Annotated in this window: 90 protein-coding genes and 1 pseudogene (2 of these 91 cut by a window edge); 58 read left to right on the top strand and 33 right to left on the bottom strand. The window is 40.1% G+C overall.

The annotated features are described in order from the left end of the window. Positions 1-557 carry the 3' portion of a sensor histidine kinase gene (locus H5162_RS00265; RefSeq protein WP_182732127.1) on the top strand. 349 nt of this gene lie to the left of the window's left edge, so 557 of the gene's 906 nt are visible here — the last part of the coding sequence; its start codon lies beyond the left edge, outside the window; the stop codon is at positions 555-557. A gap of 79 nt (positions 558-636) precedes the next feature. Here the strand turns inward: H5162_RS00265 and H5162_RS00270 are convergent, their stop codons facing one another. Further along, positions 637-2,028, bottom strand: coding sequence for an ATP-binding protein (locus tag H5162_RS00270; protein WP_182777289.1), 1,392 nt, complete (start codon positions 2,026-2,028; stop codon positions 637-639). Between the two features lie 580 nt (positions 2,029-2,608). Between H5162_RS00270 and H5162_RS00275 the strand changes: the two genes are divergently transcribed. The 10 genes from H5162_RS00275 (at position 2,609) to H5162_RS00320 (ending at position 20,017) form a co-directional block, all read left to right on the top strand. Further along, a complete protein-coding gene (locus H5162_RS00275) occupies positions 2,609-3,166 on the top strand; it encodes a response regulator (RefSeq protein ID WP_145239825.1) in 558 nt (185 codons plus the stop codon). A 24-nt stretch (positions 3,167-3,190) separates the two neighbouring features. Beyond that, a complete protein-coding gene (locus H5162_RS00280) occupies positions 3,191-5,194 on the top strand; it encodes an EAL domain-containing protein (protein ID WP_182732538.1) in 2,004 nt (667 codons plus the stop codon). Beyond that, positions 5,191-6,354, top strand: a complete 1,164-nt coding sequence (locus H5162_RS00285; protein WP_182777290.1) for an HDOD domain-containing protein — start codon at positions 5,191-5,193, stop codon at positions 6,352-6,354. Before H5162_RS00280 ends, H5162_RS00285 begins: the two co-directional genes overlap by 4 nt. Before the next feature lie 1,017 nt (positions 6,355-7,371). After that, positions 7,372-8,022, top strand: coding sequence for a UPF0149 family protein (locus H5162_RS00290; protein WP_182732540.1), 651 nt, complete (start codon positions 7,372-7,374; stop codon positions 8,020-8,022). 286 nt (positions 8,023-8,308) lie between these two features. Beyond that, positions 8,309-10,846 (top strand): TonB-dependent siderophore receptor, encoded by a 2,538-nt coding sequence (locus tag H5162_RS00295; protein WP_182735306.1) that lies wholly within the window; start codon positions 8,309-8,311, stop codon positions 10,844-10,846. A 108-nt stretch (positions 10,847-10,954) separates the two neighbouring features. Next, entirely contained in the window at positions 10,955-11,155 is a 201-nt protein-coding gene (gene arfA / locus H5162_RS00300; protein ID WP_149981958.1) for an alternative ribosome rescue factor ArfA, read from the top strand. Between the two features lie 458 nt (positions 11,156-11,613). Further along, the gene (locus H5162_RS00305) at positions 11,614-14,784 is read left to right on the top strand and encodes a glycosyl hydrolase family 18 protein (RefSeq protein WP_182777291.1); all 3,171 of its coding nucleotides are present in this window, start codon (positions 11,614-11,616) and stop codon (positions 14,782-14,784) included. Between the two features lie 58 nt (positions 14,785-14,842). Beyond that, positions 14,843-16,438, top strand: a complete 1,596-nt coding sequence (locus H5162_RS00310) for a lytic polysaccharide monooxygenase (RefSeq protein WP_182777292.1) — start codon at positions 14,843-14,845, stop codon at positions 16,436-16,438. A 67-nt stretch (positions 16,439-16,505) separates the two neighbouring features. Continuing rightward, positions 16,506-19,133 carry a glycosyl hydrolase family 18 protein gene (locus H5162_RS00315; protein WP_182735303.1) on the top strand — a complete coding sequence of 876 codons (2,628 nt, stop codon included), beginning with the start codon at positions 16,506-16,508 and terminating at the stop codon, positions 19,131-19,133. A 173-nt stretch (positions 19,134-19,306) separates the two neighbouring features. Further along, positions 19,307-20,017, top strand: a complete 711-nt coding sequence (locus H5162_RS00320) for an ABC transporter substrate-binding protein (protein WP_182777293.1) — start codon at positions 19,307-19,309, stop codon at positions 20,015-20,017. 23 nt (positions 20,018-20,040) lie between these two features. Here H5162_RS00320 and H5162_RS00325 read toward each other — a convergent pair whose 3' ends face one another. Next, positions 20,041-20,991 carry a helix-turn-helix domain-containing protein gene (locus H5162_RS00325; RefSeq protein WP_182760100.1) on the bottom strand — a complete coding sequence of 317 codons (951 nt, stop codon included), beginning with the start codon at positions 20,989-20,991 and terminating at the stop codon, positions 20,041-20,043. 245 nt (positions 20,992-21,236) lie between these two features. On the opposite strand from H5162_RS00325, the gene H5162_RS00330 reads away from it, so the two are divergent. The 3 genes from H5162_RS00330 to eat are packed head-to-tail and all read left to right on the top strand — an operon-like array spanning position 21,237 to position 24,958. Beyond that, positions 21,237-22,643, top strand: a complete 1,407-nt coding sequence (locus tag H5162_RS00330) for an ethanolamine ammonia-lyase subunit EutB (protein ID WP_182735302.1) — start codon at positions 21,237-21,239, stop codon at positions 22,641-22,643. Continuing rightward, a complete protein-coding gene (gene eutC, locus H5162_RS00335) occupies positions 22,640-23,509 on the top strand; it encodes an ethanolamine ammonia-lyase subunit EutC (protein WP_182718244.1) in 870 nt (289 codons plus the stop codon). Before H5162_RS00330 ends, eutC begins: the two co-directional genes overlap by 4 nt. Positions 23,510-23,560: 51 nt before the next feature. Next, positions 23,561-24,958, top strand: a complete 1,398-nt coding sequence (gene eat / locus H5162_RS00340) for an ethanolamine permease (protein WP_220493464.1) — start codon at positions 23,561-23,563, stop codon at positions 24,956-24,958. A 52-nt stretch (positions 24,959-25,010) separates the two neighbouring features. Here the strand turns inward: eat and H5162_RS00345 are convergent, their stop codons facing one another. Beyond that, positions 25,011-26,516 carry a DUF2235 domain-containing protein gene (locus H5162_RS00345; protein WP_182777294.1) on the bottom strand — a complete coding sequence of 502 codons (1,506 nt, stop codon included), beginning with the start codon at positions 26,514-26,516 and terminating at the stop codon, positions 25,011-25,013. A gap of 298 nt (positions 26,517-26,814) precedes the next feature. Between H5162_RS00345 and H5162_RS00350 the strand changes: the two genes are divergently transcribed. Together H5162_RS00350 and H5162_RS00355 are read left to right on the top strand one after the other, a co-directional pair. Beyond that, entirely contained in the window at positions 26,815-27,564 is a 750-nt protein-coding gene (locus H5162_RS00350; RefSeq protein ID WP_182777295.1) for an ABC transporter substrate-binding protein, read from the top strand. Between the two features lie 257 nt (positions 27,565-27,821). Beyond that, positions 27,822-28,796, top strand: coding sequence for a transposase (locus H5162_RS00355; protein ID WP_182732391.1), 975 nt, complete (start codon positions 27,822-27,824; stop codon positions 28,794-28,796). A 400-nt stretch (positions 28,797-29,196) separates the two neighbouring features. Here the strand turns inward: H5162_RS00355 and H5162_RS00360 are convergent, their stop codons facing one another. Beyond that, complete coding sequence (locus tag H5162_RS00360; RefSeq protein WP_145239791.1) at positions 29,197-30,501, bottom strand: NAD(P)/FAD-dependent oxidoreductase; 1,305 nt, start codon at positions 30,499-30,501, stop codon at positions 29,197-29,199. 267 nt (positions 30,502-30,768) lie between these two features. Between H5162_RS00360 and H5162_RS00365 the strand changes: the two genes are divergently transcribed. From H5162_RS00365 to H5162_RS00375, 3 genes are all read left to right on the top strand, one after another. Continuing rightward, on the top strand, positions 30,769-32,718 hold the full coding sequence (locus H5162_RS00365) for an ATP-dependent DNA helicase RecQ (RefSeq protein ID WP_182777296.1): 1,950 nt from the start codon (positions 30,769-30,771) through the stop codon (positions 32,716-32,718). A gap of 45 nt (positions 32,719-32,763) precedes the next feature. Further along, complete coding sequence (locus H5162_RS00370; RefSeq protein ID WP_182777297.1) at positions 32,764-33,090, top strand: YkgJ family cysteine cluster protein; 327 nt, start codon at positions 32,764-32,766, stop codon at positions 33,088-33,090. Between the two features lie 88 nt (positions 33,091-33,178). After that, positions 33,179-33,559, top strand: coding sequence for a VanZ family protein (locus H5162_RS00375; RefSeq protein ID WP_182777298.1), 381 nt, complete (start codon positions 33,179-33,181; stop codon positions 33,557-33,559). Between the two features lie 564 nt (positions 33,560-34,123). Here H5162_RS00375 and H5162_RS00380 read toward each other — a convergent pair. Genes H5162_RS00380 through H5162_RS00390 form a run of 3 tightly spaced genes read right to left on the bottom strand, consistent with a single transcriptional unit; the run spans position 34,124 to position 37,611 of the window. Continuing rightward, positions 34,124-35,488: a TrkH family potassium uptake protein gene (locus H5162_RS00380; RefSeq protein WP_182777299.1), complete on the bottom strand. Its 1,365-nt coding sequence runs from the start codon at positions 35,486-35,488 to the stop codon at positions 34,124-34,126. A 2-nt stretch (positions 35,489-35,490) separates the two neighbouring features. Next, a complete protein-coding gene (locus tag H5162_RS00385; RefSeq protein WP_145239779.1) occupies positions 35,491-36,144 on the bottom strand; it encodes a TrkA family potassium uptake protein in 654 nt (217 codons plus the stop codon). Between the two features lie 12 nt (positions 36,145-36,156). Further along, complete coding sequence (locus H5162_RS00390; RefSeq protein ID WP_182777300.1) at positions 36,157-37,611, bottom strand: TrkH family potassium uptake protein; 1,455 nt, start codon at positions 37,609-37,611, stop codon at positions 36,157-36,159. Positions 37,612-37,816: 205 nt separating this feature from the next. Here H5162_RS00390 and H5162_RS00395 point away from each other — a divergent pair, with 205 nt between their 5' ends. Next, positions 37,817-39,142 (top strand): DUF4118 domain-containing protein, encoded by a 1,326-nt coding sequence (locus tag H5162_RS00395; protein ID WP_182777302.1) that lies wholly within the window; start codon positions 37,817-37,819, stop codon positions 39,140-39,142. Further along, positions 39,135-39,803, top strand: coding sequence for a response regulator (locus tag H5162_RS00400; RefSeq protein WP_149981938.1), 669 nt, complete (start codon positions 39,135-39,137; stop codon positions 39,801-39,803). The genes H5162_RS00395 and H5162_RS00400 overlap by 8 nt, the downstream gene beginning before the upstream one ends. A gap of 16 nt (positions 39,804-39,819) precedes the next feature. Here the strand turns inward: H5162_RS00400 and H5162_RS00405 are convergent, their stop codons facing one another. The 3 genes from H5162_RS00405 to H5162_RS00415 all read right to left on the bottom strand — a co-directional run bounded on the left by H5162_RS00405 (position 39,820) and on the right by H5162_RS00415 (position 43,414). Continuing rightward, positions 39,820-41,442 (bottom strand): methyl-accepting chemotaxis protein, encoded by a 1,623-nt coding sequence (locus tag H5162_RS00405; RefSeq protein WP_145239767.1) that lies wholly within the window; start codon positions 41,440-41,442, stop codon positions 39,820-39,822. Between the two features lie 276 nt (positions 41,443-41,718). Then, complete coding sequence (locus H5162_RS00410) at positions 41,719-42,336, bottom strand: glutathione S-transferase family protein (RefSeq protein WP_145239764.1); 618 nt, start codon at positions 42,334-42,336, stop codon at positions 41,719-41,721. 46 nt (positions 42,337-42,382) lie between these two features. Then, a complete protein-coding gene (locus tag H5162_RS00415; protein ID WP_145239761.1) occupies positions 42,383-43,414 on the bottom strand; it encodes an NADP-dependent oxidoreductase in 1,032 nt (343 codons plus the stop codon). A 259-nt stretch (positions 43,415-43,673) separates the two neighbouring features. Here H5162_RS00415 and H5162_RS00420 point away from each other — a divergent pair, with 259 nt between their 5' ends. The 5 genes from H5162_RS00420 to H5162_RS00440 all read left to right on the top strand — a co-directional run bounded on the left by H5162_RS00420 (position 43,674) and on the right by H5162_RS00440 (position 50,044). Beyond that, a complete protein-coding gene (locus tag H5162_RS00420; protein WP_145239758.1) occupies positions 43,674-44,099 on the top strand; it encodes a hypothetical protein in 426 nt (141 codons plus the stop codon). A 13-nt stretch (positions 44,100-44,112) separates the two neighbouring features. Continuing rightward, positions 44,113-44,955, top strand: coding sequence for an SMP-30/gluconolactonase/LRE family protein (locus tag H5162_RS00425; protein ID WP_145239755.1), 843 nt, complete (start codon positions 44,113-44,115; stop codon positions 44,953-44,955). 239 nt (positions 44,956-45,194) lie between these two features. After that, positions 45,195-45,335, top strand: coding sequence for a hypothetical protein (locus tag H5162_RS00430; RefSeq protein ID WP_182732401.1), 141 nt, complete (start codon positions 45,195-45,197; stop codon positions 45,333-45,335). A gap of 492 nt (positions 45,336-45,827) precedes the next feature. Beyond that, on the top strand, positions 45,828-48,467 hold the full coding sequence (locus H5162_RS00435; protein ID WP_182777304.1) for a TonB-dependent receptor: 2,640 nt from the start codon (positions 45,828-45,830) through the stop codon (positions 48,465-48,467). 59 nt (positions 48,468-48,526) lie between these two features. After that, positions 48,527-50,044 (top strand): glycoside hydrolase family 10 protein, encoded by a 1,518-nt coding sequence (locus H5162_RS00440; RefSeq protein WP_259398155.1) that lies wholly within the window; start codon positions 48,527-48,529, stop codon positions 50,042-50,044. A gap of 213 nt (positions 50,045-50,257) precedes the next feature. On the opposite strand, the gene H5162_RS00445 is transcribed toward H5162_RS00440, so the two are convergent. Continuing rightward, the gene (locus tag H5162_RS00445; RefSeq protein WP_182757540.1) at positions 50,258-53,002 is read right to left on the bottom strand and encodes a TonB-dependent receptor domain-containing protein; all 2,745 of its coding nucleotides are present in this window, start codon (positions 53,000-53,002) and stop codon (positions 50,258-50,260) included. A 201-nt stretch (positions 53,003-53,203) separates the two neighbouring features. Here H5162_RS00445 and H5162_RS00450 point away from each other — a divergent pair, with 201 nt between their 5' ends. Next, positions 53,204-54,409: an anhydro-N-acetylmuramic acid kinase gene (locus H5162_RS00450; RefSeq protein WP_182735291.1), complete on the top strand. Its 1,206-nt coding sequence runs from the start codon at positions 53,204-53,206 to the stop codon at positions 54,407-54,409. On the opposite strand, the gene H5162_RS00455 is transcribed toward H5162_RS00450, so the two are convergent. The 5 genes from H5162_RS00455 to H5162_RS00475 form a co-directional block, all read right to left on the bottom strand. Further along, positions 54,406-54,900 carry a hypothetical protein gene (locus tag H5162_RS00455; RefSeq protein WP_182757538.1) on the bottom strand — a complete coding sequence of 165 codons (495 nt, stop codon included), beginning with the start codon at positions 54,898-54,900 and terminating at the stop codon, positions 54,406-54,408. The genes H5162_RS00450 and H5162_RS00455 overlap by 4 nt on opposite strands. Positions 54,901-55,378: 478 nt before the next feature. Further along, on the bottom strand, positions 55,379-56,386 hold the full coding sequence (locus tag H5162_RS00460) for an L-threonylcarbamoyladenylate synthase (protein ID WP_182735289.1): 1,008 nt from the start codon (positions 56,384-56,386) through the stop codon (positions 55,379-55,381). A 12-nt stretch (positions 56,387-56,398) separates the two neighbouring features. Continuing rightward, the gene (locus H5162_RS00465) at positions 56,399-57,196 is read right to left on the bottom strand and encodes a DUF6671 family protein (RefSeq protein WP_182732406.1); all 798 of its coding nucleotides are present in this window, start codon (positions 57,194-57,196) and stop codon (positions 56,399-56,401) included. A 5-nt stretch (positions 57,197-57,201) separates the two neighbouring features. After that, positions 57,202-59,625, bottom strand: a complete 2,424-nt coding sequence (locus H5162_RS00470) for a YbcC family protein (RefSeq protein WP_182777306.1) — start codon at positions 59,623-59,625, stop codon at positions 57,202-57,204. Further along, positions 59,622-61,193, bottom strand: a complete 1,572-nt coding sequence (locus tag H5162_RS00475; RefSeq protein ID WP_182760106.1) for an NADH-quinone oxidoreductase subunit L — start codon at positions 61,191-61,193, stop codon at positions 59,622-59,624. Before H5162_RS00475 ends, H5162_RS00470 begins: the two co-directional genes overlap by 4 nt. Positions 61,194-61,478: 285 nt before the next feature. Here H5162_RS00475 and H5162_RS00480 point away from each other — a divergent pair, with 285 nt between their 5' ends. The 3 genes from H5162_RS00480 to H5162_RS00490 all read left to right on the top strand — a co-directional run bounded on the left by H5162_RS00480 (position 61,479) and on the right by H5162_RS00490 (position 63,487). Beyond that, positions 61,479-62,357: a LysR family transcriptional regulator gene (locus H5162_RS00480; RefSeq protein ID WP_182732409.1), complete on the top strand. Its 879-nt coding sequence runs from the start codon at positions 61,479-61,481 to the stop codon at positions 62,355-62,357. 122 nt (positions 62,358-62,479) lie between these two features. Then, positions 62,480-62,938, top strand: coding sequence for a thioredoxin (locus tag H5162_RS00485; RefSeq protein ID WP_182732410.1), 459 nt, complete (start codon positions 62,480-62,482; stop codon positions 62,936-62,938). An 84-nt stretch (positions 62,939-63,022) separates the two neighbouring features. After that, entirely contained in the window at positions 63,023-63,487 is a 465-nt protein-coding gene (locus H5162_RS00490; protein WP_182777307.1) for a mechanosensitive ion channel family protein, read from the top strand. A gap of 35 nt (positions 63,488-63,522) precedes the next feature. Here H5162_RS00490 and H5162_RS00495 read toward each other — a convergent pair whose 3' ends face one another. Together H5162_RS00495 and H5162_RS00500 are read right to left on the bottom strand one after the other, a co-directional pair. After that, on the bottom strand, positions 63,523-63,855 hold the full coding sequence (locus H5162_RS00495; RefSeq protein WP_182777308.1) for a hypothetical protein: 333 nt from the start codon (positions 63,853-63,855) through the stop codon (positions 63,523-63,525). A 172-nt stretch (positions 63,856-64,027) separates the two neighbouring features. Further along, positions 64,028-64,759 carry a winged helix-turn-helix domain-containing protein gene (locus H5162_RS00500; protein ID WP_182777309.1) on the bottom strand — a complete coding sequence of 244 codons (732 nt, stop codon included), beginning with the start codon at positions 64,757-64,759 and terminating at the stop codon, positions 64,028-64,030. Positions 64,760-64,896: 137 nt separating this feature from the next. Between H5162_RS00500 and H5162_RS00505 the strand changes: the two genes are divergently transcribed. Together H5162_RS00505 and H5162_RS00510 are read left to right on the top strand one after the other, a co-directional pair. Further along, positions 64,897-65,490: a DUF4202 domain-containing protein gene (locus tag H5162_RS00505; RefSeq protein ID WP_182760110.1), complete on the top strand. Its 594-nt coding sequence runs from the start codon at positions 64,897-64,899 to the stop codon at positions 65,488-65,490. Between the two features lie 41 nt (positions 65,491-65,531). Continuing rightward, entirely contained in the window at positions 65,532-66,038 is a 507-nt protein-coding gene (locus H5162_RS00510; RefSeq protein ID WP_182777310.1) for a zf-TFIIB domain-containing protein, read from the top strand. A gap of 14 nt (positions 66,039-66,052) precedes the next feature. On the opposite strand, the gene H5162_RS00515 is transcribed toward H5162_RS00510, so the two are convergent. From H5162_RS00515 to ndk, 11 genes are all read right to left on the bottom strand, one after another. Continuing rightward, positions 66,053-66,289 (bottom strand): hypothetical protein, encoded by a 237-nt coding sequence (locus H5162_RS00515; protein WP_182760112.1) that lies wholly within the window; start codon positions 66,287-66,289, stop codon positions 66,053-66,055. A gap of 106 nt (positions 66,290-66,395) precedes the next feature. Next, the gene (locus H5162_RS00520; RefSeq protein WP_182777311.1) at positions 66,396-66,776 is read right to left on the bottom strand and encodes a VOC family protein; all 381 of its coding nucleotides are present in this window, start codon (positions 66,774-66,776) and stop codon (positions 66,396-66,398) included. A 157-nt stretch (positions 66,777-66,933) separates the two neighbouring features. Continuing rightward, positions 66,934-68,400 (bottom strand): ribosome biogenesis GTPase Der, encoded by a 1,467-nt coding sequence (der, locus tag H5162_RS00525; RefSeq protein WP_145239710.1) that lies wholly within the window; start codon positions 68,398-68,400, stop codon positions 66,934-66,936. 92 nt (positions 68,401-68,492) lie between these two features. Beyond that, the gene (gene bamB / locus H5162_RS00530; RefSeq protein WP_182757529.1) at positions 68,493-69,671 is read right to left on the bottom strand and encodes an outer membrane protein assembly factor BamB; all 1,179 of its coding nucleotides are present in this window, start codon (positions 69,669-69,671) and stop codon (positions 68,493-68,495) included. Positions 69,672-69,680: 9 nt separating this feature from the next. Continuing rightward, on the bottom strand, positions 69,681-70,301 hold the full coding sequence (locus tag H5162_RS00535) for a tetratricopeptide repeat protein (protein WP_145239705.1): 621 nt from the start codon (positions 70,299-70,301) through the stop codon (positions 69,681-69,683). Positions 70,302-70,317: 16 nt separating this feature from the next. Next, complete coding sequence (hisS, locus tag H5162_RS00540) at positions 70,318-71,598, bottom strand: histidine--tRNA ligase (protein ID WP_145239702.1); 1,281 nt, start codon at positions 71,596-71,598, stop codon at positions 70,318-70,320. 136 nt (positions 71,599-71,734) lie between these two features. Continuing rightward, positions 71,735-72,853, bottom strand: a complete 1,119-nt coding sequence (gene ispG, locus H5162_RS00545; RefSeq protein ID WP_145239699.1) for a flavodoxin-dependent (E)-4-hydroxy-3-methylbut-2-enyl-diphosphate synthase — start codon at positions 72,851-72,853, stop codon at positions 71,735-71,737. 5 nt (positions 72,854-72,858) lie between these two features. Beyond that, positions 72,859-73,731 (bottom strand): RodZ domain-containing protein, encoded by an 873-nt coding sequence (locus H5162_RS00550; protein ID WP_145239694.1) that lies wholly within the window; start codon positions 73,729-73,731, stop codon positions 72,859-72,861. Then, the gene (gene pilW, locus H5162_RS00555) at positions 73,728-75,689 is read right to left on the bottom strand and encodes a type IV pilus biogenesis/stability protein PilW (protein WP_182777312.1); all 1,962 of its coding nucleotides are present in this window, start codon (positions 75,687-75,689) and stop codon (positions 73,728-73,730) included. The genes H5162_RS00550 and pilW overlap by 4 nt, the downstream gene beginning before the upstream one ends. 112 nt (positions 75,690-75,801) lie before the next feature. Further along, entirely contained in the window at positions 75,802-76,935 is a 1,134-nt protein-coding gene (locus tag H5162_RS00560) for a bifunctional tRNA (adenosine(37)-C2)-methyltransferase TrmG/ribosomal RNA large subunit methyltransferase RlmN (protein ID WP_145239689.1), read from the bottom strand. A gap of 171 nt (positions 76,936-77,106) precedes the next feature. Beyond that, positions 77,107-77,538 carry a nucleoside-diphosphate kinase gene (gene ndk / locus H5162_RS00565; RefSeq protein WP_008111339.1) on the bottom strand — a complete coding sequence of 144 codons (432 nt, stop codon included), beginning with the start codon at positions 77,536-77,538 and terminating at the stop codon, positions 77,107-77,109. A gap of 245 nt (positions 77,539-77,783) precedes the next feature. Here ndk and H5162_RS00570 point away from each other — a divergent pair, with 245 nt between their 5' ends. The 11 genes from H5162_RS00570 (at position 77,784) to H5162_RS00620 (ending at position 89,882) form a co-directional block, all read left to right on the top strand. Continuing rightward, on the top strand, positions 77,784-78,371 hold the full coding sequence (locus tag H5162_RS00570) for a hypothetical protein (protein ID WP_182732103.1): 588 nt from the start codon (positions 77,784-77,786) through the stop codon (positions 78,369-78,371). Between the two features lie 556 nt (positions 78,372-78,927). Continuing rightward, positions 78,928-80,253 (top strand): PAS domain-containing methyl-accepting chemotaxis protein, encoded by a 1,326-nt coding sequence (locus H5162_RS00575; protein WP_182732104.1) that lies wholly within the window; start codon positions 78,928-78,930, stop codon positions 80,251-80,253. A gap of 151 nt (positions 80,254-80,404) precedes the next feature. Further along, positions 80,405-81,808, top strand: a complete 1,404-nt coding sequence (yegQ, locus tag H5162_RS00580) for a tRNA 5-hydroxyuridine modification protein YegQ (RefSeq protein WP_182777313.1) — start codon at positions 80,405-80,407, stop codon at positions 81,806-81,808. 290 nt (positions 81,809-82,098) lie between these two features. Continuing rightward, positions 82,099-82,647, top strand: coding sequence for a TIGR00725 family protein (locus H5162_RS00585; protein ID WP_182777315.1), 549 nt, complete (start codon positions 82,099-82,101; stop codon positions 82,645-82,647). After that, entirely contained in the window at positions 82,644-83,612 is a 969-nt protein-coding gene (locus tag H5162_RS00590) for a hypothetical protein (protein ID WP_182777317.1), read from the top strand. The genes H5162_RS00585 and H5162_RS00590 overlap by 4 nt, the downstream gene beginning before the upstream one ends. Before the next feature lie 16 nt (positions 83,613-83,628). Continuing rightward, on the top strand, positions 83,629-84,402 hold the full coding sequence (locus H5162_RS00595) for a polysaccharide deacetylase family protein (RefSeq protein WP_259398156.1): 774 nt from the start codon (positions 83,629-83,631) through the stop codon (positions 84,400-84,402). Beyond that, entirely contained in the window at positions 84,395-85,075 is a 681-nt protein-coding gene (locus H5162_RS00600) for an arylamine N-acetyltransferase (RefSeq protein WP_182777321.1), read from the top strand. The genes H5162_RS00595 and H5162_RS00600 overlap by 8 nt, the downstream gene beginning before the upstream one ends. Continuing rightward, a complete protein-coding gene (locus H5162_RS00605; protein WP_182777323.1) occupies positions 85,075-86,559 on the top strand; it encodes an asparagine synthase C-terminal domain-containing protein in 1,485 nt (494 codons plus the stop codon). Before H5162_RS00600 ends, H5162_RS00605 begins: the two co-directional genes overlap by 1 nt. Continuing rightward, a complete protein-coding gene (locus H5162_RS00610) occupies positions 86,556-87,806 on the top strand; it encodes a nucleotide sugar dehydrogenase (RefSeq protein ID WP_182777325.1) in 1,251 nt (416 codons plus the stop codon). The genes H5162_RS00605 and H5162_RS00610 overlap by 4 nt, the downstream gene beginning before the upstream one ends. Beyond that, entirely contained in the window at positions 87,803-88,645 is an 843-nt protein-coding gene (locus tag H5162_RS00615) for a M20/M25/M40 family metallo-hydrolase (protein WP_259398157.1), read from the top strand. The genes H5162_RS00610 and H5162_RS00615 overlap by 4 nt, the downstream gene beginning before the upstream one ends. Continuing rightward, complete coding sequence (locus H5162_RS00620) at positions 88,635-89,882, top strand: hypothetical protein (protein WP_259398158.1); 1,248 nt, start codon at positions 88,635-88,637, stop codon at positions 89,880-89,882. Before H5162_RS00615 ends, H5162_RS00620 begins: the two co-directional genes overlap by 11 nt. 37 nt (positions 89,883-89,919) lie before the next feature. Here the strand turns inward: H5162_RS00620 and H5162_RS00625 are convergent, their stop codons facing one another. Together H5162_RS00625 and H5162_RS00630 are read right to left on the bottom strand one after the other, a co-directional pair. Continuing rightward, the gene (locus tag H5162_RS00625) at positions 89,920-91,212 is read right to left on the bottom strand and encodes a type II toxin-antitoxin system HipA family toxin (RefSeq protein ID WP_182777329.1); all 1,293 of its coding nucleotides are present in this window, start codon (positions 91,210-91,212) and stop codon (positions 89,920-89,922) included. Continuing rightward, a complete protein-coding gene (locus tag H5162_RS00630) occupies positions 91,202-91,492 on the bottom strand; it encodes a helix-turn-helix transcriptional regulator (RefSeq protein WP_182777462.1) in 291 nt (96 codons plus the stop codon). The genes H5162_RS00625 and H5162_RS00630 overlap by 11 nt, the downstream gene beginning before the upstream one ends. Positions 91,493-91,711: 219 nt before the next feature. Here H5162_RS00630 and H5162_RS00635 point away from each other — a divergent pair, with 219 nt between their 5' ends. From H5162_RS00635 to H5162_RS00695, 13 genes and pseudogenes are all read left to right on the top strand, one after another. Beyond that, positions 91,712-91,957 carry a YfhL family 4Fe-4S dicluster ferredoxin gene (locus tag H5162_RS00635; protein ID WP_182777331.1) on the top strand — a complete coding sequence of 82 codons (246 nt, stop codon included), beginning with the start codon at positions 91,712-91,714 and terminating at the stop codon, positions 91,955-91,957. Positions 91,958-92,094: 137 nt separating this feature from the next. Next, positions 92,095-93,018 (top strand): restriction endonuclease, encoded by a 924-nt coding sequence (locus tag H5162_RS00640; protein ID WP_182777334.1) that lies wholly within the window; start codon positions 92,095-92,097, stop codon positions 93,016-93,018. 13 nt (positions 93,019-93,031) lie between these two features. Continuing rightward, positions 93,032-94,711, top strand: coding sequence for a type I restriction-modification system subunit M (locus H5162_RS00645; protein WP_182777336.1), 1,680 nt, complete (start codon positions 93,032-93,034; stop codon positions 94,709-94,711). After that, positions 94,701-95,786: a YhcG family protein gene (locus H5162_RS00650; RefSeq protein WP_182777338.1), complete on the top strand. Its 1,086-nt coding sequence runs from the start codon at positions 94,701-94,703 to the stop codon at positions 95,784-95,786. Before H5162_RS00645 ends, H5162_RS00650 begins: the two co-directional genes overlap by 11 nt. After that, complete coding sequence (locus H5162_RS00655) at positions 95,783-97,255, top strand: restriction endonuclease subunit S (RefSeq protein ID WP_182777340.1); 1,473 nt, start codon at positions 95,783-95,785, stop codon at positions 97,253-97,255. The genes H5162_RS00650 and H5162_RS00655 overlap by 4 nt, the downstream gene beginning before the upstream one ends. After that, on the top strand, positions 97,256-98,494 hold the full coding sequence (locus tag H5162_RS00660; protein WP_182777343.1) for an SIR2 family protein: 1,239 nt from the start codon (positions 97,256-97,258) through the stop codon (positions 98,492-98,494). 1 nt (position 98,495) lies between these two features. Continuing rightward, a complete protein-coding gene (locus H5162_RS00665) occupies positions 98,496-101,669 on the top strand; it encodes a type I restriction endonuclease subunit R (RefSeq protein ID WP_182777345.1) in 3,174 nt (1,057 codons plus the stop codon). Next, positions 101,666-105,190: an AAA domain-containing protein gene (locus H5162_RS00670; protein WP_182777347.1), complete on the top strand. Its 3,525-nt coding sequence runs from the start codon at positions 101,666-101,668 to the stop codon at positions 105,188-105,190. The genes H5162_RS00665 and H5162_RS00670 overlap by 4 nt, the downstream gene beginning before the upstream one ends. Before the next feature lie 64 nt (positions 105,191-105,254). Continuing rightward, the gene (locus H5162_RS00675) at positions 105,255-106,487 is read left to right on the top strand and encodes a hypothetical protein (protein ID WP_182777349.1); all 1,233 of its coding nucleotides are present in this window, start codon (positions 105,255-105,257) and stop codon (positions 106,485-106,487) included. A 124-nt stretch (positions 106,488-106,611) separates the two neighbouring features. Beyond that, positions 106,612-107,586: a YafY family protein gene (locus tag H5162_RS00680; protein ID WP_182777351.1), complete on the top strand. Its 975-nt coding sequence runs from the start codon at positions 106,612-106,614 to the stop codon at positions 107,584-107,586. A gap of 78 nt (positions 107,587-107,664) precedes the next feature. Next, entirely contained in the window at positions 107,665-108,762 is a 1,098-nt protein-coding gene (locus H5162_RS00685; protein WP_182777353.1) for a cell division protein FtsZ, read from the top strand. Positions 108,763-108,842: 80 nt separating this feature from the next. Beyond that, positions 108,843-109,136 carry a cyclic-phosphate processing receiver domain-containing protein gene (locus H5162_RS00690; protein ID WP_182777355.1) on the top strand — a complete coding sequence of 98 codons (294 nt, stop codon included), beginning with the start codon at positions 108,843-108,845 and terminating at the stop codon, positions 109,134-109,136. Positions 109,137-109,194: 58 nt separating this feature from the next. Further along, positions 109,195-109,909 (top strand): annotated as a pseudogene (locus H5162_RS00695) (SIR2 family NAD-dependent protein deacylase). A gap of 208 nt (positions 109,910-110,117) precedes the next feature. Here H5162_RS00695 and H5162_RS00700 read toward each other — a convergent pair. Continuing rightward, the gene (locus H5162_RS00700) at positions 110,118-111,005 is read right to left on the bottom strand and encodes a LysR family transcriptional regulator (RefSeq protein WP_182777357.1); all 888 of its coding nucleotides are present in this window, start codon (positions 111,003-111,005) and stop codon (positions 110,118-110,120) included. A gap of 103 nt (positions 111,006-111,108) precedes the next feature. On the opposite strand from H5162_RS00700, the gene H5162_RS00705 reads away from it, so the two are divergent. Both H5162_RS00705 and H5162_RS00710 read left to right on the top strand, forming a co-directional pair. Next, on the top strand, positions 111,109-112,224 hold the full coding sequence (locus H5162_RS00705; protein WP_182777359.1) for an FAD-dependent monooxygenase: 1,116 nt from the start codon (positions 111,109-111,111) through the stop codon (positions 112,222-112,224). A gap of 162 nt (positions 112,225-112,386) precedes the next feature. Further along, positions 112,387-115,308 (top strand): TonB-dependent receptor, encoded by a 2,922-nt coding sequence (locus H5162_RS00710; RefSeq protein ID WP_182777361.1) that lies wholly within the window; start codon positions 112,387-112,389, stop codon positions 115,306-115,308. Here H5162_RS00710 and H5162_RS00715 read toward each other — a convergent pair. Next, positions 115,305-115,343, bottom strand: the end of a protein-coding gene (locus H5162_RS00715; RefSeq protein WP_145242060.1) for a ribbon-helix-helix domain-containing protein. It continues 318 nt past the right edge of the window; only the last 39 of its 357 coding nucleotides appear in the window; the start codon falls outside the window, past its right edge — the gene reads right to left on this strand; the stop codon is at positions 115,305-115,307. The two genes, H5162_RS00710 and H5162_RS00715, sit on opposite strands and share 4 nt — an antisense overlap.

Below are 115,343 nucleotides of genomic sequence, written 5' to 3' on the forward strand. Positions count from 1 at the left end.
AAGATGATTTACCTGAATTAGTTTCAGATATTAATGAGGGGTTAATTAGAATTAGAGATATAACAAAAAACCTGTTATTTTTTGCCCGTAATGATAGCCAGCATCAGGTTGAGGTTAAATTGCAAGATGCTATAGAATTAAACTTAAAATTGCTAAAGCCATTACTTAAAGATATTAATGTAGAACTTGATTTTACGTATAACTCGTCCGTTTTATTTACACCGAACGAATTAAATCAGTTATTAGTCAATATTCTTCTTAATGCTATTCAATCGTTTATTCCCGATAGTGAACGAACAGCTCAGATCAATGTGTCAGTGAGTGAGTTAAACAATAAGACTGTTTTAAAAGTAACTGATACTGGCTGCGGAATGAGTGATGATATAAAAAACAAAGTTTATGACCCATTTTATACAACTAAGCCTGTCGGTACTGGAACCGGAATGGGTATGTCAATGGTTTTACAAGTTGTACAAAAGCATAATTGTAAAATATATATTGAGTCAGCTATTGATGTGGGGTCTACTATATTAATTGAATTCCCACCATTAGATTAACTATCTATTATCTGGCAAAGGTTGAGTCATTATTTATGTCGATTATTATACAGTTGAAAAATCCGCTAAAGAATAAAGTTTAGTCATCATTTTTTTCCTTTAATGCTATTATGGTTAATTCTTCATCATTTAAATCTGAGTTTTTAGGAAGTGTAATACTAAAAACAGTGCCTTCTCCTGGTTTGCTTTGTACCGAAATTTTTCCATTATGCTGTTCTATAATAGCTCTTGAAATAGCCAGACCTAATCCAGTCCCTTTACCTATTGGTTTAGTTGTGAAAAAAGGATCAAAAATACTATTTAGCTTATCAGCTGGGATCCCACAACCATTATCACTAATTGTTATATAAGCATTGTAAGAGTCTTGTGTTGTGGTTACAGCTATCATTCCTACAGAATTACTTAGCGACTGCGCAGCATTGATAAAAATATTTAGAAATACTTGATAAAGCTGGGTTGTACGACCTATGAGCTTTATTTCATCTGCGCAATAGTATCTTTCAATTGTTGCATTGTATTTTATTTGATTCCAAGCAACTCGTAGAGTGTTTTCTAACAAACTAGTGAGGTTGATATCATCTATTTTTGTTTGATTTGGATGAGCAAACAGTTTTAGGCTCTGAACTATTTCTTTGACTCTATTCGCACCTTCTTTCATTTCACTTAAAATATCACTGGTATCTTGTGTTAATTCATCAAATTGATAGTGTTCTAGCCGTTCGTTGATAGCGCGTGTACTTTGAAATTGCGGTTTTACTAAATCTTTAATCAAATTAGTGTGCTGCTGTATATTATGGGCTAAGTTCTGAATGTTACTGATAACGTAGCTTAATGGGTTGTTTATTTCATGAGCAACGCCTGCGGCCATTTGTCCTAATGAAGCCATTTTTTCTGAGTTGATTAACGTTTGCTCTATGTTTTGCTGCCTTTGCTGTAGACTTTTTTGTTCAAATTGTGAAATTGTATTACCAGTGAAGCTAATAAATTGCTGAAGTAAACTCACGTCTTTTTGATTAAAAGCACCTTGTTTCTCAGAAAAAACAAATAATTGATATTGTTTTTTATTTGTTGTTACTGGCGCAGTTAATAGTGAGTGTTGTTGTTGCCAAAAAAGGTCATCTATTTGCCACTTAGTGAGTTTACGTAACTCAAATATATTTTTTATGTTGGGCTGTATCGACAAAATAGCGATTAATTCAGGTAATACTTTCTCTGCATTTTCCTTTGATGCTTTTAGCATAGAGTAGGATTCAGTATTAGGATTATATTTGACTAATATTGCTGCTGAAAAAGATATTGTTCGTTGTAATATAGAGAAAAAATCTTTAAATAACTCATCAGTATTTGAGCTTGCTAATATTGCTTCTAGGCCATTTAATATTAGCGTATTAAAAGCCCCTGCTTGCTCTAGAGCTTTATTTTTCATTTCCAGTTGATGAATCCTTTCTAATAGCTGTTCATTATTTTTCATAGTATTTACCAAATATAATTAAGTTACTTTCTATTTTTATAAATATCGAAGTAGCTTACGTAGCGAAAATGAAATTCTGTTGTTAAAGGAATGTGTGCAAGTTGTAATTCTTGCATTATGTACTTATTTAATCGTCTATAAGCACCAAAAAAAATAAGAACAGCTCCTATTATTATGTCAGCGCTAGATACCACTAAACGAATAATCGCAGATACTTTTTGTGTTAATTGATGTTCGCACTCTTTATTTTTTTTATTCTAGATGCACTTAGTTTCAATCGAAAACATTTTGAACCTTTTTTAATATTCATAAATACTGTTGGTGTCCTTGTTGAGCTTAATATCTCGTCATGTTTCTGTCCAATACGTTGCCGATGAAATATTCAGCCAGCGGCATTTAGTTAGATGTTTAAGTTACCTTAATATTCAAGTTGCAAAGTGCGCCTGTTGTTGTCTTTGGGTGTACCAATTTTAATGTCAGGCTCTACTTGTATAGCATTAATAGCCCTTCTGTCTCATTTGTCGCAATAGTAATAAAGCTGTGCTACGATTTAAATAGATTGATACTAAGTTGTTGTGTGATGTTAAAAACGTTAAAGCCAAGTGAGATAGCCCGCTACTGCGATGTACACCAAAGAACCGTTAGTCGCTGGATTGCATCCGGTGAATTAGTTGGTCATAAATTACCTGGACGGGGCAATTATCGTGTTCAAGTTTCTGATTTTATAAACTTCCTTAAGAAGCAGAACATGCCAATATCGGATAGCTTATCTTTGCAGAAACAAGTACTAATTATTGATGACGAGGTCAATGTTCGTTCAAGTATCAAGCGAACCTTAAAAAAACAAAATTTTAGTATTATTGAAGCTGCCAGTGGCTTTGAAGCAGGGCTTTTATTGCAACAAAAGAACCCTGATCTGATAACGGTTGATTTACGTATGCCAGGTATAAGTGGGTTAGAAGTTATTCGTATGATTCGTGCGCAGGAAAGATTTTCAGATGTTAAAATTCTTGTTATATCAGGGGTACACGAAGAAGAGTTAAAGAATACGATTGTAGTTGGTGCGCATGGTTATCTTTGCAAGCCGTTTACTAGCGATGAATTAATAAATATTGTTAATAAATTAGTTAATAAGTAGCCGTTGATGCAGAGGTAGCAAATAATGATAAACACTATTCTTCTGGTTGATGATGAATTGAATGTTTTACGATCGCTTAAGCGACTGTTTGTTCGATCGGGTTTTGATGTTGCAACAGCATCAAGTGCAGCAGATGCTCTTGAATATTTGAGTACTAATCGTGTAGCAGTCATAGTTACCGACTTCAGAATGCCGGTTATGGATGGCGCTGAGTTTTTACTTGAAGTGAAACAAAAATGGCCTACTACCGTTAACTTGGTACTTAGTGGCTATGCAGACTTTAAATCAGTCGTTGAATTACTCAATCAAGGTGTAGCCTTCCGTTTTTTGGAAAAGCCGTGGAGTGATGATGATTTATTAACAAATATTCATCAAGCACTGGTTGAATTTTCAAAATATCATTTTCAAAAAACACGAGACCAGATACTTTTGGGTAGTGTTTCTCCCTTGATTGAAGTTACTGATAAAGGAGTAATCGGTCGCTATAATGGTTATGCAAAAAAAGTTATCCATAATATCGAACAACTTCAAGGCAGAAATGTCTCTGAGTTATCTGCGACGTTAAAAACAGATGTTATCGATGCTTTTTTTGCAGAGGAAAGTCCAACACTGTTTCTTAATTATTTCGATGTGTCTGCAACGGGTGAAGAAAAGGAAATAATAATAGAGCGATACCTATCGGATCAATTTGCTCATCTTCTCAAGCTTTCTTTTGGGGGAGCTTGTCCGAAAAATGAACTCAGGTTTAAAAAGTCAAGCCTGATGGCTGAACATGAATTTTGTGAGTTAGTCACTTCTTTTGAGCTAAATTCTCGACCTTGTACTGTCGTTTATTTAGGGGTCTTACAATTCTCATTATTGAATAATTTACTTAATCACCATGAAATTTACAGTCTGATACACGATATAGTTAATGCGATCGAAGGTGCGCTCACTGATGAAATAAAACTATGCCACTTTAATATGGACAGGTTTGTTTTATTGATCCCAAGAATTATGAATGACACGCAGCTATTAATCTATATGGAAAAAATAATAAAAAAATTCAATGAGTTACTTTGTTTAACTCGTGCTACAACAGATTTGAATTTATACGGTGTTTATGGTTTTGTGCCAGAAGATGGTATTTCCGGGAAAGAACTTATCAATCAAATGCGTCTCAATATGGGGCATCAGATAGTTAAACAACACCGCACTATAACTAGGTTTGACCCAGATTTAGTAGCTGATTATAAAAAAGAGTTTGAGCTGAGCAGAATGCTGCTTACTGCTATTTCTGAAGAACAATTAACACTACGTTTTCAGCCTAAAATTGATTTATCGTCTCAAAAAGTTGCCGGTGCTGAAGTCTTAGTCCGATGGTATGAGCCAAAAAAATATGGCTGGGTGTCACCTGCTCAGTTTATTCCAATAGCAGAATGTGATGGCCAGATCATTGAATTGGGGCGATGGGTGATTGAAAAAAGTTGCGAAGCACTTAGCCGTTGGATGAAAGAGGGGATTGAGTCTTGCCCTCTGGCAATTAATGTATCTGGTAGGCAGCTAAAAGAAGACAAAGGTTTTGTTGATTTTGTTCTTGAATGTGTAAAAAAACATCACTTACTCTCATCACAACTTCATTTTGAATTAACTGAAACATACCTAGTTGAGGATATTGCTGGGTGTCAACAGCAACTCTCAGAATTAAGATCTCATGGTTTTGAGATTTTAATTGATGATTTTGGTGTTGGCTATTCGTCACTAGCTTACTTATCTAAACTGGCAGTTGATGCACTTAAGTTAGACAAAGTACTAATTACAGATCTCGATTCATCAATTGGTATGCAGAGCCTAGTGCGTAATATTATTCGTATGGCCCATGAGCTAAAACTTAAAGTGATCGCTGAAGGTGTAGAAACACCCTTTCAGTGTTCTAAATTAAAGACATTAGGTTGTGATTATGTGCAAGGTTTCTACTTTTCAGTACCACTTGAAGAAGATGATTTCTGCGCATTTATACAATCAACTAACAAGATAATTACTATATGACATCAGTGACCGTGGTATTGTTAGATGATGATGCGCTGTTACTGAAAGCTTTACAGCGGACAATTATTCGCACATTTCCTAACACAATAGTACTTGTTGCCAATGAATTAGATGAGTTTTGGCAATTATTACAAGACAACCCCGATGTGGATTTAGTAATTAGTGATTACTTGATGCCTCATATGAATGGTTTGGATGTGCTTGAATTATGTGTTGCTAGGTATCCGTATCCGGTAAGAGCATTACTAACTGGGGATATGACAAACACAACAATAATGCGTCAACCTAATTTAGTGCATGCGTATTTAAGTAAGCCTTTTAGCGGTGCAGACATTAGTAATTTATTAAATAATGTTGCCGAGCTAAAGAGTTTACCATTTGAAAAACATGTTCGTCGTCAGTTAGGGGCGATGATGAGTTTTCCTGTTTGTCCTATATTTCTCCAAAAGTTACAAATAGTATTGAGTAGCGATGATTATAACTTACATCAAATAACCACCATAGTCTCTCAAGAGCCTGTTATTACAGCTAAATTACTTCAAATTGCTAATTCAGCTTATCTTGGTTTTCAGCGACAAACATCTTCTATAGATGAAGCCGTATCTAGGATTGGCTCCACTATGTTATTAGCGATTGTTACTTCTTTAGCAATGTCGCAAGCAGTAGGTAATGTATTACCTACTCGTGTGCACGAAAGACAGCTTGAAATAGCGTCTAATTACGCAGGCTGTGTAAAAACATTTGCTGAGCATGCTGGGTTTAATCGAAAAAACCAAGAATTACTTTTTTCTGTCGCAATACTTAGCTTTGTCGGTAAGGTTATTTTGCTTTGCGGGGATCAAAGTCTAGCGCAAAGCTATGATGAAGGTATTAACACGGATGATTTAGCTCATTATCAAAGTGTCTCTGCTTATGTAATGAAATTGTGGGGTTATGATAGTCGAATATGTACTTTATTGATGAGCTGTAATGACTTAAATGGCATAAAAGAAGCCAAGCTTAACGAAATAAATCAGCTACTTTACATAGTCAGGAAAATTTTATTTAGTGCATGCTCAGTAGATAAGTTACAAGTTTTATTAACTGATAAAAATGTTGATATTAATTTGACGCAAGCATTAGCTAGTTTTGATTGGAAAACATACCTGATTTCTTACTAGGGAGTGTTGACCTTTCATGATTCAAATTTGCTCTATATAGGGGCGCTTCAATCGCGGCATTAGCATGATAACTTAGTAGACTAAATAAAAACTAAGTAAAGCTAGCGCATTCTGTTATCGGCTTTTCTCTAAATCCATGTAAGTAATGAAAAACCAATTTGTTCTAGGCAGAAATTTTGAGCTGCGCTTTTTTTAATTTTTTATCAATTATTTAGTGATACAACCACATTGCACAGGCACTGTATCAGCAAAAAATATACTGCTGTAAACTTAACCTCGAAATATTTATACCAATCGTGTTAAGTTACTGACCATTTATAGCGACAGATAAATACAGTGATAACAAGGCGTAAATTTTGACATGTAGTTGTTCTACTTGAAAAAAATTATAACGCAGTTAGCGCTTTATTTAGCTCGCTAGAATGGTTAAATATTTAAGTCGATTGGTATTACACGCTACAGATATTTTAACCTTTCGATTTTATTACTTAGCATCATTTATTGTGGTTATTAATAAGGCTTAATAAGTGATGGGATTTTTATAGTGATCTCAGGTTATTTGAAAAGGAAGTGCTCGATAATTTTTTGTAAAAAGCCAGTTAATAATTTAGCTGTGGGGTATAAGGTAAATAAAATGCTTGTATTTTGCTGCAACTCGACGCTTATTGTGTTTGAAATTGTTTCGCCATAATTTATGTTAAGAAAATGGTTGCTATGATCGCGACGAACTATGACTAGATTACATCTCTCCTATATTAGCAAACCAGTCTGCAATTAACAGCTACGGGCATACTATTAGTCTACACTATGGTTAATGATTATCAGGGAAAAATTGAAATTGAGACTATCGTAAGTTTAGGTACATGTGTGCGATGTATTTTTCCAGTGTTGAGTGAGCGACCTTAACTCAGGGCAAAAACCATTTAACCAGAGTTAGGTTAAGTAATAATTTGCTTTTAAATTAGCCAATTGTTGGTTAGTGTAGGTATGAATTTTATAATAACTTGAGGGTGAATAATGCTTAATGAAAAAAGTGAATTGGTTCTTAGGGATTATCTAAGTCAGCACCCTGAACTAAAAGTGGTGAGTACTGACAGCGTGATTGGTTTTATCAGTGGGTTATTGGCGTGCTCGGAATTTTATGGCGAGTCAGAAATTGCCAATTATATTGCTGATAAAAATGACCCTATTTATACCCGATTAATGACAAGCTCAGCGGAGCATGACGCAATGATCACGCTGCTGGATAATGTGACCGAGGCTCAGGTCGCGCAGCAGCATATACTGGCAAGTATTTACCCTCATGGTAAAGATGCTAAAGAGCCGAGTGAGCAACTACAACAATGGTGTGTCGGCTATTTAGCTGCTTATATGGTGAATCAAGAAGTATGGCAGCATGACTTTAACTTTTTACTCAGTGCCGATAAACAGGTCGTTGAGAATCAGGCAGATGGACAGTTATTTATTGATAACTTTGAAGCGACGCTTAATTTACTAGCCACTTTTGCGATGTGGCCAGATTCGCTCAAAGAGCATCCAGAACCAGCGGTACTTAGTGAAGGCTTTGCACTACTGTATACTGGATTAGATGAAAGTCTTACTGGCATTGCATCCATGGCATTGATGCTAGAAGATGAAAAACTGGCTTTGTGGGAAGAAGAAGGCTAGAAAACATAGTTTTAACAACCAGCATGATTTGAATAATCATGCTTTTTTTTGTTTAAAATTCAATCAAAAACATGGAAAAGAAGAAAATTTAGCTAATTTTTGCATATATCGACCATTGTCGCAGTTAAATATGTTTCTTTTTATATGTGTATGTTGCTAGGATGTTCGTCAAGGCGTCATTATGTAAATGACGCTGCATTACACTAATTATAACTTTTATGAATTTACTTGTTTATTACTGCAATCGAGTAAACAGGTGAAGAGTCAACAGGGTCGAACAACACACATGACAATACTTCGTTTAAATACATTGGCTATCGCCGTAGGACTTGCATTTACCAGCTCAGCTGTCATGGCTGAAGACGCACAAGTTCAAGCAGAAAAAAACATAGAACAAATTTCCGTTTTAGGTTCACGGGTTTCTAACCGCACAGCAACTGAATCTTCGTCACCCATTGATTTAATTGACGCTGATGATTTAAACAAAGGTGGCTTTACCGAGCTTGGTCAAAGCTTACAAGCTACAGCGCCATCGTTTAATTTTTCGCGTACACAAGTTTCTGACGGTTCCGATTTATTTCGCCCAGCAACATTACGCGGCTTACAGCCAGACCAAACCCTGGTTTTAGTAAATGGTAAGCGCCGTCATAATCAATCTATTTTTGGCCTTAATGGTACAGTTGGTGCAGGTGCTGCGGGTACCGATATGAATGCTATTCCACTTACGGCACTTAAAGGCGTTGAAGTATTACGCGATGGTGCTGCAGCGCAGTATGGCTCTGATGCTATTGCTGGGGTTATTAACTTATCACTGAATGATTCAACTGGTATAACAACTGGTTATGTACAATATAGTGAAACAGCTGAAGGTGATGGCGATACCATTTCAGCGGGTTTAAATCGCGGTTTTGATTTGGGCACAGAAGGCGGTTTTATTAATTTATCTCTTGAGTATCGTGATGCCGATGGTACTAACCGCGCAGAGCGCGATACAGGTGGATCGCTTGATGTAGAGCCAGGTACATTATCTGACAACGTTCGTTGGGGCCAAGGTAATTCGGAAAGTGAATTTACCTCGTTATTTTATAATATGGCATTGCCAATGGGCGACGGTGAGCTTTACTCGTTTGGTGGTTACTCTGAGCGCACTGCACTGGGTAACGGTTTTTACCGTAACTTTAACGAAGCATCTAAAAATGTTACTCAAGTATACAGTGATGGTTTTTTACCGCGCATTTATAACGAAGCACAGGATATTTCTATTGCGCTAGGTTTTAAAGGTGATATTAATCCAGATTGGAATTACGATGTATCGGCAGTTTATGGTGAAAACCAATATGACTTTACATCACGCAATACATTAAACGCTTCTTACGCGGCGGAGTATTTATTTAATAACCCAACGGCAAGTGATGCTGATATAGCAGCAAATGCAGGCCCAAGTGGTGGTTACTCAGGTGGTTTTAGGTTCGATCAAACAACAATTAACCTTGACGTAAATGGTATTGTGGACATTGGTCGCGGCGAACCACTCTATGTAACAATTGGTGCAGAGTACCGTAAAGAAAATTACCAGATAGTACCTGGTGATGAAGCATCGTACGCATGTGGTTTAGCAAACATGGATACATCGTATCCATCAGTGAACGACCCTGAGCAATTTGCACAATGTGGCTTTCAAGCTTATAACGGTTTGCGTCCAGAAGCTGCAAATCAGAGCGACCGTAACAGCTACGCATTTTACGTAGATGTTGAAACTATGCTTACTGATGCATGGAACGTCAGTGGTGCACTTCGCTATGAAGATTTCTCTGATGCTGGAGATGACTTAATTGGTAAGTTAGCAACGCGTTATGAATTTAACGATGACTTTGCAGTACGTGGTGCGGTATCTACTGGCTTTAGGGCCCCTTCGCTGCAGCAAAGTGGCTATACAGCATTTACTACTAACTTAGGATCCGACGGCACGTTAACGCAATCATTTACTGCAAATACGGGCACTGCTTTCCCAAGTGCACTAGGTGTAGATAGCTTAAAGCTTGAGACATCGACAAACTACAGTGCTGGTTTTGTTTACGATGTCACAAGCGAACTTTCGTTAACGGTTGATTTTTACCGCGTAGAAATTGAAGACCGTATTACACTTGGCAGTTTATTAACGGCTGACGATGTATCGTTTAGCTCTGAGGCTGTTGCTGCTTTACAAGCAACCGGCGCTGTACAAGCTAACTACTTCTCGAACTCAGTTGATTCAACCACTCAAGGCGTTGATATAATTGCATCATATCGTACCGATGTAGAAGGCGGTAACTTTGGTGTTACTTTTGCGGGTAACTTAAACGATACTAAAATTGATGGTGTAAACGCAGCGGACGGCATTCCAGAATCGGTTGCATTTGATGATTTACAACGCAGCTTTTTTACCGACGGACAGCCTAGTGAACGAGCAACACTTACCTTTGACTACGAACGTGATGCATACACTTCAACAATTCGTTTTAATTACTTTGGCGAAACTGATGTAAAATATTTTGGTAACGACCATATATCATTACCGGGTGAGCTTTCGCCAACAGGTTCATTCAAACCAACTAGTACGGTTGAATCAGCAGTGTTAGTTGATTTAAATGTTAGCTACCAAATTAATGATATGTTTGTGCTTTCGGTTGGTGCCGATAACGTATTTGACGAAACGCCAGATGAACTAGGTGATGACGAAGTACTAAACTTTATCACCAATGGCGCATTTAAATACCCTGTACGTGCATTGCCTTATGGCTTTGATGGCAGAAGTTATTACGCAAAAGTAAGTTTTAGTTTCTAAATTTATAGTTGTTATTAAGCCCGCAAATAAGCGGGCTTTTTGATTTAAAATGCTTGTGTTTTTTTATATCAAGCATACAATCGCAAAACTTTTAAAGAGGAAAAATAAATGAGTAAACGTCGTTCTAAAGTGACTAAATCTACAACATCAGTAGATACAGGTCGGGGTGTTATTCGCGATAATGCATTAGCCGCATTAGTGACATCGAAAATTTTTAAACCACAAATTGTAGCTGCTAAAAAAGGTAAAGGTGCTTACAAGCGCAACAAAAAGCATGCAGGACAAGAGTCCTATTTAATCGCCGCTTAATGACGTTGTGATCAAATAGGGCTTTTGTTCTAAACGCTATTTTTTATAAAAAATAGCAAGCTCAGAAATTTTTATAAGACCTCGCTTAGATAATTTTTTTCTAATCGAGGTTTTTTGGTTATATAGTCTACCACCTTATTGTTTATACCTATTCACACTCACGTTTACGTTTTCGTAAAACTTGCTAGAGCCCGCGAAGATACTCACAAATAAAATGTAACCATAAATTAACCTTGCGTTCATATTTTGTATGCGAAATTACCCATTCTTTAAACTGTATGGTTTTTATTTGATGTTAAATGATGATAAAAAATATCATTTATAGTCCTTTTTGGTTAATAAAGTGGCTGTTTTCTATACATCACATATCCAAATTAAGTTGACGTATGAGTTAACTGTGGTAGTTTTTAAACTGAGTTGTAAATTTAATGTTATATTTAACCCTGGGCGGAGGAGCTATGAGCTCACAAATGACAATAAAAAATGCTTTCAAACTAAGTGCGGTGTCACTCAGTTTTGTAGGCTTAAGTGTGCACGCAGCAGTCGACTGTAGTGCATTAACGCAATGGCAAACGGGTCAAACTCACAGCGGTGGCAGCCAAGTACACACACAAAATAGTGCATATGAGGCAAAGTGGTGGACACAATCAAACCCTTTAGAGAATTCAGGCCCGTGGCAAGAATGGAAACTTTTGGGTTTGTGTGACAGCGCTGTCACTGAGAATCAGGCACCCAATATTACAGTATTAACTCCTGCAAATAATTCTCAATTTGCCGATAAAGACAGCGTTGTCATAACTGCGCAAGCAACCGATGAAGATGGTTCTGTGACAAAAGTTGAGTTTTTTGTTGATGGTGCATTAATCGCAACTGATAGTAGCGCACCGTTTAGTACTAATTGGCCCGCGGTTGTCGGCACTCATCAATTGAGTGCAGTAGCAACCGATGACGACGGCGCGCAATCTTCGCAAGTGATCAATACGATCAGCGTTACTGAAATCGTGGATCCGGTTAATCAAGCACCGGTGGCAACAATTAGTTTCAGTAGTTTACCAACAGAATTAACGGTTGGCTCACAAGTGGTGTTTGCTCTTGCAGGTACTGACAGTGATGGTCAAGTAACGGCACTTAACTTTGCGGTTAATGGTGCTGATGTGCACCAAGCAAGTACGGCATCAAGCAGTTATGCTTGGCAAGCAACAGCGCTTGGTCAGGCAACCTTTACGTTAACGGTAACTGATAACGAAGGCGCAACAGCCCAAGTAACAAAGGTGCTTACTGTTGTTGAAGAAAATACCGGACCAGTGACTGGAACTGATTGTCATCCGCAGGGGTTATATCAAACACCAGGTGTAAATACGCCGTATTGTACTGTGTATGATGCAGATGGTCGTGAGATAATGGGTGTTGATCATCCGCGTCGTGTAATTGGTTATTTTACCAGTTGGCGCAATGGCGCAAATGGCCAACCGAGCTATTTAGTAAATGATATTCCATGGGATAAAATAACTCATATCAACTATGCGTTTGCCCATGTTGATGCCAATAATAAAGTATCGATTGGCGATCCAAATGCAGCCGGTAATCCAGCTACAAATATGGAATGGCCAGGAGTGGTAGGTGCCGAAATGGACCCAAGCTTCTCGTATAAAGGTCACTTCAATCTTTTAAACAAATTCAAAAAACAACACCCACACGTTAAAACATTAGTATCTGTAGGTGGTTGGGCTGAAACGGGTGGTTTCTTTGATGAAACGGGCCGCGTTGAAAGTGGTGGTTTTTATACCATGACGACCAATGCAGATGGTTCAGTTAATCAAGCGGGCATTGATGCCTTTGCAAAAAGCTCAGTCGAGTTCATTGAGAAATATGGTTTTGATGGTGTTGATATTGATTATGAATACCCATCATCAATGAAAGATTCAGGTCACCCTGATGATTTCCCAATTTCAAATGCACGTCGTGCAGGTTTAAATGCATCTTACCAAGTACTAATGAAAAAGCTGCGCGAAGAGTTAGACCGTGCTGGTGAAAAAGCGGGTAAACATTATTTACTAACAATTGCATCGCCTTCTTCAGGTTATTTACTTCGTGGTATGGAAACATTCCAAACGGTTAAATACCTCGATTACGTTAACATCATGTCTTACGACTTACATGGAGCATGGAACTCGCATGTTGGCCACAACGCTGCCTTATTTGATACCGGTCTTGACTCCGAGCTTGCGCAGTGGAATGTATATGGCACTAAAGAGTTTGAAGGGATTGGTTATTTAAATACTGATTGGGCGGTACGTTATTTCCGCGGCGCAGTATCGGCAGGGCGTATCAATATTGGTATTCCTTATTATACCCGTGGTTTTAAAGATGTCAGCGGGGGTACTAATGGGCTGTGGGGGCAATCTGCACTACCTAATCAAGCAGATTGCGCAACAGGTACCGGCGTTGGCGAAAAGAACAAGTGTGGCGATGGCGCATTAGGCATTGATAATCTTTGGCATGATAAGAACGATGCAGGACAAGAAATGCCAGCAGGTTCTAACCCGTTGTGGCATGTTAAAAATCTTGAGAACGGCATTGTTGGTTCGTACTTAGGTGTGTATGGCTTAACACCAGAGACTGATGTTGATGATCAATTAACGGGTACTTATACACGTCACTATGACAGCGTTGCTGTTGCACCTTGGTTATGGAACTCAGAGAAAAAAGTATTCCTATCTATTGAAGATGAGCAGTCTATGGCAGCTAAAGTTGATTACGTAATTAACAATGGCCTTGGCGGTATCATGTTTTGGGAACTTGCTGGTGATTATGATTTTGACTCAGCAAAAGGTGAGTACTTCATGGGTTCTACCTTAACAACTTTGGCTTATGACAAGTTTAACCAAAGTGGTGTGGCGTACGACACTCATCCAGGTAATCCAAACTTTGTTGTACCAACTGAAGCGGTAGATGTAACGTTTGCAGCAAAAGACTTCCCAATTGGTGATGATAACTACCCAATTAGCCCAACATTTGCGTTTACTAATAACTCCAATATTGATCTAAGCGGTGCGAAAATTTCGTTTGATGTATCTGTATCAACATCGGCTATTTTTAAATCTAACTGGAACGCACAAGAAAAATTGGGCATGGCAGTTGAAGTAAATGGCTCAAATGCAGCAGGTAACAACATTGGTGGGTATGAAAATGAATTCCACCGTTTTTCAATCACTCTGAACAATGAATGGGGCGGTCAACCGAAAGACTTCAGTGGTGGCAAAACAGTCAATGCGCAAGTTATGTATTACATGCCAATTACCGGTCCTAGTAACTTTACTATAGAAAAAGATGGCAAAGTTTACGCGTTCAAATTTGAATACCCACAATTGCCTGATGGAACTACCGGTGGCGGCGACACCACGGATCCTGGTAATGGTGGTGGCGATACATCTGGTATGTGTGAAGGTGTGGCTGTGAGCTCAATCCCTGTATATCCAAACTTCCCTCAAAAAGACTGGGCAGGCAATCCAAGCCATGCCGCAGGCGGTGACTTAATGGTTCATAACAGTGCCGTTTATAAAGCGAAGTGGTGGACAAGTTCTGAACCTGGAGCAACAGCTGACTGGACTAAAAGTTGTAGTCTGTAAGTAAATAATAGGGGCAAGTTTGCTTGTCCCAAAATTTCAGCTTTTCAAGGACAAAACAATGATAGCTATTAAATTTAAAACTTTATCACTCTCGGCAGTGGCAAGCAGCGTATTACTAACAATTATGCCAGCGCAAGTGAATGCTCATGGTTATATGGATAGCCCAAAAGCGCGGCAAGCTTTTTGCCAAGCCGATGGTGGGTATTGGTGGCCCGAAGATGGCACTAATATTCCAAACCTTGCTTGTCGTGCCGCATTTTTAGAGTCGGGTACAGTGCAATTTGTACAAGATATTGAGTTTTCAGTTAATACACCGAACTACTTAAATCAAGCCGCGGTAGAGGCTAAGGTACCAAATGGGTCGTTATGTGCCGGTGGTGACAACGCAAAGCGTGGTATGGATTTACCTTCGCCGCATTGGCAACGCAGTGATGTGGTACCTAATGCCAATGGTGAAATTCAAATTCGTTATTTAGCAGCAACGCCGCATAATCCCAGTTTTTGGCAGTTTTATTTAACTAAACCAAGCTTTAATGCAGCAACAGATGTATTGACGTGGGCTGACTTAGAGCTAGTTCAACAACATGAAAATATTGACGTTATCAAAGATACCGATGGAAAGCGTTATTACGAAATGAATGTTGCTATTCCACAAGGGCGCAGCGGCGATGCTATTTTATATAGCCGTTGGCAACGTATTGATGTGGTGGGGGAAGGTTTCTATAACTGTAGCGATATCAATATTGTGACAGACGCAGGGCCGACGGATCCGAGTGTTTGGTCAAGTGTTGGTTACTTTGTTCGTCAAGGACAAAGTGCCATTGCGGGTGACACTGTTTGGGCACGTTTATTTGATGAAAATGGCCAAGAGGTTATCAATCAGCAATTAAAAGTGACCGCTGCGAATCAAGCGAGTTGGCAGCAAGCACTGGCACAACAACTGAACTTAGATTATGCCCATTTAGTACAAATTGGCGTGCAAAATCAAGCCGGTGACGTGGTTTATAACAGTACTGATGTACTGACTAATCAAGTGTATAGCAGTAATGAAAATTACACTTATACCTTAAGTGTGCAAAGCGCTCCCACTAATACTGCGCCAATTGTACATACTTTGGATGATTTAGTTGTCGATGAAAACACCAGCACAGCCGTACACCTTCATGCTTTTGATGATGAACAAACGCAATTGAACTACAGCTGGTCAGTGCCAGCACCACTGAGCTTTACCGGTGGTGACGCAAACGTGGTGATTAGTGCGCCAGAGGTATCAACAAGCACAGATTATACCGTGTCGGTTTCGGTTTCGGATGGTCAATTAAGTACTCAAACTAGCTTTAAAGTCACTGTAAATGACAGCGTTATCACTGATCCTGATGTTGCTGCTTGGAGCAGTAGTGCAGTTTATCAAGCCGGTGACAAAGCCAGTTTTCAAGGTGTTGTTTATACCGCGAAATGGTGGAGTCAGGGTCAGCAACCTGATAGTTCTAATGCATGGCAAAGCGATTCACAACCGGGTATGAATAACGATTGGAATGTAAGTAAAGCCTATCAAAGTGGTGCTGAAGTAACCTATCAAGGACAGCGCTATAGCGCTAAGTGGTGGACTCAAGGTGATACACCTGGACAAGCCAATGTATGGACCAAACTTTAATCAGAAGCCTAAGTTTTGTAGTTCAAACTTATTAAATAATTAAATAAATAATGGATAAGAGAGAAATATGAATATTAAACAGTTAACAGCAGCCATTGGCGTTGCTCTATTTGCAAGTACAGCCGTTGCAGCACCGTCTACACCAAGTATTAATTGGGAACCGCAACAGTATTCTTTTGTTGAAGTGGATCTAGAAGGTAATGGATCATATAAACAACTTGTTACTCGTGTTGATGAAGTTGCTATCAACATTCAATGGAGTGCATGGAGCGGTGACGGTGGTGACAGCTACAAAGTTTACTTTGATGATATGTTGGTAAATGAAGGTACACTTGCTGCAGGTTCTAAGACCGGGACTATTTCTTTCCCTTATGACAAAGCTGGTCGCCATACATTATATGTAGAGCTATGCGAAGGCGGTACTACTTGTGCACGCAGTGCTGGTAAGCCAATCGTGATTGCAGATACCGACGGCGGGCACTTAGCGCCACTGCCGATGGATGTTGATCCTAATAACCGTGATATTGGTACCAAAGCAGGGTTAGTGACCGGTGCTTATTTTGTTGAGTGGGGTATTTACGGACGAGATTATGATGTTACAAATATCCCGGCACAAAACTTAAGTCACATTTTATATGGCTTTATTCCAATTTGTGGTGAAAATGCATCATTAACTGGCAGCCCTAAACAAGCACTTGAAACAGCCTGTGCTGGCTCTGCTGATTATGAAGTGGTTATCCACGATCCATGGGCCGCTGTGCAAAAAGCATTGCCAGGTGTGGATGCAAAAGATCCAATCCGTGGTACTTATTCACAGTTAATGGCACTTAAGCAGCGTTATCCGGATCTTAAAATCTTACCATCAGTAGGTGGCTGGACGCTTTCTGATCCATTTGGTGGTTTTACTAATAAAGCTAACCGCGACACCTTTGTAGCATCAATGGAAGAGTTTTTAAGAACCTGGAAGTTTTACGATGGTGTTGATATTGACTGGGAATTTCCTGGTGGTGACGGCCCTAACCCAGATATTGGCGATCCGATAAATGATGGTCCTGCATACGTTGCGTTAATGCAAGAGCTGCGCGCTATGCTTGATAAGCTTGAAGCTGAAACAGGCCGTACTTATGAGCTTACGTCAGCAATTGGCGCTGGTTACGATAAAATTGAAGACGTTGACTACCAAGCCGCTAGCCAATACATGGATTATATTTTCGCTATGACTTATGACTTTTATGGAGCATGGAGTGGCGTAACTGGCCATCAAACTGCGCTTTATTGTGGTGAGCATATGAGCGTAGGGCAATGTAATGGTACGGGCGTAGATGAAAACGGTGAGCCACGTAAAGGCCCTGCTTATACAACAGATAACGCAGTACAGTTATTATTAGCACAAAATGTAAACTCGAAAAAAATTGTTGTTGGTACTGCTATGTATGGCCGTGGTTGGGAAGGTGTTTATCCAACAGGCACCACTATTGATGGTAACCCTATGACAGCAACAGGCTCCGGTCCATTAAAAGGCTCAACAGCACAAGGCGTGTGGGAAGATGGCGTTATTGATTATAAAGGCATCAAAACTCATATGATTGGTGCTGCAGGCACTGGTGTTAATGGCTTTGAAGTAGGCTACGATGACCAAGCGCAAGCTGCGTATGTGTGGAATCGCGCCACAGGTAAACTAATTACTTACGATAGCCGTGAGTCAGTGATAGCTAAAGGTGCTTATGTTAATCAATATAACTTAGGTGGGTTATTTGCATGGGAAATTGATGCCGATAATGGCGATATTCTCAATGCTATGCACGATGGCTTAGGTGGAGTTGTTACACCACCAAGTAATAAAAAACCAGTGTTATCAGTATCAAGCACTGTAACCGTGAACGCTGGCGAAAGTGTTTCTGTCAGTGCTTCAGCAACAGATGCCGATAATGATCCACTAACTTTTAGTTGGACTGCATCATCTGAATTAACGGTATCTGGTAGTGCTACAAATACATTAGCAATTACTGCACCTGACGTAACCCAAGACAGCCAGTTTACGGCAACCGTCAGTGTAACTGATGGCAAAGCAACGGTAAGCCAAAGTGTTGTGGTTAATGTCATCGCGCCAACAACTGGTGACAACACTGCACCGACAGTTGATGCGATTGCTGATATCACTGTTGAAGAAGGCGCTTCTGCAGCAGTAACGGTTGTTGCCTCTGATGCGCAAAACGACGCACTGACTTATACATGGAATGTCCCTGCAGGTCTTACATTAGTTGGCAGTGGTGCCAGTGTTAATCTTACGGCGGGCGCAGTCGATGCTGATACTAATTTGACAGTATCTGTGGCAGTAAGTGACGGCCAAGTTGCTACCACTCAAAGCTTTACTGTAACGGTAACTAACACCGATACAACGCCTCCTACAGGTGATACGTGGGATGTCAGTAAGGTATATGTTGGCGGCGATATTGTTGTTTATAACGGTATTACATACAAAGCTAAATGGTGGACTCAAGGTAATCGTCCTGATTTAGGTGGCGTTTGGGAAGCAACAACTCCACCAGTAGATGATACTGGTTCAGTAGTTTGGCAATCTGCGGCTGTTTATAATAGCGGTGATGAAGTAATGCACCAAGGCAATAAATACCAAGCTAAGTGGTGGACTCAAGGAAATGAGCCAGGCGTAGCAGGCGTATGGAAATTACTTTAATTAGCCTATTACCCAAGCCTACTTTGAGGTAATAAGGTTAATATGTAATTTACTTAAAGCAGCTTTCGGGCTGCTTTTTTTGGTTTTTCGAGTCAGATGCACCATACTGTAAAAAGCGTCTGTAATTTAACTAGGCTGTAGTTATCAAATACATTTATTTATTTCTGATATTATTGAGTCCAATTAGTAACAGCTGCGAAAAAACTCTGCAAGTAGGGGTGATATTACCTTGGCCACCATTTGTCTTTGATGGTGAGCAGGCTCTTACAGGAATAGATGTAGAGATCAGCCGTTTGGTGTTAAAGCATGCTGGATTCTGTAGTAAGTTTGTGCCTTTGCCGTCATCAAAGCGCGGTTTGGTCGAGCTTGAAAATGGCCGCGTGGATATATTAACTGCTGCGAGTTTCAATCAACAACGTGCCCAATATAGTCACTTTTCAACCCCATATAGACGTGAGAAAATGCGGCTGTTCTGGTATGAAGATACTAAGTATCTAACACACGATTTAGCCAGCCTGTTGGCGCAACAAAAAACCATAGCCGTAAATAATGGTGGTTATTATGGTAAAGAATTTGAGCAGCTAAGCAAAGTCACAAACAATAAAGATTTACTTGTACGAGTACCTTTGCTCAAGCATCGGCTATATATGTTAAAAGCTAAACGCGTCGATTTTATGATTGATGATGAAATATCTGGGTTATACCTCATAAGCCAAGAAAAAATCCCCGGTATTACAATGCATCCTTATGTTATTCATGATAATCCAATCCATTTTATGCTCAGTAAAAAAACGGTCACGATGGACAATGTGCGCTCCATTAATGCAGCGATCATTGATATGCAATCGAATATCAAGCAAATAATTGCCAGCTATACCTATTAATTAACTAGCTATAATTGATACCACTAAAGCTGCGCACGTTTTACTGTGTCTGAAGGGTTTTCGCCAAATAGTTGTTTATAGTCTTTAGCAAACTGGCCCGGATGCCAAAAGCCCCAATTGGCGGCAATCATTGAAATGGGTTTATTTTGTTGCGGATCACTGAGTTCACGGCGTATTTGGTTAAGCCGGGTCATGCGTAAAAAACGCAGCGGATTGATGCCTAAAATACTTTCAAAGCTGTATTGTAAAGTCCGTCGACAAACGTAGGTAAACTCACATAATTGGGTGATAGTCACTATGTTGTCTGGGTGATCGTGAATAAATTCTTTCGCTTTATCAACAACTTTTTTACGGTGTTTATAACTTGGGGTTACTTTTTGCTGGGGGAGTTGTGATTGCAGTAAATGCAGCACTAAACTTAATAAAATATCGTGTTGTAAAGCCGCACTTGCTCCACCGCCATTAGCATAAATGATTTGTTCAATGCATTCACGAGCACGTTGCAGTGTTTGTGGTGATGTTGTAATACGCGGTGATCCATGTTCACAAATGCCCTGAAGCGACAACCCTTGTCGCTGAGCAATTTGATGAAGCGTATCTTGATTGATCACCATGCCATAAATATTAAATTGCTCAGGGGTGATCAGCTCAAAGTTGCAATCACTTGGGCGGCACATTAATTGATTATCAGCGATGGTGAGACCGTTAATTTTACTGTTTTGTGCGTTTACCGGAATACCAAGCCATAACGCATTTGGCCATACTTTACACTGTTGTCGTAATGCGCACTGGGTATATTCTTTAAACACTTGCAAACCATCATAAGCCACTTCATCAATACAGCCATAAAAGCGGCCATCACTGACTTGATCATATTTTTGTTGCCAGTTTGTTAGGTTTCCCGCCTGCTGGTCCACATCGGTCGTAGCTAAAGTGCACTTACTTGGTGCATTTGTCGGTAAATTATGTTGCATAGTTGCGTATTACACCCCAGGCTAATTATTACAAGCAAACAGTAGTTGTCCGATTTTTAATTTTAACTATTTGATTTTTATTGTTTAAATAACATTTGCCAAAACTTGATAGTTGCTTGGTACGCTATAAGCTACCTTAAAAGAATCGTTGCACTGTTTATTGTTTTTTTATTGCTTTTTATTGTAGTGGAAGCAATAGCTGTGCCTATCCTTTTTAACACACATTTTGTCTGCAAGGTAAGTTTATGAGTCAATCGTATCGATACACGTTAGGAAGTAAAACCTACCAATTTAACAATCTCGCACAGTTAATGGCTAAAGCGACCCCGCAGCGCTCTGGTGATAGCTTGGCAGGTGTTATTGCCAGTTCTGCCGAAGAGCGAGCCGTGGCACAAATGACGCTGGCAGAAGTCCCTTTAAAAACATTCTTGAACGATGCCTTGATCCCTTATGAAGACGATGAAATTACTCGGCTAATCATAGATGAACATGACACTAACGCATTTGCAGCAATCGCACATTTAACGGTAGGTGATTTTCGTAATTGGCTGCTGAGTGATCACGCAACAAGCAATGTTTTAGCGACAATCAGAGCGGGTATTACCCCCGAAATGGCTGCTGCGGTTAGTAAAATAATGCGTAATCAAGATCTGATCTTAGTTGCCAAAAAGTGCCATGTCACGACTGCATTTAGAAATACCATTGGCTTACCTGGCCACTTATCAACACGCTTACAGCCTAATCATCCAACAGATAATGTAAATGGCATTGCCGCGAGTATTTTAGATGGGCTGCTGTATGGCAGTGGCGATGCCGTAATTGGTATCAACCCCGCTACTGATAATGTTGCACAAGCGATTAAATTAATGCGGTTAATGGATGATGTGATTGAAAAATACCAGATCCCGACTCAAAGCTGTGTTCTTACGCATGTAACTAACACTATTGAATGTATTGAGGCCGGTGCGCCGGTTGACTTAGTGTTTCAGTCTATAGGGGGGACTGAGGCGACTAACTCAAGTTTTGGTTTTAATTTAAATACACTTGCTGAGGCGCAAGATGCAGCACAAAGTTTAAAACGCGGAACAGTAGGCAATAATGTGATGTATTTTGAAACGGGGCAGGGCAGCTCGCTATCAGCAAATGCCCACCATGGGCTTGATCAACAAACGTGTGAAACCCGTGCTTATGCCGTAGCGCGAAAATTCAAACCGTTACTGGTCAATACCGTAGTGGGTTTTATTGGCCCGGAATATCTATTTGATGGCAAAGAAATTACTCGAGCAGGGCTTGAAGACCATTTTTGTGCCAAATTACTGGGTGTGCCTATGGGCTGTGATGTGTGCTACACCAACCATGCTGAGGCAGATCAAAATGATATGGACAACTTACTGACCTTACTCGGTGTAGCAGGGTGTTCGTTTGTAATGGGGATCCCCGGATCTGACGATATTATGCTTAACTATCAAACCACCTCATTTCATGATGCTCTGTATGCAAGGCGGGTATTAGGTTTGCGTCCAGCACCTGAATTCGAACTTTGGCTGGCAAAAATGAACATTATGACAGATACCCAGCAGCATATTTTGTCTGACACGTTACCGTCACAATTTGCGCGTTCTTTGAAAGCTTTAAGTGGTGGACAGCCATGAAAAACTCATCTCCCAAAACGGCACAGCAAATACAGCAACAACATCAAGATAATGGCAAAGTGGTGCATAACCCATGGCGGCAACTACGCAGCTTTACCGATGCACGCATTGGTTTAGGGCGCGCTGGGATCAGTCTTCCGACGGCTGAAATGTTGGCGTTTCAACTCTCCCATGCGCAAGCACGAGATGCGGTTAATTTTCCATTGGATTTAGCTGCGTTAAGTGAACAGCTAGAGGATTTTTGCGCGTCACCACTGCATTTACATAGCCAAGCCGTGGATCGCAATCATTATTTACAACGCCCTGATCTAGGTCGAAAACTGGATCAAGCATCGCGCGATCAGCTAAGCAACTATATGAGGAAAGCGGCTATAGCCACTGAGTTACACCATGATATCGCAATCGTTATCGTTGATGGTTTATCGTCTTTAGCTGTACAAAAAAATGCCCATCCTTTTCTTGTTCAGTTACTGACGATACTGCGTGAACAACCAGAGCCATGGCGTTTGGCACCGATCAGCTTAGTTGAGCAAGGTAGAGTGGCGATAGGCGACGACATAGGTGAGCTCCTTAATGCCAAGGTGGTGTTGGTATTAATTGGTGAACGGCCAGGGCTAAGTTCTCCAGATAGTTTAGGGCTGTATTTAACTTGGCAGCCAAAAACAGGGCTGAATGATGCTTGTCGTAATTGTATCTCTAATATTCGTCCTGCGGGGCTGTCATATCAGGATGCAGCACAACGGACTTTATATCTTTTACAAGAAGCGAAACGTTTAAACCTGTCAGGGGTGGGGTTAAAAGATCGCAGTCAAGACGATGTGATAGAGCATCAAACGCAAACAACAAACTTTTTACTATCAGAATAATCAACAACGAAAACATAATGTAATTACAACAATAAATAGCAGGAGAAGATAATGTTAGATAATAAAGAGTACCTTGCAAAAAGACAGTTAAAACGAGGCTCCGCGGGATGGATTTTATTGGCGGGATTAGGAGTGTCGTATGTTATTTCTGGGGATTTTGCAGGTTGGAACTTTGGTATTGCAGAAGCTGGTTGGGGAGGCTTTGCTGTCGCCACAGTATTAATGGCGGTAATGTATTTAACTTTGGTTTTGTCATTAGCAGAAATGTCGGCGGCTATTCCGGCATCGGGTGGTGGCTATAGTTTTGCGCGTCAGGCAATGGGCCCTGCTGGTGGTTATTTGACCGGCTTGGCCGTGTTAATCGAGTATGCATTAGCACCCGCTGCGATTGTTATTTTTATTGGCTCGGCGGTCGAAGCGCTACTGGGTTTTAATGGTCCTTGGGTGTATGCGTTGTTCTATATTGTGTTTATCAGTATTCATTTAGCGGGAGTGGGTGAAGCGTTAAAAGTGATGATGGTGATAAGTGGCTTAGCGGTTTTTGCCATTATAGCCACTGCGATCGCATTATTTACACATTTTGATGTGTCGCGATTGTTTGATATTGCCATCACCGATGCTGCAGGAGCCTCCGAGTTTTTGCCCTTTGGTTGGTATGGCGTGTGGGCTGCATTGCCGTTTGCAATGTGGTTATTTTTAGCCGTTGAAGGCGTACCATTAGCGGCAGAAGAAGCCAAAGATCCAGCTAAAGACGTGCCAAAAGGAATTATAGGTGCAATGTTGTTTTTATTGTTTACTGCTCTGTTAGTCGTAGTATTGATTCCTGGTGCCGGTGGTGCCAGCGCAATGGGGTCTAGTGCCGTGCCGTTAGTTGATGCGCTAAACGTAACAGGGAATGCAAGCTTAGCAACACTCGTTAATATATTAGGTTTAGCGGGTTTAGTGGCGTCGTTTTTCTCGATTATCTATGGGTATAGTCGGTTAGTGTTTGCGCTCTCTAGAGCGGGCTACTTTCCAAAAAGTTTGTCGGTTACAACTTCACGAAAAGTGCCGGCACGTGCCTTAATTGTGCCGGGTATTTTTGGCTTCTTAGCATCATTAAGTGGTGAAGGTGATTTAATGCTGGCGATGGCCGTGGTAGGCGCTACGGTTTCGTATGCATTGATGGCATTGAGCCATATTTTACTGCGTATTAAACAGCCTGAACTCGCACGACCTTATAAAACGCCAGGTGGCATGATAACCTCAGCAATTGCGCTGGTCTTATCTTTGGTGGCTTTAACTGGGGTGTACGCGTTTGATCCTCGTGCATTCTTGTTTACTGTGGTGCTATTTGTGATCGGAGCGATTTATTACTTTGCATACAGTAGTAAGCACTTAGTCGCACACAGTGCCGATGAAGAGTTTGCTATGTTGGCTGAAGCTGAAGCCGCTTTAAGTGCAAAATAGCGATAGTTTAATGTTATTAATAGGCCGTTTGCACGGCCTATTAATAATGCAATTAACCAAGGCGGGTCACGTTTATTTTTATACGCCCAGCATTAGCGCCATAAAAACGCACCAAATCATTTGCAAAAGGCGTAAATTCTCCTGAATGAGTCATTTTAAATTCACCCCCATCGGCAATCTCAAAAGCATCATTATCGCTATGGGCAATAACACCAATTAAGGCAAACCAGTTTGCATGTGGTAAACGACGAAAGGGTTCGAGCAATGCCATGGGGATCTCTTTTACACCCAACTGTAGGTTATCTCGGTGCCAACCTTGTGGCCCACATTTTACGCCATCGTCATACCAAAATTGTTCTGGGTAAGGGCTAAAGCGATAAGTAGCTCCTTGTTCAAGCATTAGTCCTGTTGCATTGTATTGCTCAGCGGCATAAACCAACACATCTTGGCTTTGGCCAATTTGTAACACTGACATGTTTTGATTTTTTAAAGCTATATGGGCAGACAAACCATTAAAACTAAGCGTAGTTTGATCTGCATACAGCAGTTGATAACTAAGGTTTTTTAAAGACTCGGGACGATAACTGGTTAATTGATTGATACGTGTAGCAACACTGTGGTGGATAATGGGTAACAGCTTACTTTGTTCGTCATCAACCAGCACGGTACATTCACGATCAATCAGTTTAAATAAAGGATTAAACCAAAAATAATTCTGTTGATGGCTTAACGCGAGAGGATCTGGGGTGATGGTCATATCATCTTGGGCGATAAAACTGTTTTGATCAGCAGGAAATAACGATGAATAATCGATTGCTTGACTAGTTAAAAAAGATAAAGCCACAGGCAGTTCAAGTAACCACTCCATTGCAAAGCGTAAGCAAATATCCGCCAGCCCATCTCGATAATAGCCACCACCGATATCGGAATGCGCGCCTGCAAACCATATTTCATTTACATTATTTTGATGATTTATAAGGGTAGGCTCAAAAGCTCGACGCTTTTCATCCAGTGCCACACAATGCAGAGCCTGATTTATGTTGGTCGCTAAAGTATGGTTTTCAAAAATAACATGCTCAGCGCCTCGGGTGGCCTTGGTGACTTTGGATAAACCAATGGATGCCACAGTATCAAATACGCATAAATAAACGTTATTATCTATGAGCGGCTCTAAGCACTTTGCAAAACGTCGTGCTAACGCAGCGCCGCGACTAAAGCCAGTGAGTAACAGTATATCGCCAGTTTTGTAGTAGCGCTTAAAATCATTTATAGCATGATTTAAAATACTGGCAACATCGTCATCGCGTGGTGCGAAAGATTGATTGAGGAATCGCTTTAAACGACTTCCTTGAGTTCCAATACCTTGGTAATAGAAGCTAAGTTGATTAGTAAAAGGAGTAACGGGTTCGTTATTTAACTGGCCACCCATTAATAAATGAAGTTTGAGAATATTCGAAATGCTTGCATCTTCCTTAAAATGCGCAGAGCTGAACTGCTCAGCATCACGTGGCTCACTACCTGTGCCATCAAAGTTGAAAATCAGCGTTTTCGCGGTCATAGCATCATTCCTTTATGTGGTTTTTTATAACTTACAGGTAAATTATTTAAATTTGAAGACAATCCACTCAAATATGCAATAAGGATTTTTGTTATTTATTTTAGGCAATACTTTTTTATAGATTGAAAATAATATAGTCAAATGTAGTCTAAGCTTAAACAGTTGAAGCTCTGGTTTAGTAACAAAGTTCAAGTTGCCATTAAGCCTTAGGTTAAATAGTTAAGTTACGCAGATTTGCCTAGAGCAAATGTATTATTGTGTATCTTTAGGTAGGCATGATAAAAGGTATCGTGTTGCTATGACTAAATTTTTTATTATTTTGCTGTTATGCATACAAAGTACTGCTGCGCTTTCTAATTCAATAACACAGCCTTTAGTAGGATCTCATAATGAATGGCCTCCCTACATATTTGCTGATGGAACGGGTATGACTACTGAGCTTGTACGTGCTGCATTTTTTAGCCAGAATATTGCATTCGATATTAAAATAGCGCCATTTAGTCGTGCAATGCGAATGTTAGAAAATAATGAAATTGATTTGATCCCTGCATTATGGTGGACAGAAAATCGTGCTAAAACAATTTTATTTAGCCAGCCCTACTTTACTAATAAACTTAGCATAATTAGTAATACTAAGTCGCAGCTTGATTATCAAGGCCCTCACAGCCTAGAAAGCTTAACAATCAGTACAATTAGAGGTTACGGATATCATGAGTATTTACAGTCTATTGATAGGCTTACAATCGTTCCTTTACTTAATGTCCATAGTTGTCTTGAGCATGTAAAAAAGCATCGCGCAGATATTGCTCTGGTTGATAAATACGCAGCATGGTTCGAAATGAAAAAAAATGGTTACTCAACAGAGCTAACAATTTGGCAACCAGCTTTAATTAAGCACCCTCTTCATATTGGAATCAGTAAAGAGCACCCCAATGCTGAATATATAATAACCTCCTTTAACAAAGGGCTAGAGCAAATAAAGCGCTCAGGTGAATATGATGAAATATTAGCCCGTTACGAACATCTAGCCTCAGCACAGCCAGAGTAACTAATAAAAAAAATAAAGACACCCACCTAATAAATGGCGATTGTAGTAATTCAAACTTAAATGACACCCATAATAATGACTATATTTGCAGTATTACCATGAGGAACTAGTATTTTATAATAATAAATAAAGACACCCACCTAATAAATGGCGATTGTAGTAATTCAAACTTAAATGACACCCATAATAATGACTATATTTGCAGTATTACCATGAGGAACTAGTATTTTATAAGGAACGTGATATCTGAGGTATTTATGGCTACTGCAAGAAATCGACAAATCAGTTTAACGGACACTCGTTACTATCATTGTATATCACGATGTGTAAGACGTGCCTATTTGTGTGGTGTGGATGAATATACGGGTCAATGTTATGAACACCGCAGAAAATGGGTTGAAGATAAGCTAATGAGTTTGGCATCTCTCTTTTTTATAGATGTGTGCGCTTATGCAGTAATGAGTAATCATACTCATATTGTAGTGTACGTAGATAGTAAAAAAGCGGAAAGAGTAAATGATAGAGCAGTTGCAATTCGCTGGCATAAAGCCTTTAAAGGTTCTGAATTAACACGACGTTTTGCTAAAGGTGAAAAGCTAGCGTCTTTTGAGATGAAAATAGTTACAGATAATATTGCGCAATATCGTTCAAGGTTAATGGATATTAGCTGGTTCATGCGCTCTTTAAATGAATATATAGCGCGAAAAGCAAATAAAGAAGATGACTGTAAGGGGCGATTTTGGGAGGGACGGTTCAAATCCCAAGCCTTACTTGATGAAGCCGCATTATTAGCATGTATGGCGTATGTTGATTTAAACCCAGTTCGTGCAGGTATTGCTGACAAACCAGAAAATTCAGATTTTACGAGTGTCAAAAAGCGTATTATTTCGATCGCAGCAGGTAAACAGCCCAAATCATTACAACGTTTTTCAGGAATGGCAACACAGCATATGGTGAAAGGTTTACCTTTTGAGCTAACTTCCTACCTTTCTCTTGTTGATGCGACTGGGCGCTGTATTCGTCCTGATAAAATAGGTTATATAGCCGCCGATCTAACCCCTTTGCTTGAAAGGTTGCAAATAACCCCCGAAAACTGGTTGAAAGTTACCAGCAAATTTACCACCGTTTTTCACGGTGCTGTTGGAAGACCTGAGTCGTTAAATATGTTTTGTGAACATCAACACTTTAAGCGACGAACGAATCTAACGAATTGCGAAAAATTACTAGCGTGATAACGTAGCCAATAATACATAACTTGTTAATTCAGGTTTTTTTGACGCCTAAAAATGCAAACGCCTGATATTTATCTGCCATTTGTATAAAAGTCCTTTTTGAAAATAACTACGGTTTTTAATTGTTTCGTTTATTGCCCTAACCTGGATGTTTGTAATTTCATTTTTATTTAGAATGGGTGTCATTGCAATTTTTATCATTGCAATTTTTTGATGGGTGTCTTTTTTATTTACCTTCAATCCATTGTTTTAAAATGTAAGTTTGCATTTTTTTAGATATATATGGATGGGTGTCAATTTTAATTTCATTGTTTTTAGATATATATAGATGGGTGTCATTTTTTATTTTATTTCTAGGTGTGTAAGTGAAGCGGCGGCTCCACTTACTCTTGTTAGTTGCTTAATGTAATTTCATCTTTGGTCTAACGACCCGGAGCACTTTTTCGCTGATCCATAATGCAAAGGTTTTGGCGCTGCCGTGGATAGCGCGTTGATGCATGCGATAGAGCGAAATATACATAAAGCGGGCTATCTTGCCTTCAATAAAAAAGCTATTACTAGTGAGGTTGCCCATTAAGCTCCCCACGGTACTGTAGCGTGACAAATTGACGAGCGAACCATGATCGCTGTATTCAAAGCCAGTTAACGGCTGTTGGCGCAGTGTCGCAATTAGGTTTTTTTCAACACATTGTGCCATTTGATGGGCTGATTGCGCACGAGGCGGTACTAATTTGCCATCTTTTTGTGTAAACGCGCAACAGTCACCTAATACAAAAATGGTGTCATCGCTATTACTTTGCAAATAGTCGTTCACCATGATTTGGTTATTACGAGTTAGTTCAAAAATCCCGAGATCTTTTATAAAATCGGGGGCTTTTACACCCGCTGCCCATACCATAATGTCGGCATCGATCTGTTCATCATCTTTAGTGATGAATCCTTGATTTGTTGCCTGCTTTACTTGGGTGTTTTCTCGAACGTTAACACCAAGCTTTAGTAGCTCTCTTTTCGCTGAGTTTGCTATACGCTCTGGTAGGGCGGGTAAAATACGCGGGCCTGCTTCGATTAAGTGAATGTGTAAGCGCTTTGCCGACATATTTGTCAAACCATAAAGTTTTAATAAGTCAGAAACATGATACAGCTCAGCTGAGAGTTCAACGCCTGTTGCGCCACCGCCAACAATGGCAATATTTAATGCATGCTGTGGGTTGTCGTCTTGATGTAGCCGAGTAAAGTTATCGAGTAGCGCGTGCTGAAAGCGTTCCGCTTGTTGGTTTGAATCAAGATAAAAACAATGTTCTTTAATACCGGGTGTATTGAAGTCGTTACTGACGCTGCCGATGGCAATCACCAAGTAGTCATAATGAACGGTGCGTTGTGGTAAAATTTGATGGCCAAGTTCGTCATTAAAGGCACTGAGTGTGATGGTTTTATTAGCGTTATCAAGGTTGCAAAAAGTGCCAAGTTGAAAGTTATAATGATGTTTTGCTGCGTGTGCTGAGTAAACTACCCCATCTAAATCGGCATCTATAGAACCCGTTGCTACTTCGTGCAGTAAAGGTTTCCAAATATGGGTGCGATTTTTATCAATTAATAGAATGTCGGCGTGTTTTTTCTTCCCTAGTTTATGCCCTAATTGCGTTGCGAGCTCAAGGCCGCCGGCACCGCCACCGATGATCACGATTTTAGGATGTGTGGTTATCATTTCATTGCCCTCAAAAGAATTATACCTAAATGCTCTTATGATGATGAAACGTATAGAACACTTAGGTATTGAGCTGAACAAAAATGTTCAAAATACCTTTTCAAGCAACGCATTTATAATGCGCCTTTTCCCACGATTTGTCAGTAAAATTTAATAGGAACAAATAGATAAGCCAAGAAAATAAAGCAAAAAAAAGTTACCATGGCAAACATTGCATTTTCAAACTATGATTTCCTTTATTAGGGAATATGAATAAAGGGAAATATTATGAGCGGATCGATACTTTCTTCACTTGAGCAACACTTTGGGTTTAGTCAATTTCGCCAAGGTCAGCAGCAAACCATAGAGCAACTGCTAAATAACCAATCATCATTGGCAATTTTCCCCACTGGATCTGGTAAGTCATTGTGTTATCAGTTAACTGCATTGCATTTACCTAATCTAACGCTGGTTGTTTCGCCATTACTTGCGCTGATGAAAGACCAAATTGGTTTTTTAAATAACAAGGGAATTTATGCCGCAAGCCTTGATTCAAGCCAAACCGCTGAGCAAAGCCACACAGTAATGAGCGATGTGCGTGCCGGTAAAGTGAAAATTTTAATGGTGTCGGTAGAACGTTTTAAAAACGAGCGATTTCGCGAATTTATTAATCAAGTGGCTATTTCAATGCTGGTGGTTGACGAAGCTCACTGTATTTCCGAATGGGGCCATAATTTTAGGCCTGATTATTTAAAACTGCCGCGCTATCGTGATGAGCTCAATATTCCCTTGGTATTATTATTAACGGCCACCGCCACTAAAAAAGTAAAGCGTGATATGAGTGAACGTTTTGCAATTACCCCTGAGTGCATTGTACAAACTGGGTTTTATCGGGCTAATTTAGACTTATCGATACTCAGCGTGAAAAGCGCTGATAAAGCAAGTACATTGGCTAATATTGTGCGCGAGCAAACGGGCCCTGGGATTGTTTATGTGACCTTACAACATAGTGCAGAACAAGTCGCTGAAGCGCTTAGCCGCCAAGGCTTACACGCTGTGGCTTATCATGCTGGGCTTGAAGATACTCTGCGTTATGGTATCCAAGATGATTTTATGGCGGGTAAAATTAATGTAGTAGTGGCCACGATTGCTTTTGGTATGGGGGTTGATAAATCAGATATCCGTTTTGTTATTCATTATGATTTACCAAAGTCGATTGAAAACTACAGCCAAGAAATTGGTCGTGCAGGGAGAGACGGACAACCATCGCAGTGTTTTACATTGGCCAATTTAGATGGCTTAAACACGGTTGAAAACTTTGTTTATGGCGATACCCCAGAGCTTAGCGGTATTGAGCATGTGATCAACGATATTCGCCAACACCAAAGCGATCACTCAAAAGAAAGTCAGCAATGGGAAATGCAAGAATACAGCCTTTCAAGTGATAGTAATATTCGCCAATTAGCGCTTAAAACCTTGTTAGTACAATTGGAAATGCAAGGTGCAATAACACCACTTTATGCTTATTACGCCGACTTTAAATATAAGTTTTTGGTTGATAAAGCCGCTTTACTTGGTCACTTTGATGCTGATAGACAAGCATTTTTACAGTTAATATTTAGCCATACCCAATTTAAAAAAATCTGGGGCACACTAAATTTTGACACGCTTACCCAAGCCGCTCAGGTGGATCGCAAACGCGTTGTTGCAGCGCTTGATTATTTAGCAGAGAAGAATTTAATAGCACTTGAAACAAAGCGAATCACCCAAGTCTATCAAGTACATAATGAGGTAATCAATAACCCTGAGCTGGCTAAGCAATTACACAGCTATTTTGTTGATAAAGAGCAAGCTGAAATTAAGCGTATTGCGGCACTTATTCGCTTTTTCGAGCTTAAAACATGTTTGAGCTATAACCTTGCTCGTTATTTTGACGACCATCAAGCGCCACAGCAATGCGGCCATTGCTCAGTATGTAGAGGCCAAGCTGTAACACTTGAATATTCACTCGCTCATAGCTTTGCTAACGATGCTGTAATTTATCAAAAGGTTGATGAGTTACTTAGTCACCTCGCCAGTAAAGGTATACATAATATAGGTATTGAAACCCAATGCCGCTTTTTAGCGGGAATGAGCGTACCGTTATTTGCGCGTAACAAAGTGCGTCAACTCAGTGGTTTTGGTTTGTGTGAGCAGCAGCGTTACAGTGAAATAAAAACGAAATTACTGGCGCGTTAAATTCACTCAGGTATGCTAGGGGCTTATTCTTAAAAGTAAGCCTTTATGCCCCAGATTGTTCACCCCGATGAAACCGTCATTGCAGTAAAAAATATTACATCAGCCCCTGAGCCTGTTACTTGTGCTAATTGCCAAGCATGTTGTTGTCAGTTAGAAGTGCGTATAGTGACCGACACTGGCGTGCCGTTTCATTATATTGAATATGATAAATGGGGCAGCGAAGTGATGAAACGCGCCGATGATGGTTGGTGCCAAGCACTCGACCGCAATACCTTAATGTGTTCAATCTACGAAAACCGCCCGTTAGTATGCCGCGAATTTGAAATGGCATCGGGCGAGTGCATCACCGAGCGTGACCTTGCAGGGATCTGATGGTTGCTTTAGCAGTAGAACACTAAGTGATTGAATTGTAAGCACTACTCGGCTATGGTTGGTAACTCAACAATAACATTAAACAATCATGCATAAATTAATCACTATTGTGTCAGTTACTTTTCTTAGCTTTATTATATGGGTCATATATCAAGCTAATACGGGGCAACATAGTATTTTCTTTGAGCTTGTTAGAAGTATCCCTTATGGCGATAAAGTAGGGCACTTTTGTTTATTTGGTTTGCTTACTCTAGGTGCTAATTTTGCGTTTAAGCTAAAATCATATTCAGTATTGTCATGCAATTTGTATATTGGTTCGAGCGTCGTGTTTCTATTCGTTTTATTGGAAGAGCTAAGCCAATACTTCATACCTAGCAGAACCTTAGACATCGCTGATCTACTTGCTGATGCTTTAGGTATCCTCACTTTTAGTTTTATAACCAAGCTGATAAATAAAGGTTCGCGATGACGAGTTTTGTTAGCTTACATTAGTTGATTACTGCAAATGAACAGCTTTTCCCCCTGCATATAAAGCGCTGGTTTGAAGGTTGTTTTGTCGTTAGTTTATAAATGTATTGATAGTTAAATTTTATTCAATTCAATTCTGAACCATTAACCAACCTCATATTCGTTATGCAAGCTCTTAAACCATCATGGTTAATTTTTGGCTGTATTCCATAAATTAACAATGGGTGTCTTTGTTATTTTCCAATCAATTTTTAGTTTACACATTACGAAATTAAGATGGGTGTCTGTGTTATTATCTTTATGCAAGCTCTTAAACCATTATGGTTAATTTTTGGCTGTATTCCATAAATTAACAATGGGTGTCTTTGTTATTTTCTTGTTATTTTCCAATCAATTTTTAGTCTACCTATTACGAAATTAAGATGGGTGTCTGCGTTATTATCTGTGTTTTTAACCTATGAAAATCGTCTGTTAGTATGTGGCGAATTTTAAATGGCATCAAGCTAGTACGTCACTGAGCGAGTATTAGCTGGGATTTAGTTTGAGATTCTCCCAGCTCTGCTATTTAGCCAATCGATAATTGTGCGCTTGGATATCTTAGTTTCCTACTGCGAGGACTCGCTAAAAAGTAGGCAATGGTTAAGGGGCCAATCCTTCCCATAAACATTAAAAACATAATGATAAATTCGCCCAGCGGAGAAAGAGAAGCAGTTAAACCCCGAGACAATCCTACAGTGCCAAGTGCGGACACAGCCTCAAAGGCGACATCTAAAAAAGGCGCATCTTCAACAATCAGTAACGTAAAAATAGCCAGCCATGTTATACCCGCTGAAACAAGGGTTAAAGCTAGTGCTTTATAAACAGATTCTTTGTCGATTTCTCGGCGTAACACAGTAACGCCTTTATCGCGGCGTAAGTAGCTGTAAGTTGCTAAAATCAACACCATAAAAGTCACTACTTTTATACCACTTGCGGTACTGAGTGAGCCGCCACCAATAAACATTAACATCATTGTTAATGCGGTACTGGCATTTCTCAGCTCTTCTATAGCAATGGTATTAAATCCAGCTGTACGCGGTGTTACGGCTTGAAACCAAGCAGCTAGCCATTTACCGACTTCTGACAAGGGTTGCAGTGTTTTTGGATTGTCATATTCAATAACGTAAATCAGCACCAGCGCTACAATATTGATGATAACCGTGCTGATCAGCATTAACTTACTATAGGTGCTAAGGGCTGCCCAACGTTTTGATTTATACACATCCATAAGTACCGTAAAACCTAGGCCACCGATAATAAACAAACCAGTAATGGTAAGATTGATCACGGGATCGTCAACATACTGCATTAGGCTGTTGGGGCTAAGCGCAAATCCCGCATTATTAAATGCACTAATGGTATAAAACAACGCATGGAAAAAACTGGTTTGTAAGCCCAGCTCAGGGAGCCAGTACAGCGTTAAAATAACAACACCGAGTGACTCTACAATGATGGCAAAAAGCAGCACTGATTTTGCCGTACTCAAAAGTGTTGATGTATCTGTTTGATTAAAAGCGGCTTTAGTCACTGTTTTTTGAATAAAGCCAACTTTGTTACCCAGTGCCAGCAAGGTTACCACTGCAAATGTCATCAAACCCAAGCCACCAAGTTGAATTAATAGCGCGATCACCCCTTGGCCAAAAGGGGTAAATGTGGAGCCTGTGTCTACCACAACTAATCCGGTGACGGTTACCGCCGATGTTGCAGTAAAGGCACTTTGTATCCACGAAATAGGTTCATTGGTGGCAAAAGGCAGCTTTAATGCTAAAGCCCCTAGTGCGATTAATATCAAAAAGCTGCAGCACAAAATAAGCGGCGGTGCAGCATTGATTTTTTTATTGCCGCTAGGGCTGCGTTCGATAGCAGTTTTTAGTGGATGCCATAAAACCATGGTTATAACAGCCTTGGCGCAAGATAGTTTAATTGTACACGGTTACCAGATAACAGCAGCGTGTCGTATTCGAGCAATTCAAAGTCATCCGTTAATTTTACAAATGTTTGTTTGCCTCGTTTAACCAGTAGCGGGTCAATTGACGCTTTGATTTCTTTTAGTAAATGGCCTAATTGTGTTTGATGTAAATGCGCTTTGATACTCACTTCTACCACGTATAAACCATTACCTAAGGAAATATAATCATTCACTATTGGGTAGTTTAGCGCTTGTGCAACGCGCACTCCCATTTCTTCTTCTGGGTGAATAATACGCGAGACACCCAACTTTGATATGATCGTATGATGCGCTTTGGTGCTGGCTTTAACCCATATTTGTTTAACCGCTAAATTTTTTAGTGCTAAGGTACATAATATGCTGGACTGCATATCTTCACCAATTGCGACTAAGACCGCTTCACTATTTGCTAAATCGAGCTCCTTTAACGCCGCTTCATCTGTTGAATCGCATACCACTGTCTCTGATAAGTGCTCAACATACTTTTCGGCGAGTTTTGGGTTGCTATCAACGCCAGTCACTGTGTGCCCTAAATGAATCAACTCAAGACTTGCTGCAATGCCAAAGCGACCTAAACCAATAACTGTAAAATGTGCCATATTATTCCTTCGTTATTTTTTCCAAAAGCTATGAGTAAAAAGTGCAAAAACAGTAAAATATTCTAACCGACCCACGATCATAGCGACCGAGAGTATCCAAATACCGGTGTCTGAAACTGGTTGAAAGTTAGCGCCAACTTCACCAAATCCAGGGCCAAGTACATTGACGCATGCAGCTACTGCAGTAAATGCGCTCCAAAAATCCAGATCCGTTGCCATAAGCAACATTGTAAACAGTAAGCTTGAACCAACAGCAAAGGTCATAAATGCCATAATTGCATGGCGTACATCTTCTTTAACGGGCGAGCCTTGATATTTAAGTGTAAATATCGCTCTTGGGTGAAGCAGCTGTTTAATATTGTTATTAATCATTTTGCCAACAATAATGTTACGAATTATTTTATTTCCGCCAGCCGTTGAACCTGCACAACCACCAAGATAGCCGGCAATAACCAGTAAAAACCCAGCCTCAGCTGGCCAGTCAGTAAAGCCTGCTGCGCCATAACCGGTGCTGGTAATAAAAGAAATAATATGAAATGTAGAGAAATTAAATGCTTCAAGTACATTTGAGTAGCTGTCTTTAAGCAGTAGCATGGTGGTTAAAAGAACCGATAAAAGCACCACTATATAAATAAAATAACGCGTCTCTTCATCATGATAATAACTAGTAATGGCTCTTTTGTGCGCCACTTTGAAGTGCAAGGCAAAGTTAATCGCTCCTGCAAGCATAAATATATTAGCTATCCACAGCAGTAAATGGCTGTGGTAATACCACATACTGGCATCATGGGTTGAAAAGCCCCCAGTTGAAACCGTGGTAAAGGCATGTGCAATCGCATCGTAAAAACTCATTCCGCCAGCATAATAGGCTAAAGTACAAAGTACGGTGATTGCTAAATAAACGCCCCATAAATAATGAGCGGTACTGGCAACGCGAGGAGTCAATTTTTCGTCTTTAATGGGGCCTGGTGTTTCTGCTTTTAATAATTTCATACCACCAATATTCAACATAGGTAAAATAGCCACTACAAAAATTACAATGCCTAAACCGCCCATCCATTGTAAGAATTGACGATACAATAAAAAGCTAGCAGGCATGTTATCGAGCCCGGATAACACGGTTGCACCAGTGGTAGTTAAGGCGCTGATTGACTCAAATACCGCGTCGCTAAAGTTAACGCCAGTGATGACTAGAATAGGAATGGCGCCTAACACACCGGCTATAATCCACGTTACTGTGGCGTAAATAAGTGCGTCTCTGAATGTTGCGGCGGTTAGATCAGTTTTACGTAAATTGATAAGTAGCACTAAAGCCACAGAGATCATCGTTGCGCCAGGAATAAGAAACGCGCTAATAACTCGGTCTTTAAAAATAAATAATGAAAGCGCTGCAAAGACCAGTTGTACCACTCCCATCCAAATAATAGGAAAGGCGAGTAGTCTTAAGGTGATTTTCCAATTTATCATCAATACGCCTTATCAAATACCTATAGCAGGTAACACGCAATCACTAAAGTTGAGTTGAATATACGGGATCAAATAGTAAAGTCAGCGCTGCACTGCAAAGCTTTATAAAGATTTTATAAATGAGATAAAAAACTTTATAAAAACTTTATAGAGGCAATATTGAAAAGGCAGTAACCTATGTAGTTAATTGTCAGAGGAATCGTTAATGAATCAAGTGCAGGGCAAACCAAGCAAATATAAAGCATTTTTTTTGGCGGTGATAATGCCGATCATTGTGGTTATGGCGATTTATCCGTTACGAGATTGGTTTTCGACCACCGACATCGTGATGCTACAGCTGTTATGGGTCGCCTGGGTTGCAGTTCGCAGTAACCGACGCGTTGCAGCCATTACCACCTTGGTCAGTGTAGCGTGTACCGATTGGTTTTTTGTTACCCCGTATTTTACTTTTCATATTGAAAATATTGAGTATCTAGTTACTTTTATCGTGATGCTCATTGTGGGATTGATGATCAGCCAGTTAGCGGGCGAATTAAACACTAAGGTGCGAGATGTACAATTACACGCGAGTAATAGTCGAACACTGTATGAGCTGGCTAAAGGATTAAATAGTTTAGACACACTGGATGAGCAAAAGCAGTACTTTCAGCAGCTTATTAGCGAGCATTTGGCCATTACTTGCCAATTTCAACAAATGCGTCAGCAAGTGGCAGGCGAATTTATGCTATTAAGTGATAAAGAGCTAAGTATGGGGGGGTTTGCTTTTGCAACGTTACTGTCTGAAGGGCAAAAGAGCTTCGTAAATACCGCAATTTCATTGTTGTATCAGGTACATGAGAAAACATTACTGAGGCAGCAGTCGGCGGCAATTTCAGTTCAAGCTGAACTCGAGCGTGCTAAAAATGCATTATTACGCAGTTTATCTCATGACTTGCGCACGCCACTGGCAACTATTATGGGCGCCTCAAGCATGTTGGCCGATGATGAGATCACACTCAGTGAAGCGATAATAAAAGAGCAGGCCGGTAATATTTATGAGCAAAGTAAAATTCTTAATCAGCATTTTGACAAGGTGATGGAGCTTAGCCGAGTAAATAAAATGGGCGAAAACCTGTGCTGGCAAACAATTAACTTGCAAGCTTTGCTAAGCGAAGCAAAAGCACGTAGGCAGCAGCAATTAGCGCATTTTGTGGTAACAACAAATATTGATGCCAATTCGAGCTGCCAAGGCGATGTGACACTGTTAGAAATAGCACTGGCAAATATGCTCGAAAATGCATGGCGTTATGGTGATGGTGAGGTGGTTGTTGAATTTACCCAAAGCCGTTACGAGTCAGCGGTGAGTTATCAATTACTATTGAGCAATAAATTAATTAGCAAGCCACAAGCAAGTGCTGATGAAGGTGTAGGGCTTGGCAGTGTAATTTGTGATGTGGTTGCTAAGTTTCATCAAGGCACATTTTCACTGACGATAGATAACGATACAGAAATGGCCTTGGCAAAATTAATCTGGATAAAAAATAATGACTAAAATCTTAATACTTGAAGATTCTCCGCCGTTGCAAAGCTTTTTAAAAACCTTACTGCAAGCCAGTGGCTATGAGCTGAGTATTTGTGATAAAGGGCTGGATGGTTTTGCACTTTTAAGTGAGCAAAGTTATGACCTTGTATTATTAGATTTAGGGCTTTTGGATATGGATGGTCAAGACTGGCTAGTGGAGTTTAGGCAATGGAGCCAGTTACCGGTATTAGTACTCTCAGCCCGTGATGGTGAAGTGGAAAAAGTCACGGCGCTTGATAATGGGGCCAATGACTTCCTGACTAAACCTTTTAGCGCCAATGAACTATTAGCGCGTATTCGGGTGTTACTGCGTACTAATAATCAAGTCAGTTTTGCGTTGCAATGTGGCGACATTTGTATCGACCCAAATAAGCATATTGTACGTGTTGGTGACAATGAGGTTAAGCTGACTAAAAAGGAATATGCAATCTTACTGTTATTATTTCAAAATAAAGATAAGGTATTGACTCATAATGCAATATTAAGCCATATATGGGGAGAGCAATATATAAACCGCCCTGAATATGTGCGTGTGCATGTAGCGCAGCTAAGGCAAAAATTAGAGGCAAATCCCGCAAGCCCAAAGTATTTACTTACTGAGCCTGCGGTAGGATATAGATTAGTAGATTAAAGTATTAAAGCGCTCTTTAGTTCACTTTGAAATAGCTAATGTACTGCTTCAGTGTTTTTGATAACTCAGCCAATGCGACTGCTTCTTGTGCATTGTTTTTTAAGGATAAACTGGTTTCCTTGGACATGTTAGCGATTTCCTCTACACCAGAACTAATTTCTGACACTGTGGCAACTTGCACTGATGTTGAGTCGACAATTTCAAGTACTTTTTCCAAGGAATCATTGGCTTGTTGTTGTATCTCTTGCAGTAGTTGATTGGCTTCATCCATCAATAATAAACCACTTTCTACTTGTGGTACTGTGGTTTCCATCGCAGTGACAGATGCTTGGGTATTATCTTGGATCTGTAAAATCATTTTCTCAATATCACCGGTCGCATCACCTGTACGTTGGGCGAGTTGCCTAACTTCATCAGCTACAACGGCAAAACCACGTCCAGATTCGCCTGCACGAGCGGCTTCAATAGCTGCATTTAGCGCTAGCAAGTTAGTTTGATCTGAAATACTACGTATCACACTTAATATATCACCAATGTTTTTAACATGATTTTGTAGTATGTTTACTTGTTTGACTGTTGCTTTCACTGTGGTTGATATGCCGCCAATTTCGGTTGCTACTTTTTGCACCGATTGACTACCTTGTTGTGATAATTGTGCGGTAATTTTTGAATTATCTTCAGTTTGTTTTACTGCGCTGGCAACTGAGTGAATGCTATGGCTCATATTGGCTAAATTGGTGACGGCAGAGTTAGTTAGCGTAACTTGATTATCTGCAGCATAAAGTGCTTGTTGTGAGCCTGAGGCGACACTTGCTGAATGAGATGAAAGCTCTTGTGAAGAATCAATAATGCTATTGACGATAGCTTTCAATTCTTTTTGCATTACTTGAACTGATGCCATCATACTATTAGGGCAGCAGGAATTTATTTCAGTGGTTAAATCACCTTTAGCGATACGTGCAATTACTTCTGCCGCTTCTTGTGGTTCACCGCCTACTGCATTTTTAATTTTTGAACTAATAATATAGGCAATTACGGCGCCAATAATAACAGCCAGTGCAGTTAATGAAATCATCCATAGCTCAAATGAGCTGGTTATCTCACGTGTTTTATCCGTTAAATTATGATTTGTTTGCTCTTGCAGATTGATGAATTGATTAATGCTGTCCAACCATTCTACAAATGAGGGACGCGCATCGGTTAATAATAGCATAGTTGCGTGCTTTATATTATTAGCACGTTTAGCGGCGATAATATTTTCCACTAAGGGGAGGGTATGCTCTTCTATTTTATCAATTTTTTTCATTAGGGAGCGCTCGTGATCAGTCATTTGATCAACCAAGCTCGCCATTTTTTCATGCGATATTTGGTAATTGTTATTGAGCTCATTTATTAAGCTAATCGTATCGCTTAAATCACTAGCATTTGTTAATATCACCACATCCCGTATTGCTATTGCCCTATCATGTACTGCGCCCCTAAAATCAATAGCATAACGCTGCTTAACAGAATTTATATCGTTAATTTCAGTTATATTATTGTCAATTTGATTTACTTGAGATGTGCCAATAATGGTTAATGTGAGCATCATTAATAAGATCACTCCAAAACCAGTGGCGAGGCGCATATTTATGGTCATATGTTTTCCAGTATTATTTGGTGCGATTTTATATTGGCTGATTATAACTCAACGTAATTCGTTAAGTGGAATGACTTATAAAACGAATTTACTTTTTTAATAATCAGTTATGTATAAATAATGTTAATGCTTAGCAATTAATGTGCAGTAGTCAAATTAATGAGCAACTGCACTTTTTGAATTATAATGCTTTAAAAAATCTATCTCGATAGACCGAATCGGAATGGGTGCATCGCTTGGCTGTAAAACCACCTTAAACAGCAAAACAAAACTAATTTAGTCGTACTTTGCTTCTAACTCATTAGCGGAATGAAATTTCTCGTGAGTTTGTAATTGCTCATCGTATTTAACGAGATTTTTAAAATGTGCTAGTTGGCCTGCATTTTTAACAATTTCAACAATAAATGACATCATAAAATCAGCACCGGTTAGAGAGTCACCTACTAAGTAACGCTTCCCTTCTAAGCGGTCATTAAAGTAACTAATAACTTTTGCGGTTTCTGCATCGGCATAGCCTTCTAAAAATTGCGTTTTAGCGCCATCTTTTTGCACAAACATTTTTAATAATAGCGGTAAAATTGCTGAGCTTTCAGCGAAGTGCAGCCATTGCTGGTAGTCAATATAGTCTTTACTGTCACTGCTTGGCGCAAACTTACCGTTACCGTATTTACTGATCAAATAGTCTGTGATCGCACCTGATTCAGCAATTATTTGGCCATTGTCCTCAATCACTGGTGATTTGCCCAGTGGATGAATCGCTTTAAGCTCATCAGGAGCTAAAAAGGTTTCACGGTTGCGTTGATAAGCCACAATTTCGTAGTCAACGTCTAGCTCTTCGAGTAACCAAATAATACGTTTAGAGCGTGATTTATTTAAATGATGTAACTTGATCATAGTGTTCCTTGTAAGCGCAGTAATAACTGCGCTTGAAAAATAAAGTTTATAGTGGCTGGTTAACTTGTATTACAGTTTTGCCAAAGTTTTTGCCATCCAGCATATCGTTAAAAGCAGACACTGTATTATCAAGCCCGGTTATTAAATGTTCACGGTATTGAATTTTCCCTTCGCTGAGCCATTTTTGCATATCTGTGGCGAACTCATCATAACGATGACCATAATCATCAAAAATAATAAAGCCTTGCATACGAATGCGCTTAGAGAGAATTTGCCCCATCAGAGCCCCCATGCGATCGGGTCCTTGTGGTAACTCAGTCGCATTATATTGCGACACTAAGCCACATAATGGTACGCGCGCAGCGGTATTTAATAATGGTAATACGGCGTCAAAGACTTTTCCGCCCACATTTTCATAATAAACATCAATCCCCGTATCACATGCCTCAGCTAACTGCTTGGCAAAGTCATCGCTATGGTGATCAATACAGGCATCAAAACCAAGCTTTTCGACTGCGTATTGGCATTTTTCACTGCCGCCTGCCACACCGACTACTTTACAACCTTTGAGTTTAGCAATTTGCCCAACAGTTGCACCTACTGGGCCTGTTGCAGCAGCTACGACCACTGTTTCACCTTCTTTCGGTGCGCCAATATCCAGCAGCCCCATATAAGCAGTAAAGCCAGGCATACCCATAATACCTAATGCATACGATGGATTATTTGGCTCTTTGCCTAATGGCATTAATCCTTCGCCATTTGAAATCGCATATTCCTGCCAGCCTGTATAGGCTAGTACCCAATCGCCTTTTGCAAACTTGTCGTTATTTGATTGCTCAATTTGACATACGGTTGCGCCAACCATGACATCGCCAATTTCTACCGGATCAGCATATGATTTCGCATCACTCATGCGGCCACGCATGTAAGGGTCAAGTGATAAATAAATGGTACGTAGTAATACTTCGCCTTGTTGTAATTCAGGCATTTGTACGCTTTTAATAGCAAAATTATCAAGTGTTGGCGCACCATGAGGACGAGATTTAAGCGTAAGCTGTTTATTGGTAATAGATTGCATAATTTTTTTCCGTATCCAGTTAAAAAGAGCTGCGTATAAGTACTGTAAATCTAAATGCTTAGTTGTCTGCAGCGAGTTAAATGCTTAACGTATGAACTTAGGGCTAAGGTGAGCAAATTCAATGCTGCGTATGGATTAGTTTATCGCTGTGCAGAGAATCATTTTTGCAGCAGTGCAATAGTGGTGATTTGTTCTGCCATTTAAGAACAAGTTGTGTTAAAAATAACCTTTAGATAGATGTTGTTAGCGAGGGAATGAAATGAAAATACAACTGTTGGTTTTACTGCCACTGCTAGTCAGTGCTTTTGTTAGCGGTTTGGTAAAGGCAAATGATGAAGTATTGTCGGTCGATCAAGTTGCGTTACAGGGAATGCAGTTTAGTTTTGAAAATGATGCGAAAATTACTCCAAAAAAAAGTGATTTTACAGTGGTTAATTCCGTTTTTATGAGTAGTGAGCAAGGCCGACGAGTCGCAGTGGTGACAATTCGTAATGACGCGTCAGGTTCACGCATTTTACAAGCGGAACATATTATGGCGTTATTTGCTGATGGGCGGCGAGTTGCCCCGATTTCCTTGGCTGAAAACATTAAACTAGAGGATGGCGAGCAACGCTCATTAACGCTGTCGTTTGGCGAAGACAATTTCCCTATTTTGAGCATCTTCACCAGTAATAATTTAAATTAGGAATAATAATAAAATGAAAGCGATGATCTGTGGATTGAGCTGTGCAGCACTTTTTAGTGCCACCAGTATTGCGCAGCACAGTAAGGAGTTTGTGCCTGATAATGTGTTTACTCAAGGCGTTGAAGGACCTGTTTTTTATAAGCAGCATTTATACGCAGTTAATTTTGCTGAGCAGGGCACCATTGGTAAGGTTGATAACAATGGTAAAGCCAGCTTATTTTTAAAGCTGCCAAATGACAGCGTTGGTAATGGTTTGCAATTTGATAGCCAAGGTAATCTCTATATTGCGGATTATGTAAATCATAATATTTTAAAAGTGCCTGCTAATAGTAAAAGCGTTGAGGTTTTTGCTCATAATAAAACCATGAATCAACCAAACGATATTGCGATTACCAAACGCGGTGTATTATTTGCCAGCGACCCTAATTGGGCTGATGCTACCGGCAAATTATGGCGTATAAATACAGATGGGAGTACTCAATTATTAGAAGATAATATGGGCACCACCAATGGTGTGGCGGTTAATAACAGCAATAGTAAACTCTACGTAAACGAAAGCGTGCAGCGGGTTATTTGGCAGTATGATCTTGATAGTGAGCTAAACATCAGCAATAAGCAGCCGCTGATCACATTTGACGACCATGGTATGGACGGCATGCGTGTTGATAACCAAGGTAACCTGTATGTTGCCCGTTATGGCGCAGGTGTTATTTTAAAAATTAGCCCCGCAGGTAAGATATTGCAAACCTATACTTTAACAGGGCAGCATCCAACCAATGTGGCATTTAATGACCAGCAAACCAAGCTGTTTGTAACTATGCAAAAACGCGGTGCGATTGAAGTGATTGAGTTTTAAGTAAATTGGAAAATTTGAACCATTTAATATCAAGTCTTTTGCATCAACAGAGAGTTTTATGCTTGGCTTGAAGAAAATCATTTTGATTGCGCAGAGCTATGGATTGATGGCATTAAAAAATCCTTAGATGGTGATTCGTACTTACCATGTTTTACTCTTCGCAGATCTAACAGTGTTTGGTCAAAAACTAAGACTATGTGGCACAGTTAATTGAATCGGGCTTAATGTAATAAGCCCAAATGATCCCAGTGTGTTTGGCAAAAGCTTATGAGCGCTGGGATACAGCGTATTCGATATCAAACGAAATGCAGTTCCCTGATGATTTTTTATTAGCGTTAGATGCAAAACCCCAAGCTAAAATGTTTTGTGGCGTTGAGTAAAGCAACTAAATATATTATTTATCATGCGCTGCAATTAGCCAAAAAACCAGCAAAAACCTCAGTAGCTACAATAACAGATCAGTACTACTTGCTTACAAGGCCCCCTAAGTTATCGACAAAGTAGTCCAATTTGCCAATTCTGCGCCAACCTAATTTAAATTACGGTATCTTACTACTGCGTAATTTAAATTAACCTCGAAGTTCACTATATCGTTAATCTTTTGTTTTAATTGCACTTATTTATAAGGCTCTCATTTTTCATAAATTTAAGTGCTTTATTTAGATAGCGACTAAAGGACATTTTGTATATTTTTGGAATTATAAATTGTAAATATTTATTTATTTTGGAATAAATTATATTGACCTTGTGTGTTTTTTTGACTAAGTTAACAGCAGGTAACAAAACTATAAAATATGTCTTGATTTAGCTATTTTAAATTAGCTGAAGCCGTACAAGTACTTTGCAATATAAAAAGGTTAAATGCTTATACTATGAATAATAAATTCCACACAATTACAGCTCAATTCAAAAAATCATTACTCGCCACTTTGGTTATTTCAGCTTCTAGTACGGCTTTTGCTAATGATGCAGAGCAATTAGACAAAGAAAACTTAACAAAAGAAGATATCGAACGTATAGAGGTAAAAGGCTACGCAGCTTCTGTCGAGAAGAGTCTCAATATGAAACGGTTTGCTAACAGTGTTGTTGATGCCGTATCTGCAGAAGATATCGGTAAATTCCCTGACCAAACGGTAGCCGATGCCCTGCAACGTATTCCGGGTGTGCAAGTTGAAAAAGACTTAGGCGGAGAAAGTGACCGAGTAAGTATTCGTGGTACAGCACCCCATCTAAACATTACCTTATTAAATGGTCAGAGTGTTGCTTCAGCGACGGCATCGGCGTCTATCACTCGTCCATCACGTGGTTTTAACTATTCACTTTTGCCTGCAGAGTTAGTCGATACTTTAGAAGTGTTTAAGTCAGCTGAGGCTGATGTTGATGAAGGTTCAATTGGCGGCACTGTGGTGGTTAGAACACGCAAGCCACTAGACAGTGAATCTAACTATGCGGCACTGTCAGTGAAAGCATTTCATTTTGAAAATGCGGATGAAACTAAGCCTTATATTTCAGGTTTATACTCTTGGAAAAATGAAGATGAAGACTTTGGTTTTAATGTGGGCTTTGTGCGCAAAGAACTCACAACCCAAAGAGACAGTAAAGAAGTAAGATTTGGTTACCGTAGTGTTGATGCCAACGGTGATGGCAATAATGAGTATTACCCTGGGGCGGTAGGTTATAATCGCTATGCCAGTGACTCGGATTTAAATACCATTACGGCTACCTTACAATACGCACCTTCAGCAAATTTAGATATTTTATTTAATAACTTGTATTCAAAATCTGAGCATGAGTCTTACGGTACTTATTCGAGTGGTTTTATATTACAAAACATCGGCAATATTGAGCAGGCCGATATTGTCGATGGGACTGTGATTGCTGGGACTTTACCTGCCCATAATAATTTAGGCTATTACGGAAATGCCGGATACCAAGGTGAATTTAAAACTCAAGCTCACGATATTAAAGTTACCTATGCAAAAGATAACTACACTCTGACAACACAGTTTGGCTATAGTAAAGCTGAAGGCGCAGTAAGTGACGTATATTCAGAGTACTACGCAGACACTGACGCTTCGTACAGCATCGAAAATGGCATGCCAGAAGTTGAATTATCAGATTCTCTTACGCCTGCCGATTATCGCTTAGACTACAATCATAAAAATGATATCGCGAATGATTCCGATGAGAAATATGTGCAATTTGATTTTGAGTATCGACTCGATCATGATTACTTTACGGCGATAAAAACTGGGGTCAAATACCGAGAACACAGTAAAGCCGCAAACTTAATTAAAGCAAATTATCCTAAAAAGGGGGCTGATGGCAGTACGAATAATTTAGGCCAGTTTGCAACTACCACAGTTAATGATTTTATGGGTGGTGAGAATGCCATTTTATGGCAATTTGATAATGCCGCTTATAGTAATTGGATTGCTTCTACCGAACCATCAACAGCGCCTTATGAACATCTAGATTATACATATGACTTGCAAGAAACCATTACTGCCGGTTACGTAAAAGCATTGTTTTCATTCAGTGATATTCGCGGTAACTTAGGTGTTCGAGCTGTCAAAACCGATGTTGACTCGCAGTCACTACAATATACGGGCCGTAGTTTTGATCCGCAAAATATCGAAGAAGTTGGTTTTTCTACTAGTTATGACGACTTTCTACCGAGTTTAAATATCGCTTATGATTACAGTGATGAGATCATCCTGCGTTTTGCTGCAGCAAAAGTTATGTCTCGTCCTGATTATGATTTTTTATCCGCTCGTAAAAGTGGTTATTGCACTGCAGCAACAGGCTGTAAGGGTAATGAAGGTAATCCTGATTTAAAACCATATCGTGCTTCGCAATATGACTTATCAGCTGAATGGTATTTTAATGAGTCATCTATCTTATCATTAGCTTACTTTTATAAAGATATCGATTCATACATTACAAATAGCACTGTTGATAAAGAGTGGATGTGGACTGATCCAGATACCGGTGCTGAAGAACTGCGTACTTTCTTGATCACTCAACCATTAAATGGTTTAGGCGGCGAAAACTCAGGCTTTGAAGTTAATTATACGCAAAAGCTAGGTTATGGTTTTGGTATTCAAACTAACTATACTTACTCAGATGCTGAGTTAGAGCAAACCGCAGAGCAGGTCGCTGCAGGAGAAGAAGCCGTTCTGCCTAATAATTCAGAAGATACCTTCAATGCCACAGTGTATTACGAGAATATGGGCTTTAGTGCAAGGGTTTCATATACTTATCGTTCGGAATACTTTTATACAACTTATTTAGGACTCAACCAGTACATTGATGACTTTGGTCAATATGATTTGAACCTTAGCTACAATGTGACTGATAATCTGAATGTGCTATTTCAAGCCATTAATTTAACCGATGAAGACCAGCGTTCAATGTCAAGTAACAGCACTGGTATGTCAGATAGCAATCGTCCACTTGCTATTCATAATTATGGCCGTAGATTCTTACTCGGCGCCCAGTATAAATTTTAATTCCCCCATAGCCGATAGTCCTCACTATCGGCTATATTTTTTCACTTGTTAGGAAATATATGATGGTCCGAGTAATTTTCTCTCTGCTCATATCTGTTACTTTAATCGCTTGCCAGTCCGCTCCTTTAACCCCTATTATCAAACAGCAGGCAAATCCACTGCTTGCAACTATTCATACAGAAGAGGTTGTCCGTGAATTTCGTGCAGCATGGGTTGCGACTGTTGCAAATATAAACTGGCCGCAGCAACCAGGCCTGCCTGTCGAAGAGCAGAAACGCCAAGCAATAAAAATATTAGATACGCTGCAAACGAATAATTTTAATACAGTTATCTTTCAAGTACGGCCACAAGCTGATGCACTTTATCAAAGCTCTACTGAGCCATGGTCTTACTATTTAACCGGTGAGCAGGGGAAAGCCACAGAACCATTTTATGATCCTTTGCAGTTTTGGATTGAACAAGCGCATCAGCGAGGTTTAAAGCTACATGCGTGGTTCAATCCTTATCGAGTTCATCACCCATCAGGTGGAATTGTCAGCGAACAATCAATTAGTATGCAAATGGCTGAAGATGTCGTGCAGCTTAAAAATGGTATGCATTGGTTCATTCCAACTAATCAGTCAGTGATCGATTATAGTATTGCGACGTTACTAGAGTTGGTAGAAAACTATGATATTGACGGCCTTCACTATGATGATTATTTTTACCCTTATCCTTCCTATAATGAAGGTGAAGATTTTCCTGATCAAAGCCAATATTTAGATTATCAAAAACAAGGAGGTAAATTAAGTAAAGGTAATTGGCGTCGAGCTGCCGTGAATCAATTTACAAAAACGCTCTATGAGCAAGTAAAACAGCTGAAGCCACATGTACAAGTAGGTATTAGTCCATTTGGGATATATCGTCCAAAGCAACCGGCCACGATCCGTGGTTTAGATCAGTATGAAAAGCTTTATGCCGATGCCAAACTATGGCTAAATGAAGGTTGGCTTGATTATTTTACTCCGCAATTATATTGGCCTATCAACCAATACTCGCAAAGCTATCCATTGTTAATTGCGTGGTGGCAATCGCAAAATACTCAAAATCGTCATTTATGGCCAGGTATCAACACACTGATAGCAAATACGGATGCAGGAATCGACGAAATCGTTAACCAAATTATGATCAATCGGGCGATGCTTAATAACTCGCCAGGCGTTGTATTTTGGAATGTAAAATCATTAGAAAACGCTGACTTTTCTCAGGTGATAGAAAAGGGCGTGTTTCAACATCAAGCATTACTGCCGCTATCAAATTGGTTACCAGTTCAGGAGGTGAGTAAACCTGCAGTGAGCTATAACCAATATGCACAGGTGACAAAACTGAGTTGGCATCATGCGCAACCTGAGCATGTATTTAAAACGCTTGTTTATCTTAAATATGGCGATGATTGGCAATATAAAATTTACCCATCAATAATGCGCTCAATCACAGTTGAGAATAACAACAATGGACTTGCGCTTTCACATATCCGAGTTGTTGCTGTAAGCCGTGATGAAATGCTTAGCGAGCCGATAGAGATACAGTTTGAGTAATGCCTTGTTTAGCAAGCAAAGTGTAATGCAACAATCACTATTAGCAAATCTCACGCGAGCACTGAGCAACTATACAGCATCTTTACTTAACCGTTAAAATTACGGTTTCTATCGCAGCATAGCTTTGATTAACATTGAACCAAGAAAAAGCGCACCGAGCAGGGTGCGCTTTAAGGGTTTAATCCTGTGCTGCTATAGGCAATAGGGGATTAACTAAAAACTCGGTGAGTAACGAACTGCAACCCCTAGTGTACGGCCAATAACGCTGTAATCACTCACAGTATTAAAGTGATTAGCGCCAATGTCAGGTGTTGGTGGTGCTTTGTCAAACAGGTTATCGATGCCAAAGTTAACCGCGATAGTCTCGGTTGCTTGCCACGATGCAGCAAAGTCCATGTAGTCTTGTGCTGAAATTGTTTCTGTTCTATCTACAGCGTAGTCTACTTCACCGATTCTGCGCCAGCCTAATTGGAAGTTCATGGTATCTAGCTGCCAATCAAAGGTGGCGCGGTGTTTATAATCGGCTTGTAAGATACTCGCAAAATCGCCTGAACAAGCACTACCATAAGTACCTTTACAATCAACTTCTGCTACGGTGCTATTATTTTGGCGAGTTTGTTTTGTTACAAAGTTACCTTGGTATGAGAGCCTAAAGCGACCGCCTAAATCCATTGGTGCATCAAATACATAGTTGGCTGCTAAATCGATACCAGCTTGTTCAATCGCTGCAAGGTTAAAGTCATTTACGATCGCGGTGCTAATAAAGCCTGTGTTTGGATCGCGTAATACTGCGCCACACAATGGGTTATTAGGATTTGGATCGTCAATATAACAGCTCTGTAATGCTGCACCTGGCTGGATTTGGCTTACTGCATCAGTTACGCGAATGCTGTAATAATCTATAGATACATCGAAGCCATCGATATAACTGGGTGTGTAAACCACGCCTAAAGTATCTGATTCAGCTTGTTCTGGTTTTATATCTGGGTTACCACCGTAAGTATAAGCGGCAGAGCTGCTATCAAATTCAGTACCAACTGCAGGTGCGCCAAATGCGGCACATTGTGCTGCGTCACCCGTACCTAGCAAACATGGATCACCATTAAAACGACCTGCTAAACGTGGCACGAATTGGTCGCTATCTTGATCAAACAATGCCAGTGAAAGAGAGGTGATTGGGCTGGCAAATTCACCTAAGTTAGGTGCTCTAAATGCCGTAAGTTTATTCGCACGGATACGGATATCATCGTTAATTGCCCAGTTTATGCCCAGTTTATAGGTGTCTTCTGCTTCAGTGTTTGAGTAATCAGAAATACGATACGCGCCCTCAAAACTAAGCTCTTTTGCAAATGGCATATCAACTAAGATCGGCACTAATAGTTCTGCATAGAACTCACTACTGTCAAAACTGGCATCCATATCAAAGGCGCTAACAGCGGCAAAACTAGTGCCATTTCTAAATGCATCTCCCGGTGTTTGCTTGCCCGTTTCTTTGCGGTATTCATAACCAATTGCAAAATCGACATAACCGGCAGGTAGTTCAAATATGGCACTTGAATCACCTGATAAGGTGGCAGCAAACACGCTCTGCGTTCGCTCGCGAGTGGTATAAAGTAGTGGGTCGCTAAATTCGCCTAGATCTAAATTAGGATCAAAAATATCCATGGTATTGGCTATACTGGCAAAGCGACTATTGCCACTTTTATCGGTTTTGTAAGCATTTTTATAGATCGTTGCTACTTCATCGGTTTGACCATACTGACCATAAATATCGTAACGTAAATAATCGTTAATATCGCCTTTTAAACCCAGTTGAAATTGCAATGAATCTCGCACGGCTTCAGTATGCTGTACGCCAAGGCCTAAATTACGTTCAACATTGACTAGCGCATTACCATCAGCATCAAAGGTGAGTTGTTGGCGAAGTTCATCAGGAATGTATTGGTTATCTTGTGTGAGAGTTACTTGCTCATTAACAAAAATAGGTGTTTGGCCGCTGGCTCCGGCGCCATTAACGGTTACTTTAGAATACATCGCACGGCCATAAATGATTGCGCTGTCGCTGGCATCCACATCAAATAATAAACCAGCAGAAAATCTGTCCATAGGCTGAGTTAAATAGCGGTCGCCGGTAAAGTCATTGGTTTGACGATCGCTCACGACTTGGCCTGCATCATTAATCGCTAAACTATTACCACTGGCAACATCGGTGTATAACCCGCCGCTATTAATCATAGTCGCGCCATTCTCTAAGGCATAATCACGTTCACCAGCAAGTAACTCTTTACGTTCAGAATAACCAAGGTAGCCAGTAATATGGCCACTACCATCAGCTATATCGCCACCAAAAATGGCTTCAAAATTAAGTTTTTCATTGCCACCATCAGCTGTTTCATAACTACTTGAAAACTCAGCGCCGGTAAAGTCATCATCAAGCACAAAGTTAACCACGCCAGCTACTGCATCGGCGCCATAAACAGCAGCTGCACCGCCTGTTAAAACATCAACACGTTTGATCAAACCGGCAGGAATTGTATTGACATCAACTGAGTTACGAAAACTAAATGGCACAGCGCGCGTACCGTCAATTAATACCAAAGTTCGGTTTTGACCAAGGCCACGTAAATCAATAGTCGATGAGCCAAATGAGTCACCTACCGTTGCACCTGTACTATTAGCTCCCGCTGCAGCTTGTGGTAACTTTGCGGTAATATCTTCTACATTCACCGCGCGATCTAGGTGTATTTGTGCTTCGTCAACACTCACTACTGGGCTACTTGAAACTAATTCCGTTCGCTGAATTCGAGAGCCAGTAACAGTAATTACTTCAGGTTTTTTTTGCTGCACTTCTTGCTGTTCAGCGGCCAATAAAACAGGGCTAGTAGTAGCAATAATTGCCAGTGCAATTGGAGATAGCAGGTGGAGTGGGCGCATTGAGTTAGGTTTGCAGTGTTTCATGGTCAGTTCCCGTGGTTATGTATTTTTTGCTATTATGAATTTTATCGTTGTCGGTACACTCAGTGTGTTGGTAAGTTTTAAAGCATTTTTAACTTGTTTGCAATAATTATTCTTTCAATATTTAAAGTTAAGGTATAAAGTATTCTTGAGTTTGAAATGCATATACATTAATTAGTATTTTGATTTTTAAGGGTAAAAAGAATGCATCAGCATATATTACAACTGTATAACAGCGCTAAAAAACAACACAGATTAATAATTGGTCTGATGAGTGGAACGTCATTAGATGGGTTAGATGTTGCATTGTGCAAAGTCTCAGGTCATGGCATGAACACCCAAATTGATGTGTTAGCCTTTGACACTGTTGATTATGATGATGACTATAAACAAAAAATAAAAACAGTATTTGCCAAACGCGAATGTGATTTGGAGTTAGTTACTTTACTTCATCCTTGGGTGGGGCAATTACATGGCAAAATGGTATTGCAGTGTTTAGCTAAATGGGAAGTTGCTGCAGCTGATATTGATGTGATTGCAAGTCACGGGCAAACTATTTATCACTGCCCTAAAAGTCAGCATAACCAGAGCGATTTTAATCATGGTACTTTGCAAATAGGTGATAGCGACCATTTAGCGGTTACGACTGGTATTACCACGATTGGCGATTTTAGACAAAAGCACATTGCAGCGGGCGGAGAAGGCGCACCACTTGCAGTATATGGCGACTATTTATTTTTTAGCAGCTTAACTGAAAATCGTATATTACTGAATATGGGCGGCATTGCTAACCTGACTTTTTTACCACAATCTGCTGATGCGAGCGCTGTATTTAGCTCTGATATTGGACCAGGTAATACAATCATGGACGCTTATATACAACGTTATTTTGCGCCGCTTCATTATGACAAAGATAGTTTAATTGCCAACCGAGGCCAGATAAATCAGCCGCTGTTGGATGAGTTATGCCAAGATGAATTTTTTAATTTGGACTTTCCTAAGACGACAGGCCCTGAAGTTTTCAATTTGGCTTATTTACACCAAGCACAAACGACAACCAACACCCTAGAGCTAAGCCACGAAGATGTAATGGCAACACTAAATCGATTTTCGGCGATGATGATTGCACAGGCTATTAATCAATGCAGTGAAAAATTAGCCGATGTTACAGTTTATGCCAGTGGTGGGGGAATACATAATCCACTGTTGATGAAGCATATTTTATCTTTGTGTCCACAGTTACATGAGATTAAAAATACCCATGCTCTAGGTATCGACCCAGATGCGAAAGAAGCAGTTTTGTTTGCGATTTTAGCGAACGAATGTTTAGCAGGTGGCCAGCAACGTTTTGGTAATCAAGCGCAGGGCATACCCACCATTACTATGGGTAAAGTCAGCTTTGCGGATTAAAATAATGATAAAAATGAACTACTAAAACTTGTCATATATTGGCGCAGTGAATGACTTTTAGAAACTAGGGCCGGCTCGTATTGTGGTATATAACCTGCGCCATATTCCTTGATTGCGACATCAAATTCAGCACTGTCTTTGAGGGTGGCATGTAAACCATGCAACATTAATTGCAGCACATATTCGTCACTTTCATCACTGAGAGTTATTTTTTCAAGTGTCAGCGTTACCGTACCGGCTTCTATATCGCTCAGACGCAGTGTGTATTGCATAAAGTAACGTGCATCACGCGCTGCTATATGTGTTGCACTTAACGAAATAGTGTCGCCTTCATGCGCATCTTCTGGTAATACACAAAGCAGTCTAATTTCATGCTCTGCGTTTGCATTTAGATGCAGCGTATCGTACTCCATAGTATGTGCCATGGCAGCTGATAGCGGATCTTCAAAAGATTGCAGTGCAAAGTTCAAGCGCACTAAAGGAGTGGTCATTGAGGTCTGTCGTCTTTTCTAGGTTAATTAAATCGAATGGAAATTATCCTATAGTTTAATTGCAGATTTATGACTAATTGAACGTATTTTCATCATTTTCAACTTAGCCGTGCTAAAACAATGTACTTTCTCATTTCGTTTCAAATTGTTTCCCCATTCATAAGGGATAGAGAGTCATATGTGCTTAGATGGGAGGATGTTAAGTTTTTGGCTTGGTATTTTACTCTTAACTAATTTTTTGGCGGCTCAACTTGCTATCAAACATTTACTGATCAAATAGTCTTGCTACTGTGGCGAAATCTTAGGTGTGATTAAAAATAATATATTGTGATTCTACATGTTCAGTGTTATCGATATTTATCATAATTTAAGCAAGGTTTTGGGTCTCATAAATAGGATAAAACAATGGATAGTGACTGTGATTTGCAAGCCTAGGGTTAAATCAAATGACTTGCAAAGTTTTAAGTTAAATATTTACTTAGCCGATATACGTCGATGCTGCACGTGAGAGTCTGTCGTTTACTGCTGACCATGCTTGCTCTTGTGGTGGTTGCTCTACCAGAATAGTTAAACATGAGTGTTTATCGATTTGATGCAGCGAATCATAGAGATTTTTTGCGTAATCATGAGGTTCTTCTGCTAAACATGTGATGTTGTTAATAGGCACATGTTTAAATAGCAGCGCATCGATGGCAGTTTTTGAATACACTAAATAATGTGTTTTATCGTTGTCATGCTCATTAATCTCAGTGATTAATTGTTCAAGCGATATCAATGTTGTAGGAGTATTCGGTTGATAGTGGGCGCTGACATTGCCTGGCACTATTTCGTTATGTTTTAAAGGTACTGCCACGGTTAGTCCTGTTACCTGCTCAATTTCTACTGCGCTAATAGGACCTGGCCTCAAAATACGCAGAGTTTGATCAGTAACTTCCAGTATGGTTGATTCAATGCCATAGGAACATTTCCCGCCATCTAACACCGCCGCAATACGACCATTTAGGTCGTTGATAACTTGCTCTGGTGCTATTGGACTCAATTGTTTGTAGCTATTTGCTGACGGCGCGGCTAAACCGGTATCAAGTTCGGTTAATATTTTTAAAAATAAAGCATTTGCTGGTACTCGTAAACCAATAGTATGCAAACCACCTGTAACAGGATTATTTAATCCTGTTTTTGCTTTAAGGATCATCGTTAAGGGGCCTGGCCAAAATGCATCTGCAAGTGGTTTTACACAGGCCGGTAATTGCTCTGCCCATCGGGTTAAATGACTTTGATCAGGAATATGTACAATCAGGGGATGGCTTTCAGGTCGTTTTTTAGCAGCAAAAATTTTTAATACGGCACTAGGAATTGTTGCATCTGCGGCAAGCCCATATACTGTTTCGGTTGGCAGTGCGACACATTGCCCCGACTTAAGCAAGCTGATCGCATCTACGATACCTTGCTCGCCTGATAACATTTTAGTTGAATTAAATGGTGTCATTTAGTGTTAGTCTCATGGGTTACAAATTTGACAATAAGTTGGATCAGCCAACGCGTTGTTGCTTGGAACAACACAGCTATGTTGGCAATGATCACAAGCGATTAGATGATGCTTAACTTGCTTGGTTGGTAATGAACATTGGCTACAAATTAGCCCGGCTATTGCCTTTTTAATCACAAAATTAGCTGCCTTACACTGGGGGCAAAATGACGTTAAGCGTCTTGCTAAATCTTTCGCTGCGTTTGCGATCATAGTTTGCCGTTCAGGGCTATGCATGGCTCTTAAATCGGGGATAATTTTCCCCGAAGATGGTAAATGATAAGTAAACCTTGCTAGCAATTCATCTAGGCTTAGGCCTTTTTCAAGCGTATGCGGCAATGTTAATATCCAATGTTGCTGTTCAAACTTGGCTAGCTTTTCGGCTATTGTTTGTGCGGTTGTATGATGTTCAATGGGTAAGCTAATGGGTGAAAATGGCCCAGCAGCATGGCCATAAATAGCTGTGTTTGTATCACGCTGATACAGGCAAAGTAATTCAGTATTGAAGTTAACTAAGCCAAAATAAGGACCACCACCAAAACTTCCTTCGCTGCCTAAGCCAAATGCAGCATTACTGTATTCACACGCTTGTTTTGCTTTAGTTAATGCTGCTTGTTCAGGTGAGCATGTACGAGCAATTTCACCACTAAAGGTGCCCAATGAATCGGTATCAAATGCGTCAGACTCTCTAATCTGATAGCCTAAAGGCTCAAGATAAGGAGCAATCCAGCGTGATTTTTGATGCTTAGTCGCAAGAACGATGTGTGGCATTGTTGTTAACCTTCATTGGCATGAATACAGTTATGCCACCTTCCTTTAAAAAAGCGCTCGATTTCATTGTTATCACCCCACCGAAATAAGCTTAGCCAGTCGTTATCTACCAGGTTTTTGATCATGCTATGTTTTTCATATATCGATGCAATTGTCTGTTGTGGAGCGGCAATATAGACGCTTAATCTTAGTGGTTCATGCATCCATTTTTCACCATTATGTAATGATTGCATAGCAAGGCCAATGCGCAAATCACCGCCATTACCTTCAAAGATGCCTATATTTCCTCCCACTGCATTATGCAGTACTTTGTTACCACTACCATATTTAAAGTTATCTGTGACCGAGATATTGTATTGGGTATTAATCCAGTTGGTGACGATCATCGGTGCAGTCATAATGAGCTCTAATAAACTAAAATCAGTATCATGTTGCCACTGGTAATCATGTAAAAAGCTGCGGCCTTGTAGATCCACCTCGCGAGTCCAGCTTCGCGGAGCAACAATAAATGCGGCATTATTAGCTAACCCCCACTCAGGACGAACTTGTGACCAGTCATTTGCTCGCTGCTGATAGGCTTTGTTTATTTCTTGGTGTGACTTCAATGCTAGGCTTGGTTCGATATGCTGTATTCTTTCGCGCTGAGCTTGTTGAGTCGCCGCTGATAACCATTGCTTAGTTGTGTCGTTCAGTGGTTCATCAAAAATTGTAATGTGGTCGGTTGTGGTGTTGTGTAGCGCGGCAACAAATTGGCAGTTTGTGGGGACAGTGGATCCGCGTTTTTTTAATGCTTGGCGAACCTGCTGATCATTTAGTAATGACGCTAACACACGCACATTAACTTCGCCTGTTTGTCCTCCGCAGGCTCCGCAATCAAGGCCAGCTGCATGTAAATTATTGGTAGTATGGCTACCGTGACCGACCAACAATATAGTCTCAGCATAGTGTTCTATCGCCATGGCATTTAATACCGTATATGCAAGTTCTGCTTTATCTTGAACATTAAGTTGCTGATCATTTTTGTTTAATTGCCATTGCTCGTTATGGCTTGACTGTATGCCATCACGGCTTGCTAAAAAAGTATTTTTTAGCAGTTTAAACGCGTATAACCAACCCGCGGATTCAACCATTGAAAACGCAGCTGGTGCGGCTTTAGACCAGCTCTGCCAAGCCGCTGTAAGCTTTCGCTTTGATAACGTTTTATTGTTTGTATGTTGTTCACTGACCTGAATTATCGGTTTTAATAACCCAGGAAGTTGTGGCCGCTTAAGGGCACTAGAATGGGCTTGGTATTCAATAGGCAGGCCAAAAAAGCCTGCAAAGCCGAATGTTTCAATGGTTTGGCTTTGTGATTCTAATGCTCGGCGCATCACTTCTGAGCGAACATCAATACAAAATATAGCCTGTAATTGTGTCTTAGTAACGGTTTTTTTATCAGCATTAATGAGCTTTTGTTGCAGTGTTTGTTGATAATTTAGTTCTGCTGCTTTAGCCCACACCCATATTGGACGCTGAGCAATTTTATGGTTATTTAAACGCTCGGATATTTGTGCTTTTTCTTGCTGCCATTGACTGCTTAACAACGCATAACTTGGCTTATCATGGTCCTTAAGGTAACGCCAAATAACTAAATCCCACGCCATACGTATCGCTAATAATTGGTACATTTCATCGTGGGGCTGTTGATATAAGTCCCCTTGCCAACGTAAATACGCCAGCCACGAAGCCCAGCCATTAATATCGAGTAACAGGGCATGGGCATAATACTCTAAGCAGTCCTCGTCAATTCCTAACGTATTGATTGTTTCTACAATTAATTGGTCAGCTGAGTCAGGTAACTGAGCAAAATAGCTGTTGAGGTGTTTTTCATCCATGATGATACTAACCCCTTTGTCTGCTTTGATCACTGTTAACCAATGATGGTAGAGATCACTGACTTGAGAAATATCGTTACGATGTAGCATAGGGCCAAGCTGTTGATAATGTGCCGCACAAAATTGACTGATTTGATGAATAATTTCATCGTGCCAAGCCATCTTATGTGGATCTCGTTGAGTATCAAGCAAGTCAGAAATGTTATGCCAGTGCATCAGTGGTAAATCAATTTTCAGTGACTCTTTTAGCTGTTCAAGTGTTAAAACAACTCCTAATATATGGGTTGCATCACGTAAGTTTTCATCGGTGATTGCTTGTTGTTGATATTTTGCTTGATAATAAGCTTTAGGCATTTGTAGTTTGGCATTGGTCAATACGCTTATGCGAGCACTGACTTGCTCGATGGGCATATCGCGCATGTGCCAAAAGGGATTCACAGCAATCATTTGATCAAGTGGCCAACTGGGTGCAATGTAGCCACATACTTTTGCTAATATCGCTTTTTCTGTATTGTTAAGTGCTTGCTCAGTGTTACAGGAGGTAGCGGTATTCATAATTGTGACTCCTTTGCAATAAACGTCTGGTTGTGGTGCTTCGTATTTGTTTGCTTATCAACGGGAAGGCGAATAGGCCAAAGTTTTAAGGTTAACCGAGTGAACCATTCATCAAGATACAGCCCTGCAAATAACATGGTTGAGAGTGCTTTTACTTTAGGGTGTTGGCTTTGATTGCGAAGAAAGTAACTTAATGCCATTAATGTTGTAATCAGTACGATAGCCCAGATATCAGCGATGCTAAATGCCGCTTCACGCCATGCTGTGGTATCGACAGCTAAGCCAAATAGTGTTTTTAATCCGACGTAGCTTAAGGTCGCAATAAGAGCGATAAAAGTGATGGGTATTAGCATACTCCTCCCTGCAATACCGTGCTTTGTAGCAATCAGTATTGTGAGTGCTAATGTTAGTAGTAACCAAACACTGATAGCGCCACTGTAACCACTGATAAACCATGCCGAAGAAACAATAACTGTTGAAATAATCATGCCTCTGAGCCAATCAGCTAATGAGGGAGTATGTTTTGGTGCATGACGGCGATTAATATCTTCATTAATTGCGTTACCTGCATTTAAAAATGCGTATGCTTTATACATAGAATGTGTCACTAGATGCATGAGCGCCAGTTCGAAAAGTCCTAATGCACATTCTAAGAGCATTAAACCCATTTGTGCGCTGGTTGACCATGCGAGTCGAACTTTAACACTGACCCGAGTCGTCATGACTAAGGCGCTAATTACAGTGGTTAACCCTGCTACGACCAGCACTAACCACTGGGCAATTGTTGCTTGCATAAACAGTGGCGCAAATAAAATTAATAAAAAACCACCTAGGTTAATCACCCCTGCATGTAAAAGCGCACTGACAGGAGTTGGCGCTTCAACAACTTGGATAAGCCAACCATGTAACGGAAGCTGTGCGCACTTGATCAGCGCAGCCAGTGCAATAAGACTGCCTGCGAGTTGTTCACTCAATGTTAGCTCGGCGGTATTATTTATGTAGGCCGCAGTGATCTCAGTGATCAACCAGGTATCGTGTACGTTATATAGCAGTGCAAAAGCGATGAACAAACATGTTTCAGCTAAACGGGCGACAATGAATTTTTTATGTGCGGCCAGTGCTGCACGTGGCCTGTTAGGATAAAACATTAATAACTTGTGTAGCGCGAGACTAATTGATAGCCAGCCCAGCCAAAATAGAATTAAATGATTACTTAATACAACCAGAGTAACAGCCGATAAAGTCGTCAATAACCATCGCCAAAAGTAATTAATACGTGGCTCACCAGCCATATAGTTTTGACAAAACCTTACCAAGCAAATGCCGATAAACACGATTAGCGCCAGCATAATGATTCGAGTGGTTGTGAAAGAAAGGGCTGATATTAACGACAGGGAGAAAGTAGTCTGAGCAGTTAACGCACCTATAAGTAACAGAGCATTTGCGATTAGTACATAAAAGATGGCCTTGCCATTATTGGCCGTGGTTTTGTTACCGATAATGTAAGCCGTTAGCAGCATGCTAAGGGGGATAGCCAACATTAACAGTGAAATAATTAACTCACTCATTTACTGCTCCTTTTAATTGATGCAATTAGGGGCTGTTTATTTTTCGAGGTTACTTTTGCAGCCGTATGTTTAACTTTTAGGCAAGGCAGAACCTATCTCGTGTGGTTATTCCCCATAAATAGGTGATAACGCAGCGTAAATGCCAAACACCCGCTGCCCGAAGGATTCTGCCCAGATAGAACAAATTTCAATCCTGAAAGGTCAACAGGACCTAGTATGACAAAGTTGAAAGGCGAAAAAAAATAGATATAATCTATCTAAACGTTCTATTTAAGTTAACTATTCATGAGCCGACTTAATTATCATCATCTTTATTATTTTTGGCGAGTCGCGTTGCTAGGTAATCTAACGCAAGCTGCTAAAGAGCTGCATATTTCGCAATCGGCTCTATCAACCCAAATAAAGCAACTTGAGCACACGATTAACGTTAATTTGTTTGAGCGAAAAGGCCGAAGCTTAGAGCTTACAGATATGGGTAAACGTGTATTAGCCTATGCCAACGACATTTTTAGCACTGGTGAAGAGTTATCTTCGTTTTTGAGCAAAGGTGCAATTGCTGAAAAACAACACCTTTCTATTGGAGTCTTAAATACGCTATCGCGAAATTTTATTGAAGAATTTATCAATCCATTGTTAAGCTCTTCCTCGGTCACTTTTTCTTTAACCGCACGGCGTATGGATGGTTTGCTAAATGGTTTGGCGGAGCATGAATTAGATTTAGTACTGACAAATAAACCCGTAGGAACAGAGCATCATAATGAGTTATGGCAAAGCCAGTTAGTTTCGCGTCAACCGTTGGCTATCGTAGGGCCTGCTGATGGTAAAATCAGTAGTGAGTTTCCAATTGGCTATGAAAACGCACAATGGGTATTACCCAGTAAAACGTCGGCAATAAGGGACTCATTTAATGCATTGTGTGCTCGCTGGCAATACAAACCAGAAATTAAAGCAGAAGCCGATGATATGGCGATGCTGCGATTACTGGCACGTGATAGTGGGGCATTATCGGTATTACCATCGGTGGTCGTAAAAGATGAAATAGAGCAAGGGGTATTAATTGAGTACCAGCGCTTACCTGATGCTTACGAGCATTTTTATGCCATTACAGCACAGCGTAAATTTGTTCCCGATAGTTTAAAGCAATTACTCGCAGTAAAGTGCTAATATTACTCAAGCATCGTTATGCTGCGTGATTAGGTTTTCAATAACGGTATCTTAGTTGCTAATTTATCCACATCTCTGAAAATTTAGTCAATTTTTAAGTGCTCAATCAATAAGAGAAAAGTATGTTGAAACAGGTTGTAATGATAGGGTTTTTGTTGCTATGCAGTGTTAGTTTTGCCGCACAAGAGCCTTTAGTCGGGCAGATCAGTGCTGCTAATTTATTAAAAAATTACAACGGCTTCGAGCAGCAGTACGATAGTTTTAAACCGTCTCAACACGAATTAAATACAATCAAGAAACTAGCTGGTAAAGATATACTAGTGCTGTTTGGTACTTGGTGCCATGACAGCGAACGTGAAGTACCAAGATTGTTAAAGCTGATTAAGCAATCTCAGTTAACATTAAAAAGTTTAAAATTAGTGGCGGTAGGATTCGATAAGCAAGATGATAAAGGCATTGCAAAAGCACATCAGTTAAAGTACACCGCGACAATTATAGTAAAAGAGGGTGATATAGAACTTGCCCGCATGATTGAAAAGCCCAAGCATTCATTAGCAGTTGATCTCACTCAGTTTAACTAATTTAGACACAGCTTTGCTCAATGAATTAATCTTTTAGTAAATCTATTAACTAAAGAGCTGGTTTATTTAATATGGCGCTTATCTATGAATGAAAAAATTATTGCTGCTATTTTGGTATTTGTTGGCTGTATTGTTTTAAGTTTAGTTTTTCACTTGGCACTGAAGAAGGTTGAACGTCGTTTTGATGGCCATGCCGCGGAATCGTTTCGTTTAATTTCAAACTCACAAAAAGCGATTTTGATTTTTATTGGCACTATATTAGCGCTCTCTAAGCTTGATTTTGATGTAACTGGTTTAGTCGCTGGCTTGGGTTTAACAGGGTTTGCGTTAGGGTTTGCGCTTAAAGATGCAATTTCAAATCTCGTTGCAGGGATAATGGTTGTGCTTTATCGGCCTATTAAGTTGGGTGATAACATCGAGGTCGCCAGCTGTAAAGGTGTCGTGGTCGATTTAAACCTCAGATATATTACTTTACAGACCGATGGCTGTCGTCATTTAGTACCTAATTCGTTAATCCTGAGTAATAAAGTCACAATAAATAACCCGTAGCGGTTTCATTATTATTACTCCGCTACGGGCGCCCTTTAACCTTTTTGCTTTTGGGTTGAACGAGCTACTTGCGCAATTAAATAAACAAATAAAGTGCCCGGAAACCCAAGTACAAACGTGGCAACTTTATAGCCATTTGCCACATTTTGTTTTGGGTAAAAGTAGGCAAAGAGCACATTCATTATTATCCAAAAGATCAGTGCTATAGATGGGACAGGCACATTAGTTGCGGTTGATAAATCACAGTGTCCTACTTGTAAACTAAATGCCAATTGTTCACCCAGTATCATACACTGCTCATTTAGGCTCAGTAATACACTACAAATAACTAAAATTAAAACGACGCTGATCAGAATTAATTGTTTCATGGTTTTTCCTTTTTAAGTTTGTAAGTTTGAATAGGGCGCTTTGCACCTGACCAATTCAAAGTACGTTTAAGTGAGAAAAAGCACGATAACTAAGTCATTCATTAATCATGACTTAGTTATAATCATGGTTATAACTATGATTATAACTAAATGTGTAAAATATAATTTGTTATTATTCAGTGCCTTGTTGTTTAACATCGGCAATAAGCTGATAACCGCGTTTCATAATTGATTTTATATATTTAGGGTTTTTTGTATCAGTATCATCAAACGCTAGACGCAGTTTGCTGATCACCCGGCGCACTGCCGTATCAGTTACTATCTGATTTTGCCAAATATTGCTGTGTAATTCCTCTAAGCTAACAATGCGCGGTTGTTGCTCAATTAAATAGCTTAAAACTTGTAAGCACTTGGGCTCTAAAATGGTGCTGTGTTGGCCATTACACAAACTGTGTTCTGTTTGATTAAATTGAAATTGACCGATGAATAATTGTGGTAATGCTGCCGATGTTTGCGCTGATGCAGTTGTTGGTGGTAACGCTGTGGTTGTGTCTGCAGTGGGTATCGCCGGTTTATTGCGTTCGCGTAACGTTTCTACTCCTTTATTAATACCCAGTCCTAGGTAGGTCACCCCTAGCACAAGTGGGCTTAATGGAAGCGCTAAAATGAAAAGCACACACTTCACGACAAGGTGACATCGCGGCGCTAATATTAGCTGAGCGAAAGCCGTGTTTATTAATAGCCATATTAGCAGGTAAAGAGTAACGGGCACATCCTTTGCGTTATCTTCACTGCACGAGCCAATACGAACCCCTTCAACGAAATATGCAAGGTCAAAACAGGTGGCATCAGCGTTAAAACTAAAACCAAAAAAGAGTAGCAAAGTTATAAGGGCGTATAGCATAAAAGTCCTTTTATTATTATGAGAGCATTTTTGGCTAATTGTATCAAGTTAGGTTTGCTTTTGTCTTTCTTTCAACTAGCTAATTACTATTGAGCTGATTAAAATAGCTTATAAATTTAATTGTAGTGGCTACCCAAATGTTTGAGCATGTAATAGCGTTAATTGATGAAGCAAACAGCCAAGATCCAAATCAAGAACATTTCGCAGATACGGTTTGGCCTAAAGAGCGTTTATATTCAGAGCGTATGACGCAGATGTTAAACCGTTTTAAACCTGATGCAGATGAGCTAATGCATATTGCTGTGAGAGCACAGCACATAAAGCGTTGGTGTTCGCCGCGTAGTGATTTCCCTATGGATAAGCAAGGCTATCATCAGTGGCGCAGTGCGTTGTATGTTTTTCACGCGTCAATGGTTGTTGAGTTAATGCAACAAGCTGGTTATTCTGACGAAGATCAGCAGCGTGTCTATGATGCTGTTGCTAAAAAACAAATCAAGCGTAACCTTGATAGCCAATTGGTGGAAGATATCGCAAGTCTGGTGTTTATTGAGCATTATATGTTGGCATTTGCGCAAACAAAACCAGATTATGATGAGCAAAAATGGATCGGTATTTTACAACGTACGTGGCAAAAAATGTCAACTGAGGCACATGACTTTGTGTTGGCGGGTAATATTACTTTACCAGCGCCGTTAGTACCGCTAATTGAAAAGGCGCTTGCACCGAGTTAATATCTCACTGCGATGAGTAATAAAATGCAAAGGAGCTGGATATGCGCTGCCCAAGGACAAATATAGAACTCACTAAACTAATGGTCGGGGGGATCGAGGTTTTCTCATCCGCCAATGGTGGGGTATTTTTTGATAATCGCCAGATTTTTAATTTTAGTGATCCATCTTTAAAAAGAGCGCTGGTGCTTGCTGAGCACTTGGCTGCTTTACCTGACACAGACGTTGATTTAACGGCACGAATTAATTGCCCTAAGTGCCCGAGTATCGTGATGATGCGGCGCTTTTTTACACCTCTTCATTTGGTCGAAATTGATGAGTGCCCAAGTTGTGCGGGTATTTGGCTAGATCCAAAAGAACTTAATAAAATTCACGACAATCACTTAACAGCGAAAGAAAAACAATTACTAGTGAACCAGCAAGCCAATAATCATGGTTTTATACATTTTGAAATACCGACTAATCGATTTAGCCAGCGAGGTATTAAGAAAAACCACAACAAAAATACCGAGAGTTTAGTTGAAATCGCTTTAGCTTCGTTTTTGGACTAACTCTGCAGAGCAACTTAGTCTTGATTAAGTTGCTGTTTTACGTTTTGTACTTTCGCTAAAGTTTGCTTATCAACAACCACAGGCAATACCAATTCTATATTTTCTAATGTGGCGATGACTTGTGTTTTCAACTGTGTCTGCTGTTCAATTTGCATAACTTTTAGTGTTTCAGTGGTTTGCAGTTTGATTTGTTCAGTCACTAGCGCTTCAGTTGGGCTTAGTAGCATCAATGTTAGTAGTAATGTATTCATATTAATCTCCTTATTTAAATTACCGCTAAGATAAGGAAATTAGATGACAGTTGCGTGTGGCTTATATTGCTACAAAGTTAAACTTTAATGCTGTTTTGATGAAGGGCTAGGCTTGTACTAAGCAGATCAAAGTACCTTCAATGGCTCGTACGTAGGCATAATATTGAGTTTCTCTATAGCTAGGGGGGCAAAGGGGCTCTGCGCCAGCAAGCACTGCTTTATCATAACTTTCACTGAGATTAGTACAGCTAAAGCGCAGCTCAAAACCTAGCGCTGGTTGCTTTGGGTGAGCGCGTATATAACCTTGTTTAAAATGGGCTTGAGCAGATGGGTGATTCGCAAAAGCAATTTTTATATCGCCTGTGGCAAGCTCACCATATTCGGCATCATCGCTGAGGGCATCGGTGCCAAAACCAAACGCTTGATAATAAAAGTCTAAGGTTTCTTCAACATTATCAACATAGATAACCTGATTAATTAATTCCATTGATGACTCTATTTAAGTTTACATCTTTTAAATAAAGCACAGTTTCCTGAGATTTGCGACATCAGGTAAAACTAAACACTTAAATTTGTTTATAAAAAAACCTTGTAAGGGTGTGCCCAACAAGGTTCAATTTTTCAGCTTTCAGCTTTCAGCTATATCATTTATTGCGGTTTTCTTTACTAAATGCGCGGATCTTACGTTTTTGCGAAAGAGTCACTTTATTAGTACGTCCTGCAAATGGGTTATCACCTTCTCTAAATTCGATTTTGATAGGCGTGCCCATAATTTTTAATGCTTTACGATAGTAGTTCATTAGGTAGCGTTTATAGCTATCTGGTAAATCATGTACTTGGTTACCGTGAATTACGATACGTGGTGGGTTATAACCACCCGCGTGCGCGTATTTAAGCTTAACACGGCGACCACGAACCAGTGGCGGCTGGTGATCAGCTTGTGCCATATCCATGATACGGCGCAGCATAGCAGTGCTAATACGCTTAGTTGCTGATTCATAAGCTTCGTCAATTGACTCAAACAAATGACCAACACCTGTACCATGTAAAGCTGAGATAAAGTGTAAGCGTGCAAAGTCAATAAAGCCTAAGCGACGGTCAAGCTCCGATTTAATACGATCTTTCACGTAATCATCAAGGCCATCCCATTTATTCACAGCAATAACCAGTGAGCGGCCAGAATTTAAGGCAAAACCAAGTAAGCTTAAATCTTGATCCGAAATGCCAGCGCGGGCATCTACAACCAATAGCACCACGTTACAATCTTCGATTGCTTGGAGGGTTTTGATCACTGAGAATTTCTCAACCACATCACTGACTTTTTTGCGTTTACGTACACCAGCGGTGTCGATCAACACGTATTCTTTTTCGTTACGAGTCATTGGAATATAAATAGAATCGCGGGTTGTGCCCGGCATATCATAAACAATAACGCGTTCTTCACCTAATATACGGTTAGTCAGTGTTGACTTACCTACGTTAGGACGACCGATAATAGCAAGTTTTACTGGCTTATCTGCAAATGCTTCATGCGCTGTAGAATCTTCATCATCTTCAGAGTATAAATCGATTAACTCGTCGTCATCGCCTTTACCATCATCATTTTGCGCACTCAGCTCTGCAAGCAAAGGCTGTAAGGTGTGTTCAAGTAACAAGGTAATACCTCGGCCATGAGCGGCTGCAATATGATGTACTTCGCCCAGTGACAATTGGTAAAACTCAGCACAATTTGAGTCAGCATCAATACCATCAGTTTTATTGGCAACAACAAAGCTTTTCTTTTCTTGTTTACGTAAATGGTTGGCAATAGCTTGATCAGCTACTGTCATACCTACGCGTGCATCAACTAAGAATAATACGATGTCGGCTTCTTCAATCGCCAGTAGCGATTGATCAGCCATTTCGATTTCGATGCCTTCTTCAGAGCCATCAATACCGCCCGTGTCTACCACGATAAATTCATAGCCATCGTAATTAGCTTGGCCATATTTTCGATCTCGCGTTAAGCCTGGAAAATCGGCAACGAGTGCATCACGCGTACGTGTTAAACGGTTAAATAATGTGGATTTGCCCACATTGGGTCGCCCAACTAGAGCGATCACGGGAAGCATAAACTACCTCTTAAAAAAACAACAAAAGGCTTCGCATAGCGAAGCCTTAAAAAAATAAATTAACTATTAATAACTTATAGTTATTTAGCAAATTAGTCCGGTATTTTTACCGCACTAACTTCACCATCTCGGGTGTATAAAATCAGTTTGTCGTCAGCAACAATTGGCTCAATAAAAAAGCCTGAACTGTCGAAGTCTTCACGCGATACAAGTTCGCCTGATTCTTTATTCAGCCAATGTAGATTACCTTCTTGGTCACCCATGGCTAAGTAATTTCCTGCTACCGCAGGCCCTGTTAAGTACCAACCACGAAGGGCTGGCTGACTCCAGCGTTCAATGCCAGAGGTTTTATCTAATCCATAAACAACACCATTACTATCTACTACGTAAATAGTTTGGGTATCCATGGCAATTTCACGGTAACTGCTGTATTCGCGTTTCCAGACAACATTACCAGAGCGAATATCTACAGCTGCTAAGTTACCATTATAGGCAATAGCATACGCATAAGGACCACTGATCAGAGGTTGTGTATCAACATCGACTAAACGTTCGAATTCTGATGCGCCTTTTGCTGTAGCAATTTCAGCACTCCACGCAGAGTAACCACTATCAGAGATAAGTACACTTAACTTGCCTGTTTCAAGGCCAACTAATACACCGCCGTTAGCAACGGTCGGAGAGCTTTGTCCGCGTAGGGTTAATGCGGGTACTTCTTGCTCATGGCTCCAACGCTCTTCACCGGTATCAGGGTGAAGGGCTAATAATTTACCTGAGCCTAGGTTAACATATATAAGGCCATCACCGGCAGCTGGTTTTGATAACACTTCACCGGGAACTTTTTTGCGCCAAACAACATCACCCGTTTCACGGTCAAGGGCAACTAAATAACCATGCTCAGAGCCGATAAAAATTTTACCATAAGCTTGTAAAATACCACCGGATAATTTTGCACTAATGTCGCTTTGCCATGGCCAAAAGGTCAAATTTTCGCGAACATCCGTCTCCCAAAGAGTATTACCGTTTTCAAGCGATAGCGCTTCGACTTTACCAGCGCGGCTTGCTACAAAAACACGGTCTTTATATACCGCCGGTGTTAGCCGAGAAAAGTAATGTTCAACACCGTCACCAATGCTTTCTTGCCAAATTACTTTGGTTTCAAACTGATTAACGATTTCAGGCAATACCAGTTCGTCTTCGTCATCGCTTGATGAACAACCGACTAAGGTTGCCATACATAGCGCTATGGTTGCCGCTGTTAATTTTTTCATGGTAACCCCTTACGCCGTTGGGCTAGTTACTGCTAAGTCATCAAGTTTGATTTGCAATAATGGGTTATTCTCCAGACCGCCCGCATCTGCAGCAGTCTGATAAGCGGTGCGAGCTTGATTTGCATCGCCTTGAGCTGTGTATATATCACCTTTAAGCTCAGCGACTGTTGCAGTGAATGAATCTGCAAGTTTAGCGTTAAGCGTTGTTAAAGCTTGGTCGTATTGCTGCTGTGCTATTTGCACGCGAGCTAAACGGGTGGTCGCCGTTGCTTTTAAATCTGCATTGGTAACATTATTCATTATCCAGCTGAGCTTTTCACTGGCTACATCAAGTTGACCTTTTTCTACGGCTTCTTTAGCAGCAACAAAGGCTGCAAGTGCGCTGTAGTTAGTATCTTTGTGCTCTGCGATAAATGTATCTGCCGAACCTAATACTTCGCCACCTTCAACCAGCTGAGTATATGCATCAGAGGCACTTTCAGCAGTTGTAATTTGATTTTGGTTATATGCTTTCCAGCCATAAAGGCCACCTAAACCAAGCACTACACCTAGCGCCAGTGATACACCATTTTCACGAAAAAAACGTTTGATCGCTTCAGCTTGTTGTTCTTCTGTTGAATAAATATCCATTACTACCTCGTCTTTTTTAGCTGTTTATTAGCTCAGCTAAAAGCGTTTTAATTTGTTCTAATTCTAAGGTGACCTGTTCTTTACGCTCACGTAAATACTTAACTGTCACTACGCCTTGTTCTAATTCATCTTCGCCGATAATCAGTGCAACGAGTGCATCGCTTTTATCTGCGCGTTTAAGTTGTTTCTTAAAGTTACCGCCACCGGCATGGACCATGATACGTAAGCCAGGTACTTCAGCACGTAATTTAGCTGCGATAATAGGGGCTTGAATGCTGGCTTTGTCGCCCATCGCTGCCAAATATACATCAGCGTTGCGACGAATGTCACCAACACATTCCAATGCTTGTAACATTAACACTAAACGTTCCAGACCCATAGCAAAGCCCACAGCTGGCGTTGCTTTGCCACCTAATTGCTCAACTAAGCCATCATAACGGCCACCTGCACATACAGTACCTTGTGAGCCGAGGCTATCTGTAACCCACTCAAAAACAGTGCGGTTATAGTAATCAAGGCCACGGACTAACTTTTCATTAACCGTGTATATGACGCCTGCGGCGTCTAAACGTTCACATAAATTTTCAAAATGTTCTTTTGATTCAGCATCTAAGTGTTCAGACAGTTTTGGTGCATCAACTAAAACCGCTTGTACATCAGGGTTTTTGCTATCTAGCACGCGCAGTGGGTTGCTGTACATACGACGTTTTGAGTCTTCGTCTAGTGCATCAATATGTTGCTCAAGATATGCCACAAGTGCATCACGGTATTGCGCACGAGCTTCGTTTGAACCTAAAGAATTAAGCTCTAAACGAACATGTTCGCTGATGCCAAATTGTTGCCATAATTGCGCCGTCAGTAAAATCACTTCAGCGTCAATATCAGCGCTGGCAATACCAAAGGTTTCTAAACCAAATTGGTGAAACTGACGATAGCGACCTTTTTGCGGACGTTCATGACGAAACATTGGGCCCATATACCAAAGGCGTTGCTCTTGGTTATACAGTAAGCCGTTTTGATTACCAGCACGTACACATACAGCTGTACCTTCAGGACGAAGTGTTAAGCTGTCGCCATTATTGTCGGCGAAGGTGTACATTTCTTTTTCAACGATATCGGTGACTTCACCAATTGAGCGTTTAAAAAGATCGGTTGATTCTACAATTGGAAAACGAATTTCTTGATAACCGAACGATGCTACTGTCTCGCGTAAGATGTTTTCTACTTTCTGCCAAACTTGGGTATCGCCCGGCAGACAATCGTTCATTCCACGTATTGCCTGAATTTGTTTTGCCACTGCTAAATCCTAAAAACTGTTTTTTGCGTAATAAAAGATGACTACACAACAAGAATGCTAAAAATTGACCCGTCATTATAGCGTTCTAGCTATAAAGGTAAACGGCAAACGGCTTTGTTTGCCGACTATATTGTATTTATTCGACGATTTTAATGTCGATAGGGGTCTGTTTTTCTTTTTGTGCGATAAAGTCGCGTACATAGCCTTCGAGTTGATCAACAATATTGTTGTTATCAATTCGGGCTTTTTGACGTTCGCCATTAATATAAAGGCCCGAGCGACGGTTTGCACCAGCTAAACCAATATCACTCACTAACGCTTCGCCAGGGCCATTGACCACACAACCAATAACCGATACTGATACCGGTTCGATGATATCTTCCAAACGCTCTTCAAGTTGGTTCATGGTACTAACCACATCAAACTCTTGACGTGAACAGCTCGGACAGGCAATAAAGTTAATCCCGCGAGAGCGAATGCGCAGTGATTTTAAAATATCAAAACCGACTTTGATCTCTTGCACTGGATCAGCCGCCAAAGATACTCGCAGTGTATCGCCGATACCTTCGGCAAGTAACATACCTAAGCCTACAGCTGATTTCACTGAACCTGAACGCATACCGCCTGCTTCTGTGATCCCCAAGTGCAGAGGTTGGTCGATTTCTTTAGCAAGTAAGCGATATGCTCCCACAGCTAAAAACACATCAGAAGCTTTTACTGATATTTTAAATTGATCAAAATCTAAACGGCGCAAAATATTCACATGGCGCATGGCTGATTCAAGTAACGCTTCAGGCGTTGGTTCGCCGTACTTTTCTTGTAAATCACGCTCTAATGAGCCGCCATTAACACCAATACGAATTGGAATGTTGTGCTCACGGGCAGCATCGACTACCGCGCGAATACGCTCTTCACTGCCAATGTTGCCAGGATTAATACGTAAACAATCAACACCATACTTTGCTACTTGCAAAGCAATACGATAATCAAAGTGAATATCTGCAACCAGTGGAATGGTGACTTGTTCTTTTATGCTTCTAAATGCTTCGGCGGCATCCATAGTCGGCACGGAAACACGCACTATATCGGCGCCGGCATCTTGAATAGCTTGAATTTGTGCAACAGTTGCATCAACATCCATGGTATCGGTGTTGGTCATTGATTGCACGGCAATAGGGGCGCCATCACCGATCGGTACGTTACCCACATTGATGCGGGTAGATTTTCTGCGTTTAATGGGAGATTCTGAAAACATAGTGACTACTCTGTTAACGGTAAATTAAATTTAGCTAAACGATTTTTTGGGAAACTGGAAATATCAATCTTTTCACCGTCAAGAGTGATATCAACAGCTTGATGCTTACCAAGCACGATAGAAAAAGGCAGATGACCTGATACAGTCATATCATAACCCGCTTTTTTAACACCAAATGCCACTTTATCACCTTTGCCGTCATGAATTTCAACCCAACTTTCTTCATTGAAATGCATAACTATGGTACCAAGGCCATCATTTTGTGGCTCGCTTGACGCTTCGCTCGGGACAACGTCTAGTTCGGTGGTATCGGCTTGTTGCTCCATAATTTGCGCCGCAGTGGGGTCATCAATCGATTCATCAGGGCCAGCTTGTTCTAGCTGGCTGATTGACGCCACGTCAGGCTCTGCCTGTGCGACTGCAACTGTCTCTTCGGCAAAGCTATTTAAAGATTGCGTTACAACTTGTTCGTCAAGAGGGGTTGAATTTTGCCACCACCATAATGCGGATGAACCAATAACAATTGCCAGAATAACGTAACTCACCAGCATCAACCGACTATCATGGGCTTCTTTTTCTGTTCGTCTAGAAAAGCTTTGCATGTTGGTTTTTTTAACGGTTTCCTGAGGTTCAGGGAACAGCGCTAAAACGGCCGCAGTATCTAAATTAAAGGCGCGACAATAACTTTTTGCATAACCTTTAACAAAGGTAGCAGGGCCGATTAATTGGTGTTCGTCATTCTCAAGACGTTGTAATTGCAACACCGATAATTTTAAATTTTTTGCCAACTCTTCTAAGCTGACATTCGCTTGCTCGCGGCTACTTTTTAAAGTTTGGCCAAGAGTGAGCGTTGTTGATTCCGTATTTTCATCATTCATAATGAGTATGATTCAGGGTCCACTAGTAACAGTCTATGCCCAGGTTTAAGTGCAACATCCGGGCTTAATTTATTCCATCGCATTAACTGATCAATTAACAAGCGACGCTTGGTGGCAATACTATACAAAGTATCACCGACGTTAATTTCGTAATAAATGTTGGGATCGTTGAGATAAATTTTCGTCCCATTGACCACCCGATCAGATTCTTTCAGACCATTCCATTGGAGTAATTTCTGTAGTTTAACATTGTATCGTACTGAAATGCTAAATAGGTTTTCACCATCTTGCAAAACATGGTAAGGCGTCGTTAATTGTGGTATCCGCGAATTTAGCAACGGTGCGTGAGTATTTTGTTGCGGATCTTGAAAACGGATCTCAGGTGTAGAGCTATATCCTGACTCTGCGAAGACGGCGGCGTTGCGTTTTGGCTGGTAAAAAACCACCTTTTCTTCATCCGTTAATTGATCACTAAATTGTGCTTGGCTTGGGGTTGAAGCCTGGCTGTTATTTGCAACGGCTTGGCTATCAGTGGGCGCACCAAAAGAAACAATTTTTACACCATCTTGTGCTTTGTTGCTGCGAGCAAGCGTTTGGGGAGGCGTTGCGGCAGTCGCTGTGGGCGCTGTTGCTAAATGCACAGTTGGTATTGCTAATGCTTTAGTAACTGCCTCCTCAGAGGCTAATGATGCAATGTCCGTCGCTTGAGTTGAAGTTACAGCTGGATTGTTTGGTGTTTGTGCGACCACCAGAGCAGACATTACTGCGGCAGGATCATTATTGTTTGCTGGAGCACTGATCTGTACAGCGGTAGTATCAACGTTTGTTTGCACTGGCGTTGTTATTGCTGTGGTACTTAAAGCCGCCAAAATACCACTCGTATCGACAGGTGTTGATACTGTTGCTTGGCTTTGCTGGCTACTTTGTGATGCGGTGCTTTGCGTTGGCGCAACCGGTGAGGTTAGCAACGCGGCAGTTAATTCATTGCTGCTTGCATTGTTATTTTTAACGGCCATTGTTGGCGTTGTGATACTTTGCGCCGACGTACTAGTTGCTGGCGCTTTTTTCTTTTTTACAATGCGTATTTTGGGTGCCGAGATCACCTCTCCCGCAGGTCTATTTGCTTGTAGCTCATCTAATTTTGCTTGGCGGTATTGCGAGCGCAGTATTTCAAACTCACTACGTTTGATTTTTTGCTCGCGAATGATCCCCGCTTCACTTGAGGTTGGGTAGGTTTGCAATATCATAGCCGCAGTGGTTTCGGCTTTTTCAATGTGGCCCATGCGCTGCTCAACTAAATAGCTTAATAGCAATGAGCGAGACGATACTTGACCACTATTCTCATAACGTTCGAGTATTTCTTTTGCTCTATGTAAATCACTTTTAGCGTAATACAAAGCGGCTAAACTGATCAGTGATGAGGCACGCATTGAACTGTGATTAATGGCCGATTTGAAATATTTTTCAGCGTTATCAAAATCATCAAACTCAATGGCGCACAGAGCTAAATTTTCATAACTTTCTGCTACTCGTATATAACTTGGGATGGCAATGGCTTTGAGTAGTTGTTCTGTGGCGCGGTCGTACTCGTCGATACCGCATAAAAATACCCCGTAGTTATTTCGGGTATTAGGATCATTGGGATCAATTTTTATTGCTTTTTGATAGGCTTTATCGGCTTGTACGTTTTCGCCGACTTGTTGGTAATAATAAGCAAATGAATAATGGACTTCAGGAAGATCAGGAGAGAAAGACGCGGCGCGTTCGAGGTTATACTTTGCTTGCGAGCTATTACCAGTGCTTAAATATTCTAATGCTAAGGCTATTCGGGTACGTGCTGCGCCGGTATTATTGATTTTATTTTCAACGACTGGTTTGTCATTGCCATCATAACTATTTTCAGTTACACACCCAGTTAAAGCGAGTGCACTGATAGTTAAAGCAAGTAAAGATCGCATTACTTCTTCTCTTTATTATTGTCCATGCACCTATATTACCGAAAAGCCCTTATCTTGCATCATTTATTTAAAAATAAAGCAGCGCTAAGGGCTTTTGATTCACGACAACAGATTATGCTTGGTGGATATTAACCGCAATCGCATTATCGTCGCGCATTTTCTTTTTCGCTAAACGTTTTGTACGGTCAACTACATCACCAACTAACTGGCCGCAGGCCGCATCAATATCATCACCGCGAGTACGACGAACAATACAGGTAATACCTGCTGCTTGTAGCACTTTTGAAAAGCGGTCAATACGGCTGTTACTAGAGCGTGTATATTCGTTACCCGGGAATGGGTTAAACGGGATAAGGTTCACTTTAGATGGTGTGCCTTTGAGTGTTTTAACTAATTCATGGGCCTGATCTGTGCTGTCGTTAATACCATTTAGCATCACATACTCAATGGTCACATCTTTATTGGCTTTAGAGCCATCAATGTAACGACGACACGCCGCTAAAAACTCTTCAATTGGGTATTTTTTATTGATTGGCACTAAAATATCACGTAATGCGTTATCAGGTGCGTGTAGAGAAATAGCCAATGCAACGTCGATTTTTTCTTTCAATAAATCAAGTGCAGGCACCACACCAGAGGTACTTAAAGTAACGCGGCGTTTAGATAAACCAAAACCCCAATCGTCCATCATTAATTCCATTGCCGGAACTACGTTTTTAAGATTAAGCAATGGCTCGCCCATGCCCATCATAACGACGTTGGTGACCGGACGCTTTTCACTGTTGCCATCAAGGCCTATGTCTTTGGCCACACGCCAAACTTGGCCGATAATTTCAGATACTTTTAAGTTACGGTTAAACCCTTGCTGCGCTGTTGAGCAAAATGTACATTCAAGCGCACAACCAACTTGCGATGATACACACAAGGTGGCACGTTCTTTTTCTGGGATCCACACGGCTTCAACTTCTTGGCCGCCTTCAAGTATCAGCGCGTACTTGATTGTACCGTCACTGGCTTGTTGGCGTACGGTGATTTCAGGCGCGACAATTTCACATTCTGCTTTTAGTTTTTCTTTCAGCTTTTTGTTAACGTTGCTCATTTCGTCAAAGTTATCAACGCCAAAATGATAAATCCATTTCATCACCTGATCGCCACGGAATGGCTTTTCACCGAACGATACAAATAACTCGCGCATTGCATCTCGGTTTAAATCTAATAAGTTAATCTTTTTTTGCTCAGTGGTCATGAAACAACCTTAATCAGTGACGGTGGTGATAAAAATTTACAAAGGCGAATTGTACACAATTCACTCACTTTAATCATTAAGTAAAACATCATAAATTAGATAATTAATACTTTAACTAATGACTAAAAAAGGGCTCGAAAGCCCTTTTTACTTTTGCTTAGCGCGTTCGAATTAACGAGTACGTGGGCAAAGCTCTTCGTCTGCGAAGAAGTACGCGATTTCGCGAGCAGCAGATTCAACAGCGTCTGAACCGTGAACAGCATTTTCGTCGATGCTATCAGCGTAGTCAGCACGTAAAGTACCAGCTAGTGCTTCAGCAGGGTTAGTAGCACCCATGATTTCGCGGTTTTTAAGAACAGCGTTTTCGCCTTCAAGAACTGTAACCATTACTGGACCAGATGTCATGAAAGATACTAAAGCACCAAAGAAAGGACGCTCGCTGTGTTCTGCGTAGAAACCTTCCGCTTTCTCTTGTGAAAGGTGAACCATTTTAGCTGCAACGATTTTAAGGCCAGCAGTTTCGAAACGGTTGTAGATAGCGCCGATGTGGTTTTTAGCAACTGCATCAGGTTTTACGATTGAGAAAGTACGCTCTAAAGCCATCTTTATGCTCCAATAATTTTTAAGTAAAAGTGTGAATATTAACGGGCGCGAATTATACGCGTTTTAGTAGGCAATGCCTAGTTTTATTAAAAACTAGCTTGATGACAATTGTGCGATTTATAAATAACCGTGGACCGAGTATAGGAAATAGGGCTTTATTAGCAGGAAAATTATTACTGTGTCGTAATTGTTTCATAAATTTGAGTTGTAATTAGAAAATTGAATATCTTAAAAAGGAAATAATAATGAAAAAGTTATTTGTGATTGTGCTGTTAGCCAATTTTATTACAGCGTGTGGTTCAGACAACGAGGCTGCATTAGAGTGCCCGCCTACAGCTATTGCAATTGATATAAATAAGATTGAATTAGCGGTTAATGGTGGTGAGTACCAAGCGAATACTTTAATTTCTTATGATAAAGTTGACTTATCATTTGAAGCTTCAGGAGCCAATGTTTACAGCGATGGTAACGAACTTGATGAAGGCAAAACTTATGCTGAAAATTGCGTAACTTTGCCTGTTGTTATTCCGGCTAATAATAAATTAACTAAGCTTAATATTTATTCGTCCGCTGACTTTAGTGCTGATTTAACATCTGGCAGCAGTTTAAATGATGTGTTTAGTGTCATTGAATTTAATATTGAGAACAGCCAAGAAGCTATTACAGTTGCAAAAGTGCAAGAGTTACTACCCGTTATGATGCAAAGATACTTTAATTTTACGCTCAATACAGCGCCTGAATTTGAAAGCAGCCATGTGTTTTATATCGAAATAAGCTTAGATAATGGCAAGCAATTTTTATTACAAACACCTGAGGTGTTACTTTCTAAGTAACTCTTTGGTTATAGCTTGTAAGAACGATTGGCTGCAAGGTTTAAATGCCATTGCGGCTAATTAGCATGTGCTCCCATTTACCTTACTGGATTATCTGCAGTTTGTAGACTGAAGTGGTCGACATATTGTTCTAACGAAAAAGTATCTAGGCAAAGATTACAAAAATGTAAAAAGTAACCACTTTAACTATTCACTTAGGCTCGCTTTGTTGCTGCCAGATATACTTTTTTAAAACAACTAAAAGCTGAATAATCAGCAGTCATGCCCCGCCTTTGTGACGGAAGAATTGATGCGCAATGTTTTCATTATTTGATTATATTTAAGTTTATCTTAGTGGAATTGGTATTTTCATTTTCTTTTTAGGTAAAAAATTCTTATCCATCACAGAAAAAGAAATATTTTAACTCTTTTTGAGCTAGAAATAGTTATATTACGTACAATAGTATAACTAGCTTTAAGCTACACTTTTTTTATATTGTTTAGTCGTTTTCATTTTATTAGATACGTTTTCTGGCTAAAAATGTATACCGTGCACACTAAATAACTAGGGTAACATATGTTTTTTAACCAATCTTTTAAAAATAAAATTGCCGAATTAGAAGGCATGCTTGCTATTGGCGAGCAGGTAAAGCAAAGTCTAGAGAGCGAAATGCTTGTTCTAGAGCTCGATAAACAGGGCCATGTGATCAGACAGAACACTAATTTTGAACGCGAATTTAACTACTCAGATAGACAGTTATTGGAGCAAAGTGTACTTAATTTTATACCTGAAAATGCCAGACAAAATCCTGATTTTAACTCATTTAAAAAAGCGATAAAGGACTGTAAACATTGGGCTGGGGCAATTCAATTTACACACCAAGATGGAAAACGCGATTGGTTGCGGAGCATTTTACACCCAATAACCGATCAGCATGGGCAGTTTATTCATCTTACTTTGCACTGCACTTTGTTAACACGAACCATAGAAACTTCCCGTGAAAATCAAGATTTAATTAAAGCACTGCACCGCTCTACAGCTGTGATTGAATTTGACACCAATGCAATCGTATTAAGAGCAAACGATAACTTTTTAAAAGGTATGGGTTATTCTGAGCGAGAAGTAGTCGGTCAACATCACCGTATTTTTTGTGAGTCGGATGAAGCCAATTCAGCCGGATATGATGCGTTTTGGAAGCGATTACGCAAGGGCGAATACATCGCAAGTCGTTTTAAACGCATTGATAAATATGGCAATACTGTATGGTTAGAAGCGTCTTATAATCCTATTTTTAATGAGGCGAATGAGCTTTATAAAATAGTTAAATTTGCCACTGTGATCACCGAACAGGTAGAAAGAGAGCAGGCTATTGCAGCTGCTGCAAGTATTGCCCATAGCACATCAACAGAGACCGACAATATCGCCGATCAAGGTGCGCAAGTAGTACAACAAACAGTACAAGTTATGAATGAATTAGCCGTTCAAATGGAGCAAGCCGGCAAAGAGATTTCAGCACTAGACAAGCAGTCTCAGGTTATAGCAAATATAGTACAAAGTATTAGTAGCATTGCCGACCAAACGAATCTATTAGCGCTTAATGCCGCGATTGAAGCCGCCCGAGCGGGCGATCAAGGCCGTGGTTTTGCAGTAGTTGCCGATGAAGTTCGCCAATTAGCTTCAAGAACCAGTAAAGCAACCGAAGAGATTGTTGATGTGGTACAACAAAATCAAAGTTTAACGCAATCAACAGTGGCGGTTATTGAACAAGGCAAAGTTAAAGCACAACAAGGCTTAGAGCTGTCCAACGAGTCTGGCATTGTAATGAGCAAAATTAAAAAAGGTGCGCAACAAGTCGTTGATGCTGTTAGTCAGTTTGCAAACCAGCTCGGGAGTAAAAATTGATTTAACGAGCAGAAGGATCCTGCTAGTTGATTACAGTCTTTTATGATCTTGATCAAGGTTGCGGTTAATCGTAATCCTTATACTTGCGCGCTTTATTTACCTTAACTATTCATGCAACCGACTTGTACTCGGTTCGATGTATGGAGCGCACATGCCGTCAGCCACTAATACCTCAGAGTTTTTTTCAACTAAACCATTTATCCCAGAGTTATTGTCACCAGCAGGCAGTTTAAAAAACATGCGTTATGCCTTTGCTTATGGGGCTGATGCGGTGTATGCCGGGCAACCTCGTTATAGCTTGCGAGTGCGTAATAATGAATTTGATCTGGAAACGTTAAAAATAGGCATTGATGAAGCGCATGCGCTGAATAAAAAGTTTTATGTAGTATCAAACATTGCCCCGCACAATGCCAAAGTGAAATCGTATTTACGCGATATTGAACCGGTAATTGCGATGGGGCCAGATGCGCTGATCATGTCAGATCCGGGTTTAATCATGCTAGTACGTGAAAAATGGCCTGATATGGCTATTCATTTATCAGTACAAGCAAACGCTGTAAACTTCGCCAGCGTACAGTTTTGGGCGAAGCAAGGTATTGAACGGGTGATTTTGTCCCGCGAGCTATCACTTGAAGAAATAAGTGAAATTCGCACGCTTTGCCCAGAAACAGAGCTAGAAGTATTTGTACATGGCGCATTATGCATGGCGTATTCTGGCCGTTGTTTGTTGTCAGGTTATATTAATAAACGCGATCCAAATCAAGGCACCTGTACCAATGCATGCCGCTGGGAATACGATGTAAAACCGGGTGTTGAAAACGAAACCGGTGAAATGGTACATAAATTTGATCCTCAGCAGATTATTCCTACTCTTGGCGACGGCGCACCAAGTAACGATATTGTTATGCTTGAAGAGCAAGGCCGCCCGGGTGAATACATGCCAGCGTTTGAAGACGAACACGGCACTTATATCATGAACTCAAAGGATTTACGCGCCGTGCAATACGTAGAGCAGCTTACAAAAATGGGCGTGCATAGCTTAAAAATAGAAGGCCGTACTAAATCGTTTTATTATGTTGCGCGTACAGCACAGGTTTATCGTAAAGCAATCGACGATGCCGCAGCAGGAAAACCATTCGACGCTGATTTATTTAAAACATTAGAAAACCTAGCCCATCGCGGTTACACCGAAGGCTTTTTAAAGCGCCACGCCCATCAAGATTATCAAAATTACGAATACGGCCATTCGGTATCGACTAAGCAGCAATTTGTCGGCGAAGTATTAGGGCGTAATGCCACTGGTTTAGTTGAGATTGATGTTAAAAACAAATTCTGTGTGGGTCATTCATTAGAGCTGATGACCCCTAAAGGTAATATTAGCTTTACCCTTGAATGCATGGAAAACAAAAAAGGCGAAAGTATTACCGATGCTAAAGGTTCAGGCCACATAGTAAAAATTCCACTGCCTGATACTATCGATTTAGAGCACGCCATACTTATGCGCAACTTGGATGAAAACCAAGACACCCGCAATCCTTTCAAACAAGCTGTTTAACGGGTAAATCATGGCATTACTAATAAACAGCAAATGCATTAACTAAAAAATTTATGATTAAGATTAATTAGTTTTTAGTCATTTAAATTTATTTAAGTCAAGCTGTCTACTACTATCCAGTTTAAATTTTCGAAGTTTTACGCTCTCTTTGAAATGGCGATTCAATTTTTAATACTTTACAAGGTATTTCAATTCAGTATTAGTTATACGGGATTGAGTTTACCTATTAAGATTATTGATTGATAAAGGGTGAATTAGGTATAATTCTCTTTTTTACAGGGAGTAGTAAGTTGTCATTTCCTCAAGTATCAGTCATCGGTAATGCTAAGATACAATCGCCTCAATTAAAGGATATGGCTGAGGCCGTAGGCTTAATTATTAATGACCTTGGCTTTCATCTGGTTTGTGGTGGTTTGGGTGGCGTAATGGAAGCCAGCTGTAAAGGCCATAAATCAGGAGCTAATTCAAGTCTAACAATCGGCATATTACCCTCTCTTAAAGAGAGTACAGCAAATAAATACACTGATATTATTATACCATCTGGGTTAGATATTGGTCGAAATCAGCTAGTTGTATCTAGCGGATTTGCCGTTGTCGTTTTGGGTGGTGGTGCGGGGACCTTAAGTGAAATAGCTTTAGCATCCCAAATAAACAAGCCAATACTTTTGATGAAAGGCTCTGGAGGCTGGGCTGATAAATTGACCGATGAGTATTTGGACCAACGTTGTAATTCAAAGCTCTATCATATTAGTAGTTTAGATGAATTAAGAATAACGCTTCAAAAATTGTCTTTGCTTGAGTCAAAAAGTGGTTCTGTAGATAGTGGTCATAATCGATGAAATTACTCATCCCAATAAGTTACTTTTTCGGAAGTCCAAAAAGTGAGTTGTGGCAATTAGATACAGAGACAAAGAAAAGGAGTTTATTAGCCACCCTACCTTCCTCTGAGAGAGATGTTGCTGGCAAAGGTTTTACCAGTGTTACATGGATTAGCAATGACTTGCTTGTGGGTTGTGATTTTAATCGTGTATTTATTATTGATCGTAAATTATGCGAGTTAAAAAAAATAAATACAGACGAACAATTCAATGATTTACATCATGTTAGCTTCGATGGTCACTTCATTCATATAGCTAATACAGGGCGTGATTGTATCGATGTTTTAGACAATCAATTACAGTCTGTTAGCCGATTAGAGTTTCTTCCAGCAGAAGAAATATCATCAAGGGTTAAAGGGGAATATAAAGCTCAAGGTGATTATTACGATAATGAAGCGATGAAAATTGATTTTCACCTACGTAAGGTGCCGGATGCTCTGCATATCAATCATGTGATCAGAGTGGGTAAAGAACTTGAAAACAAAGTTATCGTAACAAGTTTTAAAAAAAAATGTTTAATTGACGCTAAAACTCTAGAGCCACTCAGTAATAAATTACCTGAACAACCCCATGATGGCTTCATTGACAATAAGTATATTTGGATAACCACTGTTTCAGGGAAAGTGTTTCGTTCTAAGCTATCGCTACCTTTTAATTTTGAATTGTTTTTTGATCTATTTCTGGTAGCAAAGTTCAAAGGGTGGTGTCGAGGTTTATTAGTTGCTAATGACGCTTTATTTATAGGAGTCACTGCTATTCATAAGGAAACTAATCGGACAAATTGGCTTAACAGTCCAGTTAAAGATACTCGCACGGGAGTTTATCAGATCAATTTAGCTTCATTAGATATTGAAAACTTCTACGATTTTAGCCATACAAGCGGTTCCCGTATATTTTCATTAGTCAGTGATAATTTTGATGGATAAGCAACCAAGGATTTACATGTTTCATCGTGTCCTTAAAAATTACGATGAAAAAAACTATTACTATCAGCGACGAACAGGCATTAGCTGGAAGAAGTTCATCGAACTACTTGATACTATAGAGAAAAAAGGTTGGAAAACTAAGCCAATTTCTGCTCTGGCGAAAGGATATACACATAACGATGTATTTATTACTTTCGATGATGGATATAGAGATAATACTGGTGCATTTGATGAATTAATTAATCGTGGAATGATCGCTACAGTTTACCCTGTTAAGGATTTTGTTTTAGATGGTTTTTCTCCGATTGATGATATGGCTCTTCACATGATGTCGACACCGAATGTACCTAAAGACCTTAGTCGATCATTGCTAGGTGGGCGATTAAAAAGAATATTACGAGGTATAACAGCCCCAAGATATAGGTATCTTCGACAACGTTTGTTTGGCATAGATGTGGATGCGGATTCTACTCATTTATTTATGAAGGAGCATCATCTAAAACTGTACAATAGCCAAGGAATTGAACTGGGTATTCATGGGTGTAGCCACAGAGCATTTACCCAACTTTCTCCAAGTGAGCTAAAGAAAGAGTTAACTGAAAATTTTAATTGGATCAGAGGATTGGGATGTAGAGAATCGATGTCTATTTGCTTCCCTCATGGTAAACATAATAAGAAAGTAATTGAGCAAAGCCAGCTATTTGGCTTAATTCTTTTAGGTGTAGACTGTGAGACATTTTACCCATCAGTTTTAAGGAGAATACATATTACGGAAGATTATCGTGGGTGAACTTAATGCTAAGCTTTGCGCATTGCTCAAGAATCAATTAGAGACTTTTCCATTTCACAATTTAGGGCAGTTATTGGGGAAGAAGGTTATTAATGGTGGGACTTGTTTTGATCACGCACTAAGCTTGCGCGCTCACATAGCTAAAATGGGGCTTAACGGTACATTACATGAGGCTGAGGTTTGCATGACAGGTTTAAACTCACATCGTTTGATCCGAGTTGAATCTTCAGACAAGGTTAGCTTTTTAGATTCTGGTACGGGCTGGCCAACTATATATCAGGCTCATACTTGCGATATCTATCGAGAGTATACATCAGCAGGAATACGCTTTCGAATTGTCAAAGAGTCAAACAAGCTTCTTGTCAAACGACACGATGGTCGACAATGGCGTGATATGAACCGTATTGCATTAGCTGCTCAAAATGAAGAGATTATATTATCCAAATACCCTAACAGGTATCTCCAACTACTGCCTTACAGCCAAGAACTTCGGTTTTGCTGGCTAATGAATGAAAAGTTTTATCGAATTACAGGTTTCTGTTTAGCAGTATATGAAGCAGGAAAAAATACTCAAAAATATAACCTAACACCGATAGAGCTTTTGAGTTTTGTCCAGAGCAGCTTTCCCGAATTGATTTCGGACTTAAAAATATATCTAGAGAGTATTAGTTGATGTGCGGGTTTGTTGTAAGTGTCACTGAAGGACAATCTAATTTAAATAAGAAAGTAGGAAAGGATACTCTATCTCGGGGCGAAGACCATTCTAGCTTAGAAACCATTCATTTTAATGGAATACCTATACATTTTGAATTTTCGCATTTATTTATAACTTCTCCCCAAGTTGTTCAACCACTACAAAGTATGTCGAAAATTTTAGTACTGAATGGTGAGATATATAATTATCAAGAATTGGCTGAGATACTTGGTCTCGAATTAAGTAAGTTTAATGATGTAGGTATTTTTTTTGAGTATATAGAGCGTTACGGTTTAACTCAGGCCATGACGATGGCAAATGGAATGTATTCTGGTGTTCTTTTCGATAAATCAACGGGAGATTTTAGAGTTTTTACAGATCATGTTGGTAAAAAGCCTTTGCTCGTTTGGAATAGTAGCATTGGATGGCATATAGGTACTGGCGTTGATGCTAATTATATAGATGCATACACCAATACGTTGGATGTAATCTCCCCTGGAATATCAAAGCTTGATATAAAAACTGGGGTAGTATCCAAAGAGTACCTCCATCAATACACTGTCACCAATAAACGAAGCTTTGTTGATATTATAGAAAGTGCTATATCACTTCGAATCCCTAAGGATATCCCATTCGCTGTAGCTTTAAGTGGTGGGCTAGATAGTTCAATTATTGCTTATATTTTAGAGACAAGATTAAGCAAAAGTGCACGATATTACGTCGTGGCTGACAGTTACCCCGATTCAGTTTTAACGTTATTAGAATATTTAAAGATTTGTTCTAGCCGTGTCGTTTTAATAAAACCACCGACACAAAGTGAGCTCTTTGGGTTAATTAAAAAAACATGCGAAATTACAAAAAGTTACAATCCTTCAATTATATCAAATGGACTAGCAACATTATTATTAAGTAAGGCTGTACAGGAAGACGGTATCCGCGTTTTGTTATCAGGTGAAGGTGCAGATGAGTATTTCTGTGGTTATCAAGGAATGTATAATGGTCATAATGACTCTGAGAAAATGAGAGCTTGTTTAATTAAAAACCTCCATTACACGGAATTGAGACGCTTAGATCTTATTACTGCTAGCCATAGTATAGAGGCTCGTTGCCCATTTTTAGATAATCGCGTCACTCAGTTTGCATTAGCATATGACGTACAAGATCTTTGCGACATTTCTTTGAACGTAGGAAAAACAATACTAAGAGATACATTTAAACATGAACTACCCGACTCAATAATTCATGCTCCTAAAGAGCCTTTCGATATTACCTCAGGTTTGCAAAAAATGGTTATAGATGAATTAAAGAAAATATCTAAGACAGAAAGAACAGCATTAAGATCCATTTTTGAACAAATTATTGATAACACTTCTATAGCTAATCATCCTTACTTCTCCCATTACCCAACTTTTGACACGATGATTGAACGACGTGAACTTAAATACAAGCAGAGGGATATATGATCGATAATCAAGTGGTTGCAGTCGTTGGACTAGGGTATGTCGGGTATCCGCTAGCAATAGCATTTGGTCAGCATATCCAAACAGTAGGTTTTGATATAAACGAAACTAGAATCTCTGAATTACATGAAAGTAATGATCGCACCAATGAAAGCGATATTAAGTTAGTTGAAAGTGCTGAGCATTTAACTTTGTCTAATGATCTAGAGTGTATTCGAAGAGCGAATATATATATTGTCACTACACCGACTCCAGTTGATAAGGCATACCAACCAGAGTTAAGTGCGGTATTGAATGCTGCAAAGATGGTTGGCTCTGTGATTTCAGCTAACGATATTGTTGTCCTAGAATCTACAGTATATCCTGGTGTTACAGAGGGAGTGTTTGCTTCTGAAATTGAAAGAACAAGTGGATTGCTGCCAAATATTGACTTTCAGCTAGGGTACAGCCCTGAGCGAATTAATCCAGGAGATGAGTTTCATCGCTTACAACATATAGTAAAGGTTGTTTCTGCTACAAATGCATCTACATTAGAAATATTATCTCAATTATATGAACTTATAGTTCCTGCTGGAGTGCTGAAAGCTGAGTCCATAAGAACAGCTGAGTTATCTAAGTTAATAGAAAATACCCAACGCGATGTTAATATTGCATTTATAAATGAAATGTATCAGCTATCGGACAAGCTGAAATTAGATTTTAACAAGGTATTAGAATGCGCCAATAGTAAGTGGAATTTTCTAGACTTTAAACCTGGTTTAGTCGGTGGACACTGCGTTGCTGTTGATCCGTATTACTTAATTCATTCTCAGGTTATGAATGGAGTTACACCTCGTATAACAAATACGGCCCGACAAGTTAATGGGGATATGGTTACTTTTGTTGCAAATACATTTTTGAAAAAGTTGACTCGGGCTGGCCTATCACTACCTTCCACGAGAATATTAATTTTGGGTGTGAGTTTTAAACCCAACTGTCCTGACGTTAGAAACTCTAAACATTTTGAAGTTATAAGAGAATTGATAGATTTTGGAGCAAAGCCACTTATTTACGACCCAGTTGTTAAGTGGGAAGATACCCAAAACTGCATTGTTGAAGAACAAATGCCTACAGGCCCTTTTGATGCGATATTGTTACTTGTACCTCACGATGAAATTGTTCGAGATTTACGATGCAATGGGACCTCTCTGATACATGAAAACACCATTTTCTTCTCTTTTGACTCACAATATACAGATTTACTGAAATGACTATAGAATTAACAGAATATAATAAATTCATCTCTATGACCTCAATTGTTGGGGATTCCCTAGGTAATAAAAATGCTATTGATTTTGTTACTAGCTTCCTTGAAGGTTTAGGCTTCGATATTCGGATTTCAAATACTAAACATACAGCTCAACCTACAATAATAGCGCACTATTCAGGACGGTTATGTGATAAAAAAATAGTCATTTATGGTCATTATGATGTTGCACCTGTGAAAAGTGAGAATAATTGGCTCAGTGAAAACCCATTCTTATTAAAACGTATCAATGGTCGTATTTATGGACGAGGAATAGCCGATAACAAGGGGCCTCTGTTATCCCGGATGCTCGCTATGAAATCATTAATATTATCGGAAAAAGCAATCCCTGAAATTATGTGGTTAATTCAAGGTGAGGAAGAAATTATGCATGGGGATAGAGTTGCCTATGATATTTTTAAGCATGAAATAAGTTCATTTGGTGCAAATACTTACATTGAAGAAACAGGATTTAATAATTTAGACACAGGATCTCAAATTGCATTTCTATGGTCACCATCTCTGACTGATTTACAGTTATCTTCTTGGCATGATTTACTAAATCACAGCTTGGATAATCCGAATATCGAATATCGTCATCTAAATAAGCTAAATGGCATCAAAGCTTGTCCTCTTCTAGCCAATTTGCCCAAAGGCTCTGTTTATATTGGCTTTGGTCCTAATGATCGCTTACATAATATCCATCAAGATAATGAATCATTAGATGAGAGTAATCTTTTAAAGCACCAAAAACAATTTGAAAATTTTTTAGCAAATTATGCGTTATATAGCCATGCAGTTTAACAACATCATTAACGTGGTATTGGCCAGTGCTGATATAGATGTGGCAAACAGTCTGTTGAAAAGCATGCATCAAGCGTTACCTAGTTTTGAGATTAAAGCGTCCATCTTATTATTTGGCATAACAGAACCAAGAAAAATTTATCAGTTTTGTCCTCCAGTTGAAATAATAGATATAGTTACGTACTACCCACCTATTGTGGATAGTCGAAATATCTGCCAAGCACACCTTCGTCGTAAAATGAACGAATTTGGGGGAATCGGATTTATACTGGATGATGATTTATCTTGGACACTACCTGAAGATGAATTTATTACTATGCTTGAAAAATTGAAAAAAGCGGGCTGTGATATGGCTTTTAGTGCGCTATCTGGTGATTCACCGATCCCAAAGGAATATACCCGAACCAGCCCCTTACTCGATGTTTTGATAGCCATTTCAGCCCAATATAATGACTCTAAAGCTATGGAAATAAAAGAGTTTGTTACAAACATAGACATATCTGAAAAAAGTGAAAGTAATATTAATACTCATCATGACTTTTATACTTTTACTCATAAAAAATTTCATAAATATGATGTGGATATAGCAACTATCAATTGGCATGATTTCATTAATCGATTAGTAAAGGGAAAAGCTACAACTCGAAGTACACAGACACCAATCACAATAACGCCAGCAAAAGGAAGAGAGAGGGGTGGTGCAACACTTATACTAAATGTTGATGTATTACTTTGTAAAAATGATTCAATGCGCTATTTAAATTTAAATAGTCGTCGCAGTGATATGATTATGGCAACAGATGCTGCAAATTATAACTTTAAACTATTTAATACTCCGCCTATGTTAAAACATCTCCGAGATGAAGCATTTGATACTCATGATAGTAAAAAATTAATTGGTGATATCCTTGGGTATGCGCTTGTTGAGTCTAAAGAAGGAGCTGATTTTTGTGCGAAAAAATTTGCGACAAATGTATCTCAACGAATCGAACATACAAAATTTTTGCTAATAGAATCATCAAAAATGATGGGGTTACTAGATGTATGGCTAAAAGATAATAATTATATTGAGTTGGATGCAAGTAACTTGGTTAAATCCATGATTGAAGAAAATGAGAAAACCTACTTAGCGCTTACATCCATTGACTTAGGAATTGTTCAGCAGTCCTTTAATACATTTATTACTAATAGAATTCATGTTTTTAAACCAAATGAAAGAAAAGTATCGGCTTCTTAGATTTCGTTTAGCATTATGTTTTAGTTGTTTATTTAAATTAGCGACCAGTTAAATGCTTATTCATGGCGTACGTATTATCAAGCTGTTGCTCTATTAAGTTAATCGTTTGCTTATTTACGCCGAGTGCTTTAGCTGTGTCTTTAAAGTTGAAAATAATCTCTGCTATTTCAGATATGATCACTTGTACCTGCTTCCAATTTGCATAACCAGCTGCAGAGGCAAGCTTTTGAATCGCTTTTAGTGGTGGGTTTTTTCCAAATCCGGCAAATGAAGTCGCATGCTCGTTAAAAGGATGAGGACTAAAAGTTACATCATAAAAAGGCGCTAAATCCCACTCACCTGAATCTTCTTGTAAAAAAGCCCAGTTTTTACTGTGGTCATCTTGATTACAGCTAAATAAATTAAACATAGCTCGACGAAATTGTAATTGCCCTGCAGCAGGTGATTTGCATAAAACACGGCTCGCTTTAATTAAATCCTCATAATCTAATGAAGGTGTGCGAAAATCAGCATCCAGCAAGCCACATGCACTATGCATATGTTTGCAGCCCATTTTATCACCCATTAATTTAAACCTATCGAATCGCTTTAAGGCGAGCCATTGCTTTGCACCGGTTCCTTCTGGGGCGGGTACCAGTAATCTCTGAGGTGGGTTTAATCCCGTTTGTTCAGCCAAATCCAAATACACAGCTTCACATAACCCTTCCTCATGTCCTAAAGCGAGGTTTTTGGATGTGAACTTTATTAACCAAGCATCATCGCCCGTTTTAGGCTTTGTTCTACATTCTTGTATATTATTGTCAGGAAAATAAATTTGAGCCTTAGGTCGTGCACCGCCGGAACTGCCAGCAGCTACTAACGCAGAAAGTACTTCTTCTGTTTGCCCGTCAAATATTGCTTGAGCTTGTTTACCTAATGTAGCAAGGCCAGCCTCATTGTCATTTGTGCCATCATAATGAGTTTCAGGTGTAAACGATAATGCGCCCATAGCCGAATGGCCAACAAAAGATAAGCGGTCCATAGTGGTAACAAAGTTAGGCATTATATTATTTTGTCTGAATACGCGGTCCTGTAGTAGTAACCCCCACCCATCAGGTAAACAATCAGAAAAGACCCCATGCAACCCGTTGTGTGGGTTTTTAGGTGCTAACTGAACCTCTCTATTAAAGGCGAGTGAGAATGGCGAAAGATTACTGTATTTGTCTAAATAACTTTCCTCGAATTGAAAGTAAACACCTTGCCTATTTTGAGCAAGTACACCCACCATTAATTCTGATGAATCTGATAGTGTACGTTTTACTTCTAGCTTATCTATGGGTTTAAAGGCCATTGTTTAACACCTGATCAATAGACGTTGGCGCATTTTTATTTTGAGCTGGCACTTTTGTTAAGTCATATAAACGAGTTAAGTCGTCGAGTGTTTGCCACAAAAGCAATAGCTGTTTGAATGAAATAAGCCCTGTAACCTCAAACTTTTTTATTGTAGAAGCAGGTACTGTGCTTTTTTTAGCTAACGCCTCGCGTGACATTTTTGCTTTTTTGCGACATTCTTTTAGATGCTCAGCAAAAGCCAGCTGCACATCACCTTCGCTTAACAATAAATAATTGATAATAAACTCACTCGAATTAATTTGGACATTACTGTAGCTAAAAAGCTATATTTTGTAGGTTAATAGACATTATAGTATCTATTGATTGGTTGTAAAGATAATGGTGGCGCGAATTGCCTGTCACAATTTTTATTGTTTGAGATCAATAAAGCGATAGAGAATAAAGTGCATAATTCACGGCTGTAATTTTATGCTAGCAATATGCAATGAGGTTAGATAGTGGCTTTACTCATAAATAGTAAATGCATTAACTGTGACATGTGCGACCCAGAGTGCCCAAATGAAGCCATTTATATGGGCGCTAAAATTTACCAAATCGACCCTGCAAAATGCACTGAATGCGTAGGCCATTACGACAAACCCACCTGCGTGAGCGTATGCCCGATAGATTGTATAAAGCCCGATCCGAATCATCGTGAAAGTATAGATGAACTGGCCGAGAAGTATGTAAGGTTGACCGTGTAATCTAAATTACTTGTCTATACCAGCAATCCCACCGACATAACCTTTGCCCCATAATCCTAATTTGTATATTATCTTTATTAACAAGAATAATGGATTAGCCATTTAGTTATTAGCTAATAAGGCTGGCAGGGAATAGTATGTCGTTACCCAATTACCAATCTTTTATGACTCCTTTACTGCAATGCTTAGCTAACGGCAAAACAGTAAAGCTCAAAGATATTGAAGCAAACGTGTACCAAATTTTAAGCTTATCGGCTGAGCAGCTTAAACTGCGTATCCCCAGTGGTAAGCAAACTTATGCTTATCACCGTTTAGGCTGGGCTAAAACTTATTTGGTGCAAGCGGGTTTAATTGAACAACCGAAAAGAGCGTTTTGTAAAATCACGCCAAAAGGGCTAGCTGCAATTGAGTCTGGCGAGCCAATCAATAATCAATATTTAAGCAAGTTTGCAGCTTTTATTGATTTTAAAACACGTTCTAAAGACGAAAGTGAACCTGCACAAGCAAATGCCACCAGCATAGTCAGTAATAACTCAGATAAAACTCCTGAAGAACTGATTGAAGCTGCAGTTGATACCCTCAATACCAACCTAAGTGATGAAATACTAAAAGCGATTCTGGCAGCATCCCCCGTATTTTTTGAAAACCTAGTGGTCGATTTAATGCTCGCTATGGGTTACGGAGGGTCACGTAAAGATGCAGGGCAAGCCACGCAATATACTCAAGATGGCGGGATTGATGGCGTCATAAAAGAAGATAAACTCGGCCTCGAAATGATATATTTACAGGCTAAGCGCTACACCAATAAAACAGTTGGTCGCCCTGATATACAAGCCTTTGCAGGTGCACTTGATATGCACCGCGCTAAAAAAGGCGTGTTTATTACAACCAGCAGTTTTAGTAAAGAAGCTTTTGATTACATTGGTAGAATCGACAAACGCATAGTACTTATAGATGGTGCACAACTTACAGAGCTAATGCTTAGTCATAATTTAGGCGTTAGCACCAAACAGGTATTTGAAGTAAAAGCGCTTGATAGCGATTATTTTATAGAAGATTAATTAGGCAAAACTAATGACCAATACTGAAGAACAACAATTTTTAACTGATCTTGAAAAAAAGCTTTGGAACGCTGCCGACAAACTACGTTCAACCCTTGATGCTGCGCAGTATAAACACGCCGTACTGGGTTTAGTGTTTATCAAATACGTGTCTGACGCTTTTAAAATCCGCCAAGACGAATTAATCGCCGCGTTTAATAATCCTGATAGCGACTACTTTTTAGACCCAGAAGACTTTGGCGGGGCAGACTCTGCCCAGTACCAAGAAGAACTTGCTGTTGAATTAGAGCAACGCGATTATTACCTTGAAACCAATACATTTTGGGTGCCAACTCAAGCGCGCTGGTCATTTTTACAAGATAATAATAAAACGGTAATTGGTGGCGCTGAGCTGCCAATTGGTAACGATAAAACCATTAAAATCACTTCGGTCGGTCATTTAATTGATAACGCGCTTGATGCCATTGAAGTTGCCAACCCAAAACTTAAGGGCGTACTTAATAAGCAATACACCCGTTTGCAAATAGACCAAGTTAAACTGGCCGAACTTATCGACTTAATCGCGACTATTCCTTTTGTGCATGCGTCATTAAATTCAAAAGATATTCTTGGTCATGTTTATGAATATATGCTTGGTCAGTTTGCATTAGCAGAGGGTAAAAAAGGCGGTCAGTTCTACACGCCTAAATCAATTGTAAGCCTCATGGTACAAATGATGGAACCCTTTAAAGGCCGTGTTTACGACCCAGCTATGGGCTCGGGTGGTTTCTTTGTACAAAGTGAGCACTTTATAAATGCGCACAAAGGTAAAATTGGCGATGTGTCTATTTACGGCCAAGAATACAACCATACCACATGGCAGTTAGCCTCGATGAATATGGCTATTCGCGGTATCGATTTTAACTTTGGTAAAGAGCCTGCCAATACCTATACCAACGATCAACACCCCGATTTACGCGCCGACTTTGTAATGGCTAACCCGCCATTTAACATGAAAGAGTGGGATGTTGGTGTAAGCGACGACGACCCGCGCTGGGCATACGGCACACCGCCATCGGGCAATGCCAACTTTGCTTGGTTACAGCACATGTTATATCACACTGCGCCTAATGGTAGTGTTGGTTTGTTACTGGCTAATGGTTCAATGTCGTCAAACACCAATAACGAAGGTGCAATCCGCAAAGCCCTTATTGAGCAAGACTTAGTAGAATGCATGGTAGCCTTGCCCGGCCAGCTATTTACTAATACCCAAATTCCGGCTTGTATTTGGTTTTTAACTAAAAACAAAAATGCGCGAGTGAGTGCCTCAGGTCGTCAATTAACCGACCGCCGTGGTAAAGTACTATTTATTGATGCGCGCAACTTAGGCTATATGAAAGACCGCGTATTGCGCGACTTTACTCAAACCGATTTAGACCAAGTAACCGCCACCTTTCACAATTGGCAGCAAGCGAGCGACTATCAAGACACCGCAGGCTTTTGTGCCAGTGTTGATTTAGCAGGCATTACCAAACACGATTTTGTCTTGACCCCGGGGCGTTATGTGGGCGCAGAAGCCGCCGAAGATGATGGCGAACTCTTTGCCGATAAAATGGCGCGCCTAACAGCTCAGCTAAAAAACCAATTTGCAGAGTCAGAGCGTTTAGAGGCGCAAATAAAACTAAACCTCAAAGGCTTAGGGTATGACATCTAAACAAACTAGTATAGCAACCGAGGCTACGCCCTTGCTATTAGCCAATATTCGCCAAGTAATTAACCAAGCGCAAAGCCAAGTTAAACACGCAGTTAATAGCGCCATGGTGCAAGCTTACTGGCATATTGGCCAGTTAATTGTTGAGCAAGAGCAACAAGGGAAAAACCGTGCTGAGTACGGAAAAGCCCAGCTTAAACAGCTCTCAATGCAGTTAACTCAAGAATACGGCAAAGGTTTTTCTAGCCGTAACCTTGCTAATATGCGCAGTTTTTACGTGGCGTTTCCAATTTTGCAGACACTGTCTGCAAAATTGAGTTGGTCGCATTACATACAATTAATTCGTATTGAAAACCAAGCGGCGCGGCTTTGGTATATGCAAGAATCTGCCGAGCAAAACTGGAGCGTGCGCGCGCTTGAACGCCAAGTGGGCAAGTTATATTACGAGCGCTTATTAGCCAGTAAAAATAAACAACCGGTAGAGCAAGAAGCCCAGCAAAATACTTTGCCACTGGCCGAACATGCACAAGACTATTTACGCGACCCCTACATTCTCGACTTTTTAAATTTAGATAGCGGCCATTACCAAGAAGCAGACCTAGAGCAAGGCATTATTAATAACTTACAAAAGTTTTTATTAGAGCTAGGTAAAGGCTTTGCCTTTGTGGCGCGTCAACAACGTATTAGCACTGACGATGGCGATTACTTTATAGATTTAGTGTTTTATAACTTCCACCTTAAATGCTTTATGCTGATTGATTTAAAGCTTAATAAACTCACCCATCAAGATGTGGGGCAAATGGATATGTACGTGCGCATGTACGAAGAGCAACAACGCCGCCCTGACGATAACCCAACCATTGGTTTAATTCTCTGTAGCGAGCATAACCACACCGTGGCTAAATATTCCGTGCTGAACGAAAGCAAACAGTTATTTGCGTCAAAATACCTGACTCAACTACCGAGCGAAGAAGAGCTACAGCGCGAGCTTGAAAAAGAGCGTGCCCGCGTGCAGCAGCAGCTGAGTAACCAGCAAAAGGAGTTTGATGATGAAGAACAAAGAGGTATCGATTTATGAGTATTGATTGGCCAATTGTTCGTTTAGGTGATTTTTGCATTAAGGTTGGCAGTGGTGCTACACCAAAAGGCGGAGCTAATGTATATTTGGATAAAGGTGAAGTATGCCTTATAAGAAGTCAAAATATATACAATGATGGTTTCAAACCTAATGGGTTGGTTTACATAACTGAAGAAGCTGCGGCTAAGTTAAAAAATGTGATAATTGAAAAAAATGATATTTTGATAAATATAACAGGTGACTCAGTTGCACGTGTCTGTTTAGCTAAAGAAGAATATCTCCCAGCAAGAGTTAATCAGCATGTAGCAATTATAAGACCAGATCCAAAACATTTTGATGCAAGATTTCTTCGATATTTACTGACATCGACAGCAATGCAAGCTTTATTATTAACAATCTCTGCAGTAGGAGCTACAAGAAATGCTCTAACAAAGAATATGATAGAGACCCTAGAGGTTTCAAAACCACCGATACGCATTCAAACTGCAATCGCAGATAATTTAGAAGTGTTAGATAATAAAATCGAACTCAATCGCCAAACCAACCAAACCTTAGAGCAAATTGCACAGGCGATGTTTAAAAGCTGGTTTGTCGATTTTGACCCTGTACGTGCAAAAATAGCGGCTAATGCCGTCGGTGAAAATTCGCAGCGTGCCGCCATGGCTGCCATTAGCGGACTCTCTATTACGCCTGTGCAAGCACAGGGGCTCGCCGCAGGCGCTATCGCAGATCTTGACCAGCTACAGCAACAACACCCAGAGCAATACCAACAACTACAAGCCACCGCCGCCTTATTCCCCGATAACCTAATCGACTCAGAATTGGGTGAAATACCAGAGGGATGGGGTATTACTGAAATAAAAGAGTTATCTTCGAAATTATCGAAAGGAACAACTGCTGCTAAAAAAGATCTACTAAAAGCAGGTGATGAAAAGATAATTAATTTCCTAAAAGTTCGAGATATCTCTGATGATGGTGAAATATCAAGAGTTAAATTGGACAAAATTCCGAAGTCTGTTCATGTTGGTGTATTAAAGCGTTCAATACTTGAGGCTAATGATCTACTTTTTTCTATCGCAGGGACGATAGGGCGCGTGGCTTTAGTTGAAGAAGACTTAACTAATTCAAACTGTAATCAAGCAATTGCGTTCATTCGTCTAAAAGAGCCTGAAATTCACCTTGAGCTTTGTTATCTAAACCTTGTGGGTAAACGAGTACAAGACGAGGTTATTTCAAAGATTGTTCAAGGTGTGCAAGCTAACTTCAGCCTCACAGGTCTTGGTGAAATTAAACTGTTAATACCCAGCCTCAAGTTTTTGGAATATTTTAATAAAGTAATTAGCGATATTCACTATAAGAAAAAATTACTATTTAGAGAGAATCGTGAATTAACAGATATAAGAGACACTTTACTCCCCAGATTGCTTTCAGGCGAACTTAGCATAGACACCAGCGAAACGGAATTTTAAATGGCAATTGAAAAAATAAAGCAAAGTGCTGACTTAATTGAAAAAGTTGAGCAGTATTTACAAAATGGTTTGAACTCAAACTCCTTGTTTAATGACGCATTAGATGAAGGGGATTTATTAAGTATTCGTAGCATAAAAGATACTGAACATACTCACCAATACAAAGCCAGTGAGGTGTTGTATTGGGTTGATCGCAACGCCTATTTAGATGAGTTTGATAATTGGAATGGCGAGCAATTGCGTGATAAACACCGAGAGGCGATTGAGTATGTTGATGCGACTCAACAAGACTCAGTTGTGTCAGACCTGATCGCCCTAATTAAAAAAAAGAAAGTGGCGCCTTTTGTTGGTGCTGGGGTTTCAGCTGCTGCAGGCTACCCAAGTTGGGATACGGTACTTAAAGAGCTGGGTAAAAAGCTGACTAATGTTGATAATGCACAAGTTGCAGAACTCTTAGCTAACGAGCGCTATTTAGAGTTAGCACAGCTATTAGCAGATGCATCATCTTCGCAACTCAATAATCATATTCGTACCACGTTTAGAATTAAATCGACCATTGAACAAGATAAAACTCTTGTGCCTGACGTGATTAAATTACTGCCGCGCTTGTGTGCAGGCGCTATGGTTACCACTAATTTTGATACCTTAATTGAGAGTTGGTTTAAAGCGCATAAAACGGCCTCTGAATTTGATGGAATTTTATGTGGTTTACAAGAGAATCATAATTTTGTTACTAAACTACTTAAGGGTGAGCGTTGTTTATTAAAGTTGCATGGTGACGCTACACAGCCGGAATCTTATATTTTCACTCAAACACAATATGAGCAAGGTTACGGAAGTGGTGGTATTGATTATCGTAAACAACTCCCTAAAGCACTGCGCCAAATATATATCAGTCATTCATTATTGTTTTTAGGTTGTTCATTACAGCAAGATAAAACCATGGAGCTGTTTGAACAGGTGCGCAACGATGGTGAGTTTGTCATTCCTGAACATTTTGCTCTATTGGCATTACCCGTTAAACCTATTGAACAGCCACCAACAGCAACTGAAAATAGTGGACAGGTTGTTCCCGCTTTTGAAGCGGACGATGATAAGCGCCAAGAAATGGAAGATAGATTGTTTGAATTAGGTATTCGGCCTATTTGGTATCCTGCAACAGATAATCACAAAATGTTAATTCAACTGATTGAGCTGATGGTCGATGTGGCCGATGGTCGCTTAATGTTAAGGGGATAAAATGATCACGGAAGACCAACTAGAACAACTTTGCCTTAACTGGTTTCAAGGCATCGGCTATCAATATATTTGTGGCTACGATATTGCCCCTAATGAACCTGCAGCTGAGCGCAGTGATTATCGCCAAGTGATATTGCATGGGCGGTTACTGGCGCAACTTAAAGTGATTAACCCGCATATTCCCATTGCAACCCTTGAAGAAGTAGCGTTGAGCTTGGGTAAAGCCGAAACCCCGATACTGATTAAAAATAATAAAGGCTTTCATCAAGCGTTGTTGCAAGGCGTAAAAGTAGAATGCAAAGTTAATGACGACAGCAAAGTTGACAATACCAGAACAGATTATGTCCAGCTGATAGACTTTAACGATGTGAATAAAAACCAGTTTTTGGTGGTGAATCAGTTCACTATTACTGGTACCAAAGGCAATCGCCGCCCAGATGTGATGGTGTTTATTAACGGCTTACCGTTGGCGCTATTGGAGCTAAAAAACCCGATTGATAATAACGCCGACATTTGGCAAGCGTTTCAACAAATTCAAACCTATAAAGATGAGCTACCCGATTTATTTATTTTTAACGAGGCGCTTGTTGTTAGTGATGGTTTAACTGCCAGAGTGGGCTCGCTGACGGCCAATAAAGAGCGCTTTGTACCGTGGCGCACCTTAAATAGTGAAGACGACAAGCCGCTATTTGAGTATCAGTTAGAAACCTTAGTAAAAGGTTTTTTTCAGCCTGCGCTGTTTTTAGATTATTTACGCCACTTTATTTTGTTTGAAGAAGATGATGGTAAAACCATTAAAAAAATCGCGGGCTATCATCAATTTCACGCAGTGCGCGCTGCAGTAAAGGCAACATTAATTGCCGCAGCGAAAGCGCAGCTTGCAGAGCCTCGCGCTAATTATGTTGATAAAGTGCAGGCAGGCTCCGGCAAAGCAGGGGTTGTGTGGCACACCCAAGGTTCGGGTAAATCGATTTCGATGTTGTGCTATGCGGGTAAGCTGATGGCGCAACCGCAAATGAATAACCCAACCATAGTGGTGGTAACGGATCGCAATGATTTAGACGGCCAGCTTTATAATACGTTTTGCATGGCAGCCGACACTTTAAAACAAACGCCAGTGCAAGCAGGGGATCGTGACGAGCTGCGTGATATTTTAACTGCTCGCCAAGCGGGTGGCATTATATTTACCACTATTCAAAAGTTTGCCCTGTTAGCCGATGAGAAAAGCCATCCTAAGTTGAGTGAGCGCCACAATATTGTGGTGATTTCAGATGAAGCTCATCGTAGCCAATATGGCGATAAAGCCAAGTTAAACAGTAAAACAGGCGAATATACCTTTGGTTATTCTAAGCACTTACGCGATGCGCTGCCACAAGCAACGTTTATTGGCTTTACTGGCACACCTATTGACGCTGCCGATAAAGATACACGCGCCGTATTTGGTGATTATGTGTCGGTTTATGATATTCAAGATGCGGTAGACGATGGTGCCACTGTGCCTATTTATTATGAGTCACGCCTTGCCAAGCTGGATATTAACCAAGCAGATATAGAGAGTTTAAATGATGACGTAGATGAAGTGATTGAGGACGAAGAGGATATTTCGAGCCGAGAAAACACTAAGTCAAAATGGGCAGCGCTTGAAAAACTAGTAGGCAGTGAACCTAGAGTCAATTTAGTTGCGCAAGATTTAGTGACTCACTTTAGTGAGCGCACTAATACTATGCAGGGCAAAGGCATGATAGTGGCAATGAGCCGCGAAATTTGTGCTGATTTATACAATGCCATAATCGCCATTAAACCCGACTGGCATGATGATGACCCAGCCAAAGGCGCAATTAAAATTGTTATGACGGGCTCAGCGTCAGATAAAGCGAAGCTACAACCGCACATTTACAATAAAGAAACTAAAAAGCTGTTTGAAAAACGCTTTAAAGATGTAAACGACCCGCTGCAATTGGTAATAGTGCGCGATATGTGGCTAACGGGCTTTGATGCGCCGAATTGCCACACTATGTACATCGACAAACCCATGAAAGGCCATAATTTAATGCAGGCCATTGCCCGCGTTAATCGGGTATTTAAAGACAAGCCCGGTGGTTTAGTGGTTGATTACATTGGTATTGCCAATGAACTAAAAGCCGCGCTGCACACTTACACGAATTCAAACGGTCGCGGTCAGCCTACCCATGATGCCCACGAAGCGTTTGCGGTATTACTTGAAAAAATGGATATTGTGCGCGGCATGCTACATGGCTGTGATTACAGTGACTATGAAACCCACGGACTGCAATTATTGCCTAAAGTGATGAATCATATTTTAAGCTTACCTAACTCGGGCGATGGTAAGCTTGACGGTAAAAAACGCTTTTTAGATGTGATGGCAGCGCTTAGTAAAGCGTACACTCTATGCGGTACGCTAGATGAAGTGGCTCCCCTTAAAACTGAAATTGCCTTTTTTGCCGCAGTAAAAAGCGCACTGGGTAAATTTACTACCGTAGATAAACGTCGCACCGATGAGGATAAAAACACCGCCCTTAAACATATCATCGACAATGCGATTATTGCTGAAGGTGTTGACGATATTTTTAAGCTGGTGGGCTTAGATAAACCTAATATTGGTTTGTTATCGCCTGAGTTTATGGAAGACGTGGCGAACATGAAAGAAAAAAACCTCGCCGTTGATTTACTCGAGAGACTATTACGTGACGAAATAAAAGCGCGAATGAAAACCGATGTAGTATCAGAGAAAAAATACTCAGACCGCATTCTCGAAACGCTGCGTAAATACCATAACCGCGCTATTGAAACAGCTCAAGTGATTGAAGAGCTGATTAAAATGGCCAAAGACATGGCCGCCGATGCTAACATGGCTGAAAATTCAGGGTTAAATACCGACGAAATTGCATTTTACCGTGCGCTTATTCAAAACGAATCCGCAGCACGCGAACTTGGTGATGACTCGCTGCGCAGTTTAGCGAAAGAAGTGACCGAAAAGCTGCGTAAGTCGACCACTGTTGATTGGCAGGTGCGCGATAGCGTGCGAGCCAAGCTGCGTAACTTAGTACGCAGAGCATTACGTAAGTTTAAGTACCCGCCAGATAAGGCAGATGAGGCAATTGAGCTGTGTTTAAAGCAAGCCGAAGCACTAAGTAATAGCTGGACACAAGAGTGAATTATTTAAAATGGGCGAGTTATTGGCGTAATTCGCTTGCCGATGCTGAGTCGGGTAAAGGTGCCTTAAAGGCGAGCGATTGCAAGTCTTTTTTAGACGTTAGCAGAGATGTGAGAGAAACGGGTAAATTGCCTGAAAATCTTGTTCAAACTTTATTTAAAGGTGAAGCAAAAGACATTAATGCTATTAATGTGATATACCGCCCAAATATATTGAGGTTGATATTACAACACGGAAAATCCCATAAAGGGAGTTTGCCAGAGATACTCACAGTTTTAACTTGCCCAATGTGGATTAATAGACAAGGATATCTTTTCCCTTCTGGCCCAGCTGTAGTGCCTAGAGATATTTTACACCCGCAAGATGATATAAAGTTTGTAGTAGGCAGTGTCGCCGATTTAGACAAGCATCTAACAACTCACAAGCTAAAAACGTTTACCTACGAGCAAGTCCCTCGTGAGCTTGTTGATGATCAGGCGGCTTCAGTAAAAAGCGATTGGCAAGATTTCATAAGTCATTGCAGTTTACTTTATCGTAATGTATGTGCAGAAGTAGATAATAAAGAAACGCAAGACTTCTATGAGCTTGCTGATTACTCATGGATAGCGGCTGTAAAGTCGGTGGCAGGCGCATCAGACAAGATACTCGAACTTTACGATTCAATTATTAGTATTAAACCAGATATTCCGCTTTTTAATAGTTACGCGACAACAATTAATAGTAACTACAAACCGTGTATTGATTACGCTGACTCTGTGAGTATTCGGTTAGGGCATTCAAGTGATGAATACGCGTTAGCAGATGCCCAGCGAGATGCTTTAACACATTCTTTAGCTATTAATGATGGTGAAATACTCGCGGTTAATGGTCCTCCTGGAACAGGTAAAACCAGTTATTTACTCTCTGTGGTTGCATCTTTATGGGTAAAAGCGGCATTAGATGGAAGTAAGCCGCCTGTTATTGTTGCTGCGTCGACTAATAATCAAGCAGTTACTAATGTTATTGATGCTTTCGGTAAAGATTTTTCTGAAGGTGAAGGGGCTCTAAGTGGTCGCTGGCTACCTGATATAGACAGCTATGGTGCTTATTTCCCCTCAAAGAGCCGTTTAAACGAAGCACAAAAAAGTTACCAAACACAAAACTTTTTTGATGGTATTGAAAACTCAGATTACCTTGAGCGAGCAAAACACGCTTTTTTAAAAAAGGCGAGGTGTTATTTTAATGATGACGCATTCGATTTAATCGATATTAAAGCGCGTCTACACAAGGAACTAGTGCACTACCAATCTATCTTGCAACGTATTGAACCGCTTTGGACTGAATTGTGTGAGACCAAGGCGATTGTTAAAGCGGTGATAGGTGATGAGCCAAACAGTAAATTGGCTGAACTCAAAGCGCTTGCTCAAAATCATTACCAAAAATCTGCCGGAATCAAGAGCGCTCTAAAACAGTGGCAACACTTTTTAGCCAATGAGTCAATTTGGTTATCTCTTTTTAGCTGGCTTAAACCCGTTAAAAATAAAAAGCAACGACAACGTGAGCTATACATTTCCTCTTTTGAGGACGGTATTGACGCATTATTAGCATCACAGGGGCCAACGTTTGAACAGGCTGAAAGTGCACTTAAACTTGCTATTAATGAGCAAGAGCAAGCTTATCAACAGGTGCATGAAGAATTTCAAACTAAAAATAACATACTTGAAAAACACAGCACTATTAAAAATAAGTGGCAAAATTTAGCACGCTCGATTGGTGTAGATGAATATAGCGAATGCGATCTTAACGCGGTTGATAAAAAGGCCGATACAGCAATTCGCTTTTTAATGTTTAGGTTAGCTGTACATTATTGGGAAGCTTGTTGGCTTATAGAAAGCGGTAAATTTGGAAATGACTTTGATAGTTTAAAAGGTAAAACGGGTAAAAAAGCGGTGATACCAAGGTGGCACAGGCGCATGATGCTTACGCCTTGTATTGTGTCTACTTTTCATGCCTTACCTACTCATATGACCTGCAGTGCATTTAATGACGGAAACTTTGACTCTGAGTATCTTTTTGATTTTATAGATTTACTGGTAGTTGACGAAGGTGGGCAAGTGTCACCTGATGTGGCAGGCGCTGCGTTTTCGTTAGCTAAAAAGGCGTTAATAATAGGCGATATTCATCAAATCGAACCTGTACGTTCGATAGCTGGAAGTATTGATATTGGGAATTTGTTCGGTGTTGATTTGCTGAATCAACGTGATGATTACGAAACAGTTCAAGCGCATGGTCGCAGTGTAGTCAATGGTAGTGTTATGAACATTGCTCAGTCTGCAAGTCAGTATCATTATCAGCCGGAGATGGAGCCTGGTATGTATTTACAAGAGCACAGGCGTTGCCTAGATGACATAATTTCGTTTTGTAATGAGCTTTGCTATAAAGGTATTTTAATGCCAAAAAGAGGTAATGACTCGGATACATTATTACCTGCTTTTGGCCACCTTCATATTGATGGCATCGCGCAAAAGCAAGCTAATGGCAGTCGTTATAATCGCCTAGAAGCGGATACAATTGCCCAGTGGTTGGCAGAAAATAAAACTAAGTTGGAGTCCCACTATAACAAACCACTTAATGAGATTGTGGGTGTTGTAACCCCGTTTTCCGCTCAAATGGATGTGTTGCAACAAGCGTGTAGTAGTTTAGGTATTGAGGCTGGAAAACAAAAAGGGCAACTCACTATTGGTACTGTGCATGCGCTGCAAGGTGCTGAACGAATCATCGTTATTTTTTCTCCCGTTTATACAAGACATAGTAATGGCGAGTTTATTGATAGTTCAGCAAGTATGCTAAATGTGGCTGTATCTCGTGCAAAGGATAGTTTTTTAGTGTTTGGCGACTTAGATGTTATATCAGCGGCGGCATCGAACTCTCCGCGAGGCGTACTTGCTAAATATTTATTTTTGAAGCCTGAAAATGAACTCATATTTAAAGTTAGTCAACGTCGTGATCTACTCGCTTTTTGCGCTGAGCCGCGATTAATTAATGATGCAATTGAACATGATCAATATTTAATTGAGCTTATTGAGCACGTGAAAGAAAGGATCATTATAGTGTCTCCATGGCTGAGCTATCAAAAATTGATTGATACAGGTATTCTCGATTCACTTAGTGCAGCAATATCAAGAGGGATCAAGGTAAAGCTTTTTACAGATAGACATTTTAATACGACAACAAATAATGCATTTGATCCACAGAAAGAGAAAGTTTTTACCCAGTGTTGTGAAAGTTTAGCTAGTAAAGGCGTTGATGTTGCGGTGATCCGAGGTGTTCATAGCAAACTAGTGATGGCAGATAATAGTCATTTAAGTGTTGGATCATTTAATTGGTTCAGTGCCGCTCGCACTGGGGTATATCTAAATATGGAAACATCGATGATTTATTCAGGCGATTTAACCAAAGAAATTAATATTCAAATCGCTTTTCTAGATTCACGCGTCTATAAACAGTTTCAGCAAAATAAGCAGGAGGTATCAGCCTGCTGATATAAGTATAAGTTTTTTCGTAAATACTAATTATTAGGTGAGTTTTAAAATAATAGGGAAATATATGTTAAAAAAATTAACAGCTGTACATTTTATTGAAAAGAAAGATGAAGATAAGAAGCTTAAAGAAATTAACGCAAAAAGCAACTTATGGGAAAGCGGCGATTGGAGTGTTTCAGAAGCTAGAGCCCAAGAACTTGTTGGCGGGAAAATATACATTCATAAGGCGCAAAGGTTACCATCACATAAAGGTGGAACAGTCCAATCCTATGAAAAAGTAAGTGATACAAGATTTAAATTTGTCTTCGTTGCCGAGGAAGGTTGTGAGAATGTGACAGAGGTCAATTGGCCTGCAGGTGAAAAAAAGTTTATATGGAGTGAAGTGCCTAATTATTATGTGATTGGTAGCAAATATGGCGGAAATTCGAACTCATTTAAGGATGTTTTACCTTTAATGATAAAGAGTAATGTTATTGCTGTTGGTTTTAATTTCTCTGAAGACATGAGTGAGTTTTTGGGGAAATCACAGAATGAAATCGTTGAGTATTTGAAAAATAAAAATGAGCCTAAAGAGTCGTACTCTACATTAAAGCACTTCTTGAGTTTAAAGCCTGGAGATCTTATTGCAGTAAAACTACATAGTGCCCCTCAAGGAAATAGACCTAGATTAGTTATTGGTGCTTATGCTGTTGTAAAAGGCATTGAAAAGCCTCTTTACCGTCATTCAGCTGAATTGGGTCATACAATAGAAGTTGACTTTATAGATACTGAAATTAATTATGAAGTTCCGTTTGGATATGGTGGAACAATTCATAAAATAGAGAGCGTCGACCGAATAAATGCTATCTTTTCACATTATTCTGCAGAAGCAGCGACATCAGAGGAAGTAGAAGTATCTGATGTTACAGATATTGATGATGTTTTAATTTCTAGATCAGCAAGATATATATCTCGTAGGGTACACAATAGAATACAAAAAAAATTACTTCATGAATTAAGAAATAAATATGGTATTAGTGCGGTTAAGCCCGAGGTTAATTACATAGATATTCTTGTAGAGCTTGAAGATAAATATATTATTTTTGAAGTTAAATCTTCACTTTCAGCGGAACGATGTATAAGAGAAGCTCTAGGCCAAATTTTGCAATATGGTAGTGAGCTTTCAAAGACTACAAATAAGACTATTGAATATGTTGTAGTTGGACCTAATACAATCGATGATTCTGCAGAATCATATTATAAATTTGTAGTAGAAAATATTTCAATCCCTTTAAGTTATACTTCTTTTAGCGCATAGCGCTTATGATGGTGATAAATTTAAATTTCTCGCCATCATAACTCAATTTATTGGCAAAATTTCATGTTTAGTTTTGCTTTATTAAAGTAGGAAGATTTTAACCTTAAACTTGATTAAGTCATTAATGAATTCAAATCGTCATTTATTTATTCTCGAGCTTGTGCCAATGGGGCCAAGCTCTATCTCGACCCAACAGCTGCAGCAAACACTGATTGAACGTGGCTTTAAACTTTCATCTAGAATGCTCCAACGCGATCTACAATCACTCCACGAGCAAGGCTGCTTTGGTCTTGAAAAAGACACGCGTAGTAAGCCTTATGGTTGGTCTATTAACGCGCAGTGGCGGGGTAATCACTCAAAAGTAATGAGCAGTGAAGTGGCTGAGCATTATTTATTGTTGGAACAGTTACTACCACAATCGATACCTAATGAGATTAAGCAATCAGTCCAACTAAAAGCAGAGCAGGCGCTTAAACGTTTTAATGGCTATGTGCCTGATTGGCTTTCAACCCTGCCAAAACCTTCTTTAAAAGTAAATATTGATAGTCAATTGGTTGCGCAAATTGAGCATGCGATTAAACACAAACGTGCTGTGAGTGCTGAGCTATATAGGGTGCTTTATGATGAGGCGCACTGGTTAAAATTTACTGAATTGAGTTTTTATAACTTAGTTGAGCAAGGCGGTGTTTTAATGGTGCAGTTTATGGTGGGGCAACTTCACGATAAATGCTACCAAATGCCGGTTTACCGTATTCGTAATGTGCAGGTACTGCAAAAAACACGACGTGAGCCAACTGCTGAACAATTAAAATCGTTACGCAGTGCGATTAACAAAGGCATGACGCAATCAGCTATTGAGTTAATTGTTAAAGTGCCCAGCCACTCGGCGGTTAATCAAGGTTTTATTGAACTTGGCGAGCTGACTGACAAACAACATATTAATGATAAAAGCGTATTACTCACCTACCAAACTATTGATACCGAGCAACTAAACGATGAGCTATTTAAATGTGCTCATTGGCTCGAGGTTATAAAACCTGAGCGTATCCGAAAAAGAATCATTACAAAGCTTAAAGCTGCTACTACAAACTACCTCTAATGACCTTAGCTAGTCTGGGTGCGTCAAGAATTGACGCACCTGTTTGCTATGCTTCTTTTAAAGATGAAAGGAGTGGTTATGTTTCAATTAATTGAGCAGCAAGATGGTTTATCTATTGGTGTATTTGGTATTGGTGGCTGCGGCTGTAATACGTTAAATAGTATTTATGAGCAGCGAGAGAGTAAGCAGGCTAAGTTATTTAGTGTTAATACCGACAAAGTGGTGCTCGAACATACACAAAGTGATGATGCCGTGCTTATCGGTGCTGAGTTAACTCATGGTTATGGCGCTGGGGCCGATCCTGAGGTTGGCCTGCAGGCTGCTCAAGAGAGTAAAGAGCAACTGTTAGTATTAATAAATAGCTGCGATATTTTATTGTGTGCAACAGGGCTTGGTGGTGGCACCGGCACTGGCGCAAGCCCATTTATAGCGCAGCTTGCGCGTGAGCAAAATAAACCAGTGATATTTGTAGCGACATTGCCTTTTAGCAGTGAGGGGCAGTTTAGAAGCAACATAGCGCAAGCAGGGCTGAATACCTTAAAGGAGTATGCTAATGCGGTGATCACGTTACCTAATGATCAACTTATTGAAGTGTTAGGTAATGATGTTGGCTTGTTTGATGCCTTTAAACACAGCAACCAAATATTGCATTCATTAATAAAATCGTTAATCGATATGCTGTGTTATCAAGGTTTGATTAACGTTGATTTAAACGACTTTGCTAAAATTATGGATTGCCAAGGCGATGCCGTATTAGGTGTAGGCAAGTGCGATCTTGAAGATGAACTTGCAAACGCGCTTGATGGGGCGCTTAATAATCCGCTGGTTAACCAAGTTGATATGTCATCAAGTACCGGCGTTATTGTGCAAGTAAACTGTAAAGATGAGATTTCACTGGGTAGTTATAATCTCATCACCGACACGGTTCGCCAGCAAGTTAGCCCTAATGCGTTAGTGATCTGTGGTGTGTCTAAAATTGAGAGCTTAGCAACTAATTACGAACTGCTGATCATAGCAACGGGTGCTAGCGCGAAGATGCTTGTTGAACCTAATGATAAAGCGCCTAATAGTGAACTAAAAAAGCCAGAAGCTGTAATCTCTAAACCTCAAACTTCAGATATTTTTGATATACCCGCATTTATTCGTAATCAAGCCCCGCCGCCCTCCGGGAAATAACGGTTATTCACTATTTGTACTTAAAGGGTTGTTAGCTGTTGTTTTCAGAGTCTGAATACTTTTTTAAGTGGTATAAATCTATGAACGTATATTTAGATGATGAGAGGGAAGCTCCAGCCGGTTGGTTACGAGCCTATTGGCCCGATGAAGTGATTAAACTTTTGAAGACCGGTAAAGTAAAGCAGCTCAGCCTTGATCATGATTTAGGAAATGATACTAAAGGCACTGGCTATGATGTTTTACTTTGGATTGAGCGGTCAGTGTTTATTGATGGCTTTGTACCACCAGCAATAACCGTTCATTCAGCTAATAGCTCAGCACGCATAAAAATGGAGCGCGCAATTACACAAATTAACTTACTGGCTAGAAATTAACAGGGCTCTAAATGCTGCAATAACGAGTCGTAAATCTTACAATTAAACAGGATTATTTATGACGATATTATATATTACTGGCGCAGGTGTAAGTGCAGCCAGTGGCATCCCAACTTTCCGGGGGCAAGACGGTTATTGGACCATTGGCAGTAAAATTATACACCGATGAAAATGGCCACTCGCGCGATGTATAAATTTAATCCTCACGAATTTTTAGCGTGGTATTACCATCGATTTACGACTTATAGAGATTATGGGCCAAATGAAGTACATAAATGGCTTAGTGATAAAAATGTGAACACCCAAAATATTGATGGGCTTGATGGTAAAGCGGGTAACAAAAACTACATCGCTATTCATGGTCGCCTTGATCAAATGACTCTCTATCAAAAAAATGGTTTGCCAGAACCAATAGCCGCACCGTGGCATAAAGTTGATGAAAGCCGCTTAAACGATTCGTTATTGGAGCTGTTTAACATTGAAAACAAAAATCCGAAGGTGAACCGTTCGTTTAAACCGTATGTGTTGTTATTTGATGAATACTACACTGAGCTTTACCGTTTTCGTGAAGCTAAACAACGCATGCTTAATGCAGATAAAATGGTGTTTATTGGTACCTCTTTTAATGTTGGCATTACCAATATGGCGCTTCAGATAGCAGCAGAGTATAACAAGCTAGTTGAAATTGTAGATCCTGATCCTGTGGCGCTCTCAATTGGAAACATCACATATAAAAAATGGCGGCAATCGACTATATACAAAAAATGGGATGATTTCTGTTCGTCGCACAGGGCAATTAATTAGTAAATGATTAATTGCCCTGCGGTGAGGATAATCAAACCATTTAGTACTTTTTGGACAGAGGTTAAACGCCTCGATGATTTGAGTTTTAAAAGTTATCTTTAGCAAACCAGAGTATGAGGGCTAATACTTTCCTTCTTCTAGCTTACTTGTACATCTAATTCTAACTGCATTGATATCTTAGGTAAGCTCAATGCATTTAGACTTTAAGAATTCTAAAAATACTTTTACCTTTTCTAGCGGGTATTTCCTGCCTGCATAAAATGCGTATAACACCAGATCTTCTGGTTCATGGTCGAGTTTAATATTGATCAATGAGCCGTTGCCTATATCTTCTTGGCATGCATGAGTGGGTAAAATGGCATAGCCGAGTCCTTTTAGTGCAGCGGCTTTGGCCATGTTGCCACTGTTTACTTTAAAATTAGATTTTACTTGCACTGCTTGTTGTTGTTTAAAACGCCAAGGCATACCTTGCAGTACTGATAAGCTAGTAATACAAGGAACTTTACTTAACTCATCTAGCGAGCGAGGCGGTGGCGCATTGTTTATCAGTTGTGGCGCGCCAACAATGCAACTGGGCCAGCGCAGCAGTTCTTTAGCAATCCAACCTGAATCGTCCAATGGCCCACGGCCAAAGCGTAGCACCAGATCAAATCCCTCTAACAAGCCTTTGGTTGGATTTAATTGCGTATCGCAACTTAGTTGTATTTGTGGATGCACAGAGCAAAACTCTGCGCTTATTTCGGCTAAAAAAGGCAGATCAGGCATGATGATTTTAAGATGCCCGGCAAGAGAATCACCATACACAGACACCTCTTCTAGCGAGTCATTCATTGCTTGTATCAGTGGGGTGATAGATTGATAAAGTTGTTTTCCTGCAGCCGTTGCAATCATTTTTCGGGTGGTACGTTGTAATAACCTTAAATTAAGTTGCTTCTCTAATAACGCGACATGGCGGCTAACATTAGATGTAGGCAATTGCAGTTGTTCGGCTGCGAGTTTAAAGCTCAGTTGTTCATATACGCACTGAAAGCTGAGTAACCACTGAAGTTCGATTTTATCAATCATTAATTAACTCAAAATATGGGATTAATAACGCAATTATTACTAATTTATCTTAAAAAATGACTTTGTGATAATGGTTATTCAGTTAATTATTGAGGTAAAGAATATGAACAGCAAGCGAATTGCCATTGTGGGTGCGGGCATCGGGGGAATAGCGCTGGCCATTCTTGCAGCACGAAAAGGTTATCAGGTGAACATATTTGAGCGCGATAGTGAGATTTCCTCTATTGGTGCTGGGGTAACGTTATGGCCGAATGCAATGTTTGTGTTACAGCAAATGGGCTTGGATAAACAGATCCAAGCGCTGGGCGGTATGCCTTTGTTTATGCGTCTGTGTGATCAGCATGGCACTGTGCAAAGTGAATTTGATATTGCAAAAGTAAATACACTCAGTGGTTTTTCTAGTATCAGTATATTGCGCCGTGATCTTATGAGTGTGCTGGGCCGCACATTAGCTGATTTAGGGGTAAACATACATTTTAACAGCGCAATAACCGTATCAGAGATTGCTCAACTAAAACAAGATTTTGATTTAGTTGTGGGTGCTGATGGGCGGATGAACTCGGTGGTAAGGCAATTCTTATATGCTGAAAAAATCACTCCTCAGTATCAGGGGTTTATTAATATTATTGCTATTAGCCAGTTAAAACCGGGCACTTTAGATAATGTGATCCATGATTTTCGCGGCCGTGGCGAGCGCTTTGGTATTGTGCCTGTTAAAGCAGACCTTTTTTATTGGGCTGCGGGTTGGAGTGCAAATATTGATAAAGCGCGGCCGCTATCTGCTTGGTATGAAGAAATGCACCAACGCTTTTTAACTTGGCCAGATGCGGTACAGCAGGTGCTTAAGTCTTATGATAAAAACTCACTGAAGCGAATATTTGTGCACGATATTGACCGTTTGCCATATTGGCATCAAGGTAATGTACTGATTATGGGAGATGCGGCTCATGCTCCTTTACCTACTTCAGGGCAGGGGGCATGTCAGGCGCTAGAAGATGCTTGGCATCTTGTACGGGTGTTAGAAAAGTATGATGATTTAGAGCACGCCTTAACGGCTTTTTATCAACAACGCATAGATAAAACCTCAGCCTCTCAACTTGTTGGTCGGCAAGTTGCGCAGAAAATTTTCACTACAGCAGCTGACACTAATGAGACAACAGCGCTAGGTATCTCTGCCCAGCAGTTAGTAACGTTATGGATGCAAGGTTTGAGTAATTAACCTATCGAGCTCTGTTATTTAGGTACGAGGAAGGCTACTTATGAGGTGGTTATTTGTTCGCTTATTCAGTTACTTGTAAGTTGTGGTTAACAATCCATTAAGTCTGGCTGTGTACAATTGCCGCCTTTACAATTGTTAACCAGTAATGGACTCGTACATTCAATGTCAACCTCAACGTGTTACTCGCCTTTAGCAGCATCGCTGCGTTTTTCAGTTATTAGTTTATCGGTTTTTAGTGCTATGAATGCGGCGGCTGCCGAGCAATTAACAGGCACTCAAACAGAAAAAGATATGGAAGTGATTGAAGTGCGAGGTATTCGCTCTAGCATGGCTGAAAACTTAGCGGTGAAGCGTTTATCGAGTTCTGTGGTTGATGCCATTACCGCTGAAGACATTGGTAAATTCCCTGATAAAAACGTGGCTGATTCATTAGCCCGTGTGCCGGGTGTAGTGATTGAACGTGAAGGCGGTGAAGGATCAACGGTAAGTATTCGTGGTTTATCGTCTGATCTTACTTACACGCAGTTAAATGGTAATTTTATTGCCTCGTCACCAGGAGAACCATCTCGTTCATTTGATTATGCTTTACTCCCATCAGCGATGATCGCAAGCGTTGAAGTATTTAAATCACCTGAAGCGCGACTAGATGAAGGTGGCGTGGGTGGTACAGTGTTAATGCGTAGCCGCAAACCACTGGATATGGATGCTAATTCGGGCGTTTTTAATGTTGAAAGTACTTATGCAGATGTAACGGAAGATTATGAACCTCAGTTTACTGGTTTGTATTCATGGAAAAACGATAGCGATAGCTTTGGTTTTTTACTTGGCTATACCCGTCAAGAACGCACCAACCGTACGCTATCTGGTGGCACAGATGCCAATGTTTGGCGTTACACAGGTCAGCAAGCCGTTGATATAAATGGTAACGAGGTTGATAACAGTAATGACTGGGGCGCAGTGACTGATGCCAACGGGCAACGTTATGAGAATATATGGTTTCCGCAGGTGGTGCGCAGCTCTGTTGTGAATGAAAAACGTGAACGTGAAGGCATGCAGTTTTCGACTCAGTGGCGACCAACTAATCGCATTGAACTAGGTTTTAATTACTTTGGCTTTAGTTTAAAGCAACAACGCAGCGACTCGGTTGTTGATATGCCGGAATGGGCGTTAAATCCTGACTTTTTAACAGGTATTACACTTGATGAAAGTGGCACAATTGTCAATGGCATGGACTATAGTGCCATGGCCAGTGGCGTTGAAAAAGATATGCAATTGCCGTGGTTGCGCGGCAGTTATGTGGATGAAGAGTCAACCTCTGATACTTTTGATTTTAACTTAAGCTACGAAGGCGACAACTTTACAGCACGCTTTGTCGTCGGTAAAACTAAAGCTAAAGGCGGGCCAAAAGAAAGTTGGCAAGCAGCGTATAAAAGCTCAAACGCGGGTGAGGGGCAAAGTAATATTGAGAACGCCTCGCAAAGTGCCGCTTGGTCAATCAGTGATGACCGTATTTCGATGCTGATAGACCCAAATACACTCAATAACTTACTCGCAGGTGTTGGCGGAGGTCGTGATGCAGGATCATCGAACTCAAGTTTTGTACGTAGCACCTTAGAAGAAAAGTACTACCAAGGCGACGTTGATTTTTATGTTGATTGGGGCATATTGACCACCATTCGCACTGGTGCAAAATACCGTGATGCATCACTGCATCGCGAAACGGGCAACAACTTTTTCCTTGATCCGAGTTTTGATATTGCCGCAGGCGAGGCAAGCGCAGGGGGTATCACGCAATTTGATAGCTATCAATGGAATAATGGTATGCCACAGGCACAAGATGTGTTTAATGTGGAAGGTGAAAGCAATATTGCTGGTGGCTTTAATATCAATTTAATGCCAACTATTAATTGGGATAAATATCGCGATTATATTTACAGCAACTACGTGCCGTATACTCGAATTGAAGATAACTTTGTCTATGATATTGCCGAGCAGATCAGTGCGTTTTATTTACAAGGTGATTTTGAATACAGTGATATACGCGGTAATTTTGGTGTGCGCGTTGTACAAACCAAGACTCGCAGTGCTTCAACCGATCTCTATACCTTTTTATTGGATGAAACCGATGACGAAACGGGCGAGCAAATCACCGGTGATGATCGTTTAGTTGAGCAATACCAGTTGATCACGCAGCAAACAACAGACACCCACGTATTGCCGAGTTTAAATATTGCGTGGGATGCCAGCGATGATGTGGTGATCCGTGGTGCGCTTGCTAAAGTGATGTCGCGCCCCGATTACGGCGATTTGGGTAGTCAACAGCGTATTACTTATGTGTCGGACGAATGGGCAGATGATCGCGCCGCTTTTAATGAACAACCCGGTTTTAGTGGCAGTGGTGGCAATAAAAATTTAAAAGCGTTTGAGTCAGTACAAGCCGATTTATCTCTTGAGTATTACTACGCGCCAGGCTCTGCATTAGGTGTAGCGTTATTTCATAAACAGGTCGATAACTTTATCGTGCCACTGGTGATTGATTTACAGCGTGAATTTGCAGGGCAAGCAGGTCTTTTTGATGCTGGTACTATTAGCATTTCCCCGTATAGCACCGTAGGTAATGGTACTGATGCGGTATCAAAAGGGGTGGAAGTGTTTATTCAACACGCCTTTGATAGTGGCTTTGGTATTTACGCAAACTACACGTATAACAACACCAATCAGGCCGATGTAACAGTTGCAGGTGAAAAGTTAGCAGAGTCGCCATTAATAGGCAGTGCTGACTATCAATATAACACCTCCGTTTATTATGAAGGGGATAGTTTTAACATTCGCGCTTCGTACAATAAACGAGGTGAAACGGTGCTCGGTATTAACAGTGGTTTAAATGTCTACCAAGACCCATACCAGCAAGTAGATGTAAATGCAGCATATAACGTTACCGATAACTTAAGCTTTACCGCAGCGGTAATTAACTTAACGCAATCGGAGTCGGTAACACGTTTGGGTAAAGATACCGATGCGAGGCTACTTAATACTAGTTATTCAGGCCGCCGTTATTATGCTGGGATTAATTACAGCTTTTAATTTGAAAAGTACCGGCTTTGCTCACGGTTGAGCAC

The organism is Pseudoalteromonas sp. SR41-8 (genome assembly GCF_014163915.1).
GTDB classification, from domain to species: domain Bacteria; phylum Pseudomonadota; class Gammaproteobacteria; order Enterobacterales; family Alteromonadaceae; genus Pseudoalteromonas; species Pseudoalteromonas rhizosphaerae.

Coding starts and splice junctions, on each gene's coding strand:
- H5162_RS00680 (WP_182777351.1), top strand. CDS start 106,612: ATGAATTCAAATCGTCATTTATTTATTCTCGAGCTTGTGCCAATGGGG.
- H5162_RS00480 (WP_182732409.1), top strand. CDS start 61,479: ATGAGCCGACTTAATTATCATCATCTTTATTATTTTTGGCGAGTCGCG.
- H5162_RS00485 (WP_182732410.1), top strand. CDS start 62,480: ATGTTGAAACAGGTTGTAATGATAGGGTTTTTGTTGCTATGCAGTGTT.
- ndk (WP_008111339.1), bottom strand. CDS start 77,538: ATGGCTTTAGAGCGTACTTTCTCAATCGTAAAACCTGATGCAGTTGCT.
- H5162_RS00615 (WP_259398157.1), top strand. CDS start 87,803: ATGACTATAGAATTAACAGAATATAATAAATTCATCTCTATGACCTCA.
- H5162_RS00675 (WP_182777349.1), top strand. CDS start 105,255: ATGTTAAAAAAATTAACAGCTGTACATTTTATTGAAAAGAAAGATGAA.
- H5162_RS00365 (WP_182777296.1), top strand. CDS start 30,769: ATGAGCGGATCGATACTTTCTTCACTTGAGCAACACTTTGGGTTTAGT.
- H5162_RS00415 (WP_145239761.1), bottom strand. CDS start 43,414: ATGCAATCTATTACCAATAAACAGCTTACGCTTAAATCTCGTCCTCAT.
- H5162_RS00310 (WP_182777292.1), top strand. CDS start 14,843: ATGATAGCTATTAAATTTAAAACTTTATCACTCTCGGCAGTGGCAAGC.
- H5162_RS00450 (WP_182735291.1), top strand. CDS start 53,204: ATGCATCAGCATATATTACAACTGTATAACAGCGCTAAAAAACAACAC.
- H5162_RS00440 (WP_259398155.1), top strand. CDS start 48,527: ATGATGGTCCGAGTAATTTTCTCTCTGCTCATATCTGTTACTTTAATC.
- H5162_RS00400 (WP_149981938.1), top strand. CDS start 39,135: ATGACTAAAATCTTAATACTTGAAGATTCTCCGCCGTTGCAAAGCTTT.
- H5162_RS00430 (WP_182732401.1), top strand. CDS start 45,195: ATGATCCCAGTGTGTTTGGCAAAAGCTTATGAGCGCTGGGATACAGCG.
- H5162_RS00505 (WP_182760110.1), top strand. CDS start 64,897: ATGTTTGAGCATGTAATAGCGTTAATTGATGAAGCAAACAGCCAAGAT.
- H5162_RS00275 (WP_145239825.1), top strand. CDS start 2,609: ATGTTAAAAACGTTAAAGCCAAGTGAGATAGCCCGCTACTGCGATGTA.
- H5162_RS00625 (WP_182777329.1), bottom strand. CDS start 91,212: ATGGCCTTTAAACCCATAGATAAGCTAGAAGTAAAACGTACACTATCA.
- H5162_RS00380 (WP_182777299.1), bottom strand. CDS start 35,488: ATGGTTTTATGGCATCCACTAAAAACTGCTATCGAACGCAGCCCTAGC.
- H5162_RS00510 (WP_182777310.1), top strand. CDS start 65,532: ATGCGCTGCCCAAGGACAAATATAGAACTCACTAAACTAATGGTCGGG.
- H5162_RS00420 (WP_145239758.1), top strand. CDS start 43,674: ATGAAAATACAACTGTTGGTTTTACTGCCACTGCTAGTCAGTGCTTTT.
- H5162_RS00465 (WP_182732406.1), bottom strand. CDS start 57,196: ATGCCACACATCGTTCTTGCGACTAAGCATCAAAAATCACGCTGGATT.
- H5162_RS00570 (WP_182732103.1), top strand. CDS start 77,784: ATGAAAAAGTTATTTGTGATTGTGCTGTTAGCCAATTTTATTACAGCG.
- H5162_RS00360 (WP_145239791.1), bottom strand. CDS start 30,501: ATGATAACCACACATCCTAAAATCGTGATCATCGGTGGCGGTGCCGGC.
- H5162_RS00330 (WP_182735302.1), top strand. CDS start 21,237: ATGAGTCAATCGTATCGATACACGTTAGGAAGTAAAACCTACCAATTT.
- H5162_RS00390 (WP_182777300.1), bottom strand. CDS start 37,611: ATGATAAATTGGAAAATCACCTTAAGACTACTCGCCTTTCCTATTATT.
- H5162_RS00470 (WP_182777306.1), bottom strand. CDS start 59,625: ATGAATACCGCTACCTCCTGTAACACTGAGCAAGCACTTAACAATACA.
- H5162_RS00660 (WP_182777343.1), top strand. CDS start 97,256: ATGGCAATTGAAAAAATAAAGCAAAGTGCTGACTTAATTGAAAAAGTT.
- H5162_RS00355 (WP_182732391.1), top strand. CDS start 27,822: ATGGCTACTGCAAGAAATCGACAAATCAGTTTAACGGACACTCGTTAC.
- H5162_RS00700 (WP_182777357.1), bottom strand. CDS start 111,005: ATGATTGATAAAATCGAACTTCAGTGGTTACTCAGCTTTCAGTGCGTA.
- H5162_RS00560 (WP_145239689.1), bottom strand. CDS start 76,935: ATGACCACTGAGCAAAAAAAGATTAACTTATTAGATTTAAACCGAGAT.
- H5162_RS00595 (WP_259398156.1), top strand. CDS start 83,629: ATGTTTCATCGTGTCCTTAAAAATTACGATGAAAAAAACTATTACTAT.
- H5162_RS00490 (WP_182777307.1), top strand. CDS start 63,023: ATGAATGAAAAAATTATTGCTGCTATTTTGGTATTTGTTGGCTGTATT.
- arfA (WP_149981958.1), top strand. CDS start 10,955: ATGAGTAAACGTCGTTCTAAAGTGACTAAATCTACAACATCAGTAGAT.
- H5162_RS00685 (WP_182777353.1), top strand. CDS start 107,665: ATGTTTCAATTAATTGAGCAGCAAGATGGTTTATCTATTGGTGTATTT.
- H5162_RS00460 (WP_182735289.1), bottom strand. CDS start 56,386: ATGACACCATTTAATTCAACTAAAATGTTATCAGGCGAGCAAGGTATC.
- H5162_RS00645 (WP_182777336.1), top strand. CDS start 93,032: ATGACCAATACTGAAGAACAACAATTTTTAACTGATCTTGAAAAAAAG.
- H5162_RS00495 (WP_182777308.1), bottom strand. CDS start 63,855: ATGAAACAATTAATTCTGATCAGCGTCGTTTTAATTTTAGTTATTTGT.
- H5162_RS00620 (WP_259398158.1), top strand. CDS start 88,635: ATGCAGTTTAACAACATCATTAACGTGGTATTGGCCAGTGCTGATATA.
- H5162_RS00425 (WP_145239755.1), top strand. CDS start 44,113: ATGAAAGCGATGATCTGTGGATTGAGCTGTGCAGCACTTTTTAGTGCC.
- H5162_RS00535 (WP_145239705.1), bottom strand. CDS start 70,301: ATGGATATTTATTCAACAGAAGAACAACAAGCTGAAGCGATCAAACGT.
- H5162_RS00710 (WP_182777361.1), top strand. CDS start 112,387: ATGTCAACCTCAACGTGTTACTCGCCTTTAGCAGCATCGCTGCGTTTT.
- H5162_RS00305 (WP_182777291.1), top strand. CDS start 11,614: ATGAGCTCACAAATGACAATAAAAAATGCTTTCAAACTAAGTGCGGTG.
- H5162_RS00590 (WP_182777317.1), top strand. CDS start 82,644: ATGAAATTACTCATCCCAATAAGTTACTTTTTCGGAAGTCCAAAAAGT.
- H5162_RS00640 (WP_182777334.1), top strand. CDS start 92,095: ATGTCGTTACCCAATTACCAATCTTTTATGACTCCTTTACTGCAATGC.
- H5162_RS00515 (WP_182760112.1), bottom strand. CDS start 66,289: ATGAATACATTACTACTAACATTGATGCTACTAAGCCCAACTGAAGCG.
- H5162_RS00280 (WP_182732538.1), top strand. CDS start 3,191: ATGATAAACACTATTCTTCTGGTTGATGATGAATTGAATGTTTTACGA.
- H5162_RS00385 (WP_145239779.1), bottom strand. CDS start 36,144: ATGGCACATTTTACAGTTATTGGTTTAGGTCGCTTTGGCATTGCAGCA.
- H5162_RS00435 (WP_182777304.1), top strand. CDS start 45,828: ATGAATAATAAATTCCACACAATTACAGCTCAATTCAAAAAATCATTA.
- H5162_RS00575 (WP_182732104.1), top strand. CDS start 78,928: ATGTTTTTTAACCAATCTTTTAAAAATAAAATTGCCGAATTAGAAGGC.
- H5162_RS00655 (WP_182777340.1), top strand. CDS start 95,783: ATGAGTATTGATTGGCCAATTGTTCGTTTAGGTGATTTTTGCATTAAG.
- H5162_RS00445 (WP_182757540.1), bottom strand. CDS start 53,002: ATGAAACACTGCAAACCTAACTCAATGCGCCCACTCCACCTGCTATCT.
- H5162_RS00455 (WP_182757538.1), bottom strand. CDS start 54,900: ATGACCACTCCTTTAGTGCGCTTGAACTTTGCACTGCAATCTTTTGAA.
- H5162_RS00295 (WP_182735306.1), top strand. CDS start 8,309: ATGACAATACTTCGTTTAAATACATTGGCTATCGCCGTAGGACTTGCA.
- ispG (WP_145239699.1), bottom strand. CDS start 72,853: ATGTTTTCAGAATCTCCCATTAAACGCAGAAAATCTACCCGCATCAAT.
- H5162_RS00370 (WP_182777297.1), top strand. CDS start 32,764: ATGCCCCAGATTGTTCACCCCGATGAAACCGTCATTGCAGTAAAAAAT.
- H5162_RS00500 (WP_182777309.1), bottom strand. CDS start 64,759: ATGCTATACGCCCTTATAACTTTGCTACTCTTTTTTGGTTTTAGTTTT.
- H5162_RS00410 (WP_145239764.1), bottom strand. CDS start 42,336: ATGATCAAGTTACATCATTTAAATAAATCACGCTCTAAACGTATTATT.
- H5162_RS00325 (WP_182760100.1), bottom strand. CDS start 20,991: ATGCAACATAATTTACCGACAAATGCACCAAGTAAGTGCACTTTAGCT.
- bamB (WP_182757529.1), bottom strand. CDS start 69,671: ATGAAAAAATTAACAGCGGCAACCATAGCGCTATGTATGGCAACCTTA.
- H5162_RS00395 (WP_182777302.1), top strand. CDS start 37,817: ATGAATCAAGTGCAGGGCAAACCAAGCAAATATAAAGCATTTTTTTTG.
- H5162_RS00475 (WP_182760106.1), bottom strand. CDS start 61,193: ATGAGTGAGTTAATTATTTCACTGTTAATGTTGGCTATCCCCCTTAGC.
- H5162_RS00375 (WP_182777298.1), top strand. CDS start 33,179: ATGCATAAATTAATCACTATTGTGTCAGTTACTTTTCTTAGCTTTATT.
- yegQ (WP_182777313.1), top strand. CDS start 80,405: ATGCCGTCAGCCACTAATACCTCAGAGTTTTTTTCAACTAAACCATTT.
- H5162_RS00690 (WP_182777355.1), top strand. CDS start 108,843: ATGAACGTATATTTAGATGATGAGAGGGAAGCTCCAGCCGGTTGGTTA.
- H5162_RS00315 (WP_182735303.1), top strand. CDS start 16,506: ATGAATATTAAACAGTTAACAGCAGCCATTGGCGTTGCTCTATTTGCA.
- eat (WP_220493464.1), top strand. CDS start 23,561: ATGTTAGATAATAAAGAGTACCTTGCAAAAAGACAGTTAAAACGAGGC.
- der (WP_145239710.1), bottom strand. CDS start 68,400: ATGCTTCCCGTGATCGCTCTAGTTGGGCGACCCAATGTGGGCAAATCC.
- eutC (WP_182718244.1), top strand. CDS start 22,640: ATGAAAAACTCATCTCCCAAAACGGCACAGCAAATACAGCAACAACAT.
- H5162_RS00350 (WP_182777295.1), top strand. CDS start 26,815: ATGACTAAATTTTTTATTATTTTGCTGTTATGCATACAAAGTACTGCT.
- H5162_RS00705 (WP_182777359.1), top strand. CDS start 111,109: ATGAACAGCAAGCGAATTGCCATTGTGGGTGCGGGCATCGGGGGAATA.
- H5162_RS00345 (WP_182777294.1), bottom strand. CDS start 26,516: ATGACCGCGAAAACGCTGATTTTCAACTTTGATGGCACAGGTAGTGAG.
- pilW (WP_182777312.1), bottom strand. CDS start 75,689: ATGCGATCTTTACTTGCTTTAACTATCAGTGCACTCGCTTTAACTGGG.
- H5162_RS00550 (WP_145239694.1), bottom strand. CDS start 73,731: ATGAATGATGAAAATACGGAATCAACAACGCTCACTCTTGGCCAAACT.
- H5162_RS00610 (WP_182777325.1), top strand. CDS start 86,556: ATGATCGATAATCAAGTGGTTGCAGTCGTTGGACTAGGGTATGTCGGG.
- H5162_RS00520 (WP_182777311.1), bottom strand. CDS start 66,776: ATGGAATTAATTAATCAGGTTATCTATGTTGATAATGTTGAAGAAACC.
- H5162_RS00665 (WP_182777345.1), top strand. CDS start 98,496: ATGATCACGGAAGACCAACTAGAACAACTTTGCCTTAACTGGTTTCAA.
- H5162_RS00270 (WP_182777289.1), bottom strand. CDS start 2,028: ATGAAAAATAATGAACAGCTATTAGAAAGGATTCATCAACTGGAAATG.
- H5162_RS00285 (WP_182777290.1), top strand. CDS start 5,191: ATGACATCAGTGACCGTGGTATTGTTAGATGATGATGCGCTGTTACTG.
- H5162_RS00290 (WP_182732540.1), top strand. CDS start 7,372: ATGCTTAATGAAAAAAGTGAATTGGTTCTTAGGGATTATCTAAGTCAG.
- H5162_RS00605 (WP_182777323.1), top strand. CDS start 85,075: ATGTGCGGGTTTGTTGTAAGTGTCACTGAAGGACAATCTAATTTAAAT.
- H5162_RS00650 (WP_182777338.1), top strand. CDS start 94,701: ATGACATCTAAACAAACTAGTATAGCAACCGAGGCTACGCCCTTGCTA.
- H5162_RS00405 (WP_145239767.1), bottom strand. CDS start 41,442: ATGACCATAAATATGCGCCTCGCCACTGGTTTTGGAGTGATCTTATTA.